This is a genomic window from Cryptosporangium phraense (genome assembly GCF_006912135.1).
In the GTDB taxonomy this organism is placed as follows: Bacteria; Actinomycetota; Actinomycetes; order Mycobacteriales; family Cryptosporangiaceae; genus Cryptosporangium; species Cryptosporangium phraense.
Genome location: NZ_VIRS01000005.1, coordinates 1 through 112,539 on the forward strand (window position 1 = coordinate 1; position 112,539 = coordinate 112,539).

A 112,539-nucleotide genomic window follows, 5' to 3' on the forward strand; every position below is an offset into this window, starting at 1 on the left:
GCGGCCAGGTCGTGGCCGACCGCGACCAGCAACCGGTCGCCGGCCGCCTCGCCGTGGTGGACGTTGAACGCACCGAAGTCGTCGAGATCCAGAAACGCGACGCTCAACGGCCGGTCGGAACGGGCGGCCCGGCCGGCCGCCGACTCCAGCGCCCGGTCGAACCCGCGCCGGTCGGGCAGGCCGGTGAGGTCGTCGGTCTCGGCCCGTGCCGCCGCCCGGACCAGCCACCCGAGGATCACCCCGAGGATCGCGTTCTGCCCGGACATCGCGATCACCGCCGCCCACGGCATCGCGTCCCACTCGACCTTGCTCACGACCAGCGTCGCCGCGCAGAGCAGCTGCAGCGCCCAGGCCGCGGGCCAGGTGAAGAACGCGAACGCGAAGATCGTCACGAACGTGAGCTGCGAGGCCAGCGCCATCGCGAGGATCTCGCCCCGCTCGGCCCGCACCCCGATGCCGATCACGCCGATCACCACCGCGGTCAGCGCGTAGTACACGGCCGGCGGGATCCGGATCCCCCGCACCGCGACCACGCCCAGCCCGACCCCGAACAGGCTCGCCAGCAGCGCGAGCAGCAGCACCGGGGTCCGTCCCCGCTCCCCCAGCACGAGCGCGCAGGCCACGCCGATCAGCCCGCCGACCAGGTACGAAGCACCGGCGATGGCCGCCATCGCCCGGCCGGTCGCGATCACCGGCCGCCGGAATCCACGCAGCCGGAGCCACCCGCGCAGTGCCGAGAGCACGTCGGGTTTCATACCCGCTCCATCGGCGGCTCCATCTCCGAGCGAAGTGTTCCGGTGAGGGATGCTTGTCATCGCAACGACGACGGAGGAGGAGCGGTGACGGAAGGTCCGCTGCGGGATCACTTCGGCGAGGGCGGAGCGCCGGAGTCCGCCGCGGCGGACCTCGTCCGCCTCGTCCACGGACTCCTGCCTCATTCCGACGTCCTCCCTGCCGACGTTCCGGACGCCAGAGAGCCGGACGCTCCACCGGTGGACGCCCCGCCGAAGGGCGCGGTGGCGGCCGGCGCGGGAGCGGTGGGGGCTCGCTCGGAGGGCGCAGGATCAGCGGGCGCAGGAGCGGCCGGCGCGAAAGCGGCCCGCGCGGAAGCGGCCGGCCCGGAAGCGGCCGGCGCGGAAGCGGTGGGGGCTCGCCCGGAGGGCGCGGGATCAGCGGGCGCAGGAGCGGCGGGCGCGGGGGCGGCCGGCGCGGGGGCGGTGGGGGCTCGGTCGGAGGGCGCGGGCGGGGAGGCCGCCCGGGCAGGAGTGGACGCGGCGACCGTGTTGTCGGCGCTGGCGACGCTGCGCGAGGTGCGGGCCGAGCTCGCCCGCTGGGAGCCGCTGCTCGTCGACGCGGCCCGAGCCCTGGGCGTGAGCTGGCACGACCTCGCACCGGCGCTGGGCGTCGCCAGCCGGCAGGCGGCCGAGCGGCGCTATCTGCGGTCCCGCCCGGCCCGGGACGACGAGTCCGGATCGACCCGCGACGAACGCGTCCGCAACGAGCGCGACCGGCGCGCCGAGGACCGGGCGGTCGTCGACTGGGCCCGCGCCCACGCCGCGACGCTGCGCCGGGTCGCGGCCCGGGCGGCCGACCTGCGCGGCCGGCCCGACCTCGACGAGCCGACCCGGCGCGCCGTCGAGGAGGTGCACGACACGCTCGGCGGCAACGACACGTCGGCGCTGATCGCCCCGCTCCGAGCCGTCCGGGAGTCGCTCGGCCCGAGCCATCCGGCGCTCGCGAAGTCTATCGACGACGTCATCGACCGCACGGATGAACTGCGCGGTGACACCCGACGTCGACGATCCCAGGACCGATAACGTCATCTTTCCGACGACCGGACGCTTGTCATCGGAACGACGACGGGCTATAACAGAGGTGCGCGTTGACGAATCGGACAACGAATCGAGGAGGTCGTCATGTTGATGCGCACCGACCCGTTCCGGCAGCTCGACCAGCTCTTCGCCGGCGTACCGGGCACCTGGTCCAAGCCCGCCGTCATTCCGATGGACGCCTACCGGGTGGGCGACGAGTTCGTCGTCGACTTCGACCTTCCGGGCGTGACGCCCGACGCGGTCGAGCTGGACGTCGAGCGGAACGTACTGACGGTCCGGGCCGAACGGCGGCCCACCGTGGAGCAGCCGGCCGAGATGCAGGTTCGTGAGCGTCCGCTGGGTGTGTTCACCCGGCAGCTGTTCCTGGGCGACGCGCTCGACACCGAACGCATCCGGGCGTCTTACGACAACGGGGTGCTGACGCTGCGCATCCCGGTGAGGGAGCAGGCGAAGCCGCGCCGGATCACGATCTCGCCGGGCGAGACCGCCCGCAAACAGATCGACGCCTGACCGGGCCGGCAGCCATGAGCGCTGTCCTCGAGGATGCGTTCGTCGCGCTGGTGACGGCGGATCCGGAGTTGGTCCGGGCGGAGTTCGAGGAACTGATCGCGGCCGGGTGGGGGTCAACCGATCCCCCGGACGCCAGGCCCCCGGATCAGCCCGGAGACGCGAGCCGACCGCCGCCGGGGCCGGTTCTGTGGTGTGATGCGGGCCCGCCCGCACGGCCTCCGGGCCATGACCCGGAGAACGCCCCCGACCGCGAACGCTCCCCGCCCGAGCCCCGGGCCTGAGGCCCCGGGCCCGAGCACGACCGACCGACCGACGACGACGAATCGGGGCTACGCGACGCTCGCGTAGCCCCGATTCGTTGCCGGGGCTTACTCCGGAATGCGGGCCGAGACCTCGTCCAGCGTGGCCCGCTCCTCGGCGTCGAGGTCGAGGGTCGCGGACGCGATCAGAGCAGGCAGCTGCTCCGGCGTCCGGGCGCTGGCGATCGGCGCGGCCACGTCCGGACGTCCCCGCAACCAGGCCAGCGCCACCGTCGCGATCTCGACCCCACGCGCGGACGCGATCTTGTCGAGCTCGTCGACGACCGCGAGTCCCTCGTCGGAGAAGTACCGGGTCGCGAGCCGGCCGCGGATCGCACCCGCCTCCAGGTCGTCCTTCGTCCGGTACTTGCCGGTCAGGAACCCGCTGGCCAGCGCGAAGTACGGCACGACGGCGAGGCCCTCGGCGGCCGCGACCGGCGCCAGGTCCCGCTCGTAGGCGGCCCGGGCCACCAGGTTGTAGTTCGGCTGCAGCGCCACCGGCGCGTCGAAACCCTCGCGCCGGGCGATGCCGACCCACTCCCGGATCCGGTCGGCGCTGTAGTTCGAGATACCGACGGTCCGGACCTTGCCCGCCTTCACCAGCGCGTCGAAGGCCGCGACGGTGTCGGCCAGCGGCGTCTCCGGATCGTCGAAATGGGCGTAGTAGACGTCGATGTAGTCGGTCTTCAGGCGGGTCAGGGAGGCGTCGGCCGCGGCCGCGACGGTCGCCGGGGCGAGGCCCTTGAACTCCGGGTGGGCCGAGACCTTCGTGCCGAGCACGATCTCGGCGCGGTTCCCGCGGTCGGCCAGCCAGGACCCGAGCACGGTCTCGGACTCCCCGCCGGAGTTGCCGGGGATCCAGGCGGTGTAGCTGTCGGCGGTGTCGATGAAGTTCCCACCGGCCGCGACGTAGGCGTCGAGCACGTCGCGGGAGGTCGCCTCGTCGCTGGTCCAGCCGAAGGTGTTGCCGCCCAGGGCGAGCGGGAACACGTCGATGCCGCTGTTGCCGAGTTTTCCCATTCCCCTACTAGATCGGAGATGGTTGCTCGCGGCAATTCTTCAGCGCGGCGGCGAAGTCGGCGATCAGGTCGTCCGGCGCGGGGTAGCCGGGGAAGTACGCGCAGATCCGGTCGCAGTCGCCGAAGCGGCGGACGATCTCGGCCGCGACCTCGTCGGGCGTGCCGCAGACCGCGAGCGTGTCCACCATCTCGTCGGTGATCAGCGCGGGCATCGTCGCCCACTCGCCCCGCTTCGAGCGCGCGTTGAGCTCCGGCTGCAGGTCGCCCCAACCCTCGACGTCGAGCACCGGGCGGTAGGACGGGGTGGATCCGTAGAACGCGAGCAGCGACCGCACGTTACGGGCCGCGGCCAGCTCCTCCGGCGTACGCCCGACGCCGACGATGACCTCCGCGGTCACCTCGAACGCGGTCCGGTCGCGCTCGCCGAGGCCGGAGCGGATCGCCGGCCAGGTCCGCTCGCGCATGTGCCGGGCCGAGTTGAACGGCATCACGAGGATCCCGTCGGCCGCCTCCGCGGCCATCCGCGTCATCCGCGGCCCGAGGGCTCCCACCAGTACTTTGGGGACGCCGTGGGGGTTCGGGCCGGGGTCGAACGTCGGCGTGGTGAGCGTGTGGGTCGTGTACTCGCCGCGGAAGTTCAGCGGGGTGCCGTGCTGCCAGTGGTCGAGGATCGCCTTGGTCGCGAGGACCCACTCGCGCAGGTGCTCGACCGGATTGCCCCAGCGGGCGCCGTACCGCTTCTCGACGTGCGCGCGTACCTGCGAGCCCAGCCCCAGCCGGAACCGGCCGCCGGAGAGCAGGTGCAGGTCGTAGGCCGCGTGGGCGAGGTGCATCGGACTGCGCGGGAACGCGATCGCGACGTTGGTCATCAGGTCGAGCGTGCAGACCGGGGCGGCTGCTACCAGGGGGAAGAACGCGTCGTGGGAGTTCTCGAACGTGAAGACGCCGTCGACGCCGGCCGCTTCGAGCGCCCGGGCCCGCTCGGCCGCCTGCATGACCGAGTCCGAGAGCATGACGTCGAGCTTCACGCATACTTTATAAACCGACGGGTGGGGGTGCTGGCTGGGTTCGGCGACAGAGGCCCGAACACCCGTCCGGGCGGCGCGGTTCGGCGCGGGTTCGGCGCGCGGCTTCTGCCCACTCGACGGGCCGCCCATGGTCGATGCGGCGGGCGGCCGACCCGAGCCGGACGGTGGTCGATCCACTGCGGACAGCCGGAGCGGACCTCCGCTCAGCGCGGTTCCATCATTTCGGGAGCGCGCCGGAGATCGCGGCGGACCCACGTCGACGGAGGAACCTGACTGCGCGGCCGGGTTGATTCCACCGGGCCTTCTCGACCACGGCCACCAGGCCCTCGCGACCGCGGCCGCCGGGCCCTCGCGACCGCGGCCGCCGGGCCCTCGCGACCGCGGCCGCCGGGCCCTCGCCGCTCGCCGCCGGCGGGCCTTCGCCGGTCGCGCTCGACGGCCGATCGCCTCGGGAAGTGGCCGGTGTTGTGCGCGGCCCGCGCTGGGCGATCAGCGCTTGCGTTGCGGGGCGCGGACCTCCGCCGGATCCCGGGCCCCCCTCCACCGCCGGGACGGCCGCTCCGGCCGGGCTTCAGGCGCTGGAGTCGTTGGCCGCCGGTCGAGGTGCTGCGCACCCCCGGGTGAACCGACACGGCGATGTCCGGCGCGGCCCGACCGAACGCCCGCACCCGCGGTGGCGCCGGCTCACTTGGCCAGGGCGGCCTGGAACACGATCACGTCGGAGAAGTTCGTTCCGTCGACCTGGTACGCGTAGCAGCCGGGGCCGCTCACCATCGTCGTGGCCGGGAAGTCGTTGTCCTTTTCGGTCAGTACGAAGCGGTATCCACCGGCCACGTGCTCGGCCATGTCGAAGAGCTTGGCGAACGCGGTGCCCGCGCCGTCGATCCGGGCCGCCCGCACCAGCAGCGGCCCGGTGTAGCCGACGCCCAGCCAGCGCACCTTCTTGCTGTAGGTGCCGTCCGGGTTCTTGTCTTCGGGAGTCAGGGTGAGCGTCGCGCCGGCGCCGTCGAAGTAGTACGCGATCGGGGCCACCGGCCCGCGGCCGAGGACCTTCTGGCCGTCGTCGTAGGCGATCGAGCTCTTCACCGCGCGTTCGCCGGTCATCGGGCAGGGCGCACCCTGGGCCACCGTCGGCAGATGCAAAGCCGGAACCTGCGCCGACGCCGACGCCGACGCCGAGGGCGACGGGGCCGGCGGCGCGGGTTTCGGGTCGCTCGAGCAGGCGGCGACGACGAAAAGCAACCCGCTGAGCAGCACGACCCCGACCCGACTCCTCATTTCTCCATTATCGACCCTGTGTCCAGGGTCACACAACGCCAGCCGGCTTCCTGTTCGTACATGTGATCGAAGAAATGTCGTACAGTCGTGGTATGGCGACCGAGTTGAGCCCGCGGCAGCGGCAGATCCTCACCGTGGTCCGGCGATCGACCCGGCAGCGCGGCTATCCGCCGTCGATCCGGGAGATCTGCGCCGAGGTCGGCCTGACCTCGACGTCGTCCGTCGCCCGGCAGCTCGCGATCCTGGAGGATCGCGGCCTCCTCTCCCGCGGCAACCGCGCAGCGCGCGCCCTCGACGCCCGCCAGCCCAACGACCGGCACGACGCCCGACCCACCGACCGGCACGAGGACCGGCCCACCGACCGGTCCGCCCATCGGTCCACCGACCGGCCTGCCGGCCGGCCCGCCCAGCACCCGACCAGCTCCGCCCACGCCGGCCCCGACAACGAAACCGCCCGCGACACCGGCAATGACGCCAGCACCACGGTCCCCCTCCTGGGCGCCATCGCCGCGGGCGCCCCCATCCCCGCCTCCGAGGACTTCGAAGAGAACTTCACGTTGCCGACGAGCCTGGTCGGGCACGGCGAACTGTTCGCCCTCCGAATCCGCGGCGACTCGATGATCGACGCGGCGATCTGCGACGGGGACATCGTCGTCGTACGGCGCCAGGCGACGGCCGAGAGCGGCGAGATCGTCGCCGCGATGCTCGACGGCGAGGCGACCGTGAAGGTGCTCGACCTCACCCCCGAGCACGTCCGGTTACTCCCACGCAACGAGCACTACGAACCGATTCCGGCCGACGACGCCGAGATCCTCGGCCGCGTCGTGAGCGTCCTCCGGCGGCTCTCTTGACTATGTAGGTCGTCATACATAGTGTCGCGGCATGCCGATGATCGACGTGTACGCAACCGCGGGGACGTTCACCGACCCGCACGGACTGGCCCGGTCGCTGGCCGACGCGGTGATGGCGGTGGAGCAGGTGCCCGACATCGCGATGTTCCGGAAGAACACCGCGGCGTTCGTCCACGAGCTCCCGTCCGGCGCGATCTCGAACGTCGACGGCGACCGCGACTACGTCCGCGTCCAAGTACTGACGAACGCGGGCGCGCTCGACCGCGGGAAGCAGATCGAGGTGGTGCGGCAGCTGACCGACCTGATCGCGGAGGCCGGCGTGCCGGCCGAGCGCGTCTGGGTGCTGCTGACCGAGGCGCCGGAAGGCGGCTGGGGCCTCGAGGGACACGCGCACACGAACGCGGAGCTCGTGGCCGCAGCCCGCGCCGAGCTGTCCGCCCACCGCGCGGACGCAGGCCGGTGACCGAGCTGTCCGCCCACCGCGCGGACGCAGGCCAGAAACTGAGCTAGCCGGTCACCGCGCGGACGTGGGCCAGTAGGTAGCCGGCGACCGCGTCGAACGGCTCCAGGCCGCGTTCGGCGCGGGCCAGCACGACCGCACCCTCGGCCGCGGCGATCAGCGTCGGCGCGAATCCGGCCGGCATCCCGCCCGCGGTGAGCCGCTCCTCGAGCAGCGCGCGCCACGACCGGAACACGTCCCGGGCCCGGTCGAGCACCTCGTCCGACGGCGGCGCGACCGTCACCGCGAGCACACCGCACCCCATCGACGTCGCACTGCGCTCGAGCAGCAGCCGCCACATCCCCAGGAACGCCTCGGTGATCGCGACCGCGTCCGCGTCGTCGAGATCACCGAGCGCGCGCAGCGCGTTCTCGCCGGCCGCATCCACCGCGGCCAGCACGAGCTGGTTCTTCCCGCCCGGGAAGTGGTGGTAGATCGACCCCCGCGGCGCCTTCGTCAGCTTCAGGACCTCGGAGAACGAGGTCGCCTGCGGACCCTGCTGGGCCAGCAGCCGCATCGCTCCGGCAATCATCCGCTCGCGCACGCCCTCGGCCACGACACCTCCACTCGACTATGTCGACCATCATAGGATCGGGACGTGGATCCGACGACGCGAGCGAACCGGGCGGCGTGGCACGCCGCGGGCGAGAAGTACGAGCGCGAGTACGACGACCTGCGCGACCGGGCGGCTGCCGGTGGCACGTTGCTGGAGGTCGAGCGCGCGGTGCTCGGCGACCTCCTGCGGCGCTCCCCCGAGGTGGTCCACCTGCAGAGCGGCGACGCGATGGACGATCCCGCGCTGGTGGCGGCCGGAGCCAGGTCCGTCGTCGGGGTCGACTTCAGCGAGGTCGCGGTCCGGGCCACGCAGCGGCGCGCGACCGAGCTCGGCCTCCCCTGCCGGTACGTCGTCGGCGCGCTGCCCGGCGCTCCGCTGGCGGCCGGCTGCGCCGACCTCGTCTACACCGGCAAGGGCGCGCTCATCTGGATGACGGATCTCGACGCGTGGGCCGCGGACGTCGCCCGGCTGCTGCGACCGTCGGGCCACCTCTTCCTCTACGACGGCCACCCCGCGTTCGCCATCTGGACGTGGGACGAGGACCATCCGCGCGTCCGGCCCGATCGGAGCTACTTCGCCCGGTCCTACGTCGGGGACGACACGTTCCCGGGGCACGGGGCGGTGGAGTTCCAGTGGACGCTCGGGCAGGTCGTGACCGCGGTGGCCGGGGCCGGGCTGGAGGTCGTGCACCTGGCCGAGTACCCGGAGCCGTTCTGGCGGTACTCCGACGTGTCGGCCGCGTCCTGGGACGGCCGCCTCCCGAACTCGTTCTCGCTACTGGCCCGCCGCCGCCGCGAAACGGCCGGCTAGCTGCGCGAACGCCTCCTTCAGCTCGGGTGGGCCGATCACCTCGACGTCGACGTCGAACCGGCCGAGCGAGGACGCGATGCTCGTCCAGGACCAGCCGCCGAGCGTCAGCCTGCACCGGTCGGGGCCGAGTTCCTCGACGAGCGCGTCGCCCGCGAACGTCGCGACGCGCGCGGCCGGGGCGTCCAGAATCACCTCGGCCCGCAGGGGCCAGCCGGCGAACCCGCCGTCCCGGGAGGGGGTCTCGTCCGCGCCGCGGAAGCGGCGGGCGACGAACGCGGCGACGTCGCCACCGGGGAGCTCGCGGGGAGGAAAGCGCGGGCCGGTGGGGGTGCGGGGGGTGATCCGATCGGCGCGGAACGTGCGCCAGTCGGCGCGGTCGAGGTCCCAGGCGACGAGGTACCACCGCCGTCCCCAGGTGACCAGGTGGTGGGGCTCGGCCCGGCGCGGGGGCGTCGGTTCCGCCGGGGCGCCGTAGTCGAAGCGGAGAATCTCGCGGGCGCGGATCGCGTCGCCGATCGCCAGGAGCACGGCGGTCTCGGCCTGCGGGGCCGGCCCCGGGGACACCGCGGTGACCTCGAGGCCGTCGATCCGGTGCCGGAGCCGGGACGGCATGACCTGGCGGACGGTGGCCAGCGCCCGGGCCGCCGCCTCCTCGATCCCGGCTCCGGACGTGACCGCCAGCCGCAGCGCCACCGCGAGCGCGACCGCCTGCTCGTCGTCGAACAGCAGCGGCGGCAGCTGGGATCCGGCGTCGAGGCGGTAGCCGCCGTCCGGTCCCTTGGTCGCCTGGATCGGATACCCCAGCTCGCGCAGCCGGTCGACGTCCCGGCGCACGGTCCGCGGGCTCACGTCCAGACGCTCGGCCAGCAGCATCCCGGGCCAGTCGCGGCGCGCCTGCAGCAGCGAGAGCAGCGAGAGCAGCCGGGATGAGGTAGGAAGCATGGCATTGATAATGCGCTCGATAGCGGCCCGTACCTGACCGCTATGGCCGGGAGGGTGTGTCCATGATCCTGAGCACCCGGGCGTTGAACCGGGCGACACTGGCCCGTCAGCTGCTTCTCGACCGCGCCGACCTTCCGGTCGAGGCCGCGGTCGCGCACCTCGGCGGTCTGCAGGCCCAGGAGCCGCAGGAACCGTTCGTCGGGCTCTGGTCCCGGCTCCGGACGTTCGACCCGGCGGTGCTGTCCGGCCTGCTGACCGAGCGCCGGGTGGTGCGGATGCACCTGATGCGCCGGACCGTCCACCTCGTGACGGCCGACGACGCGCTGGCCTGGCGGTCCCGGCACGACGTGATGCTGCGCCAGCGGATGCTCGGCGTCTACCGGCGTGACCTGGCCGGGGTCGATCTGGACGAGCTGGCCGCGGCCGGCGTCGCGCTGATGGCCGACGGCGAGCCGCGGTCGATGGGCGAGGTCGGGCGGGCGCTGGTGGCGCGCTGGCCTGGGGTCGGGGCTCGGGTGCTGGGGGAGGCGGTGGTGGCGTGCCTGGTGCCGACCGTGCAGCTGCCGCCGCGGGGGCTGTGGCGGGTCACCGCCGGGGTGAAGAACTTGCCGTTGGCGACGTGGCTCGGGCGGGAGGTACCGCCGCTCGACGCGGACGGGACCGACCCGGTCGGGGTGGTGTTGGTGCGGCGGTACCTGGCCGCGTACGGTCCGGCCGCGACCGCGGACCTCAGGGCGTGGTGCGGGCTGGCCGGGCTGCCGAAGGCGGTGGCGCAGGTCCGTCCGGAGCTGGTCGCGTTCCGCGACTCGCGGGGGCGCGAGCTGCTCGACCTGCCGGACGCTCCGCGCCCGGATCCGGACGTGGAGGCGCCGGTACGGTTCCTGCCCGCGTTCGACAACGCGATCCTCGGCTACGACGACCGGACCCGGATCATCGACGACGAGCACCGCGGGCTGTCGGTCGCCGGCATCCGGGTCGTGCTGGTGGACGGGCGGGTGAGCGCGACGTGGAGGCTCGACGGCGGGGTTCAGGTGACACCGCTGCGCCCGTTCACGTCGTCCGAGGCGGAGGCGGTGGACGCCGAGGCGCGCGCCGTGGAAGCGTTCCTGGTGGGGTAGCACGGGAATTCTGGGCGGGCGCTCAGGAAGCGGGGCGATGCTGGGACCATGGCTGTGGACCGCACGTACCGTGGCAGACCGCTCCCCCGGCCCGACGAGGACGTCGTCGACCAGGGGTTGGGGTTCGACCTGGGCACGCTGTTCAGTCGGCGTCGCGCGCTGGCCGTGCTCGGCCTGGGCGCGGTGGTGGTCGGTGCGGCCGCGTGCAGCCCGGACTCGTCGTCGACGGCCGACGCCGGTGAGCTGACCGAGATCCCCGACGAGACCGCCGGGCCGTACCCGGGAGACGGGTCGAACGGCCCCGACGTGCTCGAACAGAGCGGGATCGTGCGCAGCGACATCCGCTCGAGCTTCGGGTCGGCCTCGGGGACGGCGTCGGGCATTCCGATGACGCTGGGGTTGTCGATCGTCGATCTGGCGAACGGCGGCGGCCCGTTCCCGGGCGTGGCCGTGTACGTGTGGCACTGCGACCGGGACGGGAGGTACTCGCTGTACTCGGACGGGGTCACGGACCAGAACTATCTGCGCGGTGTGCAGGTCGCGGACGCGGCCGGGATCGTGCGTTTCACGAGCGTCTTCCCGGCGTGCTACGCCGGTCGGTGGCCGCACGTTCACTTCGAGGTGTACCCCGACACGGCGAGCATCACCGACGCGACGAAGGCGATAGCGACGTCCCAGGTGGCGCTGCCCAAGGCGGTGTGTGAGGCCGCGTACGAGGCGGACGGGTATTCGCAGTCGGTGACGAATCTGGCCGCGGTCTCCCTGGAGGGAGACAACGTCTTCGGTGATGACGGCGGGGTTCATCAGCTAGGCACGGTGACCGGCGACGCGACGGCGGGTTACGCAGTGAGCCTGAAGGTTCCGGTAGACACCAGGACGAAGCCGCAAGGCGGCTCAGCCCCGGGCGGCCGCGCGCCGGGCGGCCGCGCGCCGGGCGGCCCGCCGCCGAGCGGGCAGGCGCCAGGCAGCTAGCCGCCAGCCGGGAACCGGGCGGCCGGGAACCGGGCGGCCGGGAACCGGGCGGCCGGGAACCGGGCGGCTGCCGCCCCGCGACCGCGAACCAGGCGGCTGGCCGGGCGGGAACCGGGCGGTCGGCCCCCCGCAACCGGGAACCGGACGGCAGGCTGCCCCGCGGCCGGACACCGGGCGGCAGGCCGGGCGGGAACCGGGCGGCTGGCCCCCGCGACCGGGAACCGGACGGCTGGCCGCCCCGCGGCCGGACACCGGGCGGCAGGCCGGGCGGGAACCGGGCGGCTGGCCCCCGCGACCGGGAACCGGACGGCTGGCCGCCCCGCGGCCGGACACCGGGCGGCAGGCCGGGCGGGAACCGGACGGCTGGCCGCCCCGCGGCCGGACACCGGGCGGCAGGCCGGGCGGGAACCAGGCGGCCGGGTGCCGGGCGGCCGGGTGCCGGGCGGCCGGGTGCCGGGCGGCGCCCCTACAGCCCCATCCTGACCGTCCACCGCCCCGGCGGGGCCGCGAGACGGCAGGCTCTGGCACGGCGAGGTCGGGCGGCCACCCCGAACGGGCGCATGCGGGCAGGCAGGGTCGCGGCCGAGGCGAGGCGGGCGCGAGCAGGAACGGTCCGCATAGCTATGGGCGCACTGCGGACACGACGCCCCCACTCGCGCCGCCGCCCACGCCGGGCAGCCGCGCCGGAGGCGCTTGCGGGCGAGCAGGTCGGAGACCGCCCGCTCGCGAGCGGCGCTCGGCCGCGAGGCACACGCTTGCGAGCGGCGCTCGGCCGTGGGGGTGCACGCTCGCGGGGCGGCGCTCGGACGCCGGAGGCGGGGTGCTCGGCGGGCAGGAATATCTCCGGGCGTCCAGACTTGTAGCCGTTGAAGAGACCTCGACGGAAGAAGGCGGCATGGCTGACAAGCCGGTACTCCAGCCCGGACCCGACCACCCGATCACGGTCACGCCGAACCACAACCGGGTGATCGTGACGGTCGCCGGCAAGGTGGTCGCGGATACCCGCAACGCGTTGACGCTTCAGGAATCTACCTATCCGCCGGTGCAGTACGTGCCGCTCGAGGACGTGGACCAGTCGCTGCTCGAGCGCACCAGTACCGAGACGTACTGCCCGTACAAGGGTGACGCGAGCTACTACTCGATTCCGCTCGGCGGCGACAAGTCGACCGACGCGGTGTGGGAGTACCAGTCGCCGTATGACGCCGTGGCGCCGATCAAGGGGCACGTTGCGTTCTGGGATGGCCGGGTCGACTCGATCGACGTCGAGGCCGAGGGCGCCCGGGCCTGATTTGGCCCCTCGCCGCCCGAGCCCACGCTCGGGCGGCACCCGCCTCGGTCCACCCACCCGGCCTGCACGCCCCGGTCCACCCGCTCCGGCCCGCCCGACCGGTCCACCAGCCCGACCGGTCCACCCACTCGGCCTGCGCGTGCCGGTCCGCCGCTCGACCGGTCCACCCGCCCGACCGGTCCACCACCCGGCCTGCGCGACACGATCCACCCGCTCCGGCCCGCCCAACCGGGCCACCCGCCCGATCTGCACGCCACGATCCACCCGCTCCGGCCCGCTCAGCCGGTCCAGCCGCCCGACCTGCGGCGCCCCGACCTGCGGCGCTCCCTCCCGCCTGTTTCCGGCGCGCCCACCCGGTCTGGCCGGCCAGGCCGGCCAGACCCGCGCGCTCCGGCCCGCGCGACCCGGCCAAGCCCGACCGACAAGACCCGCGCGCCCGGGCATGCCCCAACCGACCCGGCCAGGCTCAGCCAGGTCCCTACCCCGCCCAGCGAGATCCGGACCCCGCCCAGCCAAACCCGGACCAAGCCCAGCCAGGCCCGGAACCCGCCCAGCCCGCGCGCCCCAGCCCACCCGGCCGACCCGGCCGACCCGGCCGGCCCAATCCGCCCAGACCCGACCTAGCCAGGCCCACCCAAGCCCGGCCCTCCCTGGCCCGCCCAAGCCCGTCCGTCCCTGGCCCGGCCCAGCCCGCCCGGCCCAGCCCGCCCGACCTAGCCCGGCCGCCCGACCTCGCCCGGCCCGCAGACCAGCGTCACCCCCACCCCCCGAACACCAATGCCAAACTGACCCCCATGAAGTACGTCCTCCTCATCTGCGACGACGAATCCGTTCTCCCCACCAACGAAGACCTCGCCACCGATCCGCAGCACCAGGCCTGGGTCGACGCCCTCTCCGCCCACCACGGCACCGGCCGCGGCGCGCGCCTTCGCCCGACCTCCGAGGCCACGACCGTCCGCGTCCGGAACGCCGAGACGCTCGTCTCCGACGGTCCGTTCGCCGAGACCAAGGACTTCGTCGGCGGCTTCGCGATCGTCGACTGCGACACGCTCGACGAGGCCGTAGCACTCGCCGCCAAGCACCCCTACGCCCAGTGGGGCAGCGTGGAAATCCGCCCGATGTGGGAGTGACAACCGCCGTCGACGCCGCCTACCGCGCCGAAAAACCTCAAATCGTCGCCACGCTGATCGGCCTCTACGGCGACTGGGACCTGGCCGAGGACTGCGCCCAGGACGCGTTCGCGGCCGCGCTCGCCACCTGGCCGCGCGATGGCGTCCCGGCCAACCCCGGCGCCTGGCTGACCACGACCGCCCGCAACCGGGCCACCGACCGGCTCCGCCGGGACGCGGTCGGCCGCAGCAAACTGCGCCAGGCCGCGCTGCTGGCCCACTCCCCCGAGCCGCCGGACCAGGACCACTTCCCCGACGAGCGCCTCCGCCTGATCTTCACCTGCTGCCACCCCGCGCTCTCGTTCGACGCCCGGGTCGCGCTCACCCTGCGCACGCTCACCGGGCTGAGCACCGCCCAGATCGCCCAGGCCTTTCTCACCACCGAGCCGACGATGGCCCAGCGCCTGGTGCGCGCGAAACGCACGATCGCCATCAAGAACCTCCCCTACGAGGTGCCCGGGGCCGACCACTTCCCCGAGCGCCTCGCCTCCGTGCTCGCCGTCCTGTACCTGATCTTCAACGAGGGCTACGACAGAAACTCGGGGCGCACCCGCGAGGCCCTCGACCTCGCCCGCATGCTCACCCGCCTCCTCCCCGACGAGCCGGAACCGCTCGGCCTCCTCGCCCTGATGCTCTTCAGCGAGGCCCGCCGCCCCTCCCGCATCGCCGACGGCGTCCTCGTCCCCCTGGAACTCCAGGACCGGTCCCGCTGGGACCGCACGCTCATCACCGAGGGGGTCGCGGTCCTCGACCGCGCCGTCGCGAAGCGACGCCCCGGCCCGTACCAGGTGCAGGCCGCGATCGCGTCCTGTCATTCCACGGCGGACGGGACCCCGAGCACCGATTGGGCCCAGATCGCCGCCCTGTACGGGACGCTCCGCGAGCTGGCGCCGTCGCCGGTCGTCGAGTTGAACCGGGCCGTGGCCGTCGCGATGTCCGAGGGCATCCCGGCCGGCCTGGCACTGATGGCGCACATCGAAGGCCTCGACGGCTACTACCTGCTCCCGGCCACCCGCGCCGACCTCCTCCGCCGCGCCGGCCGCGACACCGAGGCCCGCACCGCCTACGACGAAGCCATCGCGCTCGCCCCCACCGACCCCGAGCGGAGGTACCTCGCGGCCCGCCGGAAAGAAGTCTCGTAACCCGTGTCGATCTGAAACCGAACCGTTCGTCGGTGGGGCGATCCAACTGAGCGACGGAGGAAACGCCACAATGACCGACCACTGCTGCGGCCACCACCAGGCCGAACCGCGAACCCGTCCGGACGTCGCCACGGCCGCACTGCCACCCGTCGTCGAGCGCACAGCGTTCGAGGCCGAGATCAGCCGCCTGCGGGTCCGCGAGAAGGCACACACCCGCGAGGGCGACGCGATCGCCGCGCAGCGGCGGCGGCTCCCGATGGTCGAAGTCCCCGCGGAAACCCGCCTGACCGGCCCGGACGGCCCGATCACCCTGCTCGACGCGTTCGAGGGCCGACGGCAACTGCTCGCCTACTACTACATGTGGTATCCGGGCAGGCCCGCCGCCGAGCAGTGCGAGGGCTGCACCTGGTGCGGCGGCAGCGTCGCCGAGCTCTCCTACCTGCACTCCCGCGACATCACCTACGCCGTCGTCGCGCAGGGCCCCTACCCGGAGAGCCGCCGCTACCGCGACTTCATGGGCTGGGAGATGCCCTGGTACTCCGCCGGAGAAGAAAGCTTGAAGGCTCTCCTCGTCGGCCGGACCGTCGGCATGATGCACCTGATCAACTACGTCCGCGACGGCGACCGGGTGTTCGAGACGTACTGGACGACCCGGCGGGGCGTCGAGCACATGGACTACACGTACCGGCTGATGGACGTCACCGTGTACGGACGTCAGGAGCCGTGGGAGGACTCGCCGGCCGGCTGGCCGGAGTACCGCGGCGGCGACGGCGACTACCAGCGCCTGAACGGACGCCCGATCCCGCAGTGGACCCGCCTGGCCGCGGGCCGCTCCGACGACCTCACCGGCGGCTGACCAGCCGGCGGATCTCCTCGACGACGAGGGCGGGCCGCTCGAACATCAGGTTGTGGCCCGCCCCGTCGGCGACGACCAGCCGTCCGCCGGCCGCGGCGACCGAGGCCGCGTGGGCCGCCCGGAGCGACGCGGGCCCGGCCCCGGCCGAGAGAATCGTGACCGGCAGGTCGCCGAGGGACGGCGGCGCAGCCCGCAGCGACGCCAGGCCGGGCACGAACTCGCGCACCTCGGCCGCATAGACCCGCGCACCCCGGCGGCTGAAACACTCCTCCCGGAACTGCGCGTAATCCGGCAACGCCGACCCGATCCGGGCCGCGAGCCGGTAGATCCCGAGCCCGGCCAGCGTCCGCGTCACCGGCCCGGCCAGCCGCATCCGGCCGGCCGTCGGCGGGACGTCGAGCTCGTCCGACGGATCGACGAGCACCAGCCCGCGCACGTCGAACTCGCGACGGGACGCGAGCACCCGCACGATCGGGCCACCCCAGCTGTGCCCGACCAGCACGAACGGCCCGTCCAGGGAACGCAGCAGAACACCCAGGTCGGAAGCCAGCCGAGGCAGTGTCCGGGGAGCGACGTCGAACGTGCTCCGCCCGTACCCGGCCCGGTCGTACACGACCGTGCGCGCGAACTCGTCCACCCCCGGCGCGACCAGCCCCCAGCACACGCCCGACATGCCCAGGCCGGCCTCGAACACCACGGTCACGTCGCCCGCACCTCCGGTGCGGAAGTGCAGGCGACGGTCTCCGATCTCGACGAAGCCGCTCAGAGCTTCTTGGCCGCCTTCAGGTCGGCGGCCAGCTCCGCGTAGATCTTCGCGTAGGACGCGTACGAGTACGGCGCCGCCGCGTACCACGGGTAGACCTGCCCGGCCTTCACCGCGGGCAGGTTCGCCCAGGTCGCGACCTTGGCCAGGTCGGCCTTCGAGCCCTCGTAGGTGCGGGCGTCGACCAGGATGACGTCGGCGTCCTTGTACGTGGGCGCCTCCTCCCAGCTCTGCTGGGCGAAGACGTCGGTGTCCTTCGACTTGCCGGTCGCGTCCATCAGGTCGAGGCCCTGGGCCTTCAGCGTGTTGCCCTCGGGGACCATCGCCGGCTTCACGACGTACAGGGAGTCCTTGCCCGGCGACATGATCGCGACCTTGAGCCCGGAGGTCTTCGCGACCGCGCTGATGTCCTTCAGCGCGGTGTCGTACCGGGTCTTCGCGGTCTTCAGCGCGTCGCTGCCGGTGTCGGCGCCGAGCTTGCCGGCCAGGTCGACGAACGTCTGGATGGCCTCGTCGGTGGTCTGGTAGTTGCCCGGGACCGCGAGCGTCGGCGCGAGCTTCTCGACCCGGTCGGCCTGGGCCTGCGGGACGTACCACAGCGCCTTGGCGTCGTACGTGTAGTCGATCAGCAGCTGCGGGTCGAGCAGCGCGTACTTCTCGGTGTCGAACTCGCCGTAGGTCTTCCCGATCACGTCGACCTTCTTCAGGTCGAGGTTGCCGGCCTGGAAGCTGAGCTTCCCGCCGGCGTCCGGGGTCAGCTCGCCGTAGGCGCCCTTGACCTGGAAGCCCGCGTCCCAGAGGGCGGCCGCGACGCTGCTCTGCGCGACGACGGTCGTCGGCGTCTTCTCGATCGTGACGGTCTTGCCGCGGGCGTCCTTGAACTCGAACGGACCGGCCGGCGCCGCGCTGGAGGAGGACGACGAGTCGGTGTCCGAGCCGCCGCAGGCGGCCAGGATCAGCGACGCGGCGACGGCGACGGCCAGGCCGGCGACGCGGGTCGATCGGAGCTTCACAGGAGGGATTCCTTCCGGGTGTTGACGGTGAGACGCGGGATGATCAGCGGGGTGCCGGATTCCGGGTCGTCGATGACCCGGCAGGGAAGCCCGAAGACGTCCTCGATGAGGGTGGGCGTGATGACCTCGGCCGGCTCGCCCTCGGCGACGATCGCGCCGTCCTTCATCGCCACCAGGTGGGTGGCGTAGCGGGCGGCGAGGTTGAGGTCGTGCAGCACGGCGACCAGCGTCGAGCCGCGCTCGGTGCGCAGCCGCGCGCACAGGTCGAGCACGTCGATCTGGTGACGCAGGTCGAGGTACGTGGTGGGCTCGTCGAGCAGCAGGATGTCGGTCTCCTGGGCCAGCGCCAGGGCCAGCCAGACCCGCTGACGCTGCCCGCCCGAGAGCTCGTCGAACAGCCGGGTGGCCAGCTCGGTCGTCCCGGTGAGCTTCAGGGCGGCGTCGACCGCGGTCTGGTCGGCCGGGGACCACTGGCGCAGCAGCGTCTGGTGCGGGTACCGGCCGCGGGCGACCAGGTCGCGGACGCTGATCGCGTCCGGCGCGGTCTGGGACTGCGGCAGCAGGCCCAGCCGCCGGGCGACCTCTTTCGACGAGTAACCGCCGATGGCCTTGCCGTCGAGCACGACCGAGCCGTTCTCCGGCTTGAGCAGGCGGGCGAGCCCGCGCAGCAGCGTGGACTTCCCGCTGCCGTTCGCGCCGACGATCGCGGTGAACGAGCCGTCGGGGATCGTCAGGTCGAGGCCGTGCACGACGCGGCGCCCGTCGTAGCCGAGCGCGACGCCCTCCGCCTTCAGCCTGGTCATGTGCGGCCCTTCTTCCACTCGCGGCTCAGCAGCCAGGCCAGGTAGAGGCCGCCGACGACCCCGGTGATGACGCCTACCGGCAGTTGCCGGGGCTGGAAGGCTTCCCGCGCGGCGAAGTCGGCCAGCACCAGCAGCAGCGCGCCGACCAGCCCGGACGCGACCAGGTTGGGCCCGGCCGCCCCGGTGAGCCGGCGCGCGATCTGCGGCGCCGGGAGCGCGACGAACTGGATCGGACCGGCGGCGGCGACCGCCGCCGACGACAGCAGCACGCCGACCGCGACCGCGCCGAGGCGCGCCCGCCCGACGTTCAGGCCGAGGCTCGTCGACCGCTCGTCGGAGAACTCGCTCAGGCTGAGCGGCCGGTACAGCGCCGCACACAGCACCACACCGACGAGGAGTACCGCGCCCATCAGCCGGGCCTGGGTCCACTCGCGACCGGCCAGGCTGCCGACGATCCAGGCCGAGGCGCTCTGGGCGTCGTACAGCTGGGACCGCACGATCAGCAGCGAGTTGATCGAGTTCAGCATCAGCGCCGCGCCGAGTCCGACGAGCACGAGCCGGAGCGGGGCCACGCCGTGGTGCGCGGAGAGCACGAACACCAGCGCGGCGGTGATCGCGCCCCCGGCGACCGCGCCGACCGACGCGGCGGTGAAGCCGCCGTGCAGGATCAGCATCGTGACCAGCGCTCCGGTCGTCGCGCCCTGGCCGAAGCCGACGACGTCCGGGCTGCCGAGCGGGTTGCGGGTGAGCGACTGGAAGATGCCGCCGGAGATCCCCAGCCCGGCGCCGACCAGCACCGCGGTGATCGCCCGGGGCAGCCTCAGCTCGCCGATGATGAGCTGCTCGGCGGGGGTGCCGTTCCCGACGATCGCCGGGAGCACCCGGGACACCGCGAACGAGTTGGCCCCGGCGGCCAGCGACACGACGACCGCGGCGATCAGCGCGACGACCAGCCCGGCACACACGAGCAGCGACCGCCGGTGCAGCCGCACCGACCACGACCCCGCCGCCAGGACGGGCATCACCGTCATGCCGCGGCCAGCAGGCGACGGCGCACGAGCGCGATGAACAGCGGAGCGCCGACGATCGACGCGATCAGCCCGGCCTCGATCTCCGCCCCGCTCGACACGACCCGGCCGAGCGTGTCGCAGAGCACCAGGAAGAACGCGGCCAGCAGCATCGAGAGCGGCACCGCCCGCCGCTGATCGGGCCCGACGAACCACCGGGCGACGTGCGGCACGGTCAGCCCGACGAACACGATCGGCCCGGCCACCGCCGTCGCGCCGCCGCAGAGCAGCGTGATCGCGACGCCGGTCGCGGCCCGCGTCCGGCCGACGCCGAGCCCGAGCGCGCGCGAGCTGTCCTCGCCGAGCGCCAGCGCGTTCAGCCCCGGGGTCACGACCAGCGCGAGCAGGGCGCCGACCACGATGAACGGCATCGCGGCGAGCAACCCGTCGTAGCCCCGGTTGACCACCGAGCCGACCACCCAGAACCGCATCTCGTCGAACGTGTTCTGGTCGCGCATCGCGAGCGCGTTCATGTACGCGAACAGCACCGCGGTGAGCGCGGCCCCGGCCAGCGCGAGCCGGGCCGGGGTGGTGGCCGCCCGTCCCCCGCCGCCGAGCAGGTAGACCGCGACCGAGCCGAACGCGGCGCCCAGCAGCGCCAGCCAGACCTGCGGGAACCCGCTGGAGATCCCGAAGAACGTGAACCCGGTGACGACCGCGGCCGCGGCTCCGGCGTTGACGCCGAGCAGGCCCGGGTCGGCCAGCGGGTTGCGGGTCAGCGCCTGCATCAGCGCGCCGGCCCCGCCGAGCGCGAGGCCGACGACGACCGCGACGACCGTCCGTTCGAGCCGCAGGCCGCGCACGATGTCGACGGCGTCGCCGTGCGCGTCGGGCAGTAACGCGCGCACGGCGGTCAGCGGCGAGATCGCTTGGCGACCCACCATCAAGCTCACGACGACGACCACGGCCAGCGCGGCGACCGCCGCCAGGAAGACCGTGAGCTGTCGTCCGAGTACCCGGGCTCTCACGCGGGTTAGGTTAGCCTACCTATATCCGCAGGCAGGCAAGGGTCCCCTAACCCATCCCCTGACCCGTTCCCTAACCCGTTACGTACCTCCCGATCGAACTGCGCAGCTGGGCCAGGCTCGGCCGGGCGATCTGGATGGCGTCCGCCTTGCCGCCGAACGTGATGATCGTTTCCTCGCAGCTGCGCACGTTGCCCCGGAACGCGCTGTGTCCGACCAGCTTGCCGGTCCTCGCCTGCCGGACCGTCACGTCGTAGGTGGCGTTGCGCAGCGTCTGGCGCAGCACCGGGCCCTTCGAGCCGCGGTAGGCACAGCTGGCCAGCACGCTGCCCAGCGTGTACTTCACGCAGGCGACGATCTGGATCTCGGCCGGGTTGTCGGACTCCCAGGCGCTCAGGTCACCGAGGTAGTACTCGGCCGCGTGTCCGGCCGCCCGGACGTCGACGTAGACGTGGTGGCGGGGCGGGCCGGCGAACGCCGGGGCGTCCGGGAACACCTTGCCCTCACAGACGTCGGCGTAGTCGGAGGTCGTGGTCGCGATGCCGGAGTCCACGGTCGGCTCGAGCGTCGGCTCGGGCTCGCTGTAGACCGGTGGGAGCGGGGAGTCGATCACCGTCGAGTAGCTGCGCGGGCTCTGCGGCGGCCCGAACGAGCCGGCCACCGACGGGTCGGCCGACCCGACGCCCGGGATCACCGCGAGCAGCAGCAGCGTGATCAGCACCAGCACGCCGAGCCCGCCCAGGGCCCCGAGGTTCTGCTGGTCGTGACGTAACCAGCTCTGCCGGGCGACCGGGTCGATCGAGCCCGGCCGGTGACGTTCGATCGTGTCGATCAGCCGGCCCCGCGGGCCCAGCCCGGCCAGCGGCAGCACCCGGGGCGGGGGCAGCAGCTTCAGCGTGAACGTCTCGGCCGGATACCGGGTCAGCTCGACGCCGGCCACCTCGGTCCACCGGACGACCTGCACGACCGGGCCCCCGACCGGTGGCTCCACGACGTCGACGAAGCCGTGCTCGTGGTCGGCGAACCACCGCCGGACGGAGGCCGACGGCAGCAGGAACCAGAGGCCGAGCGACGCGACCGCCAGGATCAGGACGACGAGCCCGACGAACGGCACCCCGGCCAGCGCCAGCACGAGGGCCAGCAGACAGCCCGCGCCGACGACGACCGCGGCGAGCCGGACCGGGAACGCCCGGCGCGAGCGGAACACGCTGCCGGGGCGGCCGAGCCCGGCCTGGCCGGCCGCGTAGAGGGCTTGCGGGGGCAGACTCATGTGATCCTCCCGGTGACGCTGACCAGTCCGACCGAAAGCCAGTCCGCGCCCGGGTCGGCCGCCGTCGCGGCGACCACGTCGGCGTCGGCCCGGGTGAGCAGGCCCGCCTCGATCAGACGGTCCCCGAGCTGGCGCAGCGACAGCTCGTAGAACGCGGCCTCCGGGCTGCCCCCGTGCAGCAGCCGGTGCGTCACCTCGGCCTCGACGTGCCCGAGGCCGGCCGCGCGGACCGCCGGGGCCAGCGCGAACCCGCAGTCCGGGTCGGCGCCCACGCCCCGGAACCCGGCCGCCACCGCGTCCATCACGTTGCTCAGCGCACCGCTCGCGGCCGGCGGCGACGTGAACGGCTCCCACAGCCGAGTCGACGGTCCGCCGAAGACCGCGTCCTCGACCACCAGCACTCCCCCGGGACGCAACGCCCGGGCCAGCCGCGCGACGACCGCCGCCGGGTCGGTCACGTGCATCAGGAGCGCGCGGGCGTGCACGAGGTCGAAGGCACCCTCCTCCACCGGGTCGACGGTCACGTCGTGCCGCTCGACCTCGACCGGCGGTTCGTCGAGGTCACGCAGGAACGTCGTGTCGAGGTCGGTCGCGAGCACGCGCCCCTGGGTTCCGACGGCGGACGCGAGCCAGCTCGCGATGGATCCGGTGCCTGCGCCGACTTCCCAGCAATGCCAGCCGTCGGCGACTCCGGCGGTGCTCAGATGGCGGATCGTCGTGGCGTCGAAGATCGCCGCCAGGCCGGCGACCCTCGTCCGTTCCTGCTCCCACTGCTGGTCGTAGATGTAGGACGCCATGCCGGCTACTACTGTCGTGGCCCGTCGCGGTGCGCAACCGTACTGTCACCAATACGACGCAGAGTCTCTTGTGGACGTCGGCGCGGCATTGCGAACCGGGATTCCGCGGGACAGGCTGGGCAGCGTGGCCGCTTCTCTCTCGTACGAGCCGCTGACCCCGACCGCCTACCTCGACCGCGCCGCCGCCGCGCACGGCGACCGGATCGGCGTCGTCGACGGCGACCGGCGCTGGACCTACGCGCAGCTGCACGACCGCTGCACCCGGCTGGCCGGTGCGCTGGCACCGCTGGCCGACGGCCGCCCGGTGGCCGTGCTCGCCCCGAACGTCCACGAGCTGCTCGAGGCGAACTTCGGCGTGCCGTGGGCCGGGGTGCCGCTGGTCGCGATCAACACCCGGCTCTCGGCGAACGAGGTCGGCTACATCCTCGAGCACTCCCGGGCCGCGGTGCTGATCCATCACCCGGTCTTCGACGACCTGGTCGACGCGGTCCTCGCGGCCGCGGACGCCCCGCCGCATCGCGTCCGCCTGGGTGAGCGGTACGAGGAGTTGCTGAACGACGCCGAGCCACTGCACCGGACGCCGGACGACGAGCAGGCGCTGCTCTCGATCAACTACACGTCCGGCACCACCGGACGCCCGAAGGGCGTCATGTACTCGCACCGGGGCGCGTACCTGCAGTCGCTCTCGATGGTCGGGCACACCGGGCTGAGCCCGAGCTCGGTGCACCTGTGGACGCTGCCGATGTTCCACTGCAACGGCTGGTGCTTCCCGTGGGCGGTGACCGCGGCCGCGGCCACCCACGTCTGCCTGCCGAAGGTGGAGCCGGCCGAGGTCTGGCGGCTGGTCCGCACCGAGTCGGTCACGCACCTCGAGGGCGCGCCGACCGTACTCTCGATGATCGCCTACGCCTCCGACGCGTCGCCGCTGCCGGCCGGCCGCACCGTCCGGGTCGCGGTCGGTGGTGCGCCGCCGTCGCCGGCCATCCTGCGCCGGATGGACGAGCTCGGGTTCGACGTCACCCACCTCTACGGCCTCACCGAGACCTACGGTCCGGCGATGATCTGCGACTGGCGTCCGGAATGGTCATTTTTGGACGTCGACGAGCAGGCGAAGCTCAAGTCGCGGCAGGGCGTGGGGAACATGATCTCGTGCGCGGTGCGGGTGCTCGATCCGGAGGGCCGGGACGTGCCGGCCGACGGGGCCACGACGGGCCAGATCGCGCTGCGTGGCAACAATGTGATGCTCGGGTATCTGGACGACCCGGCGGCGACCGCGGCCGCGGCCCCGGACGGGTGGTTCCGCACCGGGGACCTCGGCGTCGTCCACCCGGACGGGTACGTGGAGCTGCGCGACCGGTCGAAGGACGTGATCATCTCGGGCGGGGAGAACATCGCGTCGGTCGAGGTGGAGCAGGCGATCATGGACCATCCGGCGGTGCTGGAGGCGGCGGTGATCGCGGTGCCGGACTCGCGGTGGGGGGAAGTTCCGGCCGCGTACGTGACGCTGCACGACGGAGCCTCGGTGACCGCGGCCGAGATCATCGAGCACGTGCGGGGACGGCTGGCCCGGTTCAAGGCGCCCAAATCGGTGACGTTCGGCGAGCTGCCCAAGACGTCGACCGGGAAGGTGCAGAAGTACGTGCTGCGCGAGAAGGCCTGGACCGGACACGATCGCCGGATCAGTTGACCGACCATCCCGCCCCCGGGCTGGGAGCCACCGCCGTCGCCGATCAGGGGCGTAATTCGGACCGCGGGGTGGCGGCCGAGCCGTTGGGCGAGCTCACGTCCGCGTGGGTGCGCTCGCGCAGCGCGTCGAAGATCGCCATCCCCTGGCCCACCAGGCCGGCCGCGACCTGGCTGACTCCTTCGGCGCCGTTGACCACCGTGACGTTCGCGCCCGCGAGCCCCTGCGCGGCCTGGCGGACGATCTCCGGCAGCTGGTCGATGAGCATCCGATCGAGCGCGACCCGGCCGCAGGACGCGGCCGCCTCGGCCTGGATCCGGATCTGCTCGGCCTCGGCCGCCGCCACGATCCGTACCCGCTCGGCCTCCGCCTCGGCCGGCCGCACGACCTCCGCGACCAGTTGCTGCTGCCGCAGTTCGGCCTCGCGCTGGGCCAGCTCGGTCTGGGCCGCGATGACCTCGCGCTGCGCCTGGGCTTGGGAGAGCGGGCCGGCCTGGGCCGCCTCGGCCTGCGCGGTGTCGATCTCGGCCTTGTACTGCGCCTGCACGATCGCGGTCTGCCGCGCGTACTCCGACTGCCTGCGCTGCGACTCCTGCTGCGCCTCGGCCGCCGCCTGGTTCGCCCTGGCCTGAGCGATCTGCGCCTCCCGCTGGATGGCCGCGTTGTGCGGGGCCGCCATCGCCGCGATGTAACCGAGCTTGCCGTCGTCGATCGACTGGATCTGCAGGGCGTCGACGGTCAGCCCGATCTTCGACATCTCCTCCTTCGACCCGTCGAGGATCTCGATGGCCAGCTTCTGCCGTTCGGTGATGATCTCCTCGACGGTCATCGAGCCGATGATGGACCGCAGGTGACCGGAGAAGATCCGCCCGGTCAGCACCGCCATCTGGTCCTGGTCGGAGAGGAACCGCTGCCCGGCCGCGACGATGCTCTGGACGTCGGTACCGACCTTGAAGGCGATGACGGCCCGCACGTTGAGACTGATTCCCTGCCGGGTGACGCAGAGCTCCTCGACTTCGGCCTCACGCATCGCCAACGTGAGGAAACGGGCCTTACGGAAGAACGGCAGCACGAAGGCGCCGTGGCCGATGATGACGCGGAACGGCGCCGCGTCGCGGTTCTTGCCGCCGGAGATGAGCATCGCCTCGTCGGGCGAGGGGACTCGGTACCCGAACATGGTTCGGACCTTCTTTCGGAAACGGGCGTCAGTCGGTGGGGCCCGGAGAGGGAACTTCAGGAAGTGGACGAGCGGCCTGTTCGCGCCGACTGTCCCACGCGACCACGTCGACGGTCCGCGCACCGCGCACGTCGACCACCAGGACCCGGGTGCCCCGCGGCATCGCCGCGTCGGACCAGGCCAGGTAGGCCTCGGGAGCGCCACCGACGACGAGGAGGACCTCGCCGGCCCCGGCCGCGCCGCGAGTCGGGACGATCAACTGGCCGACGCTGCCGACGACCGTGCGCTCCCCGTCCACAAGCCCGAGGATAGGCCTGCCCGGCACGTCGGCCGCACCGGTGCCGACGGTCCCGGAATCACGGGTCGGGGGCGGTCACGTCGCCGCGCTGCGGAGCCAGGTGAGGACCGCGAGGACCCGGCGGTTGCCGTCGGTCGCCGGGGGCAGGTCGAGCTTGACCAGCACGTTGCCGACGTGTTTGCCGACCGCCGCCTCGGACAGGAACAGCCGGCGGGCGATCGCCGCGTTCGAGTGGCCCTCGGCGACCAGCGCGAGCACCTCCCGCTCGCGCGGCGACAACCGGGCGACCGGGTCGCTCCGCCGCCCCAGCAGCCGCCGGACGACCTCGGGGTCGACGACAGTGCCGCCGTCGACGATCCGGTGCAGCGTCCGGACGAAGTCCCCGACGTCGACGACCCGGTCCTTGAGCAGGTAGCCGACCCCGCGGCCGTCGCCGGACTCGAGCAGGTCGGCCGCGTAGGCGTGCTGGACGAACTGACTGAGCGCGACCACCGCGAGCCCCGGATGCCGCCTGCGCAGGGCGATCGCCGCGCGCAGCCCCTCGTCGCCGAACCCGGGTGGCATCCGGATGTCGGTGATCACCAGCGCGGGGATCAGCCGCGCGACCGCCGCGGCCAGCGCATCGGCGTCACCGACCGCGGCCACCACGTCGAACCCGAACCGTTCCAGCACACTGGTCAGCCCCTCGCGCAGCAGGACGCCGTCCTCGGCCAGGACCGTCCGGAGGCCGGTCACAGCGGATCCCGGGGAAGCTCGGCGCGGAGCGTCCGGAGGCCGCTCACGCCGGACCCCAGGGCATCTCGGCGCGGAGCCGGGTCGGGCCGCCGGGCGGGCTGGACAGCAGGACCCGGCCGCCGACCGCGGCGACGCGGTCGGCCAGTCCGGTGAGGCCGGTGCCGTTGGCGGCGTCGGCGCCGCCGCACCCGTCGTCGAGAACCTCGACGACGAGCGTGTCGCGGTCCCGGCCGGTGTGGACGGTCGCCTGGCCGGCCGCGCTGTGCTTGGCGACGTTGGTCAGCGCCTCGGCCACGACGAAGTAGGCGGTCGTCTCGGCCTGGGCCGAGGGCCGGCCGGGCAGGTCCGTGTGCACGCGGGTCGGGACCGGGTTGCGGTCGGCCAGCTCGCGCAGCGCCTCGGGGAGGCCGAGGTCGGTGAGGAGCTGGGGGCGGATCCCGCGTATGAGCTCGCGAAACTCGGTCATGAGCTCCTTCGCCTGCCGATGCGCAACCGCTACGGCGGCCGCCGACTCGGCCGTGGCGATCGCCGTCGCCGTCGGGTCCGACTCGGCCGCAGCGGAGGCAGACGCCGGAGTGGAGGCCGGGGCCGGGGCCGCGGCAGAGGCCGGGGCCGCGGCAGAGGCCGGGGCCGCGGCAGAGGCCGGGGCCGCGGACGAGGCGGGCGGCTCGGTCGCCGGCGGGACCTCGGCGAGGAGGGTCCGGGCCAGGCCGAGTTGGAGGGTCAGGCTGACGAGGCGCTGCTGGGCGCCGTCGTGGAGGTCACGCTCGATCCGCCGACGCTCGGCCTCGAACGCGTCGGCCAGCCGCGCCCGCGAGCGCGAGACCTCCACCAGCTCGGCCCGCAGCCGAACCTCCCCGGGCGGCTGCAACAGCACCCGCGCGACCGCCGCATGCGCCCCCGCCACCACCGCCAGCAGATACGGCACGACCGGCAACGCCAGCACGGCCGCGATCGCATAGGGCGCGGCCTCGGCCGGACTCCCCACCGTGTCGAACCCGACCGCGATCGGCCCGTCGCCCACGACCACCGGAGCCACCACCCACGCGGCCAGCAGCACGAGCACCGACACCACCGCCCCGTACACCACCGGCCCGGCCGTGAGCAGCACCAACGCGTAGGCCAACGCCCGCCAGGTAGCCGGATCCGTGTAGAACGCCCGGATCCCACGCCCCCGTGCCGAACCCCGGAGCGGCCGGTCGTCGATCAGCCGCAACCGGACCCGCTCGACCTCCGCGACCGGCCACGCGACCAACGGCCCGACCCCACCGATCAGCACACCCCCCACCACCAGCAGCACCAGATCACCAACCCCGGCGAACTCCAACCGGGACACCCGCACCGCGAGCACCAGCCACGGCAACCCCAACACCCCGAACGGAACCGCAGCCACCGCCCCGACCGGCACCGTCGACACCAGATACGCACCAGCCCGCCACGGCCACGCACCCACCAGAAACCGACGGCGCCGCAGAGCCCCGAAAACTGTCACCGGCGGACGGTAACCTCGCCGAGTCCCCGCCCCCCAGCCGTCTGGATCCACCCACCCGGTAGACCTGGCCCTACCCCCACCCGATACCTACGCGCCGTGCCCCGGCGCCCCACCGCTGGTGTGCTCGACGGCATGCGATCACCCCTGACCGCGCTGGCCGCGGCCGTCCTCATCGGTTGCACCGCCTGCACCGACATCAGCTCGATCAACGAGTCGAGCCACGACCGGCGCTCGTTCGACCTGCCCGGCGACTCGCTCGTCGTCGACGCCGGCGGCACCGACGTCCGGCTGGTCACCGGCGACCCCGGACGCGTCCAGGTCGACCGGACGCTCACCGGCAAGGCGACCGCCGACGGCAACGCGTCCTGGTCGCTGTCCGGCGACCGGCTGCGGCTCCGCGTCACCTGCAGCGGGTTCGTCCCGGACTGCGGCGGGCTGCACGTCGTGCGTGTCCCGCCCCGCACCGCGGTCACGATCACCAGCGACGCGCCGGTCCGCGCGGTCGGCCCGACCGGCGCGCTCACCGCGACCGTCAGCGACAGCTGGCTCCGGGTCGAGCGTCCGGCCGGTCCGCTGCGCCTGCGCGCGCAGCAGTCGGTGACGGTCACCGACGCGACGTCCGCCGACGTCCGCGCCACCTCCGACGAGCGAAAGGTCGACGTCGCGTTCGCGCGCCCTCCCGATCATGTGGACGCCGAGGCCGCGGGCGCGGTGCGCGTCACGTTGCCGCCGGGGCCGGAGACCTACCGGATCACGTGCGACTGCCCCACGAAGAGCGACCCGGCCAGTCCCCGAACCGTCGTCGCCCACGGCACGACCGCCCAGGTCAGAAAGGCACCCTGACCCGCGATCGACGTTCCCGAGGCGGTGTGGCTGATCACCGCCGAGCAGGCCGGCCACGGAACCGGCCCGTGCGGGTTCTCGCCGACAAGGCTACGAATCGGCGGACCATTCGGCAGTCGAAGTCGATCCGATCGACCGTTTTTCCAAAATTGCGATGCTGATATGCTGGAAATCCATCGCATTACATTCTCGGCGTGACGAATTTCAGCGTCGACGTGCATTCTCTGTCCTATCGCGAGGGCGATTCCCAGTTCACCGGGCTGCTGTACCGGCCCTCGGCGCCCCCGGGCGACCGTCCGGGAATTCTGTTGTTCCACGGCGGCGCGGGCCTCGACTCGCACGCCCAGCAGCAGAGCCGCCGGTACGCAGAACTGGGCTACACCGTGTTCGCCGCGGACCTGTACGGCGACGGAACCGCCGGCGATCGGCAACGCATCCTGGCCCAGGTGACGGCCCTGCGAGACGATCCCGACCTGCTGGCCGCCCGCGGCCGGGCCGCGCTGGCCGCCGCGCCCCAGGTCGACGCGTACGCCGTGATCGGATTCTGCTTCGGCGGCCTGGCCGCACTCACCCTCGCCCGCGCCGGGGCCGAGCTGGCCGGCGCCGAGCTGGCCGGCGTGATCAGCGTCCACGGAACGCTGACCACCAGCGCTCCGGCCGAGCCGGGTGCGGTCACCGCCCGCGTCCTGGTCTGCCACGGGGCCCGGGATCCGCACGTACCGATGGCGCACGTCGAGCAGTTCGCCGCCGAAATGGACCACGCCCGGGCCGACTGGCAACTGAACGTCTACGGCGGCGCCGAGCACGGCTTCACCCACGAGCACGCCACCCCCGGAGCGACTCCCGGCGTGTCCTATCACCGCGACGCCGACGCGCGGTCGCACGCCGACATCCGCGCCTTCCTCGCCGACGTCCCGGCCCGCTGACCCCGCGGTGGCCCCGCGTCGGCTCAGCCCAGTAACCCGGCTCGATGGGCCGCATCCACCGCCGACGCGCGATCACGCACGCCGAGCTTCTCGAACAGGTGCAGCAGGTGCGTCTTGACCGTCGTCTCGGAGATGAACAGCGTCCGGGCCGCCTCGCGGTTCGTCGCCCCGGCGGCGACCAGCCTCAGCACCTCCAGTTCCCGCTTGCTCAGGCCCGGACTCGCCACGGCCGGCGGCGCGGCGGCCCGGCTCATCAGGCGGCTGGCCACCGCGGGCGAGAGCACCGCGTCGCCCTTGTGGGCGCTGCGCACGGCCCGCACGAGCTCGTCGCCGGGCGCGTCCTTGAGCAGGTAGCCGGTGGCGCCCGCGGCCACCGCGTCCAGCACGTCGGCGTCCGCGTCGAACGTCGTCAGGACCAGGACGCGAGCGGTGACGCCGCGGCGGCGGAGCTCGCGGATGGCCTCGACGCCGCCGGCGCCGGGCATCCGGAGGTCCATCACGACGACGTCCGGCTGCTCGACGACGGCGAGGAGAACCGCCTGCTCGCCGTCGGAGGCCTCGCCGACGACCTCGATGTCGTCGATGCTGTCGAACATCCCGCGGAGGCCGTCGCGGACGACCGGGTGGTCGTCGACGAGCATCAGCCGGATCATGACGCGGTCACCGGGGCGCCGCACGGCAGCGTGGCCACCAGCGCGGTGCCCTCCCCGGGCGTGCTCTCGACGATCAACGTGCCGTCGACCCGGGCCAGCCGGTCACGCATCGCGGTGAGCCCCATCCCGGTGCCGTCGGGCCGCTCGCCGACGGCGTCCGGATCGAAACCGACGCCGTCGTCGCGGACGTCGAGCATCACCGCGTCCTCCAAGTAGGTGAGCGTCACGCCGACGCGCGTCGCGGACGCGTGTTTCGTCACGTTGGCTAGGGCCTCCTGGACGACCCGCAGCAGAACCACCTCCTGGTCGGTCGGGAGCACGCGGACCGGTCCGGTGACGTCGACGTCGACCGGGAGGTCGGCGCCGGCGGCGACGCCCTGGATCGCCTTCGGCAGCGTAGAGCCCTCGAGGCGGCCCGGCCGGAGGGCCTGCAGTGACCGACGGGCCTCGGAGAGGCCCTCCCGGGCCAGCTGCGCGGCCTGATCGACGTGCGGACGGGTGGCGCCGGCCAGCTCGCCGGTGCGGTCGGCCGCCTCGAGCTGGCGGATGATGCCGGTCAGGGCCTGGGCCAGCGTGTCGTGGATCTCGCCGGCCAGGCGGGCCCGCTCGTCGAGCGCCCCGGCCTCGCGGGCCTGGGTGACCAGCTGGTTCTGCAGTCCCCGGTTCTCGGCCAGGGTCTCTTCCAGACGCTGGTTGGTCGCGGTCAGTTCCTCGAGCATCCGGCCGCGCTCGATCTCCTGCTCGCGGGACTTCCGGACGACCCCGGTGACGAATCGCACCAGCGCGAAGCTCCCGGCGGACAGCAGCAGCCAGACGACGATCAGCACCGGGGTCGTCGGGTAGCCGCCGATGTAGCTGGCCGAGGCGATCATGGCGACTCCGCCCATCGCCGGGTAGACCAGCCGGTCGGGCAGGTAGTTCGGGCCCTCGACGTACGCGTACCAGGTGTAGATGCCGTACCACGGGTTCAAGCCGACCAGTATCGCGGTGAGCACCAGCCGGACCAGGAAGTACGTAACCGGCCGGCCGCGCACCGACGGGTGGAAGACCCAGGTCCACCCGGCGGCGAGCAGCGTGACCCCGGCCAGGACCGGGATCGCGACCCGGAACGGGATCGCGTCGGCGCTGCGATGGCTGAGGACCGTGTCGGTCACCGCGACCACGAGGGAGGCGGCCAGCAGCGTCAGCGGCATCCAGCGCCGCAGGTTCGCGTCGGTCACCGCGTCCAACGGCACCGCACCAACGGTCGCCTCCGGCGAGGTACTCACGGCCGCCTCCCTTCCCACGATTCCATTCTGACGTTCAGGACCAGCGGAACCTACGGACGGCCGCTCCGATGAAGACCACCGCGTAGGCGGCCAGCACGACCAGCGACAGCGTCGGCGGGAAGTGGCCGTCGATCGACGAGCTCAGCGCCTGGCTGGCCGCGCCGAGCGGCGTGTAGTGCGAGAGCGTGGCCAGCCAGTGCGGCATGACCTGCTGCGGCAGCCAGAGCCCGGCGAAGAACATCAGCGGGAAGAACAGCCCGGTGGCGATCGCGTTGGCGATCTTCGCGCTCGGGGCCAGGGCCGAGATCAGCGACGCCAGCCCGAGCATCGCGGCCGACGACAGGACCAGCGAGACGATCCAGCCCGGCACGCTGCCGGGGAACCCGCCGTCGAACGTCAGCGTCGCCACGAGCAGGAGGACGACGACGGTGGCGAGCGTGATCGCGAGGTGGATGCCGATCTGGGTGGCCAGCAGGCGCCAGGGCCGCATCGGCGTCACCGACAACCGGCGGAGGATGCCGCGTTCCCGGTAGATGCCGAGGGACTGCGGCAGGCTCATCGACGACACCATCGCCAGCGAGATCAGCGCGATGATCCCGAGGTAGACCTGCGCGTAGCTGAGGCCGCCGAGGTCGTGGTTGGGCCGGCTGGTGCCGGGGACCACCGCGAGGATGACGAACGCGATCACCGGGAGCAGGAAACCCCAGATCAGCGTCGCCGGTTCGCGGAGGAAGAGCCTGGTCTCGGTCTTGAACAGGGTGGTCAGAGGCGCGGTCACTGGTTGCTCCCGGTGGTGAGAACGGCGTCGTCGAGGGTGGCCTGGTGTACGCGGAGATCGCGGGCGGTCAGGCCTTCGCGGGCGATGTGGGCGGTGACGGCGAGGATGACGTCCCCGGTGCCGGTGACGACGACGGTCGGGCCCTGGAGGGCGACCGTCTGCACGCCGGGCAGCCGGCGCAGGCCTTCGAGCTCGGCGACCGCGTCGCCGTCGAGGCGGAAGCGGATCTCCTGACGTCCGTCGGTGCGTGACGCGATGAGCCCGGCCGGGGTGTCGACGGCGACGATCCGGCCGTTCTCGAACAGCGCGAGGCGGTCGGCGAGGTGCTCGGCCTCCTCCATGAAGTGCGTGACGAGGACGACCGTGACGCCGTCGTCGCGCAGGCCGGAGATCAGGCCCCAGGTCTCGCGGCGGGCCTTGGGGTCCAGGCCGGTGGTCAGCTCGTCGAGCACGGCCACCCGGGGACGTCCGACCAGCGCGAGCGCGATCGCCAGGCGCTGCTGCTGGCCGCCGGAGAGCTTGCCGAACGGGCGGCGGCGGTGCTCGGACAGGTGCAGGCGCTCCAGCAGCGTGTCGCCGTCGATCGGGTCGCGGTAGAAGCTCGAGAACAGCGCGATCGCCTCCTCGACGCGCAGCTTGTCGGGCAGCTGGGAGTCCTGGAGCTGGACGCCGACGAGGTGCGCGAGCTTCTCGCCGTCGTGGTCGGGGTCGAGGCCGAGGACGTCGATCCGGCCGGAGTCGCGATGGCGGACGCCGGTGAGCATCTCGACGGTGGTGGTCTTGCCGGCGCCGTTGGGGCCGAGCAGCGCGAAGATCTCGCCCTCCTCGACGTCGAGGTCGATGCCGTCGACGACGGTCCGGCCGGAGTAGCTCTTGCGGAGGTCTCGTGCGGTGATTGCTGGCATGTCTCGAGCGTCGCGGCTCCGGGAGCTGGCGGGCATGCACCAGGAGGGCGGGGCCGGAAGGACCCGGGGGTCCTCCATCCGGAGGACTCAGGGTTCCTTCAGGTCGGCGCCGGTTACCTGGACGGGTGCGAGACGTGGCGTTGGTGCTGGCGATCGCGGCGGCCGTGGCCTACGGGGCGGGCTCGCTGCTGCAGGCGGTGGGGGCTCGGCGGGCCCGCAGCACGGTGCTCGTGTGGCGGGAACCGGCGTATCTGGCCGGACTCGGGCTGGACGGAGTGGCCTGGCTGTTGTCGCTGGTCGCGCTGCGGACGCTACCGATCTACCTGGTGCAGACGGTGCTGGCCGGGTCGCTGGCGGTGACCGCCCTGGGGGCGCGGGCGTTCCTCGGCACCGTGCTGCGCCGGGCCGACGGAGGGGCGATCGCGGTCACCGTGGTGGGGCTGGCGCTGCTCGCCGGGGCGTCCGGGACGCAGACGGAGGGCGGGTTCTCCACCGCGGTCTCCGTGGTGGTGGCCGCCTCGGCGGTCGCCCTGGCCGCGGCCGGCTGGTGGACGGCCCGGCGCGCGCGGGCCGGGCGGGAGTGGGCGGTGGTCGGGTGCGCCGTCGTGGCCGGAGCCGCCTTCGGCGGCGCCGCGATCGCGGTGCACGGAATCACGGTGGGCGGGAGCTGGCCGGCCGAGCCGGCGGTCTGGGCGCTCGTCGTCTTCGGCGTGACCGGTGCGCTCCTCTACGCCGCCGCGCTCGAGCACGGGAACGTCGCCCGGGTCACCGCCGTGCTCTGGACGGTCGAGGTCGTCGTCCCGTCGAGCGTGGGGTTCGCGTGGCTCGGCGACACGGTCCGATCGGGCTGGATACCGGCCGCGGTGGCCGGCTTCGCGCTGGCGATCGCGGCCGCCCTGGTCCTGGCCGGCTCCCCGGCCCAGGAACCCGCGACGGCCTGACCTCGCGTTTCAGACGCGGCCCGCGCCGACGGGCCAGACGACGCGAGTCTCGATGCCCCGCGCACGCGCGTACGCGACGATGTCACCGGTGCCACCCAGCCCCGCCGCCGGGGCGCCGTCCCACACCGCGAGGAGCACGTCGGACGAGTCGACGATCGCGTGCCCGGCCGCGAGGTACGCCTCCTCGGACGGCGTCGGGTACGCGAGCACGCGGTGCTGCTGAGCCCGGGCCAGCAGCCGGTCGTATTCGGGCCGGTCGTCGTCGGCGAACGTCGTCCGGTATCCCGCACTCGGAACGACGACCCTCAGGCTCCCCCGGCAACGGAGCACCTCGCGCGCGAAGAGCTGATCGGCCCCGACGGCCAGGCTGCAGATCCCGACCAGTGGTTCACCGACCTCCGCCAGCTCGGCGCGGAGTGCGCTGACGACCAGACCGACGGTCGGCGCCGAGAGCGATTGGTGGCCGGTGAATCCCACGATCGTCACAGGGCATCCCGCCGCGCCAAGTCCCAGAAGTACTGGCCTATCGGGGTCAGATACACCTCGCCGCCCTCCAGCGCTACCCAGTACAACGCTCGTCCTTCGTCGGTCGTGAGCAAGTTTGCATTGCGCAGCCGCCCGAAGTAGTCGAACTGCTGTTGCTCCGCCGTTCCCGTCAAGCCCGGGGGGAACGGTCGCCCCTCACCCTCGTGGTCCGGGCTGAGCCGGACGCGCGCTTTGGCCTTGGGAAAATGCTGCGGCAGTTCACGCAACAGCTCGACGTCCAGCCACGGCCGCCCCTCGCGGAGAACGGTCGGCTCGGTCAGATGCGCCTTGAGCAGTGGGCGCTGCGCCCACGCGTCGAACGCCGCGCTGACGAACTCGTACAGGCCGAGCCCGGTGATCCGGCCGAGATGATCGGTCGCACCGCCCTCCAGGCCGGCCAGCAAGACGCGGGTGAACACGCCGTGGCCGCGAGCCTCGCCGACCGGCTCGGTCGGCCGGCTCGCGGTCATCACCACGACGTTCTCCCGCAGCACCGCGACGCCGTGCCGGAACTGCTCGGCGATCGAGAGCGGCTGCAGCGCGGCGACGTTCCCGACGTCGCCGCTGTAGCAGCAGTCCAGGATGATCGTGGCGCTCCGCGCGGCCGAGCCGTTCGCCAGCGTGATCAGGTCGTTCATCGACACACCGGGGCTGTTGTGGGTGCCGTCCTGCGTCATGAGGTCCGCGCCCCACGCGGTCTGGCCACCGTGACCGGCGAAATAGAACAGCAGGTCATGGTCACGCGAGTTCGCGAACAGCCGCCCCAGTTCGTCGCGCAGGAGGCCGCGCGTCACGCCGCCGGGATTGGTCGCGGTGCCCAGTAGCACCTGCACGGTGAAGTTCCGGCTGCCGTCGTCGTTGCGCCTCAGGAGCTCCGCGACCGCCTCCGCGTCGGCGACGCATCCGCCCAGATTCGTCATGGTCGGGTAGTGATCGATGCCGACCGCTAACGCACGCTTCATGAGATCCCCCCGCTCTTAGTGTGTCAGCGAATCTGCGAGCTCCTCAGCGATGTGGCCAGCGAGGCGGTTGCGGCGGCAGCGCAGTGGGGCGAATTCCCAGCGTGACCTGGGCATGAGTCCGTAAGACCTCGCTGCCGATTCCCACTGGCAGGCTCGCGTAGTTGTGCGCCAGGGCAACCGGGATCACGGCGTCCTCGTAGAGTCGCGTGCCGACGGTGTCCAGAAGATCCACCGTGGTGCGTAAGGTCGGATAGGCGTTCCGATTCACCGCGAGGCGGTCATCGGTGACCGTCCCTCCGGAGAGACGCGGCACGGCGAAGACGTGCACGCGGCCGTCTTGCGTGCGGTACAGGAAACGCCGCCCGAAGTCGGTGTCTTTCCCGTATGCGGAAGCCGGTCCGGGAACAACCCAGCGCCGAAGATATCCGTCGGGCAGCTCGACGAGGGTGCCCGGTGGTAGCAGGTCGAGGCTTGCCAGCTGATGGGCGTGGTCGACGAGCACGCCGGTCTTCTGCAACCCGAGAATGGGGGGACTCTTCCATCCTCGTCGCGTCGCCGTCTCGTGGACGGCCTGGAGAAAACGCTCCGCGCCTCGTTTGAGGTCGGCCGCGGCACCGTGCACCGACAGCGGGCCGTCGAGAATGAAGGCCGTGTGCTGGTACTCACTCCCCTGCGCGAAGCATCGGATGAACCAGAGAAAGACCAGAACCTCGACGACGTTCATCAGCCTTCCGAGCACGGTGAGGTTACTGCCCTCCGGGGCGACCTCGAGGTGCAGCTGAAGGACGTCGGTCGGATAGATCGGCTCCCGACAACTGGGGCAGGAAATTGCCGCCGAACCGACCCGATGGGGTCCTTCGCACCCGCACGACGGACACTTCCGCACCTCGAGGAAGGCGGCCGGCGCGTCGGGGGTGCCCGGCCACACGTGAAGCAACACGTCGGTGAGCGACGCGAGGTCGTCTTCGCTGTCCCCCATCCGGCTGGCACGAAAGATGGTGTCGACAGCTTGCCGGATAGCCGCGGGCTGGTCCTGCCCGTCGCGATAGTTGATCACCGAAGTCGGAATGACGCTCTTCAGCACATAGCCGACCGCCGCCCGGCCGATCTCCCGAGGATCCACGAATCGATCCGCCGGCGGTGCGAGCATGCGATTCAGGTCGACATGGGCAACCGCTACCTGCAGATAGCCGACGCGCGCAGCGGGGAAATCTGGAAGAACTTCCACCTCGGCCGGACTGCCGTCCACGGCGACGGCTCGGCTGGTAGCCCGGCCGACCAGCGGCAGATCCAGCCGTGACGTTCGTAGGGCGCCGATGTCGTCCTGGATCCGATCGCGGGCCATCGCCCGGTCCGGAAGGTTCATTCCTTTGAGTGCCGCGGTCACGGCAGGGTCGACGATCAGGCCGCGATGATTGAGCCGATCGGCGCGCTCGTGGTTGCCTGACTCGTTCACGTACGGCATGCGGCCCTACCGTCGTCCGTCGAAATCATCGCTGCGGAGATCCTCACGATGAGTCGGCGCAGCCGGTCCGAGCGCGTCACCGGACGGGAGTCCGGACGGGACGACTCGCGCGGCCTCGGCGGTCGTCCGAGCCGCACCGATCATCTCGGCATCGAACTTTGCGATCTGCACCGGCACGATGTAACGCCCGCTCATGGTCTTCATGCGCACGAAGCCACGATCTTCGCTACCGCGGATCGCATCGCCGAAAGACTCGAAGTCGTAATACTTCGACAACTCGTTGACCTCATGTTTGCTGTTGAGGTGGGCCACGACCCAGTTGTAGGTATTGCTGAGCACTTCGTCGGCGACGGAGCGAACTTCCTGAGTGGCGTACATCAACCCGATCTTCAACTTGCTCGCCGTGCGCGCCAGCAGGACGTACGGGTCACGTTCCTGACTACCGAACTTCGACTTCTCGAAGAGCGTGTGCGCCTCTTCGATGACGATCTGCATCTTCGGCGGATTCTCGTTCTGGCGGAATACCTCACCTCCGCGGTCCAGCACCTCCATGATGATGCGCTCGGAGATCGCCTGCAGCACCGACTGCGTGCCGCGCGAAAGCTCGACGATGACGATCCTGCCCTCGGCGAGTTCGTTGTAGATCTCGACCGCGAAGTTACCGCTGGCATGCTGGTTGTGGAACGGCTCGACGTCTCGCATGCGGGCGATACCGGCGCGGTTGGTACTCGACTCGAAGACTGACATCACCGCTTGAGTTTGTTCCTCACGCAGCCAGTAGGCGATCGTCTGCCGGTCGGTGTTGGGACCGTCGTCGCGATGCTTGACGAGCCACTCGCAGACGTTGATCAGGTCCTGCCTCGACTCGATGCGAATCGAGCCACCGTCCAGCTTCACGATCGTGGCGCCGGTTTCAGCGATGATCGCGTCAGCGATGCGAGCCGCCATCTTCAGCGTGTACGACCAGCTCCTGGGCAGGCGAAAGTTCGCCTTGGCGAGGAGCGCATAGAAGAACATGCGGGCCCGTGCGATGTGCTGCTTCGCGCTGTCGAGCGCTCGCGCGTCCGGGTAGTCGGCGGGATCCGGATCGGAGAGGTCGGCGCTCACGAATCGAGTGATGTACTTCGCGTTACTCGTGCCGGCCAGTAGCACGTCGGCAATGACCTGCCGGGCCGGCTCGAGCATCTCCCGATCGAAGAAATTCAGCTGCAGGGCCCGACCGTCCTCGCCGAACCGGAGCCCGTAACGATAGATCGACACATGTTCGGCGCCCAGGTCCGCCAGCGCGGTTCCGTCCTGCTGGTTGACGTTGGCGTACTCGCCCTGAGGATCGAACAACAGTTGCCCGATCCGTTCGCCGTTCTCCGAGGCGTGCCGGAAGACAGCCGTCGTCAGCGTCTTGACGGTGTTGGACTTCCCGGTACGCGTCATGCCGAAGATGGCGGTCTTCTGCTCGATGAAGTCAGTGACGCGGACCGCGACCGGCACCTCGTGCTCACTGCGCAATTTGGCTCGTCGACGCGTGCTCGCGTAGCGAACGTGTCCGATCGGGAGCAGTTGCGGAGCCGCCCCCGACTCCGCCTCCCCTTCGGTGACCGACGGATACGACGCAATGACCTCGAGCGCGGCAGCTGACGGCTTGTAGACGCGGTAGGACGTGGCGGCATAGATGTTGTCCAGGTCGCTGCCGAACGCCAGATAAGGGACCTGATTCGACGTGATGTCGGCGTAGAAGGTCCCCAGGATGCGGCAGCGCAGACCGCTGTACTGCATCCGGTCGCGGGTCAGGTTGTCGATCGGAACGGCCGACGAGTCGAGCGTGAGGGCAGCCGGGTCCGGCGCCGCGTCACCCCAGACGGCCTCGTGCCGGGCCGCCGCCTCACGGATCTCGGTCAGCTCGGCCTGTCGGGGTATCGGAGCGGTGCCTTCGACGCGGAGAAGCAGCACCTCGTCGTCGTCCGGACTGCGTGCGGGCACGCCCGCCTCGCGAACCGTGGCCAGCAGAAAGCAGAACTCCGGAATCCCTCCGACGTCTCGCTTCCAGGCATCGTTGGTGATGACGGTCGCCCCGCGGAAGTCGATATCGAACACACGGCCGACGTTTTTGCCGTCGAGCAACACGTTGAGCGGATTCGCCTCCGCTTGAGCACGAGCGGATCCGATCGGCATCGCCATCCCGTTCCCCCTTCACCAGTGCCGGATCCCTGTCGACCGCAAGCGCTGGAGCGTAAACGTGGTATGCAGAAATGCTGCCCGCTGACTTCCCCCTGGCGAGCCGTAGTGTTCCACAGTGGATCAACGACGTCTGAGCCGCGCGCTTTTTCCGACCCGAATCGCCCGAACGGTCAGCGTTTCTGGATGCTCGGTACAGATCCTTCCGGGTCGGAACTTCTACTATCCACACTGGAGACGAGCGCGCTGGTGCACCCTGAGAGAGGGCGATACCGTGTGACGATGAGCGGTACGGCCGACTAGGAGCGTGCGTGGAAGACGGCGGGGATGGCCCACCAGAGCAACCGGTGGCCCGACGCACCCCCTGGGATCCTGACGACGTCAGGAACAAGCCGGGGCCGATTGAGAACGAGAGCCAGTTCGCGCAGTCCGTGGTGAGCCCTCTTCGCTATCCCGGCGCCAAACGCCGGCTCGTTCCCGCCATCGAGACCATCGTTCAAGGGAACGTCCCCCCGCCGCGCCTCATGATCGAGCCCTTCTGCGGCGGCGCGTCGACGGCCCTGCGGCTCGTCGGAACGGGCGTCGTCGAACACGCGATCCTCGCCGATTACGACTCGTTGGTGGCGTCGTTCTGGCGCACCGCCGTCTTCGATACGGCCTGGCTGATCGACGCGATGCGGGATGAGGAGATCACGGTCGCGCGGTGGGAGTGGTGGAAGCAAGCCAGCCCGCGGACCGTGCGCGATCAAGCCCTCAAGTGCCTGTTCATGAACAGGACGACCTTCTCGGGAATTCTTCACGGGCGAGCGGGCCCGATCGGCGGAAAGAAGCAGACCGAGACGACCAAGTACAAGATCGACTGCCGGTTCAACAAGGCGACGCTGGCCGAGCGCATCGAGGCCATCGGCAAGCTGGGCGACACCGGCCGGATCCTCGACGTCTGGACCTCGGATTGGCACGAGACTCTGTCCCGGATCGGCCGTGACTATCGCCCCCGGTTGGCACCCGACGAAATTCTCGTGTACTTGGATCCACCATACGTCGACAAGTCCGAATTCCTGTACCACCTGGCTTTCGACGAGAAGCAGCACAGTGATCTCGCCGCGACGTTGAACGGTGCCGATACCTACCGCTGGATTCTGTCGTACGACGACGACCAGGTGGTGCGGGCGCTCTACCCGGTAACGGGAGGCCGGCGGGTCTTGCACGCCCGTCATCAGTACAGCGCGGCCGCACTCAAAGCGCGAAACGATACGAAGGGTCGACGTCAGTCAAGGGTCGAATTACTGGTCACGAATTTTCCCGATGTACCGGAGTCGGACCGGTACCACCCGGTGGACGATTCGTCGTGCGACATCTGCGAGGGACGTTCGCCATAGGTTGCTGGTGCGTTGTCCACGAAGGTTCGCGGTGTTGGGGGCTGACTGCGGCGATCCCGGTTCGTCCAGCCTGGTGGGTGGGGTGCTCTAGGCAGGGTGGTGGGCTGTTTGCCGGATCTGGTGAGAGCGCGCAGGTTGACCGATGAAGCTGGTCCGCCGGGGTCGGAACCCGATCCGGGTGTGATCCACCGGTTCAACGAGGTCGAGCTCAAAGCTCGGGACCCTCGGTGGGCGGGAGGCCGTCCCCGCCGTTCACGCGGTGGAGCCTGCGGAAACTCGCCGCACCGCCGTTTCGCGTTGCTAATCCCTCGCCGGGGACCGCCTCTGGGGCGTGCTGCGCCGCCGCAAAGGCGGCGACCCCAACCACATCGCGCTGGCCCAGGGCCTGCACCGATACCTACCACCAACGCCCGACGTTCTGGCAGCACAACGGCGCGAACCAGAATGGTCAACGCATCAGTCACCGAGGAGCCGCCACACGCGGACGGTCTCGTCGTGTGCGCTCGCGCTAGCCAGCAGAGTGCCGTCCGGACTGATCGCAACGGAGGAAATCGCAGCCCGGTGGCCGGTCAGGGCGTCGTGGGCCGGCTTACCCGTGGCCGGATCCCACAGCTCAATGGCCCCATCCGAACCTCCGGCGGCCAGGACGCTCCCGTCCGGGCTGAACGCGACCGTGAACACTGCTTCGTTCTGCCCGGACATCGAGTCGCCGATCGGATCGCCCGTCACTGGGCGCCAGAGCCTCACCGCCCCATCCGTGCCGGACGTCGCCAGGGCGCTCCCGTCCGGATGGAACACCATCGACGACACCGGCGTGCCGACCGGATACGCCGGCCGAGCAGCCGGCCTCGGGCTGTCGGTACGCCAGACTCGTACAGTTCCGTCGGTACTGGCACTCGCGAGAAGTTCTTCCTCCGGGCTGAACGCCACCGACACGACGGAGTCACGGTGGCCGATGCGCGGATTCCCGACCGGCCTGCCGCTGGCGGGGTCCCACAGCCTGACCGTTTGATCGGTGCCGGCCGTAGCCACCAGGCTGCCATCAGGGCTGAAGGCCACCGACATCACCCAACCCCCATGGCCGCTGAGTGGTTCACCAACCGGCCTTCCGAGCACCGGATCCCAGAGCCGCACAGTTTTGTCGGTGCCGGCCGTAGCCACCAGGCTGCCATCAGGGCTGAAAGCCACCGACATCACCCAACCACCATGGCCAAGAAGCGGCCCGCCGATCGGCTCGCCGGACGCCGGATCCCACAATCTGACCGCCCGGTCGTGGCCGGCCGTTGCCAGCAGCGTTCCGTCCGGGCTGAAGCAGAGGGACTCGACCGCGCCGACATCGCCGGCCAGGGGACGGCCGTACCGGCCTGGCGCGAGGCGCTCGAGCAAGGGAGCGTCTGCCGGTCGGCTCTGGTCCGCGGTCGTCAGTGCGCGCGACCCAATTGGCGGCTGTTCGATGACCTGAGCGAAGAAGTCGCTGGTAGGCAGACGGCCATCGAGCACCTCCTCGTAGTGCACACCGGTGAGCCGGAGGGGAATTCGGCAGTCTTCGAGAAGCAACGGCAGGACTGGCTTGTCTTGGCCGAGCGCATAGAGGAACTCGTCGATGACCCAATCGGAATCGACTGCCGCCGGCGTCAAGACGACGATGAGCGCATCGCAGGCGTCGATGCGATTCTGCGTCTCGCGCATGTAGCGGGCACCCGTGCGGAGCTGCTGATCCCACCAGGGCGATATGCCCTCTGCCGCCAGGTGGGCGGCGAGCTTCTCGACGTACTGCCGATCGCGCCGGTTGTAGCTGATGAACATCGAGGTACCCGGTCGCGCGTCACCGGCGGCCCGTTGTGATGGTGTCACCCGGCCAGGACCTCCAGGATCTTCTCCCCGTACCGGGCCAACTTGTTCTCCCCCACGCCGCTCACCTGGCTCAACTCGGCCAGCGACGCCGGCCCGTCGGTGACGATCTGGCGGAGCGTCTTGTCGTGGAAGATGACGTACGGCGGGACGTTCTGTTCCTTCGCGGTGGTCGCCCGCCAGGCCCGGAGCCGCTCGAAGACCTCCTGGGCCTCGGGCGCGAGGTCGGCGACCGGTTCCTTCTTCCCGGCGCGCCCCGACGATCCGGACGACTTCGCCGGCCTCTCGGGCTCGCGGCGCATCATGACCTTGCGCTGCCCGCCCAGCACCGGGCCGCTGCCGTCGGTCAGCACCAGGACGCCGTACTCGCCCTCCACCGCGAGCAGACCTTGGGCCAGCAGCTGACGCACGACCCCGCGCCACTGGGGGTCGCTCAGGTCGGTGCCGATGCCGAACACCGTGAGCTCGTCGTGGCGGTACTGGCTGACCTTCTCGGTGCGCCGGCCGAGCAGGATGTCGATCGACTGCCCGGCCCCGAACTTCTGGCCCCGCTCGCGCTGGAGCCGGAGCACGGTCGAGAGCAGCTTCTGGGCCGGAACCGTGCCGTCCCAGGACTCCGGCGGCTCCAGGCACGTGTCGCAGTTGCCGCACGGCCCGCTGCCCTCCTGCCCGAAGTACGCCAGCAGCCGGGAGCGTCGACAGTCGACGGTCTCGCAGAGCGCGAGCATGGCGTCCAGATGCTGGGCGAGCATGCGGCGGTGGGCCAGGTCGCCCTCCGAGCCGTCGATCATCTTGCGTTGCTGGACGACGTCCTGCAGGCCGTAGGCCAGCCAGGCCGTGGACGGGAGGCCGTCGCGCCCGGCGCGGCCGGTCTCCTGGTAGTAGCCCTCGACGGACTTCGGCAGGTCGAGGTGGGCGACGAACCGCACGTCGGGCTTGTCGATGCCCATGCCGAACGCGATCGTGGCGACGATGATCAGCCCGTCTTCCCGCAGGAACCGGGCCTGGTTCCGCGCGCGCGTCCGGGAGTCGAGCCCGGCGTGGTACGGGAGCGCGGCAATACCCTGCGACACGAGGAACTCGGCGATCTTCTCCACCGACGCCCGGGACAGGCAGTAGACGATGCCGGCCTCGCCGTCGTGCTCGGTGCGGATCAGGTTGAGCAGCTGCTTGCGCGGCTCGGCCTTGGGCGCGATGCGGTAGCGGATGTTGGGCCGGTCGAAGCTGGCGACGAAGTGCCGGGCGTCGTCGAGGTTGAGCCGGGACGCGATCTCGGCGTGGGTGCGCGAGGTGGCGGTGGCGGTCAGCGCGATGCGGGGCACGTCGGGCCAGCGCTCGTGCAGCATCGAGAGCGCGAGGTAGTCGGGCCGGAAGTCGTGGCCCCACTGGGCGACGCAGTGCGCCTCGTCGATCGCGAACAGCGCGATCGTGCCCTTCTCGAGCAGGCGCATCGTGCGCGACTCGCCGCCGGCCAGCGCTTCGGGGGCCAGGTAGAGCAGGTCGAGCTCGCCGGCCAGGAACGACTTCTCGACCGCCCGCCGCTCCTCGAGATCCTGCGTCGAGTTGAGGAAGCCGGCCCGGACGCCGAGCGCGGTCAGCGCGTCGACCTGGTCTTGCATCAGCGCGATCAACGGCGAGATGACGACGCCGGTGCCCTCGCGGACCAGCGACGGGATCTGGTAGCACAGCGACTTGCCACCGCCGGTGGGCATCAGCACCAGCGCATCGCCACCGCCGATGACCTGCTCGATGATGGCCTGCTGCTCGCCCCGGAAGGCCTCGTAGCCGAACACCCGCCGCAGTACGTCCAGAGCCCCGTCCACGCGGGCGATACTACGAGCCCCCGCCGACAATCCGCTCGCTCTCCACAGCCGCGGCGATACGGCGGGCCAACGCCTTCTTGTCCAGCTTGCCCACCGCGGTCTTCGGCAGCGCCGGAACCCACTCCAGTCGCTCGGGCCACTTGAACTTGGCCACGCCCAGCCCTTCCAGGAAAACCTGCAGGTCGGGCAGCGACACCTCCGACCCGACCAGGTACGCGCACGACCGCTCGCCCAGCCGCTCGTCGGGCATCGCCACGATCGCCGCCTCCCGGATCGCCGGGTGCCGCAGGACCAGCACCTCGACCTCCTCGGCGCTGATCTTCTCGCCGCCGCGGTTGATGATGTCCTTCAGCCGCCCCTCGATCGACAGCGCGCGCTCCGGCCCGAACGTCCGGACCGCGACCAGGTCACCGGTCCGGTAGAACCCGTCGGACGTGAACGCCACCGTGTTGATCTCCGGCGCGTCGTAGTAGCCCCGCAGCGTGTACGGGCCCCGGCAGGCCAGCTCACCCACCTCCCCGTCGGGAACCACGGTCTCGGACGACGGGTCGAGCACGCGGAACTCGTCCAGCGGGGAGATCGGCGTCCCGACCGTGGTCAGCCGGGCCTCGCGGGGCGCCCCCGAAGCGCTCAGCGCGAAGAACCCCTCCCCCATCCCGAACAACTGCCCGGCCCAGACGCCGAACGCCTCCAACGCCGAGAACAGCGGCAGCGGCACCTTGGCTCCCGACAGCACGACCCGGCGCAACGACGGCACCACGGCCGGGAACGCCGGATGCGCCACTGCCCCGTAGTGCCCGTGGCCGAACAGCACGTCGGTGGCCCGTTCGGCCGCCAGCAGCGGCAACGCCTCGTCCAGCCCCGGCGACGTGAGCACCAGGCACCCGCCGACGCTGTGCGGCGCGTGCACCCCGCAGACGATGCCGGCATTGTGGACGATCGGGATCAGGTGCCCGTTGCGGGTCGTCTCGTCCCAGCCGGACGCCTCGGCGTAGGCCCGCGCGTTGTACCAGTACTCGGCGTGCAGCCGCGGTATCACCTTCGGCACGCCGGTCGTGCCGCCGGAGAGCTGGAACGCGGCCACGCCGTCGGGGTCGAGCGACGACTGGATCCGGTCGACGACCTTCCGGGCCAGGGCGTCGTCGTTCCCGGACGGCAGCGCGTCCAACCGGAGCAGCGTTCCGATCCCCAGCCTCCGCGCGAACTCCACCAGGTCGAAGCGGCCCCCGGCTTCGACCAGGTGCGCCGCCGCCCCGGTCTTCCCGGCGATCGCCCGGATCTCGTACTCGCGGTGCGCGGTCAGCGTGCAGACCGGGACCAGACCGGCCTTGAGCAGCCCGTACCAGGCCACCACGCTCGCCAGCCGGTTGCCGATCTGCAGGACGACCCGGTCGCCCGGCGCCAGCCCCAGCTCCACCAGCCCGAGCGCGAGCCGATCGGCCCGCCCGTCCAGCTCGCGGTAGGTCAGCCGGCCGTCGGGCGCCACCACCGCGTCCCGATCTCCGAACCGCTCCGCGATCGACCGGAACTCGGCCGCGATCGGCCGCGTGCCCCAGGCCCCGGCCGCGCGGTAGCGCGCAACGACGTCGTCGGGGTACCGGATCACGCCGTCGGTCCAGGTCATGCTGGGAATCTAACCCGGTCGGACACATCTGTCAAAAGATTGACGTTAACGTCGACCGAGATCTACGGTGGACAGCATGAAGCTGCGATCGGTCGCCGTCCTCGGCGGAGGCCCCGGGGGGCTGTACGTCGCCCGGCTGCTGAAATTGAGCCGCCCGGAGTGCCAGGTCGACGTCTACGAGCAGAGCCCGCCCGAGCAGACGTTCGGGTTCGGCGTCGGGCTGGCGAGCCGGACGCAGCGCAACCTCGCCGCCGCCGACCCGGCCAGCCTGGCCGACATCGTCGGCGCCTCCTACCGGCACGGGATGGCGATGACCGTCGGCGACACTACGGTCCGCCTCCCGGCCGGCGACCTGATCGCGATCGGCCGTTCCACGCTGCTGGAGATCCTCCGCCGGCACGCCGAGGCCGCGGGCGTCCGCGTCCACTACGGGTCCCGGATCCCCACACCACGAGGCACCGACCTCGTCGTCGCCGCCGACGGCGTCAGCAGCGCCACCCGCGAGGCCGGCGACTTCGGCGCCCGGATCACCACCCACCGCGGCCTCTACCTCTGGTGCGGCACCGACTTCGCGCTCCCCAGCGCGGTGTTCCGCCCGGCCACGACCGAGTTCGGCACGTTCGTCGCGCACGCCTACCCGTACCGGGCCGACCGCAGCACGTTCCTGATCGAGACCGACCAAGACACCTGGCGGCGGGCCGGCTTCGACGCGACCACCGACGACACCCCGTTCGACGCCAGCGACGAGCACTCGCTCGGCTACCTCACCAAGGCGTTCCACGACGAACTGCAGGGCCACCCGCTGATCGGCAACCGCACCCGCTGGCTGCGCTTCCGCACGGTGACCTGCGACCGCTGGCACGACGGCAACGTCGTCCTGCTCGGCGACGCGGTCCACACCGCGCACTACTCGATCGGCTCGGGCACGAAGCTGGCCATGGAGGACGGGATCGCGCTGGTCCGGGCCCTGGACGAGGCCGGCGACCTGGAGACCGCGCTGCGCCGGTACGAGGAGGAGCGCCGTCCCGAGGTCGAGCACCTGCAGGAGACCGCCCACCGCAGCATGCTCTGGTGGGAGTCCTTCCCCGGGCGGCTCGAGGTTCCGGTCGAGACGTTGCTGGTCTCGTACATGACCCGGGCCGGGAAGGTCACGCTCGACCGCTTCGCGGATCTCGCCCCGGAGGTCGTCCGGGTCGCGCTGGCCCGGTTCGCCGGCTGCGACCCGGCGTCGGTCCCCGACTCCGGCCGGGCCGCCTGGGTGCTCCGCGACCGTACGGTCGGCGCGTCCGGCCGTGCTCCGGTCCCGGTCGATCTCCCGGACGCCTGGGGAGCGTCGGCCGACGCGCTGGTCGGCCGGGTGCGGGGCCCGGTCGTCCTGTCGTGCGCCGACGCCCGGGAGCCGGTCCTCACCCTGTTCGACGTGGGGGAACGGCTCCGTCGCGAGGCTGATAGCGTCGTGACGGCCCGCCTCGACCGGCGGTGGGCCGAGTTCGCGGCGTCGGCGCTGGCCAGCGGGCGGATCGACTTCGTGGAATTCACCGACTGAGGGGCCATCGTGGGACTGCTCCGGGCCGAGGACCTCACGGTCGGCGCGGAGGCCGCGCTCGGCCGCTATACGGTCACCGCGGACGAGATCGTCGAGTTCGGACGGCAGTGGGACCCGCAGACGTTCCACGTCGACCCGGTCGCGGCCGCGGACAGCTACTTCGGCGAGGTGATCGCCAGCGGGCTGCACACCCTGGGCGTGCTCCAGCGGCTCGCGGTCCTGGGCGTCTACCAGCACTGGGACGTGATCGCCGGCCGGCGCATCCGCTCGATCGAGCTCACCGCCCCGGTCACCGGAGGCATGACGCTGGCCGGCACGCTCACGGTCGAGTCGGTCGAGCCCCGCGGCCCGGAACGCGCGCTGGTGACCGTCCGCGGCCGCCTGCGCGACGCGGCCGACGAGCGTCCGGTACTCGAGGCCGTCTTCGAGATGTACCTCCGCCGCGCGGGCTGACCCTGCTAAGAAAGCGTCCATGCCCGACCAGCGCACCGGTCACGCCTGGGACCTGATCGTCACACCCTGGCACCTCGACGAGCACCTCTCGGACTTCCCGGTCCCGGCCGGCGCGATCGAGGTCACTCCCCCGTCGCTGCCCGGCGGCCCGGTCGCCGCGCGGATGAACCGGCTGCACCGGGCGGTCGCCGACGAGGTGGCCCGGGTCGCGCGGCCGCTGGTGCTCTCCGGCGACTGCCCCACGTCCCGCGCGGCGGTCGCCGCGGTCCAGCGCCGCTTCCCCGACCTGGCCGTCGTCTGGCTCGACGCCCACGGCGACTTCAACACCCCGGCCATCAGCACCAGCGGCTACCTCGGCGGGATGGCCCTGGCCATGCTGACCGGCCGGACGCCCGGGCTGTTCGGCGACGACCTCGGCCTCCGGCCGATCCCCGACGCCCGGGTTGTCCTGGCCGACGCCCGCGACCTCGACCCGGCCGAGCGCGACGCCCTCGCCGCCGGCCGGGTCCGGCGCGTTCCCGCCGACCCGGCCGCGCTGGCCGCCGCCGTCGGCGACCTCGGCTCCGTTCCGGTCTACCTGCACCTCGATATCGACGTCATCGACGGCGCCGAACTGCCCGGCGCGCGGTTCCCGTCCGGTCCGGGGCCGACGCTCGCGCAGATCGAGGAGTGCCTGTCGGCGATCTGTGCCGTGGCCGACGTCCGCGCGGCCTATCTGGCCTGTGCGTGGCTGCCCGACCGCGTCGGCGACCGCGCGGCCCGGGACACGATCGCCCGGCTCACCCGGGCCCTCGGCGCCGACCCGGCCTACTGATCCCTCTCCACCGCTCCGGCGCGGTCAGGCCGGGAACCGGGCTCCGAGCCACTTCTCGATCACGGCCGACGCGAGCTCGTTGCCCGACGGCCCGTCCGGCGTGAGCGGGCGTCCGAAGTGGGTGCCGGCCACCGCGTCGACGGTCAGGTCGTCCGCGCCCAGGGCCTGGGAGAACGCGGCGATGTCGGACGGGAACGAGGCCTGGTCGCCGGTGAACTCCAGCAGCAGCGTCGGCACGGTCACGCCGGGAGCGCAGCGCAGGAAGTCGGCGTTCGTGGTGTTCGCGCTCCACGTCGACATCCAGGCCTCGGCGGTCGACAGCCGGCCGAAGCCGACCAGCCCGTAGTTCGTGAGGTCCGGGCGACGGCCGAACAGCGACCCGTACGGCCGGGCGTTCGGGTCGATCGAGAGGTCGACGTTGCGCAGGTCGGCGTCGGTGCGATGGACCGTGAGCAGACGTGGGACCAGCGCACGGCGCCGCTGCGAAGCGTCCGCGTGGGCTTTGTAGGAGCGGTTGGCCGACCGGGCCTCGGCCACCATCGCGGCGGCGGTGGCGTCGAGCCGGCGGACGCGGTCGGCTTGGGCGGCGCGGTAGCGGGCGACGAAGTCGGCGCCGTACTCGGCCGGGGCGGGCGCGTCGCGGAAGCCGTTCGCGGCGGCGAACGGGTCGAGGGCCGGGTCGACCGAGAGCGGGTCGGCCTCGTCGGTGACCGACGGGTCGATGACGCGCTGCAGCAGCGCACCCTGGCCCGGGTGCGGGGCGAGGAAGATCGCGCCGTCGGGAAGCGGCATCGTCGCGTCGGGGAGCGCGACCGGGCGGCCGGAGGGCGCGGTGCCGAGACGATCGGTCCGCGCGGCCTGCTCGACGTAGAACGCGGCCAGCGTGCCGCCGCCGGAGTGGCCGAGCGTAACGACGTGGTCGAAACCGGACTCGTGGAGAAAGACTTGGCCGGCGGCGAAGTCGAGGATCGCCTGCTCGTGGAGGAGGTTCAGGTCGTTGTTGAGCGAGCGCGAGCCCTGGGTCCAGACCGCGTACCCGGCGGCCAGCAGGTACGGCACCAGCGTGTGATGCGTGACGTCCTGGCGGGGGTGCATGAGCGTGACGACGCTGCGCGCCCGGCCGGGGACGCGCAGGACGCCGGTAACGGCCGCACCGTCGACCGTGGACAGCTCGTGCACCGAGGTCGCGACGTCGTCGGAGACGGCCGGGCCGGCGTCCGCGTAGCGCCCGGCGCCGAGCCGCGTCATCGGGCTTCCGTGCGGAGCGCGTTCTTGTCCCACTGGGCGATCCGGGCGCCGTCCAGGCCGGCGACGCAGCTGTACCAGACCGCGTGCCGGACGCCGGTGGCCCGGCGGTCGATCGAGATCGGCCGGTCGGACTCGAGGACGAAGTACGGACCGATCCGGCCGACCGTCACGTCGGGCAGGTCGCGGGCGACCGCGGCGATCGACGCGTTCTCGGGGACGTCGAGCACGAACAGCCTCATCGGGCGTCCTGCCAGTGCCCGGCCCGCTCGACGATCAGCTCGGCCTTCCGGACGAGCAGGTCGTCGAGGGTCGCGCCCGGGCGCGAGACGACGTCGACGAGCGCGTCGATGGTCAGGTTCGCGTCGAGATCCTCCTGGGGCGTCACCGGGCGCATCGCCCGGGTGATCTCGACCATGTACCCGTTCGGGTCGTGGGTGTAGATCGACTCGATCGTCTCGTGCTGGATCTGCATCTCGACCGGCCAGGCGCTGGCGTCCAGGCGGCGCCGGTACTCGAGCAGGTTCTCCTCCGAGTCGACGTGCAGGGCCAGGTGCCGCGAGCGGACGAACCAGTCGGGCGTCTCGTCGTCGAACCGGGCGTAGACGTCGCCTTTGGTCACGTCGGGAGTCGGCAGGCCGAAATAGTAGAAGAACGCGAGGCGGTCACCACCGCCGATGTCGAAGAAGAAGTGGATGAAGTCCGGGTGGGCCTCCGGGCCCCAGCCCGCGGCGCAGATCGAGTGCACGACCGGGAAGCCGAGCGTGTCGCGGTAGAACGCGACGGTCGCGGCCGGGTCGAACGTCGGGAACGCGGCGTGGTCGACGCCGCGGACGAGGTGGTCCATCTCTCCTCCTCAGGCGGTCAGCAGCGAGCCCGCGTGCGGGATCGCGACCGGCAGGTCGTTGGCGCGCAGGATGCTGTAGGCGCCGGCCGTCGCGGCCGACAGGACCGGCAGGCCGAACTCCTGCTCGGCCTGCTCGACGAGCTCCAGGGACGGCATCTGGACGCACGCGGAGATCACCAGCGCGTCGACGCCGGTGAGGTCCAGTGACCGCGCCGCGGCCATCACCCGGTCGCCGGGGATGCGGCCGACCTCGGCGTTGTCCTCGACCTCGAGCGCGCGCCAGTCGGCGACCGCGAACCCCTCGGCCTCGAGGTAGTGGACGACCTTCTCGGCGAGGGGGCGCAGGTACGGGGTGACGAGCGCGATCCGTTGGGCCTTCAGGGCCCGGAGGCCCTCGGTGAGGGCACCGGCGCTGGATCGCACCTTCGTTTCGGCGCCGCCCGCGGCCAGCTGCTCGGCGACTTTGGCCTCGACGCGCTGGTGTTCGCCCGGGCCGGCCGCCATCAGCGCGACCAGGCAGGCGTAGAGGAGCACGTCGGGGGCGGCGTCGCCGAGCTCGAGGACACAGCGCTCACGCTGCGCGTTCATCGCGGCGAGGCCCTCGGGCGAGACCTTGGCCATCCGCATCCGGCTGGCGTGGAACGAGAACGACGCGTCGGGGTGGCGACGCAGGAGCGCCGGCATCTCGGTCTCGACGGTGACGTTCGAGCTGGGGACGACGAGCCCTACGCGTACGTGCTTCATGATTCTCATGGTTCAACGCGCGTGGCGAAAAGTCAACGCGAGCGTCATTCGATACCGTGATCGACTATGAACAGCGAGCGGACGAAGACTCGTCGGGGCCTGGTCGAGCAGGAGATCTACGTCCAGGCAACCAAGCTGTTCGCCGAACGCGGCTTCGCCGGGACGAACTTCCAGGACATCGCCGACGCCGTCGGCCTCACCCGGCCGGCGCTGTACCACTACGTGAGCAGCAAGGACGAGCTGCTGGCCAAGCTGGTCGCCGAGATCACCCAGGACGCGGCGAACGACATCGCCGCCGAGGCCGCGCGGGCGGACGTGGACGCGGCCCAGAAGCTGCGCTCGATCGTCGCCGGCACGGCCCGGCGCCAGGGCGAGCACGCCGACCGGTTCCGGCTGCTGGTGCGGTCTGAGGCCGACCTGCCGGAGGAGATCGCGGCCGCGCACGAGGCCGGTCGGCGCGCGGTGCTCAAGTCGATCGCGGGCGTGATCGAGGAGGGGGTCGGGGACGGCACGTTCCGGACCGTCGATCCGCGCGTGGCGGCGCTCGGCGTGCTGGGGATGGTGAACTGGGTGGCGTGGTGGTACCGGCCCGGCGGCCGGGACGACCTGGGTGCGGTCTGCGACGAGCTGGCCGAGATGGCGGTGGCCGGCCTGCGCGGCCGGGACGGTTCGGCGGCGCCCCGGTCGGCCGCCGACGCACTCGCCGTCGTGCGCGAGGACCTGAACCGGCTCGAACGCCTTCTGTGAGTTTACGCTGGTCGTATGTCCTACGCCGTGGATTTCGCCGCTGTCTCGACCGTCGGGCTGGAGTCGTCGCCGGTGGCCGCGACCCTGGCCGGCCTCCGCGCCAACGAGGCCCGGTACTTCAAGAACAAGTACGACCACGTCTTCACGGTCGAGCCGGCCGCCGACGCCGAGGAGACGATCGCCTGGGTGAGCCGGATCCTCGCGGACGAGCGCGGCATCGTCATCGCGTCGCCCCCGCTGGAGGCGACGACGTTCCAGGTCGAGGACACGAAGTGGGCGTACGTCTTCTACGAGAGCGGCCTGTCGATCAACGTGTTGTACGCGCTCGAGGACGGCGGAAAGCGCGCGGTCGGGTTCAAGCTCTCCGACGGGATGGAGGTGCCGGACGAGCTCTCCTCGTTCAAGTTCGCCCGGCAGAAGTCGAAGCTGGCGGGCACGATCCGCGGCTCGTACTTCGTCATCAAGGGCGAGTACTGATCTCGTAGCGCACGCCGCCGTGTTCGGCGCCCTCGACGTCCGCCAGGTCGGGCGGGGTGTCGATGGTGCCGGTCAGCGTCATCCCGAGTTTCTCCAGCACGTTCCTGGAGGGTCGGTTCACGGCCATCGTGTCGGCCCAGACCGTGTGCACTTTCAGTTCGGTGAAGGCGCGGTCGATGAGGGCCCGGGAGCCTTCGGTGGCATATCCCTTGCCCCATTCGTCCCGGCGGAGGCGGTAGCCGAGTTCTACTTCGTCGGTCGTCGTCCCGTCTTCCGGGCGGAGGAAGAACCAGCCGAGGAACGCACCGGTGTCCTTGTGCTGCGCGGCGAACACGCCGAACTTGCCGTCCCACATCTCGTAGCCGGCCAGGATGATCGGCAGGACGCGCTCGCGGACGGTCTCCGGTGGGGTCGGGGAGGTGGACAGGTAGCGCAGGACGGGTGGGTCGCTGTCGAGCTCGATCAGCAGGTCCGCGTCGGCGGCGGTGAAGCGGCGCAGGACGAGGCGGTCGGTCTCGAGGTAGACGTGCATGGATGCATGGTGGTCCAAGCAGACCCGCGGCCTCGGCTTGAGCGGTCGCTCAAATCGGGGCATGCTGAGGGCATGACACCTCTGCGTCGCGTCGACTGCCGGATCGAGCAGCGGGTGCTCGTGAACGTGCGGGTCGACCCGGACGTCGCGGCCCGCCTGGTGCCCGCGCCGTTCCGCCCGCGGCTGGTCGACGGAGCAGCCGTCGCCGGCATCTGCCTGCTCTGGCTCGACGCGATCCGTCCGGCCGGTTTCCCGGCCCGGACCGGGCTGCGCAGCGCGAACGCCGCGCACCGGATCGCGGTCGAGTGGTCCGACGGCCCAGGACCCGGCCACGGTGTCTTCATCCTGCGCCACCGGCACACCGACTCCACCCCGACCGCGCTGGCCGGCGGCCGCCTGTTCCCGGGCGTCCACGAGCGCGCGCACCTATCCCGCACGACCGGCCCCGACCGCCTGGAAGTCCACCTCACCGACGCGGCGGACGAGGTCGCGCTGGCGGGTCCGATCGTCGACCGGATGCCGCCGGGCTCCGTGTTCCCCGACGTCGAGGCCGCGACCGCGTTCTTCGCCCGGGACTCGCTCGGATGGTCGGCCGGCTACCGCGCCGGCACGCTGGAGGGCGTCGAACTGGTCGCCGAGCGGTTCGAACTCGTCCCGCTCGGCGTCGAGGCGATGCGGTCGACGTTCTTCAGCGAGCGTTTCCCACCGGGCTCGACCCGCTTCGACAGCGCCCTCCTGATGCGCCCCACCCCCGCCCACTGGCACGCCCACCCACCCTGGCGCCTCCCGGCCCCGATCCCAGCCTGACCCCCCGACCGGTTGCCCGGAAAGCCCACCCCGGCGACCGATCCCGAAGCGCCCGCCGCGCCGCGTCGCGGTGGATCGGATCAAACTTCGGACACACTCGGTAACTCGGCCGGGAACTGGCGACCGGCCTGGCCGTGGCCGCTGCCTTCTCGGCGACCGGCAGGACCAATTCCACCGGGGCGAGGAGGAATCCGGCCAGAGAGGCGCCTCCTACAACGCCGGCGGCGGGCCGGAACTCGGCGCTCGAGAAGTGCCAGACGACCGAGTAGTAGCTCAATGGCCGGCTCAGGAACCGATCCGGCGGTAGCGGACGTGGGTCGTCAGCGGGGAGTGGAGCACCTCCACCGGCTCGAAATCGAACCCCACCTCCCCGTCGAAGATCCGCTCCCCCGCCCCCAACAACACCGGCGCGATGTCCAGCGTCAACTCGTCGATCACCCCGGCCGCCAGCGCCTGCCGCACCGCCGACGCCCCGCCGGCGATGTCGACCCCCTCCGTCCCCGCGGCCTCCCGCGCCGCGGAGTAGGCCGCCTCGAACCCCTCGGTGACGAAGTAGAACGTCGTCCCGCCGTCGAGCGGAATCGGATCGTGCGCGTGATGGGTCAGCACGAACACCGGCGCGTGGTACGGCGGCTCCGCGCCCCACCAACCCGTCCAGTCCTCGTCCCACTCGCCCCGGATCGGGCCGAACATGTTCCGCCCCATCACGTACGCACCCCGCGGACGCATGAGCCACTCGGCCGCGACCTTGTCGGCCTTGTTCGCGCGCGGGTCGCCGATGTGCCAGCCGTGCAGCTCCAGGCCCCGCTTCCCCAGCGGGTTCTCGCGACTCTGGTCCGGTCCGGCGACGAATCCGTCCAGCGAGATCGACATGTGGCACGTGGTGTCCGACATGCGCGGACGGTATCAGCCCGAGAACATTTACACCTGCGTCGGTCTATTGACGTCCACGTAACCCGCTGCCTATGTTGTGTGAGCCCAGACACAGACTGCAAGGCGGACTGACATGGCTTACGTCATCGGTGTGGATGTCGGCGGAACCTTCACGGACGCCGTGCTCGACGACGACTCCGGGAACCTGGTCGCAGCCAAGGCCCCGTCGACCCCGCCCGACTACTCCCAGGGCGTCATGGACGTCCTCGCAGTCCTGGCCGAGACCGTCGGCGAACCGCTCGAGCAGATGCTCGCGAACACCCACCACATCGCCCACGGCACCACGTCGTCACTGAACGCGCTGGTCACCGGCAACGTGCCCCCGGTCGGGTTCCTCACCACCCAGGGCCACCGCGACTCGATCTTCATCATGAACGTCGAAGGCCGGTACCTGGGCTCCTCCCCCGACCAGCTGCAGAACGTCCTCGGGCAGACGAAGAGCCACGCGCTGATCCCCAAGCGGCACGCGCTCGAAGTCGTCGAACGCCTCGACCGCGACGGCCGCACGGTCGTCCCGCTCGACGAACGCACGGTCCGGGCCGCCACGAAAAGCCTGCTCGGCCACGGCATCCGCTCGATCGCCGTCTCGTTGCTGTGGTCGTTCAAGAACCCCGCGCACGAGCAGCGCGTCCGCGAGCTGATCCACGAACTCGACCCCGACGTCTTCGTCGCGCTCTCCAGCGAGGTCAGCCCCCGCATCCGGGAGTTCTCCCGGAACGCGACGACGATCATGAGCGCCCAGATCGGCCCCGGCCTGCGCAGCTACCTGGGCACGCTCGAAGGCCGCCTGAAGACGAGCGGCCTCACCGGCCCGCTGCTGGTCATGCAGAGCAACGGCGGGGCGATCGCCGCCGCCGAAGCGCCCCGCACCGCGATCAGCACGGTAGGCTCGGTGCTCACCGGCGGGGTCGTCGGCGCGGTCTCCCTCGGCCGGCAGCTCGGCCACCGCAACATCATCTCGACCGACGTCGGCGGCACGACGTTCCTCGTCGGCCTCGTCGTCGACGGCGAGCCGGTCCGCACCAGCACGACGGTCATCAACCACCACCCGATCAACGTCCCGACGCTCGAGGTGCACGCGATCGGCGCGGGTGGCGGGGCGATCGCCTGGCTCGACGCCGGCGGCAACCTGCGGGTCGGCCCGCACAGCGCCCAGTCGGTGCCCGGCCCGGCCTGCTACGGCACCGGTGGCACCGAGCCGACGAACACCGACGCGAACCTGGTGCTCGGCATCCTGCCCGAGTCCGGGCTGCTCGGCGGCCGGAAGGCGCTGGACAAGCGGGCCGCCGAGGAGGCGATCCGCACCAGGATCGCCGAGCCCCTCGGTCTGACCACAGAGGACGCCGCCGCCGCGATCTACGCGATCCAGAACGCCCAGACCGGCGACCTGCTCCGCAAGACCGTCGTCGAGGCCGGCCACGACCCGCGCGAGTTCGTGCTCTACGCGTTCGGCGGGGCCGGCCCGGCCTACTGCGCCTCCTACGCGGCCGAGGTCGGCGTCCGCGAGGTGGTGGTGCCGCTCGGGCCGGTCGCCTCGGCGTTCTCGGCCTACGGCCTCGCCTCCTCGGACATCGTGCTGGCCCGCGAGCTCTCCGACCCGGGCCTGATGCCCCTGCCCGACGCGACCGTCCAAGCCCATTTCGACGAGTTGCAAGCCGCGCTCGCAACCGAGCTGGACCGGCAGGGCCTGACCTACGACCGGGTCGAGTACGTCCGCTCGATCGATCTGCGCTATACGTCCCAGCTGGCCGAGGTGTCGGTCGAAGTGGCCGACGGCGACGACCTGACCACGGTCGCCGAGAACTTCGAACGTCGCTACGCCGAGCTGTTCGGCGAGGGCACCGGCTTCAGCGCGGCCGGCATCCAGGCGATCACGTTCCGGGTCCGGGCGACCGGCACGCTGCCGTTCGACCCGCAGCTCCCCAAGCTCGCCGACGCCGCGAGCCCCGACCCGGCCGAGGCCCTGCACACGACCCGGAAGGTCTGCCTCGACGCCCGCCACGGCTACGTCGACACCCCGGTCTACGACTACCGCAAGCTCCGCCACGGGCACGTCCTCACCGGCCCGGCCGTCATCGAAGTCCCCACGACGACCGTCGTCGTCCCGCCGGGCACCACCGGCACCGTCGACCACCTCGGCAACCTGACGATCACCCGGGAGCCCCGCTCATGACCATGCCCATCCCCGGCTCCGAGCACTTCGCCAGCCGCCCCGCCGACCCGGCCGAGCTCGCGGCCCAGCTCCCCGGGACCCTGGAGATCCACCAGGTCGCCCAGGACCGGATCGACGAGCTCGACCCGCTCACCTACGAGGTCATCCGGCACCGGCTCTGGTCGGTCACCGAGGAGATGGGCGAGGCGCTCAAGCGCATGTCCGGCTCCCCGATCGTCACCGACGCCAACGACTTCGACTTCGCGATCTGCGACGAGCTCGGCCAGGAGGTGCAGGTCGGCCTCTACAACACGATGCTGGTCGGCGCCGTCGACCTGGCCATCTACTGGACCCTCCGGCACCGGGCCACCAACCCGGGCATCCGCGAGGGCGACATGTTCCTCTGCAACGACCCCTGGGTCGGCGGCGGCCTGCACCAGAACGACGTCATCGTCTACCAGCCGGTCTTCCACGACGGAAAGCTGTTCGCCTGGACCAGCGCGATCTGCCACGAGCCCGACCTGGGCGGCGTCGGCCTCGGCTCGTTCAGCCCGGCCGCCCAGGACGTGTTCTCCGAGGCCCTCCCGACGCCCCCGGTGAAGGTCGTCCGCGACTTCCAGCTCCAGGACGACGTGGCCGACCTGTGGGTCCGCCGCTCGCGCGTGCCGATGCTGGTCAGCCTCGATCTCCGGGCCAAGGTCGGCGCGAACACGGTCGGCCGCAAGCGTCTGCACGAGGTCATCGACCAGTACGGCGCCGACACGGTCAAGGCCGTGATGAAGCGGATGATGTCCGACGCCGAGGGCCGGCTGCGCGAGAAGCTGCGCGCGCTGCCCGACGGCACCTGGAAGGCCACCGGCTACCAGGACCAGTCCCACGAGGGCGACCGGGGCGTCCACAAGATCGAGCTCGCGATGTCCAAGCGGGACGACCGGCTGACGTTCGACTTCACCGGCACCGACCCGCAGGCCGGCGTCATCAACTGCACGTACGCCGGGATGCGCGGCGGCGTGATGCTGGCGCTGCTGCCGATGCTGGCCCAGGACATCCCCTGGTCGGCCGGCGGGCTGATGCGCTGCTTCGACCTGGTCTCCGAGGAAGGCACGATCAACAACGCGACGTTCCCGGCCGCGGTCGGGCGCGGCCCGATCGGTCCGGCCTGGCTCACCGGGACGCTGGTCGCCGAGTGCCTGTCGCAGCTGCTCGACTGCTCCCCCGACCTGGGCCGGAGCGTCCAGGCGGCCTGCTGCGGCACCTGGGACACCGCGGTCGTCGCCGGGCTAGACCAGCGCGGCGATGCGCCGGTGCCGTTCCTCAACATCATGATGGAGCCGATGGCCGGCGGGTACGGAGCCCGCCCCACGGTCGACGGCATGGACACCGGCGGGCTGTTCTGCATCCCGATGGGCCGCGTCCCCGACGTCGAGATGACCGAATTTCTCTACCCGCTGCTGACGCTGTGGCGGCGGGAGGAACCGGACTCCGGCGGTCCGGGCCGCCAGCGAGGCGGGGTCAGCGCGTCGCTCGCCGTCGCTCTGTACGGCTCGGAGGTGCCGGCCGGCCTGGTCTTCGCGTCGGCCGGGAAGGCCGTGTCGCAGAACGGCGGGCTGGCCGGGGGCTACCCCGGCAACACCGGGCTGGAGGTCCTCGTCCGCGGAGCGGACGTCCACGGTGCACTCGCGAGCGGACGGATCCCGCAGTCGGTCGAGGACTTCGGCGGCGAGGCGGAGATCGCGCCCTGCTACGCGCAGTCCTACCTGGCGCCCGGCGAGGTGCTGTACATGAACTGGCAGGGCGGCGGAGGCTACGGCGACCCGCTGCGGCGGGATCCGGAGGCGGTCGCGCACGACGTGCGCGAGCTGAAGGTCACCGCGTCCGCCGCGGCGGACGTGTACGGCGTCGTGCTGTCCGACTCCCAGGTCGACGTTTCGGCGACGGCCGCCCGGCGCGCCGAGCTGGCCTCCCGGCGGAGGGACCGCTCGCAGCCGGACCCGGTCTCCGAGGGTCGGGTCGACCTGGCCGAAGCCCGGCGGATCGACGACAACCTGGTCGTGGCCGGTTCGGTCGTGGGTTGTGCGCACTGCGGTCAGCAGTTGGCCGACACCACGGTGGACGCGACGCTCGCGCTGCTGCGCTACGACGGCCCGGTCGCCGAGGCGGGCCCGCAGATCGTGTCGAACCCGGCCGACTACGTCGACGACGAGGTCGTGTTCCGGCAGCTCTCCTGCCCGGGTTGCCAGGCCGCGATCTACTCCGGTGTCGTCCCGAAGGCGCACGTCGATCACGTGGCCGACGTCTCCCGGTTCGTCACTCGGTGAGCGGTCAGAACCCTCCGGCGCCCCCGTCGACGGTCAGCCGGTGGTCGGTGACGTAGCCGGTCGTGACCAGGAAGATGACCGCGTCGGCGACCTCGGCCGGCGAGCACACGTGCCCAAACGGCGAGGTCGCGTCGACCTCCCGGATGTCGGCGACGCCCGCCGTCGCGCGGGCCAGCCGGAACCCCATCTCGGTGTCGACGAGACCGGGCGCGACGATGTTCACGTGGACGCCGTGGGCCCGTTCCTCGCGGGCCAGCGTGTGGGCGAGGGCCTCGGCCGCGGCCTTGCCCATCGTGTACGGCGCCCCGCCGGGAGGGGTCGTGCGGGCGGCGATGCTCGAGATGAAGACCAGGTCGGAGCGGGCGGCCCGGCGGAGGTGCGGGAGCGCGACCTGGGCCAGCCGGTGCGGGCCGAGCGCGTGCACGCGCAGGACCTTCTCCAGTTCGGCCGGGTCGGTGTCGACGACCGTGTGACCCCGGCTGGCGATGCCGGCGTTGCTGACCACGAGATCGAGTCCGCCGAGGTCGGCGGCGGCGCGTTCGACCGCGTCCGCGGTCTGGTCGAGGTCGGCGATCGACGCCCGGTAGGCCGGGCCGCCGGTCTTCCCGGCCGTCTCGCTGGCCGCTTCCTCGTCGCGGACGTAGGTGATGGCGACGTCCGCGCCCACGTCGGCGAGGGCGAGCGCGATCGCCCGCCCGATGCCGCGGCTGCCTCCGGTGATCAGCGCGTGCCGTCCGGTGAGGTCCATGGCTCCACCTTGCCCCTGGGCCGGTTGTCAGCGGGGCCGTTCGGGGAGGTCGAGCCGTAGAGCGACGGCTCAGGGGCCGGCCCGACCGAACCGGCCTAGTGACTCCGGACGGTTCCGATCGCTGAGCCGAGGATGTCGATGCCCTGGTCGAGTTCGGACTCGCTGATCGTGAGCGGCGGCGCGATCCGGATCACCCCACCCATGCCCGGCAACTGCACGATGTTGACGTGCAGGCCCTGGCGGAGGCACTCGTCGGTGACCGCCGCGGCCAGCGCCTCGGCCGCGTCGCCGGCCAGCTCGACGCCCTGCAACAACCCCCGCCCCCGGACGTCGAAGATCGTGTCGTCCTTCTCGCGCAGGTCGCGCAGGCGCTGACCGAGGTGTGCGCCCAGCGCGGCGGCGCGGGACACCAGACCGTCCCGTTCGATGACGTCGAGCACCGCGAGACCGACCGACGCGGCGAGCGGGTCGGAGACGTGCGTGGTGAAGAACAGGAAGCCGCGCTCGTGGCAGACGCGTTCGATCTCGTCCGACGTGACGACGGCGGCGACCGGCAGGCCGGCGCCGAGCGTCTTCGAGAGCGTGAGCAGGTCGGGAGCGACGCCGTCGCGCTCGAACGCGTACATCGTGCCGGTGCGGCCGAGGCCGGTCTGGGCCTCGTCGAGGATCACCAGCATGCCGCGCTCGCGGCACAGCTCGGTGAGCCGGGCCAGGTAGCCGAGGGGCAAGTCGATGAGCCCGCCGGACGACAGGATCGGCTCGATCAGGCAGGCCGCCAGACTGCCCGACGACTGGCGGTCGATCAGCTGGAATCCGTATTCGAGCTCGGTCTTCCAGTCGTGGGTCCCGTCGGCGTTGCGGAACGGCGAGCGGACCGGGTCGGGCGTCGGGAGCACGAGGCTGCCCGGCATGGCCGGGCCGAGGCTGCGACGGCCGGCCGAGAACGTCAGCGACGCCGCCCCGGCGGTCATGCCGTGCCAGGACCGGTCGAACGAGACGACCTCGTAGCGGCCGGTGAAGACCTTGGCCATCTTGAGCGCGGCCTCGTTGGACTCCGCGCCGGTCGTGAGCAGCAGAACCTTCGAGAGCGACGGCGGCAGCGTGGCGGTGAGGCGAGCCGCGAACTCGCCGAGGGGCTCGCTGAGCATGCCGCTGAACAGGTGATCCAGGTTCTGGATCGAGTGGGTGACGGCCGCGACGACGTCCGGGTGCGAGTGGCCGAGCACCGCGCTCATCTGGCCGGACGTGAAATCGAGGATCGCCGTGCCGTCGCGGTCGTAGACGAACGGCCCGGCCGCGCGTGTGATGACCCGCGGGGAGAAGCCGGGGCTGTACCGGATCAGCCGCTGAGCGATTGCGTCATAGCTCACTGGGTCATTCATGGCTCGGACTATGCCACACCTTGCTGAGCTGCAGATCGCGAACGACCTCACCGGCCATCCGGACCGAGGCCGCGTCGAGCATGTTGCCGTACTCGATGACCCTCACCCGCCCGCGCAGGGCGCGGGCCAGCTCGGGCATTTCGCTCGGGACGACGACGGGATCGGCTCCGCGCAGGTCGTCGGGGCCGGCCAGCACCTGGATGTTCGTGATCCCGGCCGAGGCGAGCGAGTCGCGGATCGCGGTCGCCTGGTCGGTCGTCGAGTACAGGACGCCGACCGTGCGGTCCTTCGGCACCTGGGCGATCTGCACCAGCGTCTGCAGGTGCGGGGTGGCGACGATCGCGACGACCTCCGTCGGCGGGCGGCGCAGCCGGGCCCGCACCTCGGCCAGGTGGAAGAACGTGGTCAGCACCAGGTCGGGCGGCTCGGCCGGTTGTGCACCCAGGAGCAGTGGTTTCACCGGGACGCCGAGCTGCCCGGTGAGCTCGTCGGCGAAGTAGCCGGCCCGCTCGGCGTTGCACTCGACGAACCGCACGTCGAGGGCCTGCCCGGCCTCCCAGGTGGCCAGGCCGCCGACCAGGTCGCGGATCTCGTCCGCACCGAGCCCCAGCCGCAGGCACTCGCGGGCGGCCACGGCGAGGATCTCCCGAGCTTTGATCCGCGCCGCGGACGACGACCGCACCTCCGACGACGACCGCACCTCCGACGACGACCGGGCCTCGGAGGACGACCGGGCCTCGGAGCCGCCGACCACGACCATGCCGTTGCGCCCGCGCGGCTCGATCAGCCCGAGTTCGCGCAGCTCACCGTAGGCGTGCGCGACCGTGTTGCGGTTGATGCCGAGGTTGCCGGCCAGCAGCCGCGAGCCGGGCAGACGCTCGCCGTCGGTGAGCAGACCCATCTCGATCAGAAGCGTCACCTGGGACACGATCTGCCGGTACACGGGCACGTCGGAGTGCCGGCTGACGCTCATCGAGGAGAGCATGCGGCTCCGTTCTGTCCTAGTGCCTGCGCGAGCCTACTAGGCCACTACGGCTTCGCACTACGCTCATCGGCGTGGACGGCTACTCGGCTCGGTTGCCGGCGCGGTGGCGCGTCGCCCTGGCCGTCGGGTCGGTCGTCGTCACGGCTCCGGCCCTCACGTTCGGCTCGGGGATCCCGTACGCGAGCGTCCTGGCCGTCGGGTCGATTCTGGTGCAGGCGGTCGCGCTGTGGTGGCTCCCCGACCGGCCGTCGGCCGCGACCGCGGTCGTTCTGCTGGTCAGCGCCGGTCTGCAGGTGCTCTATCCGACGTTCGGCCCGGGCATCGCGTTCGTCGTGCTCTGTACGTACGCCTGGCTGCGACCGACCCCGGAGTCACTGTGGATCGTCGCCCCGGCGGTCGCGGCGATCTGCGGGCCTGCGCTCGCCCGGGAGCGGTGGGGCTTCGCCGCGGCCTGGTTCGGCGCGGTGCTGCTGGCCTGGAGCTGGGGCGCGCTGGCCCGGGCCCGCGGCGCCCGGCGGGTGGCCGAGCAGCGCCAGGCCGTCCTGGAGGAACGGGCCCGGATCGCCCGCGAACTGCACGACGTGCTCGCCCACACGGTGTCGGTCATGGTCGTGCAGGCGGCCGCGGCCGACGACGTCTTCGAGGCGAACCCGCAGCAGGCCCGCGAGGCTCTGCGCCGCACCGAGCAGGCCGGCCGCGAAGCCCTGGCCGAGCTCCGCATCTTCCTCCGCAGCGTGCGCAGTGACGAGGACGGCGACAGCCCGCAACCCACCCTGGACGATGTGGACCGACTGGCTGCCACACTGGGCGAATCCGGCCTGCGGGTGGACGTCCGCCGGGAAGGTGGAGGAGAACCACCGCGGGCGGTGCAGCTGACCGCCTACCGGATCGTGCAGGAAGCGCTGACCAACACGCTGCGCCACTCCGGCGCGGCCGCGGCGGACGTGCTGTTACGGATCGACGAGTCGGAGGTGTACGTGCGGGTCCGGGACGACGGCACCGCCGGCGGAGGTACCGACGGCGCCGGTCACGGCCTCCTCGGCATGCGCGAACGGGCCGGGCTGCTCGGCGGCACGGTGGCGGCCGGCCCGCGGCCGGAGGGTGGGTTCGAGGTCGCGGCCCGGCTGCCGATCCGGGAGCGCTCGTGACGATCCGGGTCCTGATCGCCGACGACCAGGCGCTGGTCCGCTCCGGCTTCCGGATGATCCTCGACGCCCGCGACGACCTGGAGGTAGTCGGCGAGGCGGCCGACGGCGAGGAGGCGGTCCGGCTCGCCGCCGAGACCCGTCCCGACGTCGTCCTGATGGACGTCCGGATGCCCGGTACCGACGGGATCGCCGCCACCGCCCGGCTGACCGCGGCCGGGAACGCGCCCAAGGTCATCATCCTGACGACGTACGACCTGGACGAACCGCTGTACGCGGCGCTCCGGGCCGGAGCCAGCGGATTCCTGCTCAAGGACGTCCGGCCGGCCGACCTCGTCGAGGCGATCCGGGTCGTGGCCGGAGGCGAGGCGCTGCTCGCCCCGACCGCGACCCGCCGGCTGCTCGACCGGTTCGTGGCCACCGACGTGACTCCCCCGGTGCAGGCCGGCAGCCTCGACCGGCTCACCGAGCGGGAGCGGGAGGTGCTCACGCTGCTGGCCCGGGGAGCGTCCAATGCGGAGATCGGCGCCCAGCTGTTCGTCACCGAGGCGACCGTGAAGACCCACGTCTCGGCGATCCTGCGCAAGCTCGGCGTCCGCGACCGGGTGCAGGCCGTGGTGCTGGCCTACGACCTCGGGCTGGTCCGCCCGCGGCCCTCATCCTGAAGTCGTAGACGGAACCCCCGTCGTCCGTCGGAGGTGCTCTGACCTGCGGATTTCTACCGTTGAGGCATGACCGAACCGCAGCAGGCCGTCCGGCTCGTCGTCAGGCTGCTCGTCGCCAGCCTGACCGCGAGCGTCCTCTTCGCCGTGCTCACGCTGGTGTTCCGCCACGACGTGCTCGCGTATCAGCAGGCCCGCGACCCCGACGCCGACCCGGCGGCGCTGGCCGCGACGCTGTGGACGCGGCCGATCCCGATCCTCGTCGTCGCGGTGCTGTACGTCTGGGTGGCCCGGGGACTGCTGGCCGGGGCGGCCCGGGCGTACCGGCGGGTGCGGATCGTGTCGGTGGTCGGCTTCGTCGCGGTCGGGTGGCTGCTCCTGTCGGGCGCGTATCCGGGCTGGTTGCGTGGAGTGCAGGTGGTGCAGCTCGGCCTGCTGGCGGCGCTGATCGTCGCGGTGAACCGTCGGGTGGTGCGGGCGGCGTTTCCGGTGGTCCCGGATCCGCGGCCGCGCAACCGGAAGGCGGCCTGGGCGCTGATCCTGCTGGCGCCGTTCGTGGCCGAGGTGAGCCTCGGGAACATCCCGCTGTCGCAGGCCTGGGCGGTGCTGGTCTTCGTGCCGATCTACGGCGGTGGCGCGCTGCTGATCCGGGAGGTGGTCCGGCGCACCGGCGGCGGGTTCGTGAGCGTGGTGATCCTGGGCGTGGCCTACGGGCTCGTGGAGGAGGGGCTGGTGCTGCAGAGCCTGACCAGCCCGCACCTGTACGGGGCGGCGGAGTGGGCGCCCCGGCTGTTCGGGGTGAACTCGGCGTACACGCTGCTCAACCTCGTGTACCACCCGGTGTTCAGCATCGCGATCCCGATCGTGCTGGTCGAGATGCTGTTCGCGGAGCACGGCACGAAGCCGTACCTGCGGCGTGGCGGGCTGATCACGGCCGGGGTGGTGTTCGCGCTGGGGGCGGTGCTGATCCGGCTGACGGTTCCGGCGTCGGAGGATCCGGGCTACACGATGCCGCTCGCCGGGGTGGTGATCGTCGCGCTGCTCGCGGTGGCTCTGACCGTCGTCGGCGTCCGTGGGCGGTTCCCGCTGGCGACCGGGGACGGCGCGGTGCCGGGGGTCGGGGCGGTGGCCGGTCTGGCCGGGCTCGTCGCGTTCGGGTTCCTCGGGATGCTGTGGCCGCTGGCCGGGGCGAAGCACTCGCTGTTCCTGCCCGGCGGCGGGTGGCCGCTGCTGGCCGTGGCCGGGGCGGCGGCGCTGGTGGCCGCCGGTTCCTACGTCCTGCGCCGCTGGACCGGCTCGGCCGCCTGGACCCGCCGTCACACGCTCGCCGCCTGCTTCGGCGCGCTGGTCGGCCACACGCTCTTCGCGCTGGCCGGCAACGCCGACACGATCCCCGACGCGGTCTTCCTCGTCGCGATCGCGGCCGGGACCGGCGCGGTCGGCGCCCGCGCCCTCGGGTGGTCCGCACCGTGTCGATTCCGGCCGAGGCGGTTCGTGTAGGTGGTGAACCTGGGAGGCCGGGGCCTGGCCAACGCCGGCGACCTGCTGTTCGGCCGCCGTGCGCAGCCTGCACGCGGCCGGACCTACTCCTTCAGCGGCTGAGCGTCCTCGAACGTGGCCCGCATCCGCTCGATCCAGGTGCTGAGCACGACCGGCGCGCCGGGCAGCCCGAGCGCGGCCAGCTCCGCGCTGACCGGGTGCGACCCGAGGACCACCGACACCCCCTCGCCGCCGAAGACGACCTGCGAGCCCGACCCGCCCTGGGTGAACGTCGTCCGGTGCGGGACGCCGTCGATCAGCGAGTACGTCGTCATCGGCGTCGGCGGGGTCTCGTCGGTGCCGCCGCGGGGCACTTGCAACGAGAACGCCAGCTCGCCGTCCAGATACAGGGTCCAGAGCGAGTCGTCGACGTCGATGCGCTCGACCGTCTTCGGGAAGCCCCAGATCGTCCGGCCGGCCTCGCAGGTGAACTCCTGGTCGACCGGGAGGCGGGTGATGAACGTGCCGTCCTCGCCGCCGGACCGCGGCCGGACGAAGAACGTCAGCCCGACCTCGTGGTACGCGCCGAGGTCGTTGTCCCGGTAGTCGACGAGCACGACCGCCAGCTGCGCGACGCCCGGCCGGACCTCGATCACCTCGAAGTCCGCCGGGATCAGCGAGGCGGCGGCCGTGGCGTCCACGTCGAACAGCACGGTGCCCGCGGACGCGTCCCGGACCTGGACCGGCATCGTCACCGGCTGTCCCGCGATCTCGTAGGTCGTCATCTCGCTCCTCCGGGCCGGGGCTGATTTAGAACCTGTTCTACCTCAAGCCGCCGCGAGCCACCAGTTGCGCCGCGATCACGTTCCGCTGGATCTCGTTCGTGCCCTCGCCGACGATCATCAGCGGCGCGTCCCGGAAGTACCGCTCGACGTCGAACTCGGTCGAGTACCCGTAGCCGCCGTGGATCCGCACCGCGTTCAGCGCGACCTCCATCGCGGTCTCGGACGCGAACAGCTTGGCCATCCCGGCCTCCAGGTCGCACCGCTGCCCGGTCTCGTACCGGCGGGCCGCGTACAGGATCAGCTGCTCGGCCGCGGTCAGCTTCGTCGCCATGTCGGCCAGGTAGTTGCCGATCGACTCGTGCTGCCAGATCGGCTTCCCGAAGCTCTCCCGCTCCTGCGCGTAGCGCAGCGCGTCGTCGAAAGCCGCCCGCCCGACGCCCAGCGCCCGCGCCGCCACCTGGATCCGCCCGGTCTCCAGCCCCTTCATCATCTGCCCGAACCCGCGTCCCTCGTCCGGGCCGAGCAGCGCCGACACCGGCGCCCGGTACCCGTCGAAGACCAGCTCGCAGCTCTCGACCCCCTTGTAGCCGAGCTTGGGCAGGTCCTTCGAGACGGTCAGCCCCGGTCCGTGCTCCACCAGCAGGATCGACATCCCCCGGTGCGCCGGCTCGGCCGCCGGGTCGGTCTTGGCCAGCAACGCGATCAGCCCCGACCGGCGCGAGTTCGTGATCCACGTCTTCGTCCCGTCGACGACGTACCCGTCGCCGTCCCGGCGGGCCGACGTCGTCATCGCCTGCAGGTCCGAGCCCCCGCCCGGTTCGGTCAGCGCCATCGTCGCCCGCAGCTCGCCGGTCGCGAGCCGGGGCAGGTACCGGTCCTGCTGCTCCGGCGTCCCGAACGCGACGAGCAGTTTGCAGACGACGGTGTGGCCGCCCATCGCGCCGGCCAGGCTCATCCAGCCCCGGGCCAGCTCGGCCGTGACCAGCGCGTAACAGGGCATCGACACCGGCGCCTCGCCCCACGGCGACGGCACCGCGAGGCCGAAGATCCCCAGCTGCTTCATCTGCTCGATGAGCGCCTCGGGGTAGGTGTTCCCGTGCTCGAGCTCGCGAACCACCGGCTTCACCGACCGGTCGACGAACTCCCGCACGGTCGCGACGACCGCCTGCTCCTCGTCGCTGAGGTCGGTCACCGGAACGTCCCGGTGATCGACGGGGTCCCGGGCGACACCCCGCCGGCCAGGGTCGCGTCCGACACCACGACCTGGAAGGACGAGCCGGCGAAGGCCGGCCGTTCCAGCCGGTAGCTGACCTCGGAGACCGGCCGCCCGGCCCGGCGCAGCGGCTCGACCAGCGCGATCGCCTGCAACGGCCCGTGCACGACCAGGCCCGGGTAGCCCTCGACGTCCCGGGCGTAGTCGAGGTCGTAGTGGATCCGGTGCGCGTTGTAGGTCAGCGCGCTGAACTGGAACAGCGTGGCCGGGGTGGCGTCGAATTGGAAGTCCGCGCCGGGTGCGGCCTCGGCCGGGGTGGCCGCGATCGCACGCGGCGCGCCCGCGGCCTGCGACCGGTAGACCAGGTCCTGCTCCTCGGTGACCGCCACCTCGCCCCCGACGACGAACTCCGCGCGCACGGTGACGAACGCCAACTGCCCCGAGCGGCCGTCCTTCACCCGGACCGACGCGACCCGCGACCGCTTCTGCACGACGTCCCCCAGAAGGAGAGGCCGGTGCTGCCGGACGCGCGCCCCGGCGAACATCCTCCGCCGATCCGGGATCGGCGGGAGAAAGTGGCCGTCCCGCGGATGGCCGTCCTCGCCCAGCGAGGCCGGGGCCGGCGTCTCCAGCAGGTACAGGTGGTGCCACAGCGGCGGGAGGGGTGATCCGTCGGTGAACTCCTCCGGCCGGCCGAGCAGCGTGGCCAGCGCCGTCGCCGGCCAGCCGGTCAGCCGGCCGTCGGCCGCGACCGGCTCCGGGTTCCACCCGTCGAGCGCGGAATGCAGATCGGTCATGCTGACGGTCTATCAGGCCGACAGGCGCGCCAGCTGGTCGGCGGACAGCTTGACGTCCGCGGCCGGGAGGAGGTTCTCCAGCTGCTCGGGCGTGCGCGGGCCGATCAGCGGGACGACCCGCGGCGAGTCCTGCGCCATCAGGAACGCGACGACGACCTGGTTCGGGGTCGCGCCGGTCTCGCCCGCGATCGCGTCGACGGTGGCCAGCCGGGCGTCGGTGTCCGGGCCGGTGTAGTCGGTGAACTGCGACCGCTTGGCGACGTTGTCGTAAATGCCCTTGAGGATCGGCGAGTAGGCGACGAGCGCCGTGCCGGGGTTGGCCCGGAGCCAGTCGAGCTGCTCGTTGCCGACGATCGAGACGTTGTCCACCGACGGGTTCGGCCGCAGGTAGGAGTGCTGCTGCTGGACGGCCACCGGGGCGGTCCAGCCGTAGCGGTCGCAGAGCTGCTTGATCGCTTCGAGCCGCCAGGTGCGGACGTTGGACCAGCCCAGGTACCGGATCTTTCCGGCTTTCACCAGGCCGTCGAGCGCTTCGAGGGTCTCCTCGAGCGGGGTCGACCGGTCGTCGACGTGGACGTAGTAGAGGTCGACGTGGTCGGTGCCGAGCCGGCGCAGGCTGCCGTCCAGCGCCTTTCGCAGGGTGTCGGCGCCGGCTCCGGCGAACGTCCGGCGGGCCAGGTCCCAGTTCGGGGTGCCGTCGGCGGCCCAGAGGGCGTCGTCGTGGGTGGGGAGGCCGCTGCCCTTGGTGGCCAGGAAGATCCGGTCGCGGTTGCCGCGGTCGGCCATCCAGCGGCCGAGGACCTCCTCGCTCTGGCCGCCCCGGCTGCCGCGGAAGCCCCACCACTCGTAGCAGTCCGCGGTGTCGATGAACGTGCCGCCGGCCTCGGTGAACCGGTCGAGGATCCGGATCGAGTCCGGCTCGTCGGTGGCGTTTCCCATTTGCATTGCGCCCAGCGCCAGGCTGCTGACCTGCTGTCCGGTGCGCCCTAGTTCGACCATCTCCATGGGGACGACGCTAGGACTTAGAGCGCGCTCGAAGTCAATGCCTGGATCTGGAGGTTCTCGGTGGGGAGGGTCTGGCAGGCCAGGCGCCAGCCGGCGGCCAGCTCGTCGGCCGAGAACACTCGGGCGACCTCTTCGGCGCGGTCGAGGAGGTCGGGGGTCGGGGGGCGTAGCCCGAGCGCATCGCGGGCGCCGCGGTCAGCTGAGCCTGAGCCGCCAGCACGAGCCCGGCCGCCGCCGCCCCGACCTCTGCCGCCTTCGGCCTCCGCCGCCGGGCCTCCACCGCCGGGGCCCCCGCCGCCGGGGCCCCCGCCGCTGCGGCCACCTCGGCATCGACCCCCGCCGCCACCTCGGCCGCCGCCACCTCGGCCGCCCCAGCCCCCGCGGCCGCGGGGGCGGTTGCGGTCGCCGCGGTCGGCGTCGCGGTCGCGGCGGCGGCTTCGGGCTGGGCCTTGGCGGTTGCGGGGCGACGCGGGTCGGGTTGGCGGGCTAGGGCGGCGGCCGGGCGCGCCTGGCCGCGCCGTGCGTGGCCGCGCCGCACCTGCCGCCCGGCCCCGGCCGCGGCGACGCAGGCGTCGAAGAACTCGTCGTTGAGCGCGGCGAACACGGCGGCCGCGGTCGGCCCGTAGTTCAGCCCGTCACCGGCCGGCCCCCGCCACAGGCCGACCGACGCCGCCGGATCCTCCCGGAACGCGGCCAGATCCAACGTCCCGGAATCGGCGACGAAGAGATAGCCGTTTCCCCGTCGACGCAGGTACGACCCGGCGTCGTAGGACGGCCGCCCCGGCTCCAGCAGCCGGCGCAGAGCGCCCGCGTACTTCTGGACGACGTTGACCGCGCTGGCCGGAGCGTCGTCGTCCCAGATCAGACCGATCAGCTCGCTGGTGCTGACCGGGCGGCCGTAGTTGGCCAGCAGCAGCGCGAGCAGGAGGGCCTGCTGGCGCGGACCGGCGTCGAGTTCGACGTCGCCGCGCCAGACCCGCAACGGGCCGAGGATCTGGAACCGTAGCGCGGGCCCGGACACCCGGAAATCGTACTCAGAACGCCAATTCGCTCGGTGGCGCGATGAAATTCTTGACCGGAAGGTTCGTCAGCGCCGACGCCAGCGTGTCCCGGGCGATGTCGATCGGGATCCGGGTGTTCGGCACCTCGTCCTGGTACTTGTCGGGGTTGGCGAGGAACGACGCGGCCGCCAGGTTCGGGGTGAAGCCGATGAACCAGGCCGCGTTGTCGTCGTCGGTGGTGCCGGTCTTGCCCGCCACCGGCCGGTCGATCGCCCGTCCGACGCTCTCCGCGGTGTCGGTGCCGCCCGGGTGCGTGCAGGAGATCCCGACCTCGGACTGGTTCCCGACCGGGCACCGGGCCATGTCCGCGGCCGCGTCGGCCACCTCGGGCGAAAACGCCTGCTTGCAGGTCGGGTCGGCCACGCCCGCGACCGGCGTGCCGCTCCGGTCGCTGATCGACGTCAGCGGCAGCGTCGTGCAGGCCTTCCCGCGGGCCGCGACCGTCGCGTAGGCGTTGGCCATGTCGAGCGGCGACACCTGGGCGGTCCCGAGCGTGAACGAGCCCCAGGCCGCGTCGCTGGTCTGCGCGTCCTTCGCCAGGCCGAGGTCACCGGCACCGCGCAGGACGACCCCGGCCTGCTGGGCGGCCGCCACCGCGGCCTTCACCGTCACCTGCTCTTCGAGCTGGACGAAGTACGTGTTGGCGGATTCGCCGAATGCGCTCGACATCGTCTGATCGCCGGTCATCGCCGGGGACGCGTTCTTCGGGCAGTACCGGTCGCCGCCGGTCGCGCAGTCGCCCGGGTACTGCGAGACGTACCGCTCGGGGGCGTAGATCGTGTGACTGAGCGGGATGCCCTGCTGCAGCGCGGCCAGCGCGGTGAACATCTTGAACGTCGACCCGGCCTGGTAGCCGGGTGAGACCGCGGAACCGGACAGCAGCGGGTTGACGGTGGCCCCGTCGCTGATCCCGTACTTCCGGTTGACCGCCATCGCCTTCACCCGTCCGGTGCCCGGTTCGACCAGCACGACGCCGGTCGCGAACCGGCTGTCCGCGCCGAGCTGGGCATCGACCTGCTGCTGGGCCGCCTTCTGCATGCCGACGTCGAGCGACGAGACGATCGAGTAGCCGCCCTTCTTCAGCTTGTCGAGGCGGTCGGCGGTGGTGGCACCGAACGCCGGGTTCGCCTGCCACCAGTCGAGGAACCAGCCGCAGAAGAACCCGTACGCGGTGTTGCCGTTCTCGCACGACTGGGCGCTGGTCTTCGGCTTCAGCCCGAGGTCACCGGCGTTGGCCGCGGCGGCCTGGGCCGCGGTGACGTACTTCAGCTTCACCATCTGGTTGAGGACGTATTCGCGGCGGTCGAGTGCGGCCCGATGATCGTTCGCCACCGGGTTGTACTGGGTCGGGTTCTGGGCCATCCCGGCGATCATCGCCGCCTCGGCGAGCGTCAGCTGGGACGGCGGCTTGCTGAAGTAGGCCTCCGAGGCGGCGTAGATGCCGTAGCCGTTGTTCCCGAAGTACGTGATGTTCAGGTAGTTCTCGAGGATCTGGTCCTTGGACAGCTCGTGTTCGAGCGCGATCGCGTACCGGATCTCGCGGACCTTGCGCCCGGCCGTGTCCTCGGTCGCGAGCTGCTTCTCCTCGGCCGTGGTCGCCGCGTACTTCAGGCTGGCCCGGACGTACTGCTGGGTCAGCGTCGAGGCGCCCTGGGTCGCGCCGCCCTCGACCTCGTTGTTGACGAACGCCCGGACGACGCCCTTCAGGTCGACGCCCTCGTGGTCGTAGAACCGGTTGTCCTCGGCCGCGACGATGGCCTGCTGCATGACCTTCGCGATCTGGTTCAGCCCGACGTTCTTGCGGTTCTCGTCGTAGAACTCGGCGATCTCGGTCTTGCCGTCCGACGCGTACAGCGTCGAGGCCTGCGGGGCGGGCGGGAACTCGAGGTTCGTCGGCAGGTCGCTGAAGTCGTCCGAGGCCGTCTTGGCGGTGAGGCCGGCGAACGCCGTGGCCGGGAACGCCGCCGCGGCCACGATGACGCCCGCGAGCGCGCCACACAGCAGCAGCGAAGCGAGCAGGTGTCGGTGGGGCGCCCGTTTCATGCCCGGACGTTAGGCAGGAGAACTTAAGAATCAGCTGTTCGCGCCCAGGAAGCCGCGTGCCGGCCGCTCCGGCGGCCGAAGTACGACGCCTCCCCCATCTGCGTCCCGGACGCGTACCCCCGCCCGTCGATCGCGATGTTCGACGCGCACGCGCCGGCCGCGTACACCCCGGCCACCACCGAACCGTCGTCCCGGAGCAGCCGGCCGTCCGGATCGACCCGTAGCCCCCCGCAGCTGAACCCGGAGTAGAACGCGGTCCCCGGCGTGAGGTCGTACGCGCCCCACGGCCCCTGGTCGAGCGGGACCACGAACTTCGACGCCTTGTGGAACTCCGGGTCCTCGCCGCCGGCCGCGGCCGCGTTGTAGTCGCGCAGCGTGGCCACCAGCGCACCGGCCGGCATGCCCAGCGCCCGCTCGATCTCTTCGACCGTCTCCCACCCGTCGACCAGCGGCTGGAAGTGGTAGCTGGGCTCGGCCAGCGTCGCCGAGTCGAGGATCAGGTAGGCGGTCTGCCCGGGCTGGTCGAAGACGTAGGCCGACACCCGCGAGTGATACGCGTCCTCGTTGACGAAGCGGCGGCCGTCCCGGTTGACGACGATCCCCCGGACGTTCCCCTCCGGCGGATAGAACGGCGACGTGAAGAACGCGCTCTCCATGTGGTCGGCGACGCCACCCACCGACTCGCCGAGCCGGATGCCGAGCCCGTCGTCGTAGGTGTTCCCGAGCGCCATCCCCCGGGTGAACAGGGCCCCGAGCTGCGGCGCGTACGCCTCGACCATCTCCGGGTTGAGCACGAACCCGCCGGCCGCCAGCACCACTCCCCGCGCGGCGATGGCCCCGGATTCGGAGTACCGGCGCCAGGTCGCCCCCACGACCGAGCCGTCCCGCACTACCAACCCCGTCGCCCCGGTGTCGTACCGGACCTCGACGCCCAGGTCGGCCAGCCGCTTGAGCGCCAGCTCGACGACGAATCCCCCGCCGCCGGTGTCGCCGACGAACGGGGGCTTGTGGCCCCGCGGCGCGGGACGGGCGATCGTCCGGACCGGCCAGGTGAGCTCGTTGCCGGTGAACGTCAGGCCCTCGGTGCCGGGCTGGACGACGCATTTGTGCGGGTAGAACGAGCGCTCGAACTCGAAGCCCAGCGCCTCCAGCCACTCGAAGTGCTCGACGCTCTCCTCGGCGTAGAGCCGGATCTTCTCCGGGTCGCACTCCGGTGACATCTCGCGCAGGTAGGCGGCCATCTCGGCCGGGGTGTCGTCCCAGCCGCAGGCCCGCTGCACCGCGGTGCCGCCGCCGAGGTAGAAGTGGCCCCCGGACATCGCGCTGGTGCAGGTCAGCCGCCCGCCCCGGTCGATGACCAGCACCCGGGCCCCGGCGGCGGCCGCGTCGACGGCGGCGCTGACCCCGGCCATGCCCGCGCCGACCACCAGCACGTCGACCTCGTCGGACCACCCGGTCACCGCGTCCGCCGCGATCGGCCGCACCGCCTCCACGCGCACCTCCGGAATCGAGAACGTGTTCTAGTTACCGTCCCAGGCCACCGGGGCGCGCGGCAAGCGTTTGACTACGATCGGCGCGTGCGCCACCTGAACACGCTCGTCGACTTCCTGGCCCGGCGTGACGTCGAGGCCCTGACGCCGGAGGCGCTCGGCGGCCCGGTCGACGTCCTGATCCTGTTCGGCGGCAGCATCCTGGCCGGCGGCGACGTCTTCGCGTCGGCGATCGAGGCCGGCGCGGCCCAGCGGTACCTCGTCGTCGGGGGCGCCGGGCACTCCACCGACGCGTTGCGCGATGCCGCCCGCACCGAGCTGGGCTGGGACGACGTCGACGACCGGACCGAGGCCGACCTCTTCGACCGCTACCTCCGCGAGCGGCACGGCCTGCCCGCCGACCTGCTCGAGACCCGGTCCACGAACTGCGGCAACAACGTCCGGAACGCGCTCGCCGTGCTCGCCGCGGCCGGCGTCGCGCACCGCCGGATCGCGATCGTCCAGGACGCCTCGATGCAGCTGCGGATGCACGCCTGCTTCCGGCACGAGGCCCCGGAGGTCGAGGTCGTCAACTACGCGGCCCACCGGACGCACTTCGACGGGCTCGCGCTCGTCGATCCGCCCTTCGGCATGTGGCCGAGCGACCGCTACATCGGGTTGCTGCTCGGCGAGATCCCTCGCCTCTCCGACGATCCGGACGGCTACGGGCCGGCCGGCCGCGGCTTCATCGCCCACGTCGACATTCCGGACGACGTCCGGCAGGCGCATTCCGCGCTGATGGACGCCGGTGTCGGCGCCACCAGGGTCGCCGATCCGCGCTTCAGCCGACCACTCCGCTGACGTAGGCGTGCGCCCGCGGTAGCACCTGGTCGCGGAGCTGCAGGAAGAGTGCGGTGGAGCGGTGGCCGGGCCAGTCGGCGGGGAGTAAGGAGGCCGGGAGGCCGGGGTCGAGGTAGGGGATGATCCGCCAGCGGTCGAGGCCGCGGATCCAGGCGCGGTAGGCCTCGGCCAGGTCGTCCGGTGCGCCGGTGCCGTCCGTGCCGTCGGTGCCGGCGCCGTCGAGGAACGCGTCGTGGCGCGCCCGGATCGACGCCAGGTCCCACCACCGCTCCACCTGCGGCCCGCCGCGGATCTCGTCCGCCAGGAAGACCGTCGCGGTGAGCCCCAGCTCCGCCAGGATCTCCTCGACCTCCGTGGTCAGATACTCCGGGCAGATCCACAGCGCCGGCGACACCGCACCGCACCCGATCCAGGTCAACCGGCGACGCAGCTGGTGACGCAGGTCGCGGTTCGACTCCGGCACCGAGTACGAGACCAGGCACCACCGGTCGGCCGGGCCCATTGTGCGGGGGTGGTAGATCCGCCGGTCACCGCGCTCGAGCATCGGCACCGCGTCCGGGGCCAACGCGTAGCCGGCCACGCCCCGGCGGGCCTCGGCCACCAGCAGGCCCTTGGCCTTGAGGCGGGCCAGCGCGGTCCGGGTCCGGGGTTCGGGCAGGCCGGCCGCACCGGCCAGCGCGACCAGGTGCGCGACCGCGATCCAGCCGCCGATCCGGCGCAGCGACGTCCCGACGATCGTGCGCAGCAGCGACGTCGTGCTCCCGGGCGACGAGTCCCAGTCGTCGTGGATCATCCGCCGATGCGCGCGCGGACGCTGTACAGCTCGGGGAAGAACGTCAGGTCGAGGGCCCGGCGCAGGAACGGGACGCCGGACGAGCCGCCGGTGCCGGGCTGCGTCCCAATCATCCGCTGCACCGTGCGCAGGTGCCGGAACCGCCAGAACTGGAACGCGTCCTCCAGATCGACGAGGTCTTCGCAGGTCTCGTAGACGTCCCAGGCCGCGGCCGGGTCGTCGTAGACGCCCTCGAAGACCGGGATCAGGTCCGGGTGCTCGACCCAGGCCTCGCGCACGTCCCGGCCGAGCACCGGCGCCGGGATCGGGTAGCCCCGGCGGGCCAGCAGCCGGAGGAACGCGTCGTAGAGGCTCGGCTCGGCCAGCAGCGTGGCGAGCGTGTCGAACGCCGGGAGGTCGGACTCGAACACCGTCAGCATGTCGGGGTTCTTGTTGCCGAGCAGGAACTCGACCGCGCGGTACTGGTACGACTGGAATCCCGACGACGGCCCGAGGATCGTGCGGAACTCGGCGTACTCGCTCGGCGTCATCGTGGCCAGCACGGCCCACTGCTCGGTCATCGTCTCGAGGATCCGTTTGACCCGGGCGATCCGCTTCAGCGACCACGACAGCTGGTCGGCGTCGAGCAGGTCACGGGCCGAGCGGAGCTCGTGCAGCATCAGCTTGAGCCACAGCTCGGACGTCTGGTGCTGGACGATGAACAGCATCTCGTCGTGGTGGGTGGAGAGCGGCTGCTGAGCACCCAGGACCAGGTCGAGCCGGAGGTAGTCCCCGTAGCTCATCGCGTCCCGGAAGTCCGTGCGCACGCCGCTCTCGAGCGGCCGTTTCCCGTTGTCCACGGCCCGCACCGTATCTCGCCGGCGTGACGACCGTCGAACATCTGAGAGAACGTCGAGATGCGCGCTCCGCGTGCGTCCGCATAATCGAGGGGGTGCATCCGAACGACGCCGACCGGCCGTAGGAACGGTCGAGGAGGCCGGCTGATGACACCAGGCGGGGATCCGCCGTCCGACCCGGACGCCCTGCTCGCGGCGCGCTTCGCGGCCGGGGACGAGCACGCGCTGCGCGCGATGTACGACCGGTGGGGCGGGCTCGTGTACCGGCTGGGCCGGCAGACGCTGCCGAGCCCGAGCGACGCCGAGGACCTCACCCAGGCGACGTTCGTCGCGGCCTGGCGGGGCCGGGCCACGTTCGACCCCGAGCGCGGACGCCTGGCCGGCTGGCTGATCGCGATCGCCAAGCGCCAGCTCGTCGACCGGCTGCGGACGCTGCAGCGCGAGGAACGGGTCGCCCGGGTGGTCGAGGCGGTCGGGCCGGCCGAACCGGCCCCACCCAACCCGGACCGGGTGCTCGACCGGCTGGTCGTCGCCGATCAGCTGGCTCAGCTCACCCCCGAGCAGCGCCGGGTCGTCCAGCTGGCATTCTTCGACGACCTCACGCATACGCAGATCGCGGCCCTGACCGGCTTACCGCTCGGCACGGTGAAATCGCACCTGCGACGCGGGGTCAGCCAGTTACGCCGGACGTGGGAGGAGGTGGACGATGCGGCACGTCGACCCTGAACGTTTGACCATGCTGGCGCTCGACGACGACGTGCCGCTGCCCGGCGTCGACACCGAGTGGGAACGCGCGCACCTGGCCGAGTGCCCGGTGTGCCGGCACGAGCTGACGACGCTGCGGCACGTGGTCGGGCTGGGCCGGGAAGCCGAGGCCGACGACCTCGAGCCGCCCCCGCCGCCGGCTCGCGTCTGGGACGCGATCAGCGCCGAGATTCCGGCCACCCCCGGGTTTCCCGCCCACGGTGTTCCGCCGCGTCGCGTAAAAAAGAAAGGCCTGGTGGCAGTGGCCGCAGCCGCCCTCGGGGTCGTGATCGGCATCGGAGCGACGCTGGGGTGGCAGCACCTGCGGGAGCCGGAGGCGCCGCGCGTAGTCGCGGCGACGGCGCTGACGCCGATCGGAGCGGCGGGCGGAACCGGGGACGCGCGGCTGGTCCGCACGGGCGGACGGCTGGCGCTGGAGGTCGACGTGCACGACCTGCCGCTGACCAACGGGTACTACGAGGCCTGGATGTTCGTGCCGGGCACCACCCGGATGCAGGCGATGGGCACCGTGCGTCCGGGCGAGGTGGCGCGGTTCCCGGTTCCGGCCGGGCTGGACCCGGCCGGGTGGCGCGGGATCGACATCTCGGCCGAGGCCTTCGACGGGGATCCGACGCACTCGGCGGTCAGCGTCCTGCGTGGGGAACTGCGTCGGTAGCCCGGCCAGGCCGGGCTACCGACTCAGATCACGGCAGGTCGCTCGGGCGCAGGACCCGGTCGATCGCGTGCGCGATCTGCTTGTTGCCCTTGTTGACGTCGAACACGACGACGCGCGGGTCGCGGTCGTTGCGGTCGGCGTCGATCAGGCGGACACCCTTCTTGTGGTGCCAGTAGCGGTACACATCGACGGTGATGGTCTTGCCGGTGGCGGTCTTGAGCTTGGCCCCGTCCGACTTCAGCGCGGCGGCCTTGTCGATCGTCGCGCCCGGGATCACGTGGTAGAGCAGAACGGCCTCCACCGTGTTGATGCCCAGCCCGGCGACCGCGGTGAACGCCTGCTTCTCGGTCGGCCACTTGCCGGTGAGCTCGCAGACGAGCTTCTCGAACGCCCCGTCGGTCGGGATGAACGCGGTGACCGGCGTCTTACCGTCGGCCAGCACCTTGACCGGGCTGTTGGGCTTGGCCTTCAGCACGGCCAGGACGGCCGCGGTGAGGATGTCGAAGTCCTTGCTGTTGTGGTCGAATCCGCTCTTGTCACTGGTCAGGACCGCGGCCAGAGACTTGGTGCCCTTCGGCGTTCCGGTCGCCGAGGCCGGGCTGGCCGCGACGCCGCAGAGCAGCAGAGCAGCCGCCGCGGTCGCGACCGCCCGGGTGCCGAGTCGGACGAGGTTCATCGATGAGTCCTCCCGTAGACACGTGGCTGGTTGCCACGCCTACGTCTACGGCCGGGACCGGGGGAACGGATGCAGGTGCGGGCGTTGGGTCACCAGTGCAGGTCGAGGGCCAGTGGGCCGCGGACGTTGATCGACCGGCGCACCCGGACGTCCTGGTCCGGCGCCATCCGCAGGCCGGGCAGCCGCTCGATCAGCGTCTGCAGCGCGATCCGCATCTGCAGCCGGGCCATCGCCGCGCCGACGCACGTGTGGATGCCGGCCCCGAACGCGAAGTGACGGCTCGGTTTGCGGGTGACGTCGAAGCGGTCGGCGTCGGGGAAGCGGTCCTCGTCGCGGTTGGCCGAGGCGAACGCGAGGAGCACGTCGGCGCCCGCGGGCAGGTCCACGCCCGCGACCGTGACCGGCCGGGTCGTGCGCCGGAACATCGCCGGGATCGGCGACTCGAACCGCAGGACCTCCTCGACCGCGTACGGCACCAGCTCGGGCTGCCGGACCAGCCGGTCCCACTGCTCGGCGTCGCCCAGCAGCAGCCAGAGCGCGCTGCCGATGCCGTCGGCGGTCGTGATGTGGGCGGCGCCGAACGTGCTGCCGAACGTGCCGACCAGCTCGGCCTCCTGGTCGAACGTCAGCGGCTCGTCGCCGGGGGCCAGGGCCGTGGCCACCGCGGTGATCAGGTCGTCGGCCGGCTCGGCGCGGCGACGGCGGGCGTAGCCGGCGAGCAGCTGCTGGAACGCGAGGACGGTGTGCGCAGCCTGCTCTTCCTGCTCCTTGGTGACGTCGATGCTGCCCAGCGAGAACATCACCTCGCTGCCGGCCTTGGCCAGCTCGACGTCGTCCGGGGCGAAGCCGAAGAGCTCGGCGGCGGTCTCGACCGGTAGCCGGGTCGAATAGCGTGCGATCAGGTCGCCGCTCCGGTCGTCGGCGAACCCGTCGATCAACCGGTCGGCCCGCGCGCGGATCTCGGCCTCCCGGGCCTTGAGCTGCCCGGGCCGGGTCAGGTGCTTGGTGTAGGGCACGCGCAGCCGGCGGTGGACGTCGCCGTCGGACGTCACGTGGTCGGGCGTCTGCGGGTACCCGTTCAGAAGCACGGCGACCGTGCCCGGGTAGGGCTCCCGGATCGGGCGGAGGCTGTTGACCGAGGAGAACGCCTCGGGATCCTTGAGGACGGCGTCGACGTCGGCGAACCGGGTGACGACCCAGGCGTCCAGGCGCGGCGAGTAGAACACCGGCTCGTCGCGGCGGGCCCGGGCGTACAGCGGGTACGGGTCGTCGTAGTGCGCCCCTAGTGGATCGAAGCTCTCCGCGAGCTCGGTGACGGTCACGCGACTCCTCTGGCCGGATGTGTCTTCCCGACCAGAATGGACTACCTACTCCACAGTGGGCAAAGCCGTGAGGCTGCGGTGGACCTCGGGGCGGCGGCGGTTCCAGGAGCCGACGATGTGGGTGCGCATCAACACGGCGACGCCGTCGGCGTCGCCGGCCCGGATCAGCGCCTCGATCTGACGGTGCTCGGCCATCGACTGTTCCTGGTCGGCCCGGGTCGGCGTGCCGTTGTAGCGGCTGGACAGGCGGGCCTTGCTGTGGATGCTGTGAATGATCGCGTGCCCGAGGCGGTTCCCGGACGCGACCATGATCAGCTCGTGGAAGGCCACGTCCTCGGCGGCGTAGGCCCCGGCGTCGTCGAGGAGGTCGGCGAGGACGTCGAGTTGGTCGGCCAGTTCCTGCTGCTGGGGGGCTTTGATGGTTCGGGCCGTCGCGGCGGCCATGTCGCTCTCCAGGGCCGCTCGGACGCTGATCAGATCGTCGAGGATCTTGAGTTCGCGGTCGTGGCGGATCTGGGCCTCGAGGACGATCGGGTCGAGCAGGTTCCAGCCCGGGGGTTCGAGGACCCGGGTGCCGCGGCCGGGGGTCGCGCGGACGAGTCCTTTTTCTTCGAGGAGCTTGATCGACTCGCGGACGACGGTGCGGGAGACGCCGAATTCTTCGCAGAGTTCGGGTTCGGTGGGGAGGGCGCTGTCGACGGGGTAGTCGGCGGAGACGATGCGGTCGACGAGGTACGTGACCACGGTGTCGCCGAGCCGGCCGGATCGACGGGGGCGTATCGGCCCGAGCGAGCTACCGAAGTCCATTGCGGCAGCTTACGTTATTCATATGATGAAGTGGGGTGCTGGGCTTGAGGGGTGTGGCCTGGCAGTGGCGCTCGTGGGGTCGTCTGTCAGTAGGTGAGGGTGCGCGGGCTTGAGGGCGTCCTCAGCCGCCACGGTTGGGCCATGAGAAGCACATGGCGGCTTCGGGGCGCATCGTCTCCGCGGCCGACCGCCGCCGGCGCCGAGCGCCCCGGCAGCATTCCGGCGCTGGGTTCACCGGTCGCGGGTCGGCGCGGGTGGCCCTATTCGGCGGGGTCGCGTTTCCTCGTATGCGGGTCGCGCGTCGGGCTCGGCCGCCGCGGCCTCGCGGTGATGTACGACTCGGACGATCGTTGCGGCCGAGGAAACGCGATCCCGAATTGGCGAGAGAGGCAGGCCGGCCGCGGCGATCGGCCCGGCATCGCGGACGCGGACGCGGAGGCGGACGCGGAGGCGCTGGCCGCGGCCGCGATCCGGCGGATTACGAAAGGGGCGTACGCGTCGCTCGGCCGTGGAGCGGAGCGAATACGCTGCTGCTGGCCGCGGAGGGCGGGGCGCCGGCCACACACCCGCGCAGAAGCGGGCCACACACCGCGGAAGCGGGCCACACACCCGCGCGGAAGCGGGCCACACGCCTGCGCGGGAGCGGGTTCCTAGCGGTGTGCGCTCGTCATGAGATGAGCTGATGGCGATCGCGGTGTGGCGCGCGCGCCGCTGACCGACAGGGGCTCACGGCCGCACCTGCCGTTGGGCGCCGCCGAAACCAGCGGCGGGCGCGGCCGTAGCCGACGGTGGGGCGACCGCCGTCGACGGCGGGGCGGCCCCAGTCGAGTGTTCGGGCGGCCCGTATCCGGCAGTGGGCGCGGCCTCAGTCGACCGCGGGCGCGGGCCCCAGCCGGCGGTAGGCGCGGCGGTAGCCGACCGCGGGCCTGGGCCCAGTCGGCTGCGCGGTCCTAGCCGACGGTGAGCGCGGCCCTAGCGGGCGGTGGGGCGACCGCAGTCGACGGCGGGGCGGGCCCTAGCCGGGGCCCGTAGCCGACGGCGGGCGCAGCCGTAGCCGACAGCGGGCGCAGCCGTAGCAGACGGCGGGCGCAGCCGTAGCAGACGGCGGGCGCAGCCGTAGTCGACGGTGGGTTCCGCCCCAGCCGGCGCTGGGCGCGGCCGCAGCCGACAGCGGGGCGACCCCTAGCCAGGGCCCGTAGCCGACGGCGGGCACAGCCGTAGCCGGGGCCCGTATTCGACGGCGGGCGCGGCCGTAGCCGATGGCGGGCGCGGCCGTAGCCGACGGTGGGTTCGGCCCAGCCGGCGCTGGGCGCGGCCGCAGCCGACGGCGGGGCCACCGCAGCCGACAGCGGGGCGACCCCTAGCCAGGGTCCGTAGCCGACGGCGGGCGCGACCGCAGCCGACAGCGGGGCGGGCCCTAGCCGGGGCCCGTAGCCGACGGCGGGCGCGGCCGTGGCCGACGGTGGGTTCGGCCCAGTCGGCGGCGGGCGCGACCGTAGCCGGCGGCTGGGGCGACGGCAGCCGGCGGCGGGGGCCGGGCTCGGTGGATGGAGCGGCCGGGGGTCGGGAACGCCGGGTGGGGCGGGCCGGCCCCCGAGGCTCCCGAGGCTCCGGGGCGGGCTCAGGTCGTCTTGGCGGACTTCTTCGCGTTGAGCTTGTCTCGGCGCTCGGAGAACCGGGTCGCCTGCCGGTCGAGCTCAGCCAGAAACTCGACCAGCTCATCCCGAGCCTTCTCGCCGTCCGCAGACAATCCCGCCGTCTCCAGCACCTTCAAATTACGCAACACCGGCACCACCACCTCGTCGTGGTGGATCCGCAGGTCGTAGATGCCGGCCATCGCGATCTGGACCGACTTCCGGCCGAAGTTCTCGATCGTGTGCCCGGGCATCTGGAACGTCCGGACCACATCGGTGACCGCACGCATCGCCAGGTCGGGGGCCAGCTCGAACGCGGCCCCGAGCAGGTTGCGGTAGAAGATCATGTGCAGGTTCTCGTCGGCGGCGACGCGGGCCAGCAGCTGGTCACAGATCGGGTCGTCGCTGATCCGGCCGGTGTTGCGGTGCGACACCCGGGTCGCCAGCTCCTGGAACGACACGTAAGCGATCCCGTGCAGCGCGGTGTCGTCGAGGTAGGCGTTCTCGAAGCCGGTGCCCATGTGCACCATCCGGGCCCGCTCCAGCGCGATCGGGTCGACCGCCCTGGTCGTCAGCAGGTAGTCGCGGATCGCGATGCCGTGCCGGCCCTCCTCGGCGGTCCAGCGGTGGACCCAGGTGCCCCAGGCCCCGTCGCGGCCGAACAGCGTCGCGATCTCGTGGTGGTAGCTGGGGAGGTTGTCCTCGGTCAGCAGGTTCACGATCAGCGACGTCCGCGCGACGTCGGAGAGCGTGGACTGCTCCTCGGCCCACGCCTGGCCGCCGAGGACGCCGTCAAAGTCGGTGCCCTGGCTCCACGGGACGTACTCGTGCGGGAACCACTCCTTGGCCGTGGCGAGATGCCGGTTCAGGTTCGTTTCCACGACCGGTTCGAGCTCGCGGAGTAAATCGGTCGTCGACAGGGTCATCCCGTACTCCAGCAGCATAGGTTACGTCTCCGTAACCTACGCTACCGTAGAATTGCCCGTCCGGCTCGGCCGGACGGAGTCAGGTCAGGGTCTTGAACGTCCACACCTGGTTCTGGCCGCCGTTGCAGGTGAACTGAAGCAGCGCGGCCCCGTTGTCCGTGCTGGCGTTCTTCACCGTCAGGCAGAGCTTGCTCTTCTCGTTGATGATCCGGTAGTTGTCGAAGCGCCACAGCTCGTTGGCACCGAGCGTGCAGTCGTACTGAATGACGGGCGCGTTGGATTTCAGGGACGCGTTCAGCACGGTCAGGCACTTGCCGTTGAAGTTGCTCCAGAGTTCCCAATCCTCGGTGCCGTGCTTCTCGGCCCAGAACTCCTGCTCGGACGTGGGCGGATTGTGGCAGGGCCAGATGATCATCTGGACGCCGTTGTCGGGTGACGCGTTGGGATCGGCGATGCACTTGCCGGACGGCGAGCCGATGATCTGATAGAGGCCGTAGACGAGCCCCGGGGCGGCCACGGCCGGCGACGGCACCAGGAACACCGCCGTGGCCAGCAGGACCGCCAGGGCGACGGCGGATCGAAAGGACGACTTTCGCATCGAGCCCTCCTCAGTGGAGTGGTCGCCGCCCATCATCGGGGCGCGGACGACCGCCGTCCAGAGTGGAGAGTCGAGGCTAGGACCGGGGACGTAGACGGAGGCCCTGCATGCCGCCGTCGACCGCCAGTTCGGTGCCGGTCGTCGACCCGGCTCGTGGGGACGCCAGGTACACGACGGCCTGGGCCACCTCGTCCGCGGAGACCAGGCGCCCGTGCGGCTGGCGGGCCTCCAGCGCGGCCCGCTCGGCCGCCGGATCGGGCGCGCTGTCGAGCAGACGCCCGACCCAGGGTGTGTCTGCCGTACCCGGATTGACCGCGTTGACACGGATCCCGTCGGGCATTCCGTCGGCCGCCATCGCCCGGGTCAGCGCCGAGATCGCGCCCTTGCTGGCCGAGTAGATCGCGCGCTGCGGCAGGCCGGCCGTCGACGCCACCGAGGCCGTGTTCACGATCGCCGGATGCTCGGACTTCCGCAGGTGCGGCCAGGCCGCCCGGGAGACCCGCGCGGTGCCGACGACGTTGACGTCGAGCACGCGGTGCCACTCGTCGTCGGTGCTGTCTTCGACCGAGCCCTGGGCGCCCACGCCCGCGTTGTTGACCAGGACGTCCAGGCCTCCGAGCGCGTGCACCGCCTCGTCGACCGCGGCCCGTACGGCGTCGTCGTCGGACAGATCGGCGCGGACGTAGACGACGTCGGCCGGGCCGGCGTCGGACCGATCGAGGACGGCCACCTGGGCACCTTCGTTCCGGAAGGCGGTGGCGATCGCCAGACCGATGCCCGACGCACCGCCGGTGACCAGCGCCTTCAGGCCGGACAGGGCCGCCACCTCAGGCCTGCCGGAACGTCTGGCGCTGCCGGCCGAGGCCAGTGATCTCGAGTTCGACGACGTCGCCGTCGCGGAGGAACGCGCCGTCGGCGCGGCCCAGCGCCACCCCGGCCGGGGTGCCGGTGTTGATGACGTCGCCGGGGTACAGGGTCATGAACTGACTCAGGTACCAGACGACGTGCGCGACGCCGAAGATCTGGTTCTTGGTGTTGCCGTTCTGCCGGAGGTCGCCGTTGACCCAGAGGCGCAGCTCCAGGTCCTGCGGGTCGGAGACGTCGTCGGACGTGGTGATCCAGGGCCCGAACGGGTTGAACGTCTCGCAGTTCTTGCCCTTGTCCCACTGGCCGCCGCGCTCGGTCTGGAACGCGCGCTCGCTGACGTCGTTGCTGATCGCGTAGCCGGCCACGTGCTCCAGCGCGTCGTCCGGGGACGCCAGGTAGCGGGCCGTGGAGCCGATGACGATCGCCAGCTCGACCTCGTAGTCGGTCTTCACCGAGGTGCGCGGAATGAGCACGTCGTCGTTCGGGGCGTTGACCGTGTCGGGCGCCTTCATGAACAGGATCGGCTCGGCCGGCGGCGTCGCGCCGGTCTCCTCGGCGTGATCGGTGTAGTTCAGCCCGATGCAGAGGATCTTGCCGATTCCGGCCAGCGGCGGGGCGAACGTCTCCGGGGCGTCCACCGCCGGGAGGTCGGCGGTCCGGATCGCGGCCAGCGCCTCGGGCGCCAGCACCGCGGGCGTCACGGCCGCATGCAGCGGACGCAGGTCGTACCACTGGTCGTCGCGGTGGACGAGCGGCAGGTCGCCGTCGGCGGTGCGGGCGTGAGCGAGGCGCATGCGGACGTCCCTCAAATTCTCATTCAGTGAGACTTGATCTCACTGGCTTGGATCGACCCTAGCCCGGCGAAGCCGAGGCTGGCAGAAATTCGGGCGGCCGCGTCGCGGACGCGGGGACCGATCTGGTCGATCACCGGGTCCATCCGCTCGGCCACCCCGGCGACGCTGAGTGCGCCGACCGGCTCACCGGTGTGGTCGCGGATCGCCGCGCCGCAGCAACAGCTCGACGGGTCGTATTCCCGCCGGTCGTCGGACCAGCCCCGGACCCGCACGACGTCGAGCTTCTCCCGCAGGCCGGGGGCTTCGAGGCCGGCGAGCAGGTCGTCGAGCCGGGCGGCCGGAAGCGCGGCCAGGTAGGCACGGCCGACCGACGTGTTGTGGAACGGGCGGGTCGAGCCGGGATGGGCCGCCACGCTGACCGTGCGCAGCGGCTGCTCACGGGCCAGGAACACCATCTCGGTGCCGTTCGGCACCGCGAGGTTGGCGGTCTCCCCGGTCTCGGCGACCAGCTCGCGCAGCACCGGGATCGCGACGTCACGGAGGTTGACCGACTCGATCGCGGCCGCGGCGAGCTGGGCCGCGGTGGGGCCCAGCCGCACCGGGCCGCCGTGGCCCTCGCTGATCAGCCAGCCCTCGTCGCGGAGCCGGTCGACCAGGCGGTAGGCGGTGGCCCGGCTGAGGCCGAGCGCGTCGGCGATCTCGGGGACGCTCAAGCGCCGGTGCTGAGCGAGCAGGCGCAGGATGCCGAGGCCACGGTCGAGCGCACCGATCATCGGCCCAGTCTGGCACGAGTGTTCAGGTCGCCGTTTCCGCAGCCGAACGGGGGTAGATGAGCGACTTGCTCGCGGCCGTGCTGATCGTCCGGAACGAGGCCGCGGCGCTGCCGGGGTGCCTCGCGTCGCTGCGGGGCGTGGCCGACCGCGTGCTGGTGCACGACACCGGTTCGGTCGACGGCACGCCGGTGCTGGCCGAGCGGCTCGGCGCGACCGTCACCCGGGGGCTCTGGGACGACGACTTCGCGGCCGCCCGGAACGAGGCCCACCGCGGCTGCCCGGCCACCTGGGTGCTGACGATCGACGCCGACCAGCGGTACACCGGCGATCCGGACGCCCTGCGCGCGCTGCTGCGGGCGGCCGACGCCGACGTGTTCCGGGTGGAGATCGACAACGCGCACGACGAGTCGCCGTACACCCACGCCGAGGGGCGCCTGTACCGGTCGGGGACCGTGCGCTGGCAGGGGCGGGTGCACGAGCGGCTGGTGGGTTCGGCGCGGATCGCGGCCGCACCGCGTCCGGCGATCGTGCTGACCCACGAGGGTTACGCGTCGGCCGAACTCCGCCGGGCCAAGTCGGCCCGGAACGTCGGCCTGGCCCACCGGGCGCTCGACGAGTTGCTGCGGGACGGCGACCCGGCCGACCGGGACCGGCTGGCGACCACGCTGCTGGACCTGGGACGCAGCCTGATCGGGGCCGGGCGCAGGCAGGACGCCGTGGACACGTTCGAGGTGCTCCGGGAGGAGTTCCCGGGCACGCCGCAGTGGCTCGAGGGCACCGACTTCCTGGCCCGGCTGGTGCTGGCCGGCGGTCTGGACGAGGTGTGCCTGGTGCTCGTCGGGCAGCTCCGGGACGCCGGGGCGCCGGCGGAGTACTGCGCGTGGCTGGAGGCCCAGGCGCTGGCCCAGCTCGGGGACGCGGCCGGGGCGGCCCGGCTGCTCGACGGCGTCACCGAGGTGGTCGACACCGCCGGGCGCCGCTACTCCCCCGCCGCGCTGAACGAACTGCGCAAGCTGGTCGGCCGGCTGCGAGCTAGGGGTTGAGCAGCGTGTAGACGTTCGCGATCAGGCCGTCGCGGACCAGCGCGATGTCCACTCCCCGCACCACCGGCTCCTGACCCTCGGGCCCGAAGTTCCAGGCCAGGTAGCCCAGGTCGTGGTTGACCAGGATCGGGCCGGCCGGGCTGAACACGAAATCCGGAGCGCCGTCGAGGATGTGCTGGGCCTTGGCGTCCAGCGCGTCCCGGCCGGCGACCTGCTCGTCGGGGTCGGAGAACACCACGTCCTCGTGGTAGGTGCGGGTGATCGCGGCCCGGCGGCGCTCGCCGTCCCGCTCGTTGAACACGTCGAGCAGGTTGGCCTGCAGAAGTTCTTCGATCGTCATGGCGCGGAGCCTAGGAAACCCGACCCCGGGAGACGAATGACGTATTAGGCCGGGTCAGTCATCGCACGGATGCCCATCTCGAAATCGGCCTACAGGCTCCCACTCATGACCGAACCCGTCCTGGAAGCCGCCGCACAGGCGTTCGCCGACGCCAACTCGAAGCCGCCATTCCTCTACCAGCTCCCGCCGGCCGAGGGTCGCAAGATCGCCGAGACCGTGCAGACCGACCCGCCGCCGACCCTGCTCGACGCCGACCTCACCGACCTGACGATCCCCGGCGGCCCGACCGGCGAGGTCCGCGTCCGGATCGTGCGTCCGGCCGGCGCGACCGGCGTCCTGCCGGTCGTCCTCTACGTCCACGGCCTCGGCTGGGTCTTCGGCAGCCCGACGACCCACGACCGGCTGGTCCGCGAGATCGCGGTCGGCACCGGCGCCGCGGTGGTCTTCCCCGACTACGACCTGGCCCCGGAGGCCAGGTACCCGACCCAGATCGAGCAGATCTGGGCCGTCGCCCAGTGGATCGCGACCAACGGCGCCGACGAACACCTCGATCCGAACCGGCTGGCCATCGCCGGTGACTCGGTCGGCGGGAACATGAGCGCGGTGACGACGATCCTGGCCAAGCAGCGCGGCGGCGTGACCTTCCAGGCCCAGGTCCTGTTCTACCCGGTCACCGACGCCGCGTTCGACACCGGCTCGTACCAGCAGTTCGCCGAGGGCTACTTCCTCGCCCGCGAGGGCATGAAGTGGTTCTGGGACCAGTACACGACCGACCCGGCCGAGCGCGCCGAGATCACCGCGTCGCCGTTGCGGGCCTCGCTGGACGAGCTGGCCGGGCTGCCGCAGGCCCTGGTCATCGTGGCCGAGGCCGACGTGCTGCGCGACGAGGGCGAGGCCTACGCGGCCAAGCTCCGCCGGGCCGGCGTCCCGGTGACCGCCGTGCGCGAACTCGGCGTCATCCACGACTTCGTCGGGCTCGAGCCGCTGCGGCGCACGTTCGCCGCCGAGTCGGCGATCAACCAGGCGACCGCTTTCCTCCGCGGGGTCCTGGGCACAGACTGACGTCGTGACTCCGACGGCCGACGCGTTCCTCTCGAGCGCCGACCCGATCCTGAAGGACCTGATCACCCGGTTCGGCCCGCTGCCGGACCGGGTGACGGGCCTCGGCGACGACCCCTTCGACATGCTCGTGCTGACGATCAGCAGCCAGCAGCTCTCGACGCGCTCGGCCCGGGCGATCTACGAGCGGATCCGGGCCCGGTACGGGGGCCGGGCCCCGACCCCGGACGAGATCTGGGCCGACGATCCGGAGCTCCTGCGCACGTCGACCGGGTTGTCCCACGCCAAGGTCCGGGCCCTGCGGTCGCTGTCGGAGCACCTGTTGACCGGTCTCCTCGACTTCGACCGGCTCCGGGCACTCGACGACGACGCGATGCGGGCGCTCGTCTGCGTCACCGGCATCGGGGAGTGGACCGCGTCGATCTTCCTGATGTTCGCGCTCGGGCGGCCGGACGTCCTGGTCCGCGGTGACCTGGCGATCCGGCAGGCGATCCGGCGGGCCTACGGGCTCGAATCGCTCCCCAGCCTGGCCGCGGTCACCGCGCTCGGGGAGGCCTGGCGCCCGTACCGCTCACGGGCCTGCCTTTATTTGTGGCGCAGCGTCGAGATCTCACCGGTCGGCTAGCGCCGCGGCGAGCTGGGCCCGGCCGGCGATGCCGAGCTTCGGGTAGGCCCGATACAGGTGCGTGCTCACGGTCCGGTGCGAGAGATACACCCGGTCGGCGATCTCCTTGTTGGACAGCCCCTGGGCGGCCAGCTGCGCCACCTGCAACTCCTGCGGCGTCAGGCTCTTGCGCCCGGCCGAGCCGGCCGCGTCAGCCCGCACCGGCGCCTCGCCGGCCGCCCGGAGCTCGGCCGCGGCCCGCTCGGCGAACGTCCGCGCGCCGATCACGTCGAAGCGCCGGAGGGCCTCCCCCAGGTGCGAGCGCGCGTCGACCGGCCGCCGTTTCCGGCGCAGCCACTCGCCGTAGAGCAGGTGCGTCCGGGCCAGCTCGATCGTCGAGTCGCTGGCCTCGGCGGCCTCGACGGCCGTCCGGAAGCCGGACTCGTCGTCCGCGAGCAGCGCCCGGCTGCGGGCGGTCAGCGCGGTCAGGTACGACGACGTGCTCGCGGCCGTCTCGGCGCGCCGGAGGTCGTCCAGCACCATGTCGGGCCGACCGGCCCGGACCGCGGCCTCGGTGCGGTCGGCGATCGCCCAGAGCGCCCGGGCCGGGTGCACGGTGACGTACGTGAGCTCGACCAGCGCGTCCCGGTACCGGTGTTCCCCCAGCGCGATCAGGCCGGCCGCCCAGCGGGCGTCGGCGCTCGCGACGGCCAGCGGCCCGACCCCGGCCAGCTCGTGGAACTCGTCCAGCGCCCGCTGCGCCTCGCCGACGTCCCCGAGCAGCGCGTTGGCCCTGGCCACGGTCGCGTGGGCCATCGCCGCCATCATCGGCTGGCCGGTGTCGCGGGCCATCCGGACCGCGTACTCGGCGTCGGTCAGGCCCTCGCGGAGGCGGCCCAGCAGGAGCTGCATCCCGGCCCGGCCGCGCAGCGACTGGGTCTGGTCGGCGGTCTCGCCCTGCTCGTGGAAGCGCTCGTAGCTCCGGGTCCAGGCCGCGAGCGCGGTGTCGAGGTCGTGCCTGGCCTCGGCCGCGACGGCCAGCGTGACCAGCCCGTGCGGGTCGGAGGCCAGGGCCGGCATCAGGGCGGGCAGCTGCGCGCGCAACTCGTCGGCCCGGTCCGGTGGGTGCAGCAGCGCGAGCCCGACGGTCTTCAGCGGGTTGGACGTCGGGATGCTGTCGAGCTCGGCGGCCAGTTCCCGCTGGTCGGCGGCTGACGCCATCCGTCCGCGGGCCGCGATCGCCGCGCCCCAGAGGATCTTCACCCGCCGGTCGCTGTCTTCCGGACGCCGGGACAGCACCGCACTCAGCGCGGCCAGCTCCACCCGGCTGTGCCCGGGGATCCCGACCTGCAGGCTGAGGTTCAGCCGGGTCGCGGCGACGTCGGCGACCGTCTCCGGCTCGGTCGCGATCGCCTCGGCGTGTTCGAGCAGCGCGACCGCCTCGGTGCTCATCCCGGTGGAGCGGGCCGTCTCGGCCGCGAGCGCCAGACGACGGGCGCGCCGGTCCACGTCGGTCGAGAGCGCGGCCGCCCGCTGGTACGCGCGCACCGCCTCGGGTTGCGCGCCGCGCCGCCGGGCCCGGTCGGCCGCCTCGTCGAGCTCGGCGGCGACCGACTCGTCCCGCTCCAGCGTCGCCGACGCCCGGTGCCAGGCGGCCCGGCCCCGGTCGGGTACGACCCCGGCCAGCGCCAGGTGCGCGTTCGTCCACTCGGACGCCGTAGCCGCGCCCTCGACGGCCGAGCGCACCAGCGGGTGGCGGAACCGCACCGACGTGCCGGACACGCTGATCAGGCCGGTCGACTCGAGCGGCTCGAGGTCGCCGACGCCGATGTCCAGAGTGCGGGCCGCGGCCATGACGTCCTGCAGGTCGGCGTCGTCGGACGCGGCGGCCAGGAGAAGCAGCCGCCGGCTGCGCTCGGGCAGGTCGGCGACCCGGTCGAGGAACGCGCGCTCCAGCCGCTTGGTGGTCGGCAGCCGCGACTCCAGGCCGATCCGGTCGGGTCCGTGCTCTCGCAGGGCCGCGGCGAGTTCGCGCAGCGCCAGCGGGTTGCCGCCGGCCTCGCTCAGGATCCGGCTCCGGGCGACGGCGGGCAGGTCGCCGGCCACGTCGTCGAGGATCGCCTCGGCGGCGTCCGCGTCGACCGGGCCGAGGACCAGGCGCGGCACCACCAGGATCTCGTCGGGCGCCCGCGAGGTCGCGACCAGCACGAGATGAGCCTGCGACAGCCGCTTGGCGACGAAACCCAGCACGGCGACGCTCGACGGGTCGACCCACTGGGCGTCCTCGACCGCGACGAACACCGGGCGCTCGCCGGCCGCCTCCTCGAGCAGGCCCAGCGCGGCCAGGCTGACGACGAGCCGGTCGGGCGCCGGGCCGTCCTCCATCGCGAACGCCACCAGCAGGGCCGACCGCTGCTTCGGCGGCAGGGCGTCGACCAGCGGCAGCACCGGGTGCAGCAGCTCGTGCAGCGCCTCGAACCCGGCCGGTGACGCGTTCTGCAGCCCGGAACACCGCAGCACCCGGAACCCCTCGCGCCGGGCGTCGTCCACGGCGGCGTCCAGAAGGGCGGTCTTACCGATCCCCGGGTCACCCTCGATCACCAGCGCACCACCGGACGTGATCAGGTCGGCGAGCGCGGCGCGCTCGGCGTCGCGTCCGACTGTCTGCACTCCGAAACCGTAAGCGATTACTCCGCGGCCAGGACGGCGGGCACGGCCCGCCGGGACGCCAGTGCGGTCGGGATCACGGTCGCGACCAGCATCAGGACCAGCCCGGCCAGCGCGGTGACCAGAACCGGCCCCAGCCCCCAGCGCGGGGCCGCCGACGCCGCCCAGGCGCCGATCAGCGCGGTGCCGACGACGACCGCGACGCCCAGCAACGACGCGGTCACCACGTAGACGACGGCCTCCCAGACCGCGGCCACCACCAGCGTCTCCTCGGTGCCGCCGGCCGCCCGGATCAGCGCGCCCTCGCGTTCCCGGGTCCGGCTCGACATCGCGACCGCCACCGCCGCGCCCAGCAGCGAGAGCAGCAGCGGGCCGCCGAGGATCAGCACGACCGTGCCGCTCGAGGCCGCGTCCGTGCTGCTGTAGAACGTCCCGACCAGCGCGATCGCGACGGTGAGCGAGCTGATCACGGCCGAGCTCCGGCTCAGGTTGTGCCGGGCCGAGTTGCGCGCCAGGTACCAGGAGATCGACTGCGGCACCAGACCGGTCCACCCGGCCAGCACCCGCGGGAACACGATCGGGCCGAACGCCGAGACCACCGCGGCCAGCAGCGCGCCGATCAGCATCAGCGGCACCGACAGCCGATCGACCGCGGTCCCCGGCAGGCTGCTCGCCACCGCCAGCGCCACCAGCGCGAACCCGATCCCGGAAACCCACCGCCAGGCGCTCATCCGCAGGCCGGGCAGCTCCGGCTCGCGCAGCGACTCCAGCGGGGAGACCCGGCCCGCGCGCCCGGCGGCCCGCCGGCCCCCGAGCACCACCAGCACCGTGACCAGGACGATCACCGACGCGATGCTCACCGGCCCGAAGCTGACCCGGGGCCGGCCGAGGCCAGAGCTGTCCTTCAGCGAGAAGTCGAAGAACGCCTGCAGGAACGGCGCCGTCGCCAGGCAGCCGAGGACCGCGCCGACCACCGCGACCAGGAACAACTGAGCCGACACGACCCGCCCCACCCGCGTCGGCAGCACCCCGACCAGCTGCCAGAGCGCGTAGTCGCGCCGCTGCAGCGCGACGGTCAGGTTCGCCACCGTCCCCAGTACGATCACGGCCGCGACCACGCTGAACACCAGCACCGAGCCGCTGACCGCCCCGAGCGCCAGCCCGACGTCCCCGCCGATCCGGACGCCGGTCTCGACCAGGCTCGCCGCCACCGCGACCGTCGTCGCGGTCGCGGCCGAGACCACCAGCGTGCCCAGCCAGATGCGCCGGTTCGTGAGCAGGTCGCTGAGGATCAGGCGGAGCACGTGACCGCCTCGAAGACCTGCTCGGCGCTGGGCTTGACCAGTTCCCGGTGGATGACGCCGTCACGCAGCACGAGCACCCGGTCGCCCCGGGCGGCGGCCTGCAGGTCGTGGGTGACCAGCACGACCGACCGGTCGCCGTCGGCGGCCTCCCGGAGCAGGCCCAGCACCTGCTCCCCGGCCGCCGTGTCGAGCGCGCCGGTCGGCTCGTCGGCGAACACGATGTCCGGCCGGGCGGCCAGCACCCGGGCCACCGCCACGCGTTGCTGCTGGCCGCCGGAGAGCGCGGACGGCTTGTGCCGGGCCCGCTCGGCCAGCCCGACGCGGGCCAGCGCCGCGTCCACCTCGTCGTCGGAGATCCGGCGCCCGGCCAGCCGGCCGGGCAACGCGACGTTGTCCCAGGCGCTCAGCGACGGGATCAGGTTGTAGGACTGGAACACGAAGCCGACGTGATCCCGGCGCAGCCGGGCCAGTGCCGTCCGGCGCAGCGACGACACCGGGGTGCCGGCCAGGACGACCTCGCCGGACGTGATCGGTTCCAGGCCGGAGAGGCAGTACAGCAGCGTCGACTTGCCCGACCCGCTCGGCCCGACGATCGAGACGAACTCCCCCGGCCGGATCGACAGCGAGATCCCGCGCAGCACCGGGGTAGCGTCTCTCCCGTCGGCGGCCGGGAAGCTCTTGGTCAGGTTGATGGCTTCTGCTGACGACACGCGGCCACCCTGCCGGGCCGTCCGCGGGCAGGCATCCGTCAAATCACTGACGAACCCGGGAGGATCGGTGCTCGACGTCGACGCGGTGGCGCGGGCGCGCCTCGGTTTCGCGCTGCGGCCGCCGCAGCACGAGGCCGCGACCTCGGTCGTCAGCGGCCGGGACACGCTCGCGGTGCTGCCGACCGGCAGCGGCAAGAGCGCGATCTACCAGGCCGCCGGTCTGGCGCTCGAGGGGCTGACCGTCGTCGTCTCGCCGCTGATCGCGCTCCAGCGCGACCAGGTGCGGTCGCTCACCGACCGGCAGATCCCGGCGACCGTGCTGAACTCGACCCTGCACCACGCCGAGCGCGCGGCGGCGTTAGCGGCGATCCGCGACGGTGCGATCAGCTTCGTGCTGCTCGGCCCGGAGCAGCTGGCCAACCCCGAGTCGCTCGCGGCGATCACCTCGCGGAAGGTCACGCTCTTCGTCGTCGACGAGGCGCACCTGATCAGCCAGTGGGGCCACGACTTCCGGCCCGACTACCTGCGCCTGGCCGACGTGATCGACGCGCTCGGGCGTCCGCCGGTGCTCGCGCTGACCGCGACCGCCGCGCCGCCGGTGCAGTCCGACATCACCCGCCGGCTCCGCATGACGACGCCGCAGGTGCTGGTCACCGGCTTCGACCGGCCCAACCTGCGGCTCTCGGTGCGGCGCACCCGGCGGGACGTCCCCGAGGACCAGGCGCTCGACGACCGCACGGTCGACGTGATGCTCGCGCACGAGACCCCGGCGCTCGTCTACACGCTGACCCGGGCCCGCGCGACCGCCCTGGCCGAGCGGCTGAACCTCGATTCGTACCGCGCAGAGGCCTACCACGCCGGCCTGTCCGCGGCCGAGCGCACCCGCGTCCAGGACGCGTTCTTCGCCGGCGAGCTCGACGTCGTCGTCGCCACCAGTGCGTTCGGGATGGGGATCGACAAGCCGGACGTCCGCACCGTCGTGCACGCCGGGATGCCCGGCAGCCTGGACGAGTACTACCAGGAGATCGGCCGGGCCGGCCGGGACGGCCGACCGGCCGCGGCCGTGCTCGTCTACGACGAGCGGTCGATCCGGATCCCGCGGCTGCTGGCCGCGCGGTCGCAGCTGCACCCGGAGACGGTCGACGCGGTGATCGACCATCTGGTGGACGCCCGGGGGCGGGTCGGCGTGGCCGAGGTGGCCAAGTCGGCGGGCGTCGGCCGGGGCCAGGTGGAGCGGGTGATCGCGGAGCTCACCGACCTGGGCCTGCTGACCGCGGACGGCGAGGTGCGGCCGGGAGGTGCCGGGCTTCCGGCCGACGCGGCGGCCGAGGTGCTGGCCGAGGGCGACCGGCGGAAGACGATCCTGGCCAGCCAGATCGACACCGCCCGGCACTACGCCGAGACCACCCGATGCCGCCGGGCCGAACTGCTGGCCTACTTCGGCGAGCACTACCCGCCCCCGTGCGGGTCCTGCGACAACGACGCCCACCCGGTCGCGCACCCCCGGTCGACGTTCGACCGCGAGGGCGTGAAGGTGCACCACAAGCTGTGGGGTCCCGGCGTCCTGCTCTCCCGCGACGACCACGAGCTGACCGCGCTGTTCGACGCCGTCGGCTACCGCCACCTCACCCCGGCGGTGCTCACCAACGGCCTGCTGACGATCGACTGAGCCGGGCCGGCCGGAGCAGTTCCCGGGTGTGCGCCTCTAGCATCGAGCCATGGTTGACGCGCTCGTGCTGGCCGGCGGCGGAGTAGCCGGCATCGCCTGGGAACTCGGCGTCCTGCGGGGCCTCGCCGACGAGGATCCCGCGCTGGCCGACCGGCTGATCGGGGCCGACATCGTGGTCGGCACGTCGGCCGGCTCGGCGGTCGCGGCCCAGATCACCAGCGGCACGCCGCTGGCCGACCTGTACGACGCCCAGCTCGCGCCGTCGTCGGCCGAGCTGGAGGTCGAGCTCGATCTCGACGAATTCGTCGCGCGGATGGGCGAGGCGACCCAGGGGGTGACGGACGCCGGAGCCCTGCGCCGCCGGATCGGGGCGATGGCGCTCGCCACCCCGACCCTCGACGAGCAGACCCGGCTGGCGTCGGTCGCCGCCCGGCTGCCGCGCCCGGAGTGGCCGCTCCGGACCGTGCTGATCCCCGCGGTCGACGCCACCACCGGCGAGGTCGTGGTGTTCGACCGCGACAGCGGGGTCGCGCTGGTCGACGCGGTCGCCGCCAGCTGCGCGGTGCCCGGCGTCTGGCCTCCGGTGACGATCGGCGACCGGCGGTTCGTCGACGGCGGCGTCCGGTCCGCCTCCAACGCCGACCTGGCGGCGGGCGCCGACCGGATCGTCGTACTGACGCCGACGATGGAGAACACGCCGATCCCGCTCGGCGGCGACCTGAACGACGAGATCGACGCCCTGCGCCCTGGGACGACCCACGTCGTCTGGGCCGACGAGGCGTCGGCGGCGGCGTTCGGCACCAACCCGCTCTCACCGGCCACCCGCGGGCCGGCGGCCCGGGCCGGTCGGGCGATCGGGCGCAGCCGGGCCGCCGCGGTGCGCGGCTTCCTCGGCGCGTGACGACCCGGGCGCCCTCGGCCCGGCGGGACGAACTGCTCGAGCGGGCCTACCGGTACGTGACCGCGCACGGCCTGGCCGAGCTCTCGCTGCGTCCGCTGGCCGCGGCCGTCGAGTCCAGTCCCCGGGTGCTGCTGTTCCTGTTCGACTCGAAGGAAGGGCTGGTCCGGGCGCTGCTGGCCCGGGCCCGCCAGGACGAGCTGGCCTTCCTCGAGCGCGGCCGGGCCGAGCACGACGGTCAGGGGCTCTCCGTCGGGGTGCGGGTCATGTGGCGGTGGCTCTCGGCCGAGGAGCACCGGCCGCTGCTCGGCCTCTGGGCCGAGGCCTACGCGCTGTCGCTCGTCCAGCCGGACGGCCCGTGGGCCGGCTTCGGACGGCAGACCGTCGACGACTGGCTCGACGTCCTGGCCGCGACGCAACCGGCGGACCGTCGCGACACCGAGGCCGGCAGCGCGGAGCGGACGCTGGCGCTGGCCGTGCTCCGGGGCGCGTTGCTCGACCTGCTGGCGACCGGCGACGTGGACCGCACGACCGCGGCCGTGGAGCGGTACGCTGCTCACTGAAACGATCGTTTCAGTGAGGGGAGTCGCGATGAACATCCGGCCACTGGGCGAACCGGGCGACCTCGGCTGGGTCGTCGGCGAGCACGGCCGCGTCTACGCCGAGGAGTTCGGCTGGGACGTCAGCTTCGAGGCGCTGGTCGCGCAGATCGTCGCCGACTACGCGAACAAGCACGACCCGCGGCGCGAGGCGGCCTGGATCGCCGAGGTCGACGGCGAGCGGGCCGGGTGCGTGTTCTGCGTCGCGGCCGACGACACGACCGCCCAACTACGGATCCTGCTGGTCCACCCGCGGGCCCGCGGGCTCGGCCTGGGCGACCGGCTGGTCTCCGGCTGCCTCGACTTCGCGACCGCGGCCGGCTACCGCCGGATGGTCCTGTGGACGAACGACGTGCTGGCCGCGGCCCGTCGCATCTACCAGCGCCACGGCTTCGCCCTGGTGGACGAGGAGGCCCACCACAGCTTCGGCCGGGATCTGACCGGCCAGCACTGGGCCCGGGACCTCGGGCAATACGCCGACGATATGGCCTGACTCGTAGCCTGGATTCGTGCGTGTCTTGATCGTCGAGGACGAGCTGTACCTGGCCGAGGCCATCCGCGACGGGCTGCGCCTGGAGGCGATCGCGGCCGACATCGCCGGCGACGGCGACACCGCGCTCGGCCTGCTGAGCGTCAACGCCTACGACATCGCGGTGCTCGACCGGGACATCCCCGGCCCGTCCGGCGACGAGATCGCCAGGAGCATCGTCGCGTCGGGCAGCGGCCTGCCGATCCTGCTGCTCACCGCGGCCGTCCGGCTCGACGACAAGGCGTCCGGGTTCGAGCTCGGCGCCGACGACTACCTCACCAAGCCGTTCGAGCTGCAGGAACTCGTGCTCCGGCTCCGGGCGCTCGACCGCCGGCGGGCCCGGCACCGCCCGCCGGTGCGCGAGATCGCCGGCCTGCGCCTGGACCCGTTCCGCCGCGAGGTCTACCGCGACGGCCGGTACGTCGCGCTGACCCGGAAGCAGTTCGCGGTGCTCGAGGTGCTGGTCGGCGCCGACGGCGGGGTGATCAGCGCCGAGGAACTGCTGGAGCGGGCCTGGGACGAGAACGCCGACCCGTTCACGAACGCGGTGCGGATCACGGTCTCGTCGCTGCGCAAGCGGCTCGGCGAGCCCGGCCTGATCGCCACCGTGCCCGGCGTCGGCTACCGCATCGACACCGGCGACGCGCGTGGATAGGCCGCCCGGGTTGAGCGTCCGGCTCAAGCTGACGCTCAGCTACGCGGGGTTCCTGCTGATCACCGGGGCACTGCTGCTCGCGACCGTCTGGGTGTTCCTCCTCCGTTACGTCCCGGACCCGCCGCCCGGGCGGCGCATCCCGATGGGCCCGACCCAGCGCGACCTCCTCGACGCGTTTCTCCCCCGGGCCGCCCAGGCGATGACGTTCCTGCTGATCTTCGGCCTGATCGGGGGCTGGGTGCTGGCCGGCCGGATGCTCGCGCCGCTGAGCCGGATCACCGACGCCACCCGGCGGGCCGCCGACGGTTCGCTCGCCCACCGCATCTGGCTCCCGGGCCGGCGGGACGAGTTCCGCGAGCTGGCCGACGCCTTCGACGCGATGCTGGCGCGGCTGGAAGCCAACATGGCCGAGCAGCAGCGGTTCGCGGCCAACGCGTCGCACGAGCTCCGGACTCCGCTGGCCATCACCCAGACCCTCCTCGACGTCGCCCACAGCGACCCCGAGCGGGCCACCAGCGAGCTCGACCGACGCCTGCGCGCGGTCAACGCCCGGGCGATCGAGCTCACCGAGGCGCTACTGCTGCTCAGCCGGGCCGACCAGCGTTCGTTCGTCCGCGAACCCGTCGATCTGTCGCTCGTCGCCGAGGAGGCCACCGAGACGCTCCTGCCGCTGGCCGAGAAGCACGGCGTCACGATGCAGACGTCCGGGGACGTCGCCCCGGCCCTCGGATCACCCGCGCTCCTGCTCCAGATGACGACGAACCTGCTGCACAACGCGATCGTCCACAACCGACCCGGGAACGGGACGGTGCAGGTCACGACCGCGGTCCGGGCCGGGTCGGTGGTCCTGACCGTCGAGAACACCGGCGAGGAGCTGCGGCCCGAGCTGATCGCGACGCTCACCGAGCCGTTCCAGCGCGGCACCCAGCGGATCCGGAGTGACCAGGCCGGCGTCGGCCTCGGGCTGGCGATCGTGCAGAGCATCGCCCGGGCGCACGACGGAACCCTCACCCTCCGCCCGGGCCCGGCCGGAGGCCTCCGCATCACCGTCGAACTCCCGGTCACGTGATCGGGAAGTCGAAGTACGTCTCGGGGTAGGGCTCGTTCTCGAGCGTGTAGTGCCACCACTCGAAGAAGTACGACCGGAACCCGCACTCCTCCATGATCGAGCACAGGTAACGCCGGTTCTGGGCCTCGGCCGCGGTGATCTCGGCCGACCCGTGGTGCGAGACCGAGTCCATCAGGTCGTGGCCACCGCCCATCGGCAGGAGGTCGTCGGTCGAGAGCCGGTAGAGCGTCAGGTCCACCGTGCTGCCGCGGGTGTGACCGGACTTCGCCGCGACGTAGCCCTTCGCGAACATGTCGGCCCGCGCGATGCGCGGATAGTGCCGGGACTTCGTGGCACCGTCCTCGGGCTGCGTCGACCAGGTCAGGAAACGGTCGACGGCCCGCTGGGGGCGGTAGCCGTCCCAGAGCAGCAGGCCGAAGCCGAGCGAGGCGGCCTTCTCCCGGGCCTTGTCCAGGCCGATGCACAACGCGCGGGTGCCGACGATCCGGTTGGCGACGTACCCGTCCACCGGCTTGCCGGTGAAGTTGTCCCAGGTGGCGTACTTGGCGTCCCAGCGAATGCCGGGCACGGCCTCGTCGACGAAGACGAAGTCCTCGTTCATCGGGCGGCCAGCGCCAGTGACACGAGCCGGTCGATCACGTCGGCGAGCGACCACCCGGCCGCGGCCATCATCCGCGGATAGCGGCTGTACGAGGTCAGGCCGGGCAGCGTGTTGACCTCGTTGAGCACGACGGTCCCGTCGTCGGTCAGGAACAGGTCGACCCGGGCCAGCCCCCGGCAGCCGAGCGCCCGGTAGATCGCCGTGGCCGTCTCCCGCACCAGCGCGCGCGACTCGGCCGGGATGTCGGCCGGCACGATCGGCGTCGCGTTCTCCGAGCCGCTCTCCGGTTCGTCCTCCTGGTGAATCCGGAAGAACCCGTGCGAGAGCGCGATCCGGTCCACCTCGCCGACGACGAGGTCGTCGCCGTTGCCGAGGACGTCGGCGTTGCCGAGGACGGCGCAGCCGACCTCGGCGCCCTCGACCGCCTGCTCGATCAGCACCTTCGCGTCGTACTGCCGGGCGGTCTCCAGAGCCGCGGCCAGGTCGTCCGGCCCGGAGACCTTGCTGACGCCGAACGACGAGCCGGACCGGGCCGGCTTCACGAACACCGGGTAGGTGAGATCGCCGGGGTCGACGTCGCCGGTCCAGAACGTCGGCGTCGCGATCCCGGCGCTGCGCACGACGACGTAGGTCAGGGACTTGTCCATGGCCAGCGCCGAACTCTGGACGTCGCACCCGACGTACGGCAGACCGGCCGTCTCCAGCAGCCCCTGGATGGCCCCGTCCTCGCCGAACCGGCCGTGCAGCACCGGGAACGCCAGGTCGAGCGCGATCGCGTCGTATTTCCCGTCGTCCAGCACGAGCAGGTGACGGCCCGACAACACGGCCGGGCGGCCGGTGTCGTCGTCCGGGCCCTCGCCCAGCGTCCAGGCGCCGCTCGGCGAGATCCTGATCCAGTACGGCTCGTACCTGGTGCCGTCGAGGTGCCGGGCGACCTCGCGGGCCGACTTGACCGAGACGGGATGTTCCTCCGACCGGCCACCGAACAGAATGCCGATCCTCAACCTATCCATCGTGCTCCCCGCTTCCGAACTTCCGGCAATTGATGAGGCTGTTCTCGACGGTGTCGCGCAGCGCGTGATCCGTGTAATAGGCGGTGTGCGGGCTCAGCAGCACGTTCGGCATTTCCTGCAGCCGCAGCAGTGGCTTGTGGTCGATGACCCGGTTCCGGCGGTCGGCGTAGAAAATGCCTTCTTCCCCTTCGACGACGTCCAGCGCCGCACCGCCGAGATGCCCGCTCTCCAGCACGGAGATCAGCGCGTCGGTATCGACCAGCGGCCCGCGCCCGGTATTGACGAGGAATGCGCCGGGCCTCAGCTGCTGTAGTCGGGCGCGGTCGACGAGATGATGCGTCGACGCGTCCAGTGGCGTGTGGAGCGTGACGATGTCGCTCTGCCGGAACAGCACGTCCAGCGGAACGTGCCCGGCCGCGGGACGGCTGTCGTGGGTCAGGATCCGGCTCCCGAAACCACGCAGCCGCGCGACGACCGCGGAGCCGATTCGCCCGGTTCCGACTACTCCGACGGTGAGATCGCGCAGCTCGCGGCCGCGGAACTCGGGCAGCCGGTAGTCGTGCTCGTCCGCGCGGCGGATCGTCGGCTTCGCCTGCCGGATCGCCATGAGCATGAGCATCACCGTGTAATCGGCGACGCTGTCCGGCGAATAGGCGACGTTTCCCACCCGGAGGCCGACGCTTTCCGCGTGGCTCACGTTGAGATGGTCGAATCCGATGCTGCGCGTGGAGACGTAATTGACGCCGGCGCGGGCGAGCGCGTCGAGCGTCGCATTCGTGATCGGCGTCTTGTGCCCGACGCTGACGCATCGGCTCCCGCGGGCCAATTCGCTGGTGGTTTCGGAAACCGGCGCGTCGGTGATCGTGAGATCGGCTCCGTAGTGGGGCGCCAATTCCCGGAACAGGAGCGACTCGTCCGGCTCGCATCCGTAGATCGTGATCCGCTCGGGCATGGCCCCAGTGAACGCGGCTCCCGGTTGCCGACCCGTATTCGTTTTTCGATAAGCGAACGATAGGGGCCCTCGGTTCTCGTAGTCGCCCACGAGGGTCAGCGTCGGGCTGCCGCCGACGGCCGGGCACCGCGATGGTCGGCCTGTCGCCGCGGAACAGGATCATCACCCGGTCGGCGTACCTCCCGGCGGTGCGGCCGACTCCACTGGCGACGGCGGCTGTCCGGGCCGCTCTGGGGATCCGCTGATCGTCGCGTATCGCAGAACAGCGTCACGCATGTTGTTGACACGATCGCGCGTCGGGCCTTAACGTCGCCGCCACGCGGGTAGGCAACAGACTCGCGAAGCACCTCCCCCCGTTGCATGCCGATCCGGCGTGCAGCCGCTCGGCCCAGAACCCGAGCGAGCGGAGCGGATGATGCGAGCGGTTCGCCACCACGCCCACGGCGGCCTCGACACCCTGGTCGTCGACGACGTCCCCATTCCCGAGCCCGGCCCCGGCGAGGCGCTGATCCGCGTCGAGGCCTGCTCGGTGAACTTCCTCGACATCCAGCAGCGACGCGGGCCGGCGCTGATCCCGGGCTTCCAGCTGCCGCACACCGCCGGCATGGACGTCGCCGGCGTGGTCGAGTCCGGCGACGGGATCGCGGCCGGCACGCGGGTCGTCGTCAACCCGGCCGTGCCCTGCGACGACTGCGAGACCTGCCGGTCGGGGCGGGACGGTCACTGCCCGGCCACGAAGGTCATCGGCGGCACGATCCCCGGCGGCTACGCCGAGTACGTCGTCGTGCCGACCGCGAACCTGTACCCGGTGCCGGAGGGCCGGTCGCTGGTGGAGGCGGCCGTGGTCCCGACGGTCTGGATGACCGCCCACCACGCCCTGCACGTCACCGGCCGGGCCGCGTCCGGTGAGACCGTGCTGATCCACGCCGGCGGCAGCGGCGTCAGCACCGCGGCGATCCAGCTCGCCCGCGCGGCCGGCCTGCGCGTGATCTCGACGGTCAGCCGGCCGGAGAAGGCGGACTACGTCCGGACCATCGGGGCCGACGTCGTCATCGACACGTCGAGCCAGGACATCGTGGGCACGGTCCGCGAGGCGACCGGCGGCCGGGGCGTCGACCTGGTGCTCGATCACGTCGGGCCGGCGACCTGGGCGGCCGGCATCTTCAGCCTGGCCGCGCGCGGGCGGCTGGTGTTCTTCGGCAACACCACGGGTGACGTCGCCGAGACGAACCTCGTCTACGCGTACCACTTCGGGCTGCAGCTGCTGGGCTCCGACCCGTACGACCGGTCCGAGTTCGCCCCGGTGCTCGACACGTACTGGAACGGCGACTTCGTCACGCCGATCGACAGCGAGTTCCCGCTGGCCGACGCCCGGGCCGCCCAGGAACACCTGGAACTGCGGCGCGCCACCGGAAAGGTGGTGCTCCGCCCGTGACGAGCCCGGCCCCGGTGTGGGATCTGATCAACGGCTACGCCGCCTACTGGGCCTTACACGCGGCGATCGACCTCGGAGTGTTCGAGCGGCTGGCGGCCGGCCCCGCGACCGCGGCGGAACTGGCCGAGTCGGCCGGCGTGCCCGACCCGGCCGACCTCGAGCTGCTGGCCCAGCTGCTGGCGGCCAAGGGCCTGCTCGAAACCGACGGCTCGCAGTGGACCAACACCGCGGCGGCGCAGCGGTTCCTGGTGCCCTCGTCGCCGGCCTCGATGGTCGGGCTGGTCCGGCACTCCCCCGGTCCGAAGGCGGGCTGGCCCGCGCTGGCCCACACCCTGCGCGCCGGCCGGCCGGCCGAGCCGATCCGCGAGGCGCTCGACGACCTCTATCCGGAGCTGGTCGCGGCCACCGCGGCCACCCAGGGCGCGGTCGCCCGGGGTGTCGCGGCCGAGCTCCGCGACCGGGGCCTCTGGGACGGCACCGGCCTGGTCGTCGACCTCGGCTGCGGCTCCGGCGCCTGGCTCGAGGGCTTGCTCGCCGCGGGCGCGCCCGCGGGCGCGCGGGTGCCCGCAGCCCGGGCGATCGGGGTCGATCTGCCGCACGTCGTGCCCGCGGCGCGCGACCGGCTCCCCGGCGACCGCGTCACGCTCCTCGGTGGCGACTACCTGCAGGTCGAGCTGCCGGCCGGGAAGGCGTCCGTCGTCGTGCTCGCGCACGTGTTGCGGGCCGAGGCGGCCCCGCGGGCCGAGGAACTCGTCCATCGCGCGCTGGACCTGCTCGCCGACGACGGCGTCCTGCTCGTCGCCGACTACTTCCGTCCGCCGGACGGCGCCCCCACCCAGACCTATGTGGACGCCCCCCACGACCTGACGCTCGCGCTGACGATGCGGGCGTCGACGCTCGGCCGTGGCCTGACCGAACCGACGCTCGCCGCCTGGTGCGCGGCCCGCGGAGCTCACACCGTCGCCGTCGTCGAGCCCGTACCGCGCCAGCGCGTGCACCTCATCACCCGCTCCGGAGGCACCCATGGATAACGCCGACACGCTCATCGTCCACACGACCGTCGTCAGCATGAACGACGACCGGCAGGTGATCACCGACGCGGCGGTAGCGATCAAGGACGGCCTGATCGCCGCCGTCGGGAAGACGGCCGACGTCGAGGAGGCGTGGTCGGCGGGCGACGTGCTCGACGGACGCCGGTTCGTCGTGACGCCGGGCCTGATCAACACCCACGTGCACGCGACCGGCGAGCCGCTGACCCGCGGTTTCGTCCCGGACGACACCCCGTTCATCGAGAACGTGTTCGAGTGGCTGACGCCGATCCACACGTTCTACACCGAGGAGGACGAGCACATCTCGGCCCAGCTCGCGGCGCTCGAGATGCTCAAGTCGGGCACGACGACGTTCCTCGAGGCCGGCACGGTCCGCTTCATCGACCCGGTCGTCGAGGCCCTGGGCGAGATCGGTATCCGGGCCCGGGTCGGGCCCTGGGCCTGGGACCAGGTGCAGGACTACGACGCGCTGAAAATGGACACCGACACCGCGATCGCCACGCTCGAGGACTCGATGAGCAGGCACGCGTCGAGCTACGACGGCCGCATCCAGGCCTGGCCGATCATCATCGGCCACACCTGCTGCAGCGACGAGCTGTGGAAGGCGGCCAAGGAGCTCTCGGTGCGGTACGACACCGGGTTGAGCTTCCACATGTCGCCGGCCGCGATGGACCCGGAGGGGTTCCTGGCGGCGTTCGGGCAGCGGCCGATGGTGCACCTGGCCGAGCTGGGCGTGCTGGGGCCGAACGTCATCCTCACCCACGCGGTGCACGTGGACGACGAGGAGATCGCGCTGCTGGCGTCGACCGGGACGAGCGTCTCGCACTGCCCGACGACCGCGCTGAAGGTCTCCTACGGCGTGACGCAGATCGGCAAGTTCCCGGAGATGGCCGCGGCCGGGGTGAACGTCGCGATCGGCACCGACGGCAACAACGCGTCGAACTACCACGACCTGATGCGGGCCACCTACCTGGTCGCGGGCCTGTTCAAGGACGCCAGGCGGGACGCGACGATGTTCCCGGCCGAGACCGCGTTCGCGATGGCCACCCGGAACGGCGCCCGGGGGCTGCAGGAGGCCGACCGGCTCGGCTCGATCGAGGTCGGCAAGCAGGCCGACCTGGTACTGCACGACACCGACCGGCCGGAGTGGCGTCCGCTGCACAACGTCGCCAACCAGCTCGTGTGGTCCGCCGACGGGCGCGGCGTCCACACGGTCTTCGTCGGCGGACGACGCGTCGTCGAGAACTACCGCTGCACCACGCTCGACGAGTTCGACCTGCTCGAGCGCGCGCAGCGCGCCGGTGACGGGATCCGTCGCCGGAGTGGGCTCCCCGACCGGGCCAAGTGGCCCACCATCTGATTCGCGAAAGGATTCGTCATGGCTGAACTGACCGAACCCCGCTGGACGCACGTCGCGCTGCCGGTGACCGACCTCGACCGGTCGATCGAGTTCTACACCACGGTGACGCCGTTGGTGCTGGTCACCCGCAACGTCGACGACAACGGGCAGGGCGCCTGGCTGTCGAACAAGAACCAGGTCGACTCGCCGTTCGTGCTCGTGCTGGCCGAGTTCAAGCCCGAGATCGGGAAGAACTTCGGCATCGAGCCGGGGCAGAAGGCGACGACGCTGGCGCCGTTCGCGCACCTCGGCATCGAGCTGCCCCGGCGCGAGGACGTGGACGCGGTGGCCGAGAAGGCCCGCGCGGTCGGCGCGCTGGAGTGGGAGCCGCGGGACATGGCCGCGCACATCGGCTACATCTGCGCGGTGAAGGACCCGGACGGCAACACCGTCGAGTTCTCACACAACCAGAAGGTGTTCTCGACGATCACCGAGCTCTGGGGCTGAGCCCGGACGGGTCGAGGTCGGCGATCTCCTGCAGGAGGCTGCGCGCGACCTCGACCCGGGCGGGGTCGAACTGCGCGAAGGCACGGCGGCTGATGTCATCGACACGGTGGCGGAGGTGCTGGTAGCGGTCGGTTCCGGCCGGGGTCAGTTCGGCGGCGCCGTCGCTCAGGACGATCAGGCCGGCGCCGGCCAAGCCGGCGAACAACGCCTCGGCAGCCGGGGCGTCGAGGCCGTTGGTCGACAGCAGGTCGGTGAGGACGGTGAGCGGGAGGCGACCGCGCAGGCCCAGCGCGTTGAGCGTGAGCCACTCGGTCATCCCGATGTTCTCGTCGGCCAGCAGGGTCTCGAGCGGTGCGGTGAGCGTGCGCTGGGCCAGCGCGAGCGCGCATCGCGCCGGCGCACGCGCACGTGATTCCGTTCGTGCCGGCGGAGGGGATCCAGATCGGACAGCTGGCCAAGCTCGCGAAGGTGCGCAAGCAGACGATGGCGCAGTCGGTAGAGCAGCTCGTCGCGTCGGGGTACGTGCGCCGGGGGCCGGACCCGAGCGACCGGCGGGCCAGCCTGATCTTCCTGACCGAGGCAGGGCGCGCGCTCGGGCCGACGTCTCTGGTGGCCGGGCGGAAGGTCGAGGAGGGCTGGGCGGAGGTGGTCGGGACGGAGGAGCTCGAGCAGGTCCGGCGGGCGCTGATTCGGCTGCTCGGCCTTACGTGAGGGAGCGCTCCGGGGCGGGAGCCCGCCGGAGCAGGGCGCCGGCCGCCGCGATAGCGGCGCCGAGGACAAAGCCCTCGGCGCTCACCAGGCCGTGACCGTTGGCTTGGACGAACCAGAGCGTCAGGCCGGCGAGAGGCACCGCCAGCGCGAGCAGGCGCCGCCGGGTGGTCGTCGGGGTGAGCAGCAGGGCGCCGGCCAGCGCGAGCACGATCGCGGCCGTGACCAGGTTGAACGCAACGCCGACGAACCCGCCGTTCTGCAGGAACACGGCGGTGAACGGACGCCACCACCCCACCTTCGCCGGATCGTCGGCCAGCGCCGCGAACGCGCCGTCCCAGCTCGCCTGCAACACCAGGCCGGCCACCAGCGCCATGGTGCCGACGATGGCCAGCCAGGGCACCCGCCGAGGCCCGGTGACGAGCAGGTTCCCGGCTCTGACCAGCAGGATCAGCAGGGCCGCGGTGGTCAGGTCGTAAACGATCGCAGCCGGAACCGCCGCGCTGGCCGCACTCCTGCCGGACGCGCCCTGGGAACAGCGGGTCGGCGCGCAGCTCGAGGCACTGCGTCAGAGCCTCCGCGCCCGGACCGGCGCCCCGGCGCTGCTGGCGGCCAGCCCGGCGCTGCTCAGCCCGGCCGCGCTGGCGCTGATGGAGCGACTCCAGCGGACGCTGGACGCGGCCGGAGTAGCGCCGGCCGAGCGCGCGGTCGCCGCCGACACGCTGCTGAGCTACGTCACCGGGTTCGTCCTGCAGGAGCAGAGCGACTCGGCCACACCCGTCGACGCCGAGCGCGCGGCCGACCTGGCGGCCCGCTACCCGCTGACCGTCGCCGGAGATCCCGACCCGGACGCGATGTTCGGTACCAGCCTCCGCCTGCTCTACGCCGGCATCGCCACGTTGATCCGAGCCCCGGACCCCACCCGACGCTGACCCGTCGCCCCTCCCGCTCGACGTCCCCCGGCGGTGCCCCGACGACGGGGCGGCGTGGCGCGTCGGTCAGTTCGTTGCCGTGAGGTCCAGGGCGATGTCGACGATCATGTCCTCCTGGCCTCCGACCAACCCGCGCCGCCCCGCTTCGACCAGGACCTGGCGCGTATCGAGCCCGTACTCCACCGCGGCCCGTTCGGCGTGCCGGAGGAAGCTGGAGTACACCCCCGCGTACCCCAGCGTCAGCGTCTCGCGGTCGACGCGCACCGGGCGGTCCTGCAGCGGTCGCACGATGTCGTCGGCCGCGTCCTGGAGCGCGAACAGGTCGCAGCGATGCTCCCAGCCCTGCAGGTCCGCGACCGCCACGAACGCCTCGATCGGGCAGTTGCCCGCCCCGGCGCCCTGGCCGGCCAGCGACGCGTCGACCCGGTACGCGCCCTCCTCGACGGCGACGACCGAGTTCGCGACCGACAGCGACAGGTTCTCGTGCGCGTGGATGCCGATCTGGGTCTCGGGACGCAGCACGGCCCGGTACGCGCGCACCCGGTCGCGCACGTCGTTCATCGTCAACCGGCCGCCGGAGTCGGTGACGTAGACGCAGTGCGCCCCGGCCTTCTCCATGATCAGCGCCTGCTGGGCGAGCTCGGCCGGCGGGGCCAGATGCGACATCATCAGGAACCCGGACACGTCCAGACCCAGCTCGCGCGCGGTCTCGATGTGCTGGTTCGCGATGTCGGCCTCGGTCGCGTGGGTGGCGATCCGCACCGAGCGGACGCCCAGGTCGTAGGCCCTGCGCAGGTCGTCGATCGTGCCGATGCCGGGGAGCAGCAGGGTCGTCAGCACCGCATCGCGAACCACCGACGCGGCCGCGGCGATCCACTCCCAGTCGGTGTTGCTGCCCGGCCCGTAGGTGAGGCTGGCCCCGGACAGGCCGTCGCCGTGCGCGACCTCGATCGCGTCGACACCGGCCGCGTCGAGGGCGGCCGCCACCGACGCCACGCGGGCCGGGTCCAGCCGGTGCCGGATGGCGTGCATCCCGTCCCGGAGCGTGACGTCCTGGAGGTAGAGCCCGGTCATCGGATCGTCTCCGCGGTCCGGAGCGCGGCCGAGGTCATGATGTCGAGGTTCCCGGCGTACGCCGGCAGGTAGTGCGCGGCCCCCTCGACCTCGAGGAACGTCGACACCTGCCAGGCCGGCTCGGCGTCGCCGACCAGCGTCTCGAGGCCGGAGTCGGCCGGCCTGATCTGTACCGCCTGCTTCAGCCGGTATCCCGGCACGTACTGGGCGACCTCGGCCACCATCGCCTCGATCGAGGCCCGGATCTGGTCCGGGTCCGCGTCCGCGGTCAGGCAGAGGACCGTGTCGCGCATGATCATCGGCGGCTCGGCCGGGTTGAGGACGATGATGGCCTTCCCCCGGTCGGCTCCGCCGACCTGTTCGATGGCGTGCGACGTCGTCCCGGTGAACTCGTCGATGTTCGCCCGCGTCCCCGGTCCGGCCGACTTGGACGCCATGGACGCCACGATCTCGGCGTAGTGGACGTGGGCGACCCGGGACACCGCGGCGACGATCGGGATCGTGGCCTGCCCGCCACACGTCACCATGTTGACGTTGCGCGCGCCGGCGTGCTGGTCGAGGTTGACCGCGGGCACGACGAACGGGCCGATCGCGGCCGGCGTCAGATCGATGAGGACCTTGCCGTACGGGGCCAGCGCCGCCGCGTTCGCGGTGTGCGCCCGGGCCGAGGTGGCGTCGAAGACGACGTCGATCTCGTCGAAGTTCGGCAGGCCGATGAGCCCGTCGACGCCGTCGGCGGTCCAGGGGATCCCCAGCCGGCGCGCGCGGGCCAGGCCGTCGGACTCCGGGTCGATGCCGACGAGCGCACCCATCTCCAGCTTCTCGGAGACCCGGAGGACCTTGAGCATGAGGTCGGAGCCGATGTTGCCCGAGCCGATGATCGCGACCGTGGTCATCGCGCCGTCCCTCCGGAGAAGCGGGCCTCGACGGTGCCGAGCCCGGTGAGCGAGGCGGTGAAGTGCGCGCCCGGCGTGACCGGCACCATCGGGCCGAGCGCGCCGGAGAGGATCACCTCGCCGGCCCGCAGCGGCGCGCCGTACTCGCGGGCCGTGCGGGCGAGCCAGACCAGCGCGGTCACCGGGTCGCCGAGGCAGGCGGCGCCCGAGCCGGTGCTGACGATCTGGCCGTCGCGTTCCAGCGTCATCGTCACGTCGCGGAGGTCCCGGTTCCCCAGCCGCCCGGTCGACGCGCCGAGCACGTACAGGCCGCTGGACGCGTTGTCGGCCACCGTGTCGACGATCGTGATGTCCCACCCGGCGATCCGGCTGTCCACGATCTCCAGCGCCGGCACCACGTCGCTGACCGCCGCTCGGGCGACGTCGGGCCGGACGTCGTCGGTATCGAGATCGGCGCCGAGGATGAACGCGACCTCGGCCTCGATCCGCGGTTGCAGGAGCCGGTCGATCTCGACCGGACGGTCGGGAGGGCAGGACAGGTCGTCGAAGAGGACGCCGAAGTCCGGCTGGTCGACGCCGAGCTGGGCCTGGACCGCGGGCGAGGTCAGGCCGATCTTGCGGCCGACGATCCGCCGGCCCTGGGCGAGGCGGCCCTCGGTGAGCAGCGTCTGCACCGCGTAGCCGGTGGCGATCGACGAGTCCGGCAGCAGATCCCGGACCGGGGCGCACGGAGTTCGGGTTTCCTGGCTGTGTCGCAGCAGGTCAGCCGCCTGGTGGATCGCTGTCGACAACGTCGAGGTCATGACCTGGACTGTGGCACCCGTAGGCGCCGACGGTGCAACACTTCGTTCCGTGGGACGGAACATGCTGGAGCGGAGTTTCGCGATCCTCGGCGCGTTCCAGGCCGGCGACGGCGAGCTCACGCTGGCCGAGCTGAGCCGCCGGACCGGGCTGCCGAAGGCCACCGCGCACCGGCTGCTGGGCGAGTTGGAGACGCTCGGCGCGGTGGAGCGCACGCCCGGCGGGGTGCGGCTGGGGCTGCGGTTGTTCGAGCTCGGTCAGCTCGTCCCCCGGCCGCGCGACCTGCTGGACGTGGCCGCGCCGTTCCTGTCGGACCTGCGGGAGGCGACGCACCAGACCGTGCACCTGGCCGTGCTCGACGGGGTCGAGGTCGTGTACGTGCAGAAGCTCGGCGGGCACCGGGGGCCGGAGATTCCGTCGCGGCTGGGCGGGCGGATGCCGGCGTACTGCACGGCGGTGGGCAAGGCGTTGCTCGCCTTTGCGGTTCCGGGCGTGGTGGACGTCGTGCTGGGCGGCTCGCTGCCCCGCCGGACACCGCGGACCGTGGTGGCGCCGGGGCTGATCCGGGCCGAGCTGGCGTCGGTGCGGCGGCGCGGGGTCGCCGAGGAGCACGAGGAGTCGGCGGCCGGGATCGCGTGCGTGGCCGCGCCGGTGCTGTCCCCGGGCGGGACGGCCGTGGCCGCGGTGTCGATCACCGGCTGGGCCGGGCGGCTGGACGTCCGGCGGCTGGCGCCGACCGTGCGAGCGGCCGCGCTCGGCGTCGGCCGCCTGCTCTAAGTGCTACCCAGCGCGCGCCGGATGGCCGACTCGGCCTGGGACATCGAGAGGCCGGGCGGGACGACGAGTACCGCGACCGGCTCGTCGCGGGCCGCGGGGTCGAAGATCCCGCGGACGTCGGTCAGCGCGGCCTCGATCTCGCCCTGCGGGTCGGTGCACTCGCCGCGCAGCCAGCGCCGGAGCACCCGGTTGTGGGCCGCCACGACCGCCGCCGAGGTCAGCTCGGCGCGCCGCTCGGCCGACTCCGAGCCGTCGCCCCACTTGC

The 112,539-nt window shown here is 72.2% G+C and carries 113 protein-coding genes (1 of these 113 only partly in view); 46 read left to right on the top strand and 67 right to left on the bottom strand.

Annotated features, from left to right (window positions below; translation table 11 throughout):
• A partial coding sequence (locus FL583_RS08700; RefSeq protein ID WP_170323555.1) for a diguanylate cyclase domain-containing protein occupies positions 1-755 on the bottom strand: 755 nt, incomplete at its 3' end.
• 84 nt (positions 756-839) lie between these two features.
• On the opposite strand from FL583_RS08700, the gene FL583_RS40800 reads away from it, so the two are divergent.
• Both FL583_RS40800 and FL583_RS08715 read left to right on the top strand, forming a co-directional pair.
• Positions 840-1,817, top strand: coding sequence for a hypothetical protein (locus FL583_RS40800; protein ID WP_205751954.1), 978 nt, complete (start codon positions 840-842; stop codon positions 1,815-1,817).
• 99 nt (positions 1,818-1,916) lie between these two features.
• On the top strand, positions 1,917-2,342 hold the full coding sequence (locus FL583_RS08715; protein ID WP_142704042.1) for an Hsp20/alpha crystallin family protein: 426 nt from the start codon (positions 1,917-1,919) through the stop codon (positions 2,340-2,342).
• Between the two features lie 368 nt (positions 2,343-2,710).
• On the opposite strand, the gene FL583_RS08720 is transcribed toward FL583_RS08715, so the two are convergent.
• The 3 genes from FL583_RS08720 to FL583_RS08730 all read right to left on the bottom strand — a co-directional run bounded on the left by FL583_RS08720 (position 2,711) and on the right by FL583_RS08730 (position 5,966).
• The gene (locus FL583_RS08720) at positions 2,711-3,661 is read right to left on the bottom strand and encodes an aldo/keto reductase (RefSeq protein ID WP_142704043.1); all 951 of its coding nucleotides are present in this window, start codon (positions 3,659-3,661) and stop codon (positions 2,711-2,713) included.
• 7 nt (positions 3,662-3,668) lie between these two features.
• Positions 3,669-4,688 carry a TIGR03617 family F420-dependent LLM class oxidoreductase gene (locus FL583_RS08725; RefSeq protein ID WP_142704044.1) on the bottom strand — a complete coding sequence of 340 codons (1,020 nt, stop codon included), beginning with the start codon at positions 4,686-4,688 and terminating at the stop codon, positions 3,669-3,671.
• Between the two features lie 684 nt (positions 4,689-5,372).
• The gene (locus tag FL583_RS08730) at positions 5,373-5,966 is read right to left on the bottom strand and encodes a hypothetical protein (RefSeq protein WP_142704045.1); all 594 of its coding nucleotides are present in this window, start codon (positions 5,964-5,966) and stop codon (positions 5,373-5,375) included.
• A gap of 92 nt (positions 5,967-6,058) precedes the next feature.
• On the opposite strand from FL583_RS08730, the gene lexA reads away from it, so the two are divergent.
• Together lexA and FL583_RS08740 are read left to right on the top strand one after the other, a co-directional pair.
• Complete coding sequence (gene lexA, locus FL583_RS08735; protein WP_170323556.1) at positions 6,059-6,817, top strand: transcriptional repressor LexA; 759 nt, start codon at positions 6,059-6,061, stop codon at positions 6,815-6,817.
• A 31-nt stretch (positions 6,818-6,848) separates the two neighbouring features.
• Positions 6,849-7,280 carry a tautomerase family protein gene (locus FL583_RS08740; RefSeq protein ID WP_142704047.1) on the top strand — a complete coding sequence of 144 codons (432 nt, stop codon included), beginning with the start codon at positions 6,849-6,851 and terminating at the stop codon, positions 7,278-7,280.
• A gap of 43 nt (positions 7,281-7,323) precedes the next feature.
• Here FL583_RS08740 and FL583_RS08745 read toward each other — a convergent pair whose 3' ends face one another.
• Positions 7,324-7,872 carry a TetR/AcrR family transcriptional regulator gene (locus tag FL583_RS08745; RefSeq protein WP_142704048.1) on the bottom strand — a complete coding sequence of 183 codons (549 nt, stop codon included), beginning with the start codon at positions 7,870-7,872 and terminating at the stop codon, positions 7,324-7,326.
• Positions 7,873-7,914: 42 nt separating this feature from the next.
• Here FL583_RS08745 and FL583_RS08750 point away from each other — a divergent pair, with 42 nt between their 5' ends.
• Positions 7,915-8,682, top strand: a complete 768-nt coding sequence (locus tag FL583_RS08750; protein ID WP_170323557.1) for a class I SAM-dependent methyltransferase — start codon at positions 7,915-7,917, stop codon at positions 8,680-8,682.
• On the opposite strand, the gene FL583_RS08755 is transcribed toward FL583_RS08750, so the two are convergent.
• On the bottom strand, positions 8,647-9,624 hold the full coding sequence (locus FL583_RS08755; protein ID WP_142704049.1) for a helix-turn-helix transcriptional regulator: 978 nt from the start codon (positions 9,622-9,624) through the stop codon (positions 8,647-8,649). The genes FL583_RS08750 and FL583_RS08755 overlap by 36 nt on opposite strands.
• 62 nt (positions 9,625-9,686) lie before the next feature.
• On the opposite strand from FL583_RS08755, the gene FL583_RS08760 reads away from it, so the two are divergent.
• The 6 genes from FL583_RS08760 (at position 9,687) to FL583_RS08790 (ending at position 16,169) form a co-directional block, all read left to right on the top strand.
• Entirely contained in the window at positions 9,687-10,742 is a 1,056-nt protein-coding gene (locus tag FL583_RS08760) for a winged helix DNA-binding domain-containing protein (protein WP_142704050.1), read from the top strand.
• 48 nt (positions 10,743-10,790) lie between these two features.
• A complete protein-coding gene (locus FL583_RS08765; RefSeq protein ID WP_142704051.1) occupies positions 10,791-11,714 on the top strand; it encodes an intradiol ring-cleavage dioxygenase in 924 nt (307 codons plus the stop codon).
• 895 nt (positions 11,715-12,609) lie between these two features.
• Positions 12,610-13,002, top strand: coding sequence for a DUF427 domain-containing protein (locus FL583_RS08775; RefSeq protein WP_142704052.1), 393 nt, complete (start codon positions 12,610-12,612; stop codon positions 13,000-13,002).
• Positions 13,003-13,796: 794 nt separating this feature from the next.
• Positions 13,797-14,132 (top strand): YciI family protein, encoded by a 336-nt coding sequence (locus FL583_RS08780; RefSeq protein WP_142704053.1) that lies wholly within the window; start codon positions 13,797-13,799, stop codon positions 14,130-14,132.
• On the top strand, positions 14,123-15,313 hold the full coding sequence (locus FL583_RS08785) for an RNA polymerase sigma factor (protein WP_142704054.1): 1,191 nt from the start codon (positions 14,123-14,125) through the stop codon (positions 15,311-15,313). Before FL583_RS08780 ends, FL583_RS08785 begins: the two co-directional genes overlap by 10 nt.
• Positions 15,314-15,383: 70 nt before the next feature.
• Positions 15,384-16,169, top strand: a complete 786-nt coding sequence (locus FL583_RS08790; protein ID WP_142704055.1) for a DUF899 family protein — start codon at positions 15,384-15,386, stop codon at positions 16,167-16,169.
• On the opposite strand, the gene FL583_RS08795 is transcribed toward FL583_RS08790, so the two are convergent.
• The 7 genes from FL583_RS08795 to FL583_RS08825 all read right to left on the bottom strand — a co-directional run bounded on the left by FL583_RS08795 (position 16,156) and on the right by FL583_RS08825 (position 22,847).
• Positions 16,156-16,872: an alpha/beta fold hydrolase gene (locus FL583_RS08795; RefSeq protein WP_205751956.1), complete on the bottom strand. Its 717-nt coding sequence runs from the start codon at positions 16,870-16,872 to the stop codon at positions 16,156-16,158. The two genes, FL583_RS08790 and FL583_RS08795, sit on opposite strands and share 14 nt — an antisense overlap.
• Before the next feature lie 59 nt (positions 16,873-16,931).
• Positions 16,932-17,945 carry an ABC transporter substrate-binding protein gene (locus tag FL583_RS08800; RefSeq protein WP_170323558.1) on the bottom strand — a complete coding sequence of 338 codons (1,014 nt, stop codon included), beginning with the start codon at positions 17,943-17,945 and terminating at the stop codon, positions 16,932-16,934.
• On the bottom strand, positions 17,942-18,748 hold the full coding sequence (locus FL583_RS08805) for an ABC transporter ATP-binding protein (RefSeq protein ID WP_142704057.1): 807 nt from the start codon (positions 18,746-18,748) through the stop codon (positions 17,942-17,944). The genes FL583_RS08800 and FL583_RS08805 overlap by 4 nt, the downstream gene beginning before the upstream one ends.
• Complete coding sequence (locus FL583_RS08810) at positions 18,745-19,779, bottom strand: FecCD family ABC transporter permease (RefSeq protein WP_142704058.1); 1,035 nt, start codon at positions 19,777-19,779, stop codon at positions 18,745-18,747. The genes FL583_RS08805 and FL583_RS08810 overlap by 4 nt, the downstream gene beginning before the upstream one ends.
• A complete protein-coding gene (locus FL583_RS08815; RefSeq protein WP_205751957.1) occupies positions 19,776-20,783 on the bottom strand; it encodes a FecCD family ABC transporter permease in 1,008 nt (335 codons plus the stop codon). The genes FL583_RS08810 and FL583_RS08815 overlap by 4 nt, the downstream gene beginning before the upstream one ends.
• A gap of 70 nt (positions 20,784-20,853) precedes the next feature.
• Complete coding sequence (locus FL583_RS08820) at positions 20,854-22,050, bottom strand: hypothetical protein (RefSeq protein WP_142704059.1); 1,197 nt, start codon at positions 22,048-22,050, stop codon at positions 20,854-20,856.
• Positions 22,047-22,847 carry a class I SAM-dependent methyltransferase gene (locus FL583_RS08825; RefSeq protein ID WP_142704060.1) on the bottom strand — a complete coding sequence of 267 codons (801 nt, stop codon included), beginning with the start codon at positions 22,845-22,847 and terminating at the stop codon, positions 22,047-22,049. The genes FL583_RS08820 and FL583_RS08825 overlap by 4 nt, the downstream gene beginning before the upstream one ends.
• A gap of 124 nt (positions 22,848-22,971) precedes the next feature.
• On the opposite strand from FL583_RS08825, the gene FL583_RS08830 reads away from it, so the two are divergent.
• Positions 22,972-24,534, top strand: coding sequence for an AMP-binding protein (locus FL583_RS08830; RefSeq protein ID WP_240746631.1), 1,563 nt, complete (start codon positions 22,972-22,974; stop codon positions 24,532-24,534).
• Positions 24,535-24,577: 43 nt separating this feature from the next.
• On the opposite strand, the gene FL583_RS08835 is transcribed toward FL583_RS08830, so the two are convergent.
• The 4 genes from FL583_RS08835 to FL583_RS08850 form a co-directional block, all read right to left on the bottom strand.
• The gene (locus FL583_RS08835) at positions 24,578-25,708 is read right to left on the bottom strand and encodes an SPFH domain-containing protein (RefSeq protein ID WP_142704062.1); all 1,131 of its coding nucleotides are present in this window, start codon (positions 25,706-25,708) and stop codon (positions 24,578-24,580) included.
• 28 nt (positions 25,709-25,736) lie between these two features.
• Positions 25,737-26,006: a hypothetical protein gene (locus FL583_RS08840; protein WP_142704063.1), complete on the bottom strand. Its 270-nt coding sequence runs from the start codon at positions 26,004-26,006 to the stop codon at positions 25,737-25,739.
• Between the two features lie 75 nt (positions 26,007-26,081).
• On the bottom strand, positions 26,082-26,741 hold the full coding sequence (locus tag FL583_RS08845) for a LuxR C-terminal-related transcriptional regulator (RefSeq protein ID WP_142704064.1): 660 nt from the start codon (positions 26,739-26,741) through the stop codon (positions 26,082-26,084).
• A gap of 43 nt (positions 26,742-26,784) precedes the next feature.
• Complete coding sequence (locus tag FL583_RS08850) at positions 26,785-28,233, bottom strand: sensor histidine kinase (protein ID WP_142704065.1); 1,449 nt, start codon at positions 28,231-28,233, stop codon at positions 26,785-26,787.
• 132 nt (positions 28,234-28,365) lie between these two features.
• On the opposite strand from FL583_RS08850, the gene FL583_RS08855 reads away from it, so the two are divergent.
• Positions 28,366-29,076: a hypothetical protein gene (locus tag FL583_RS08855; protein WP_142704066.1), complete on the top strand. Its 711-nt coding sequence runs from the start codon at positions 28,366-28,368 to the stop codon at positions 29,074-29,076.
• 194 nt (positions 29,077-29,270) lie between these two features.
• Positions 29,271-30,002, top strand: a complete 732-nt coding sequence (locus tag FL583_RS08860) for a dienelactone hydrolase family protein (RefSeq protein WP_170323559.1) — start codon at positions 29,271-29,273, stop codon at positions 30,000-30,002.
• A 23-nt stretch (positions 30,003-30,025) separates the two neighbouring features.
• Here the strand turns inward: FL583_RS08860 and FL583_RS08865 are convergent, their stop codons facing one another.
• The 4 genes from FL583_RS08865 to FL583_RS08880 are packed head-to-tail and all read right to left on the bottom strand — an operon-like array spanning position 30,026 to position 33,606.
• Entirely contained in the window at positions 30,026-30,643 is a 618-nt protein-coding gene (locus FL583_RS08865) for a response regulator (protein WP_276611582.1), read from the bottom strand.
• An 8-nt stretch (positions 30,644-30,651) separates the two neighbouring features.
• Positions 30,652-31,923: a sensor histidine kinase gene (locus FL583_RS08870; RefSeq protein WP_142704069.1), complete on the bottom strand. Its 1,272-nt coding sequence runs from the start codon at positions 31,921-31,923 to the stop codon at positions 30,652-30,654.
• Between the two features lie 34 nt (positions 31,924-31,957).
• The gene (locus FL583_RS08875) at positions 31,958-32,701 is read right to left on the bottom strand and encodes an ABC transporter permease (RefSeq protein ID WP_142704070.1); all 744 of its coding nucleotides are present in this window, start codon (positions 32,699-32,701) and stop codon (positions 31,958-31,960) included.
• Positions 32,698-33,606, bottom strand: coding sequence for an ABC transporter ATP-binding protein (locus FL583_RS08880; protein WP_142704071.1), 909 nt, complete (start codon positions 33,604-33,606; stop codon positions 32,698-32,700). Before FL583_RS08880 ends, FL583_RS08875 begins: the two co-directional genes overlap by 4 nt.
• A gap of 134 nt (positions 33,607-33,740) precedes the next feature.
• Between FL583_RS08880 and FL583_RS08885 the strand changes: the two genes are divergently transcribed.
• Complete coding sequence (locus FL583_RS08885; protein ID WP_142704072.1) at positions 33,741-34,547, top strand: hypothetical protein; 807 nt, start codon at positions 33,741-33,743, stop codon at positions 34,545-34,547.
• 9 nt (positions 34,548-34,556) lie between these two features.
• Here the strand turns inward: FL583_RS08885 and FL583_RS08890 are convergent, their stop codons facing one another.
• From FL583_RS08890 to FL583_RS08905, 4 genes are read right to left on the bottom strand one after another with little or no spacing between them, the layout of a single operon-like run.
• On the bottom strand, positions 34,557-35,033 hold the full coding sequence (locus FL583_RS08890) for a hypothetical protein (protein WP_142704073.1): 477 nt from the start codon (positions 35,031-35,033) through the stop codon (positions 34,557-34,559).
• The gene (locus FL583_RS08895; protein ID WP_142704074.1) at positions 35,030-36,034 is read right to left on the bottom strand and encodes a caspase family protein; all 1,005 of its coding nucleotides are present in this window, start codon (positions 36,032-36,034) and stop codon (positions 35,030-35,032) included. The genes FL583_RS08890 and FL583_RS08895 overlap by 4 nt, the downstream gene beginning before the upstream one ends.
• Before the next feature lie 43 nt (positions 36,035-36,077).
• Positions 36,078-37,499: a hypothetical protein gene (locus tag FL583_RS08900; protein ID WP_142704075.1), complete on the bottom strand. Its 1,422-nt coding sequence runs from the start codon at positions 37,497-37,499 to the stop codon at positions 36,078-36,080.
• Between the two features lie 6 nt (positions 37,500-37,505).
• The gene (locus FL583_RS08905; RefSeq protein ID WP_142704076.1) at positions 37,506-39,674 is read right to left on the bottom strand and encodes a helicase HerA domain-containing protein; all 2,169 of its coding nucleotides are present in this window, start codon (positions 39,672-39,674) and stop codon (positions 37,506-37,508) included.
• A gap of 308 nt (positions 39,675-39,982) precedes the next feature.
• Between FL583_RS08905 and FL583_RS08910 the strand changes: the two genes are divergently transcribed.
• Positions 39,983-41,050 (top strand): DNA adenine methylase, encoded by a 1,068-nt coding sequence (locus tag FL583_RS08910; protein ID WP_170323560.1) that lies wholly within the window; start codon positions 39,983-39,985, stop codon positions 41,048-41,050.
• Between the two features lie 456 nt (positions 41,051-41,506).
• Here the strand turns inward: FL583_RS08910 and FL583_RS08915 are convergent, their stop codons facing one another.
• The 3 genes from FL583_RS08915 to FL583_RS08925 are packed head-to-tail and all read right to left on the bottom strand — an operon-like array spanning position 41,507 to position 46,348.
• The gene (locus FL583_RS08915) at positions 41,507-42,856 is read right to left on the bottom strand and encodes a toll/interleukin-1 receptor domain-containing protein (RefSeq protein WP_142704078.1); all 1,350 of its coding nucleotides are present in this window, start codon (positions 42,854-42,856) and stop codon (positions 41,507-41,509) included.
• A 44-nt stretch (positions 42,857-42,900) separates the two neighbouring features.
• Complete coding sequence (recQ, locus tag FL583_RS08920) at positions 42,901-44,724, bottom strand: DNA helicase RecQ (protein ID WP_142704079.1); 1,824 nt, start codon at positions 44,722-44,724, stop codon at positions 42,901-42,903.
• 10 nt (positions 44,725-44,734) lie between these two features.
• Entirely contained in the window at positions 44,735-46,348 is a 1,614-nt protein-coding gene (locus FL583_RS08925) for a (2,3-dihydroxybenzoyl)adenylate synthase (protein ID WP_142704080.1), read from the bottom strand.
• Positions 46,349-46,424: 76 nt separating this feature from the next.
• Here FL583_RS08925 and FL583_RS08930 point away from each other — a divergent pair, with 76 nt between their 5' ends.
• Genes FL583_RS08930 through FL583_RS08940 form a run of 3 tightly spaced genes read left to right on the top strand, consistent with a single transcriptional unit; the run spans position 46,425 to position 49,161 of the window.
• A complete protein-coding gene (locus tag FL583_RS08930; RefSeq protein WP_142704081.1) occupies positions 46,425-47,894 on the top strand; it encodes an FAD-dependent monooxygenase in 1,470 nt (489 codons plus the stop codon).
• Between the two features lie 9 nt (positions 47,895-47,903).
• Positions 47,904-48,347, top strand: coding sequence for a MaoC/PaaZ C-terminal domain-containing protein (locus tag FL583_RS08935; RefSeq protein WP_205751958.1), 444 nt, complete (start codon positions 47,904-47,906; stop codon positions 48,345-48,347).
• Between the two features lie 19 nt (positions 48,348-48,366).
• Positions 48,367-49,161 carry an arginase family protein gene (locus FL583_RS08940; protein ID WP_142704083.1) on the top strand — a complete coding sequence of 265 codons (795 nt, stop codon included), beginning with the start codon at positions 48,367-48,369 and terminating at the stop codon, positions 49,159-49,161.
• Between the two features lie 24 nt (positions 49,162-49,185).
• Here the strand turns inward: FL583_RS08940 and FL583_RS08945 are convergent, their stop codons facing one another.
• Genes FL583_RS08945 through FL583_RS08960 form a run of 4 tightly spaced genes read right to left on the bottom strand, consistent with a single transcriptional unit; the run spans position 49,186 to position 51,997 of the window.
• A complete protein-coding gene (locus tag FL583_RS08945) occupies positions 49,186-50,409 on the bottom strand; it encodes an alpha/beta fold hydrolase (protein ID WP_142704084.1) in 1,224 nt (407 codons plus the stop codon).
• A complete protein-coding gene (locus FL583_RS08950) occupies positions 50,406-50,648 on the bottom strand; it encodes a hypothetical protein (protein WP_142704085.1) in 243 nt (80 codons plus the stop codon). The genes FL583_RS08945 and FL583_RS08950 overlap by 4 nt, the downstream gene beginning before the upstream one ends.
• Positions 50,645-51,253, bottom strand: a complete 609-nt coding sequence (locus tag FL583_RS08955; protein ID WP_142704086.1) for a VOC family protein — start codon at positions 51,251-51,253, stop codon at positions 50,645-50,647. The genes FL583_RS08950 and FL583_RS08955 overlap by 4 nt, the downstream gene beginning before the upstream one ends.
• 9 nt (positions 51,254-51,262) lie before the next feature.
• Positions 51,263-51,997 carry a maleate cis-trans isomerase family protein gene (locus tag FL583_RS08960; RefSeq protein WP_142704087.1) on the bottom strand — a complete coding sequence of 245 codons (735 nt, stop codon included), beginning with the start codon at positions 51,995-51,997 and terminating at the stop codon, positions 51,263-51,265.
• Positions 51,998-52,063: 66 nt separating this feature from the next.
• On the opposite strand from FL583_RS08960, the gene FL583_RS08965 reads away from it, so the two are divergent.
• Both FL583_RS08965 and FL583_RS08970 read left to right on the top strand, forming a co-directional pair.
• Complete coding sequence (locus tag FL583_RS08965; RefSeq protein ID WP_142704088.1) at positions 52,064-52,744, top strand: TetR/AcrR family transcriptional regulator; 681 nt, start codon at positions 52,064-52,066, stop codon at positions 52,742-52,744.
• Positions 52,745-52,759: 15 nt separating this feature from the next.
• Complete coding sequence (locus FL583_RS08970; protein ID WP_142704089.1) at positions 52,760-53,221, top strand: phage tail protein; 462 nt, start codon at positions 52,760-52,762, stop codon at positions 53,219-53,221.
• Here FL583_RS08970 and FL583_RS08975 read toward each other — a convergent pair.
• The gene (locus FL583_RS08975; protein ID WP_142704090.1) at positions 53,205-53,753 is read right to left on the bottom strand and encodes a GNAT family N-acetyltransferase; all 549 of its coding nucleotides are present in this window, start codon (positions 53,751-53,753) and stop codon (positions 53,205-53,207) included. The genes FL583_RS08970 and FL583_RS08975 overlap by 17 nt on opposite strands.
• A gap of 72 nt (positions 53,754-53,825) precedes the next feature.
• Between FL583_RS08975 and FL583_RS08980 the strand changes: the two genes are divergently transcribed.
• Entirely contained in the window at positions 53,826-54,560 is a 735-nt protein-coding gene (locus FL583_RS08980) for a YqjF family protein (RefSeq protein WP_142704091.1), read from the top strand.
• 285 nt (positions 54,561-54,845) lie between these two features.
• On the opposite strand, the gene FL583_RS08985 is transcribed toward FL583_RS08980, so the two are convergent.
• Positions 54,846-55,454 carry a dihydrofolate reductase family protein gene (locus tag FL583_RS08985; RefSeq protein ID WP_142704092.1) on the bottom strand — a complete coding sequence of 203 codons (609 nt, stop codon included), beginning with the start codon at positions 55,452-55,454 and terminating at the stop codon, positions 54,846-54,848.
• A gap of 112 nt (positions 55,455-55,566) precedes the next feature.
• On the opposite strand from FL583_RS08985, the gene FL583_RS08990 reads away from it, so the two are divergent.
• Together FL583_RS08990 and FL583_RS08995 are read left to right on the top strand one after the other, a co-directional pair.
• Positions 55,567-57,666, top strand: coding sequence for a hydantoinase/oxoprolinase family protein (locus FL583_RS08990; protein ID WP_142704093.1), 2,100 nt, complete (start codon positions 55,567-55,569; stop codon positions 57,664-57,666).
• Positions 57,663-59,963, top strand: a complete 2,301-nt coding sequence (locus FL583_RS08995) for a hydantoinase B/oxoprolinase family protein (RefSeq protein WP_142704094.1) — start codon at positions 57,663-57,665, stop codon at positions 59,961-59,963. The genes FL583_RS08990 and FL583_RS08995 overlap by 4 nt, the downstream gene beginning before the upstream one ends.
• 4 nt (positions 59,964-59,967) lie before the next feature.
• Here the strand turns inward: FL583_RS08995 and FL583_RS09000 are convergent, their stop codons facing one another.
• From FL583_RS09000 to FL583_RS09010, 3 genes are all read right to left on the bottom strand, one after another.
• On the bottom strand, positions 59,968-60,711 hold the full coding sequence (locus tag FL583_RS09000; RefSeq protein ID WP_142704095.1) for an SDR family NAD(P)-dependent oxidoreductase: 744 nt from the start codon (positions 60,709-60,711) through the stop codon (positions 59,968-59,970).
• 95 nt (positions 60,712-60,806) lie between these two features.
• Positions 60,807-62,093: an aspartate aminotransferase family protein gene (locus tag FL583_RS09005; protein WP_142704096.1), complete on the bottom strand. Its 1,287-nt coding sequence runs from the start codon at positions 62,091-62,093 to the stop codon at positions 60,807-60,809.
• Positions 62,086-63,066 carry a GntR family transcriptional regulator gene (locus FL583_RS09010; protein WP_240746633.1) on the bottom strand — a complete coding sequence of 327 codons (981 nt, stop codon included), beginning with the start codon at positions 63,064-63,066 and terminating at the stop codon, positions 62,086-62,088. The genes FL583_RS09005 and FL583_RS09010 overlap by 8 nt, the downstream gene beginning before the upstream one ends.
• Positions 63,067-63,149: 83 nt before the next feature.
• Between FL583_RS09010 and FL583_RS09015 the strand changes: the two genes are divergently transcribed.
• From FL583_RS09015 to FL583_RS09025, 3 genes are all read left to right on the top strand, one after another.
• Entirely contained in the window at positions 63,150-64,226 is a 1,077-nt protein-coding gene (locus FL583_RS09015) for a sensor histidine kinase (RefSeq protein WP_205751959.1), read from the top strand.
• Positions 64,223-64,888: a response regulator gene (locus FL583_RS09020; protein ID WP_142704099.1), complete on the top strand. Its 666-nt coding sequence runs from the start codon at positions 64,223-64,225 to the stop codon at positions 64,886-64,888. Before FL583_RS09015 ends, FL583_RS09020 begins: the two co-directional genes overlap by 4 nt.
• A gap of 66 nt (positions 64,889-64,954) precedes the next feature.
• The gene (locus tag FL583_RS09025) at positions 64,955-66,385 is read left to right on the top strand and encodes a hypothetical protein (RefSeq protein ID WP_142704100.1); all 1,431 of its coding nucleotides are present in this window, start codon (positions 64,955-64,957) and stop codon (positions 66,383-66,385) included.
• Positions 66,386-66,468: 83 nt separating this feature from the next.
• On the opposite strand, the gene FL583_RS09030 is transcribed toward FL583_RS09025, so the two are convergent.
• From FL583_RS09030 to FL583_RS09065, 7 genes are read right to left on the bottom strand one after another with little or no spacing between them, the layout of a single operon-like run.
• The gene (locus FL583_RS09030; protein ID WP_142704101.1) at positions 66,469-67,149 is read right to left on the bottom strand and encodes an acetoacetate decarboxylase family protein; all 681 of its coding nucleotides are present in this window, start codon (positions 67,147-67,149) and stop codon (positions 66,469-66,471) included.
• 37 nt (positions 67,150-67,186) lie between these two features.
• Entirely contained in the window at positions 67,187-68,341 is a 1,155-nt protein-coding gene (locus tag FL583_RS09035) for an acyl-CoA dehydrogenase family protein (RefSeq protein ID WP_142704102.1), read from the bottom strand.
• Positions 68,338-69,159 carry an HTD2 family dehydratase gene (locus tag FL583_RS09040; RefSeq protein WP_142704103.1) on the bottom strand — a complete coding sequence of 274 codons (822 nt, stop codon included), beginning with the start codon at positions 69,157-69,159 and terminating at the stop codon, positions 68,338-68,340. The genes FL583_RS09035 and FL583_RS09040 overlap by 4 nt, the downstream gene beginning before the upstream one ends.
• Before the next feature lie 12 nt (positions 69,160-69,171).
• Positions 69,172-70,164, bottom strand: a complete 993-nt coding sequence (locus FL583_RS09045; protein ID WP_142704104.1) for an aldo/keto reductase — start codon at positions 70,162-70,164, stop codon at positions 69,172-69,174.
• A gap of 34 nt (positions 70,165-70,198) precedes the next feature.
• Positions 70,199-71,185, bottom strand: coding sequence for an AfsR/SARP family transcriptional regulator (locus FL583_RS40805; RefSeq protein WP_205751960.1), 987 nt, complete (start codon positions 71,183-71,185; stop codon positions 70,199-70,201).
• Between the two features lie 13 nt (positions 71,186-71,198).
• Positions 71,199-73,268 (bottom strand): transglycosylase domain-containing protein, encoded by a 2,070-nt coding sequence (locus tag FL583_RS09060; protein WP_142704105.1) that lies wholly within the window; start codon positions 73,266-73,268, stop codon positions 71,199-71,201.
• Positions 73,269-73,291: 23 nt separating this feature from the next.
• The gene (locus FL583_RS09065; RefSeq protein WP_142704106.1) at positions 73,292-74,767 is read right to left on the bottom strand and encodes an FAD-binding protein; all 1,476 of its coding nucleotides are present in this window, start codon (positions 74,765-74,767) and stop codon (positions 73,292-73,294) included.
• A 78-nt stretch (positions 74,768-74,845) separates the two neighbouring features.
• Here FL583_RS09065 and FL583_RS09070 point away from each other — a divergent pair, with 78 nt between their 5' ends.
• On the top strand, positions 74,846-75,598 hold the full coding sequence (locus tag FL583_RS09070; protein ID WP_142704107.1) for an ElyC/SanA/YdcF family protein: 753 nt from the start codon (positions 74,846-74,848) through the stop codon (positions 75,596-75,598).
• On the opposite strand, the gene FL583_RS09075 is transcribed toward FL583_RS09070, so the two are convergent.
• Together FL583_RS09075 and FL583_RS09080 are read right to left on the bottom strand one after the other, a co-directional pair.
• Complete coding sequence (locus tag FL583_RS09075; protein WP_142704108.1) at positions 75,579-76,391, bottom strand: PaaX family transcriptional regulator; 813 nt, start codon at positions 76,389-76,391, stop codon at positions 75,579-75,581. The two genes, FL583_RS09070 and FL583_RS09075, sit on opposite strands and share 20 nt — an antisense overlap.
• Positions 76,388-77,230, bottom strand: a complete 843-nt coding sequence (locus FL583_RS09080; RefSeq protein WP_205751961.1) for a tryptophan 2,3-dioxygenase — start codon at positions 77,228-77,230, stop codon at positions 76,388-76,390. Before FL583_RS09080 ends, FL583_RS09075 begins: the two co-directional genes overlap by 4 nt.
• A 144-nt stretch (positions 77,231-77,374) precedes the next feature.
• On the opposite strand from FL583_RS09080, the gene FL583_RS09085 reads away from it, so the two are divergent.
• Entirely contained in the window at positions 77,375-77,953 is a 579-nt protein-coding gene (locus FL583_RS09085; protein ID WP_142704109.1) for an RNA polymerase sigma factor, read from the top strand.
• Between the two features lie 10 nt (positions 77,954-77,963).
• Entirely contained in the window at positions 77,964-78,647 is a 684-nt protein-coding gene (locus tag FL583_RS09090; RefSeq protein WP_240746641.1) for an anti-sigma factor, read from the top strand.
• A 28-nt stretch (positions 78,648-78,675) separates the two neighbouring features.
• On the opposite strand, the gene FL583_RS09095 is transcribed toward FL583_RS09090, so the two are convergent.
• From FL583_RS09095 to FL583_RS09130, 8 genes are all read right to left on the bottom strand, one after another.
• On the bottom strand, positions 78,676-79,323 hold the full coding sequence (locus tag FL583_RS09095) for a fasciclin domain-containing protein (RefSeq protein WP_142704111.1): 648 nt from the start codon (positions 79,321-79,323) through the stop codon (positions 78,676-78,678).
• 89 nt (positions 79,324-79,412) lie between these two features.
• Positions 79,413-80,645: a cytochrome P450 gene (locus FL583_RS09100; RefSeq protein ID WP_142704112.1), complete on the bottom strand. Its 1,233-nt coding sequence runs from the start codon at positions 80,643-80,645 to the stop codon at positions 79,413-79,415.
• Between the two features lie 45 nt (positions 80,646-80,690).
• Positions 80,691-81,452, bottom strand: a complete 762-nt coding sequence (locus tag FL583_RS09105; protein WP_142704113.1) for a FadR/GntR family transcriptional regulator — start codon at positions 81,450-81,452, stop codon at positions 80,691-80,693.
• Between the two features lie 1,621 nt (positions 81,453-83,073).
• The gene (locus tag FL583_RS09110; protein ID WP_205751962.1) at positions 83,074-84,030 is read right to left on the bottom strand and encodes an acyl-ACP desaturase; all 957 of its coding nucleotides are present in this window, start codon (positions 84,028-84,030) and stop codon (positions 83,074-83,076) included.
• Positions 84,031-84,091: 61 nt separating this feature from the next.
• Positions 84,092-84,610, bottom strand: a complete 519-nt coding sequence (locus FL583_RS09115) for an RICIN domain-containing protein (RefSeq protein WP_170323562.1) — start codon at positions 84,608-84,610, stop codon at positions 84,092-84,094.
• A 76-nt stretch (positions 84,611-84,686) separates the two neighbouring features.
• Entirely contained in the window at positions 84,687-85,436 is a 750-nt protein-coding gene (locus FL583_RS09120; protein ID WP_142704115.1) for an SDR family NAD(P)-dependent oxidoreductase, read from the bottom strand.
• A 1-nt stretch (position 85,437) separates the two neighbouring features.
• The gene (locus FL583_RS09125; RefSeq protein ID WP_142704116.1) at positions 85,438-86,271 is read right to left on the bottom strand and encodes a fumarylacetoacetate hydrolase family protein; all 834 of its coding nucleotides are present in this window, start codon (positions 86,269-86,271) and stop codon (positions 85,438-85,440) included.
• Positions 86,272-86,294: 23 nt separating this feature from the next.
• A complete protein-coding gene (locus FL583_RS09130; protein ID WP_142704117.1) occupies positions 86,295-87,044 on the bottom strand; it encodes an IclR family transcriptional regulator in 750 nt (249 codons plus the stop codon).
• A 56-nt stretch (positions 87,045-87,100) separates the two neighbouring features.
• Between FL583_RS09130 and FL583_RS09135 the strand changes: the two genes are divergently transcribed.
• Positions 87,101-88,087 (top strand): glycosyltransferase, encoded by a 987-nt coding sequence (locus FL583_RS09135; protein ID WP_142704118.1) that lies wholly within the window; start codon positions 87,101-87,103, stop codon positions 88,085-88,087.
• Here the strand turns inward: FL583_RS09135 and FL583_RS09140 are convergent.
• Positions 88,077-88,427 (bottom strand): nuclear transport factor 2 family protein, encoded by a 351-nt coding sequence (locus tag FL583_RS09140; RefSeq protein ID WP_142704119.1) that lies wholly within the window; start codon positions 88,425-88,427, stop codon positions 88,077-88,079. The two genes, FL583_RS09135 and FL583_RS09140, sit on opposite strands and share 11 nt — an antisense overlap.
• A 105-nt stretch (positions 88,428-88,532) precedes the next feature.
• Between FL583_RS09140 and FL583_RS09145 the strand changes: the two genes are divergently transcribed.
• Entirely contained in the window at positions 88,533-89,489 is a 957-nt protein-coding gene (locus tag FL583_RS09145) for an alpha/beta hydrolase fold domain-containing protein (protein ID WP_142704120.1), read from the top strand.
• 4 nt (positions 89,490-89,493) lie between these two features.
• Positions 89,494-90,111, top strand: coding sequence for a DNA-3-methyladenine glycosylase family protein (locus FL583_RS09150; protein WP_142704121.1), 618 nt, complete (start codon positions 89,494-89,496; stop codon positions 90,109-90,111).
• On the opposite strand, the gene FL583_RS09155 is transcribed toward FL583_RS09150, so the two are convergent.
• Genes FL583_RS09155 through FL583_RS09165 form a run of 3 tightly spaced genes read right to left on the bottom strand, consistent with a single transcriptional unit; the run spans position 90,097 to position 94,771 of the window.
• A complete protein-coding gene (locus FL583_RS09155; protein ID WP_142704122.1) occupies positions 90,097-92,760 on the bottom strand; it encodes a LuxR C-terminal-related transcriptional regulator in 2,664 nt (887 codons plus the stop codon). The two genes, FL583_RS09150 and FL583_RS09155, sit on opposite strands and share 15 nt — an antisense overlap.
• Before the next feature lie 17 nt (positions 92,761-92,777).
• Positions 92,778-94,061 carry an FtsX-like permease family protein gene (locus FL583_RS09160; RefSeq protein ID WP_142704123.1) on the bottom strand — a complete coding sequence of 428 codons (1,284 nt, stop codon included), beginning with the start codon at positions 94,059-94,061 and terminating at the stop codon, positions 92,778-92,780.
• Complete coding sequence (locus FL583_RS09165) at positions 94,049-94,771, bottom strand: ABC transporter ATP-binding protein (protein WP_205751964.1); 723 nt, start codon at positions 94,769-94,771, stop codon at positions 94,049-94,051. The genes FL583_RS09160 and FL583_RS09165 overlap by 13 nt, the downstream gene beginning before the upstream one ends.
• 67 nt (positions 94,772-94,838) lie before the next feature.
• On the opposite strand from FL583_RS09165, the gene FL583_RS09170 reads away from it, so the two are divergent.
• The 6 genes from FL583_RS09170 to FL583_RS09195 are packed head-to-tail and all read left to right on the top strand — an operon-like array spanning position 94,839 to position 100,190.
• On the top strand, positions 94,839-96,440 hold the full coding sequence (locus tag FL583_RS09170; protein WP_170323563.1) for a RecQ family ATP-dependent DNA helicase: 1,602 nt from the start codon (positions 94,839-94,841) through the stop codon (positions 96,438-96,440).
• A 49-nt stretch (positions 96,441-96,489) separates the two neighbouring features.
• Positions 96,490-97,341 (top strand): patatin-like phospholipase family protein, encoded by an 852-nt coding sequence (locus FL583_RS09175; protein WP_142704125.1) that lies wholly within the window; start codon positions 96,490-96,492, stop codon positions 97,339-97,341.
• Entirely contained in the window at positions 97,338-97,901 is a 564-nt protein-coding gene (locus FL583_RS09180) for a TetR/AcrR family transcriptional regulator (protein ID WP_142704126.1), read from the top strand. The genes FL583_RS09175 and FL583_RS09180 overlap by 4 nt, the downstream gene beginning before the upstream one ends.
• Positions 97,902-97,929: 28 nt before the next feature.
• The gene (locus FL583_RS09185; RefSeq protein ID WP_142704127.1) at positions 97,930-98,430 is read left to right on the top strand and encodes a GNAT family N-acetyltransferase; all 501 of its coding nucleotides are present in this window, start codon (positions 97,930-97,932) and stop codon (positions 98,428-98,430) included.
• A 16-nt stretch (positions 98,431-98,446) separates the two neighbouring features.
• Positions 98,447-99,121: a response regulator transcription factor gene (locus FL583_RS09190; protein WP_142704128.1), complete on the top strand. Its 675-nt coding sequence runs from the start codon at positions 98,447-98,449 to the stop codon at positions 99,119-99,121.
• Positions 99,114-100,190 carry a sensor histidine kinase gene (locus tag FL583_RS09195; RefSeq protein WP_142704129.1) on the top strand — a complete coding sequence of 359 codons (1,077 nt, stop codon included), beginning with the start codon at positions 99,114-99,116 and terminating at the stop codon, positions 100,188-100,190. Before FL583_RS09190 ends, FL583_RS09195 begins: the two co-directional genes overlap by 8 nt.
• On the opposite strand, the gene vanX is transcribed toward FL583_RS09195, so the two are convergent.
• The 3 genes from vanX to FL583_RS09210 are packed head-to-tail and all read right to left on the bottom strand — an operon-like array spanning position 100,183 to position 102,756.
• A complete protein-coding gene (vanX, locus tag FL583_RS09200) occupies positions 100,183-100,791 on the bottom strand; it encodes a D-Ala-D-Ala dipeptidase VanX (protein WP_142704130.1) in 609 nt (202 codons plus the stop codon). The two genes, FL583_RS09195 and vanX, sit on opposite strands and share 8 nt — an antisense overlap.
• Positions 100,788-101,804, bottom strand: coding sequence for a D-alanine--D-alanine ligase family protein (locus FL583_RS09205; RefSeq protein WP_142704131.1), 1,017 nt, complete (start codon positions 101,802-101,804; stop codon positions 100,788-100,790). Before FL583_RS09205 ends, vanX begins: the two co-directional genes overlap by 4 nt.
• Positions 101,797-102,756: a D-isomer specific 2-hydroxyacid dehydrogenase family protein gene (locus FL583_RS09210; protein ID WP_142704132.1), complete on the bottom strand. Its 960-nt coding sequence runs from the start codon at positions 102,754-102,756 to the stop codon at positions 101,797-101,799. Before FL583_RS09210 ends, FL583_RS09205 begins: the two co-directional genes overlap by 8 nt.
• A 415-nt stretch (positions 102,757-103,171) precedes the next feature.
• On the opposite strand from FL583_RS09210, the gene FL583_RS09215 reads away from it, so the two are divergent.
• From FL583_RS09215 to FL583_RS09230, 4 genes are read left to right on the top strand one after another with little or no spacing between them, the layout of a single operon-like run.
• Positions 103,172-104,191: a zinc-binding dehydrogenase gene (locus tag FL583_RS09215; protein ID WP_142704133.1), complete on the top strand. Its 1,020-nt coding sequence runs from the start codon at positions 103,172-103,174 to the stop codon at positions 104,189-104,191.
• Positions 104,188-105,222, top strand: coding sequence for a class I SAM-dependent methyltransferase (locus tag FL583_RS09220; protein WP_142704134.1), 1,035 nt, complete (start codon positions 104,188-104,190; stop codon positions 105,220-105,222). Before FL583_RS09215 ends, FL583_RS09220 begins: the two co-directional genes overlap by 4 nt.
• Complete coding sequence (locus FL583_RS09225) at positions 105,215-106,600, top strand: amidohydrolase family protein (protein ID WP_142704135.1); 1,386 nt, start codon at positions 105,215-105,217, stop codon at positions 106,598-106,600. The genes FL583_RS09220 and FL583_RS09225 overlap by 8 nt, the downstream gene beginning before the upstream one ends.
• Positions 106,601-106,618: 18 nt before the next feature.
• Positions 106,619-107,086 (top strand): VOC family protein, encoded by a 468-nt coding sequence (locus FL583_RS09230; protein ID WP_142704136.1) that lies wholly within the window; start codon positions 106,619-106,621, stop codon positions 107,084-107,086.
• On the opposite strand, the gene FL583_RS09235 is transcribed toward FL583_RS09230, so the two are convergent.
• Positions 107,067-107,402, bottom strand: a complete 336-nt coding sequence (locus tag FL583_RS09235; RefSeq protein ID WP_142704137.1) for a hypothetical protein — start codon at positions 107,400-107,402, stop codon at positions 107,067-107,069. The genes FL583_RS09230 and FL583_RS09235 overlap by 20 nt on opposite strands.
• 92 nt (positions 107,403-107,494) lie before the next feature.
• Between FL583_RS09235 and FL583_RS09240 the strand changes: the two genes are divergently transcribed.
• Positions 107,495-107,797, top strand: a complete 303-nt coding sequence (locus FL583_RS09240) for a MarR family winged helix-turn-helix transcriptional regulator (RefSeq protein ID WP_170323564.1) — start codon at positions 107,495-107,497, stop codon at positions 107,795-107,797.
• On the opposite strand, the gene FL583_RS09245 is transcribed toward FL583_RS09240, so the two are convergent.
• The gene (locus FL583_RS09245; protein WP_142704139.1) at positions 107,790-108,197 is read right to left on the bottom strand and encodes a hypothetical protein; all 408 of its coding nucleotides are present in this window, start codon (positions 108,195-108,197) and stop codon (positions 107,790-107,792) included. The two genes, FL583_RS09240 and FL583_RS09245, sit on opposite strands and share 8 nt — an antisense overlap.
• A gap of 112 nt (positions 108,198-108,309) precedes the next feature.
• On the opposite strand from FL583_RS09245, the gene FL583_RS09250 reads away from it, so the two are divergent.
• Entirely contained in the window at positions 108,310-108,726 is a 417-nt protein-coding gene (locus FL583_RS09250) for a TetR/AcrR family transcriptional regulator C-terminal domain-containing protein (RefSeq protein ID WP_276611588.1), read from the top strand.
• Between the two features lie 66 nt (positions 108,727-108,792).
• Here FL583_RS09250 and dmpG read toward each other — a convergent pair whose 3' ends face one another.
• The 3 genes from dmpG to FL583_RS09265 are packed head-to-tail and all read right to left on the bottom strand — an operon-like array spanning position 108,793 to position 111,499.
• Positions 108,793-109,800 (bottom strand): 4-hydroxy-2-oxovalerate aldolase, encoded by a 1,008-nt coding sequence (gene dmpG, locus FL583_RS09255; RefSeq protein ID WP_142704141.1) that lies wholly within the window; start codon positions 109,798-109,800, stop codon positions 108,793-108,795.
• The gene (locus FL583_RS09260) at positions 109,797-110,696 is read right to left on the bottom strand and encodes an acetaldehyde dehydrogenase (acetylating) (protein WP_142704142.1); all 900 of its coding nucleotides are present in this window, start codon (positions 110,694-110,696) and stop codon (positions 109,797-109,799) included. The genes dmpG and FL583_RS09260 overlap by 4 nt, the downstream gene beginning before the upstream one ends.
• Entirely contained in the window at positions 110,693-111,499 is an 807-nt protein-coding gene (locus FL583_RS09265) for a 2-keto-4-pentenoate hydratase (RefSeq protein WP_142704143.1), read from the bottom strand. Before FL583_RS09265 ends, FL583_RS09260 begins: the two co-directional genes overlap by 4 nt.
• 61 nt (positions 111,500-111,560) lie before the next feature.
• On the opposite strand from FL583_RS09265, the gene FL583_RS09270 reads away from it, so the two are divergent.
• Positions 111,561-112,274, top strand: a complete 714-nt coding sequence (locus tag FL583_RS09270; RefSeq protein ID WP_142704144.1) for an IclR family transcriptional regulator — start codon at positions 111,561-111,563, stop codon at positions 112,272-112,274.
• Here the strand turns inward: FL583_RS09270 and FL583_RS09275 are convergent.
• Positions 112,271-112,539, bottom strand: partial view of a TetR/AcrR family transcriptional regulator gene (locus FL583_RS09275; RefSeq protein WP_142704145.1) — the final stretch only. Its footprint extends 385 nt past the window's final position; the window shows 269 of its 654 coding nt (coding positions 386-654); the start codon falls outside the window, past its right edge — the gene reads right to left on this strand; it ends in the stop codon at positions 112,271-112,273. The two genes, FL583_RS09270 and FL583_RS09275, sit on opposite strands and share 4 nt — an antisense overlap.

Bases quoted from the DNA above. Each gene is read 5' to 3' on its own strand.
- FL583_RS08715 (WP_142704042.1), top strand. From the start codon at position 1,917: ATGTTGATGCGCACCGACCCGTTCCGGCAGCTCGACCAGCTCTTCGCC.
- FL583_RS08720 (WP_142704043.1), bottom strand. From the start codon at position 3,661: ATGGGAAAACTCGGCAACAGCGGCATCGACGTGTTCCCGCTCGCCCTG.
- FL583_RS08730 (WP_142704045.1), bottom strand. From the start codon at position 5,966: ATGAGGAGTCGGGTCGGGGTCGTGCTGCTCAGCGGGTTGCTTTTCGTC.
- lexA (WP_170323556.1), top strand. From the start codon at position 6,059: ATGGCGACCGAGTTGAGCCCGCGGCAGCGGCAGATCCTCACCGTGGTC.
- FL583_RS08740 (WP_142704047.1), top strand. From the start codon at position 6,849: ATGCCGATGATCGACGTGTACGCAACCGCGGGGACGTTCACCGACCCG.
- FL583_RS08755 (WP_142704049.1), bottom strand. From the start codon at position 9,624: ATGCTTCCTACCTCATCCCGGCTGCTCTCGCTGCTCTCGCTGCTGCAG.
- FL583_RS08760 (WP_142704050.1), top strand. From the start codon at position 9,687: ATGATCCTGAGCACCCGGGCGTTGAACCGGGCGACACTGGCCCGTCAG.
- FL583_RS08765 (WP_142704051.1), top strand. From the start codon at position 10,791: ATGGCTGTGGACCGCACGTACCGTGGCAGACCGCTCCCCCGGCCCGAC.
- FL583_RS08775 (WP_142704052.1), top strand. From the start codon at position 12,610: ATGGCTGACAAGCCGGTACTCCAGCCCGGACCCGACCACCCGATCACG.
- FL583_RS08780 (WP_142704053.1), top strand. From the start codon at position 13,797: ATGAAGTACGTCCTCCTCATCTGCGACGACGAATCCGTTCTCCCCACC.
- FL583_RS08790 (WP_142704055.1), top strand. From the start codon at position 15,384: ATGACCGACCACTGCTGCGGCCACCACCAGGCCGAACCGCGAACCCGT.
- FL583_RS08805 (WP_142704057.1), bottom strand. From the start codon at position 18,748: ATGACCAGGCTGAAGGCGGAGGGCGTCGCGCTCGGCTACGACGGGCGC.
- FL583_RS08810 (WP_142704058.1), bottom strand. From the start codon at position 19,779: ATGACGGTGATGCCCGTCCTGGCGGCGGGGTCGTGGTCGGTGCGGCTG.
- FL583_RS08820 (WP_142704059.1), bottom strand. From the start codon at position 22,050: ATGAGTCTGCCCCCGCAAGCCCTCTACGCGGCCGGCCAGGCCGGGCTC.
- FL583_RS08825 (WP_142704060.1), bottom strand. From the start codon at position 22,847: ATGGCGTCCTACATCTACGACCAGCAGTGGGAGCAGGAACGGACGAGG.
- FL583_RS08835 (WP_142704062.1), bottom strand. From the start codon at position 25,708: ATGTTCGGGTACCGAGTCCCCTCGCCCGACGAGGCGATGCTCATCTCC.
- FL583_RS08855 (WP_142704066.1), top strand. From the start codon at position 28,366: ATGCGATCACCCCTGACCGCGCTGGCCGCGGCCGTCCTCATCGGTTGC.
- FL583_RS08865 (WP_276611582.1), bottom strand. From the start codon at position 30,643: ATGCTCGTCGACGACCACCCGGTCGTCCGCGACGGCCTCCGCGGGATG.
- FL583_RS08880 (WP_142704071.1), bottom strand. From the start codon at position 33,606: ATGCCAGCAATCACCGCACGAGACCTCCGCAAGAGCTACTCCGGCCGG.
- FL583_RS08895 (WP_142704074.1), bottom strand. From the start codon at position 36,034: ATGAAGCGTGCGTTAGCGGTCGGCATCGATCACTACCCGACCATGACG.
- FL583_RS08900 (WP_142704075.1), bottom strand. From the start codon at position 37,499: ATGCCGTACGTGAACGAGTCAGGCAACCACGAGCGCGCCGATCGGCTC.
- FL583_RS08905 (WP_142704076.1), bottom strand. From the start codon at position 39,674: ATGGCGATGCCGATCGGATCCGCTCGTGCTCAAGCGGAGGCGAATCCG.
- FL583_RS08915 (WP_142704078.1), bottom strand. From the start codon at position 42,856: ATGTTCATCAGCTACAACCGGCGCGATCGGCAGTACGTCGAGAAGCTC.
- FL583_RS08925 (WP_142704080.1), bottom strand. From the start codon at position 46,348: ATGACCTGGACCGACGGCGTGATCCGGTACCCCGACGACGTCGTTGCG.
- FL583_RS08930 (WP_142704081.1), top strand. From the start codon at position 46,425: ATGAAGCTGCGATCGGTCGCCGTCCTCGGCGGAGGCCCCGGGGGGCTG.
- FL583_RS08940 (WP_142704083.1), top strand. From the start codon at position 48,367: ATGCCCGACCAGCGCACCGGTCACGCCTGGGACCTGATCGTCACACCC.
- FL583_RS08945 (WP_142704084.1), bottom strand. From the start codon at position 50,409: ATGACGCGGCTCGGCGCCGGGCGCTACGCGGACGCCGGCCCGGCCGTC.
- FL583_RS08950 (WP_142704085.1), bottom strand. From the start codon at position 50,648: ATGAGGCTGTTCGTGCTCGACGTCCCCGAGAACGCGTCGATCGCCGCG.
- FL583_RS08955 (WP_142704086.1), bottom strand. From the start codon at position 51,253: ATGGACCACCTCGTCCGCGGCGTCGACCACGCCGCGTTCCCGACGTTC.
- FL583_RS08960 (WP_142704087.1), bottom strand. From the start codon at position 51,997: ATGAAGCACGTACGCGTAGGGCTCGTCGTCCCCAGCTCGAACGTCACC.
- FL583_RS08965 (WP_142704088.1), top strand. From the start codon at position 52,064: ATGAACAGCGAGCGGACGAAGACTCGTCGGGGCCTGGTCGAGCAGGAG.
- FL583_RS08970 (WP_142704089.1), top strand. From the start codon at position 52,760: ATGTCCTACGCCGTGGATTTCGCCGCTGTCTCGACCGTCGGGCTGGAG.
- FL583_RS08975 (WP_142704090.1), bottom strand. From the start codon at position 53,753: ATGCACGTCTACCTCGAGACCGACCGCCTCGTCCTGCGCCGCTTCACC.
- FL583_RS08980 (WP_142704091.1), top strand. From the start codon at position 53,826: ATGACACCTCTGCGTCGCGTCGACTGCCGGATCGAGCAGCGGGTGCTC.
- FL583_RS08985 (WP_142704092.1), bottom strand. From the start codon at position 55,454: ATGTCGGACACCACGTGCCACATGTCGATCTCGCTGGACGGATTCGTC.
- FL583_RS08990 (WP_142704093.1), top strand. From the start codon at position 55,567: ATGGCTTACGTCATCGGTGTGGATGTCGGCGGAACCTTCACGGACGCC.
- FL583_RS08995 (WP_142704094.1), top strand. From the start codon at position 57,663: ATGACCATGCCCATCCCCGGCTCCGAGCACTTCGCCAGCCGCCCCGCC.
- FL583_RS09000 (WP_142704095.1), bottom strand. From the start codon at position 60,711: ATGGACCTCACCGGACGGCACGCGCTGATCACCGGAGGCAGCCGCGGC.
- FL583_RS09005 (WP_142704096.1), bottom strand. From the start codon at position 62,093: ATGAATGACCCAGTGAGCTATGACGCAATCGCTCAGCGGCTGATCCGG.
- FL583_RS09010 (WP_240746633.1), bottom strand. From the start codon at position 63,066: ATGAGCGTCAGCCGGCACTCCGACGTGCCCGTGTACCGGCAGATCGTG.
- FL583_RS09025 (WP_142704100.1), top strand. From the start codon at position 64,955: ATGACCGAACCGCAGCAGGCCGTCCGGCTCGTCGTCAGGCTGCTCGTC.
- FL583_RS09030 (WP_142704101.1), bottom strand. From the start codon at position 67,149: ATGACGACCTACGAGATCGCGGGACAGCCGGTGACGATGCCGGTCCAG.
- FL583_RS09040 (WP_142704103.1), bottom strand. From the start codon at position 69,159: ATGACCGATCTGCATTCCGCGCTCGACGGGTGGAACCCGGAGCCGGTC.
- FL583_RS09045 (WP_142704104.1), bottom strand. From the start codon at position 70,164: ATGGAGATGGTCGAACTAGGGCGCACCGGACAGCAGGTCAGCAGCCTG.
- FL583_RS09060 (WP_142704105.1), bottom strand. From the start codon at position 73,268: ATGAAACGGGCGCCCCACCGACACCTGCTCGCTTCGCTGCTGCTGTGT.
- FL583_RS09075 (WP_142704108.1), bottom strand. From the start codon at position 76,391: ATGATCCACGACGACTGGGACTCGTCGCCCGGGAGCACGACGTCGCTG.
- FL583_RS09085 (WP_142704109.1), top strand. From the start codon at position 77,375: ATGACACCAGGCGGGGATCCGCCGTCCGACCCGGACGCCCTGCTCGCG.
- FL583_RS09090 (WP_240746641.1), top strand. From the start codon at position 77,964: ATGCTGGCGCTCGACGACGACGTGCCGCTGCCCGGCGTCGACACCGAG.
- FL583_RS09095 (WP_142704111.1), bottom strand. From the start codon at position 79,323: ATGAACCTCGTCCGACTCGGCACCCGGGCGGTCGCGACCGCGGCGGCT.
- FL583_RS09105 (WP_142704113.1), bottom strand. From the start codon at position 81,452: ATGGACTTCGGTAGCTCGCTCGGGCCGATACGCCCCCGTCGATCCGGC.
- FL583_RS09110 (WP_205751962.1), bottom strand. From the start codon at position 84,030: ATGCTGCTGGAGTACGGGATGACCCTGTCGACGACCGATTTACTCCGC.
- FL583_RS09115 (WP_170323562.1), bottom strand. From the start codon at position 84,610: ATGCGAAAGTCGTCCTTTCGATCCGCCGTCGCCCTGGCGGTCCTGCTG.
- FL583_RS09125 (WP_142704116.1), bottom strand. From the start codon at position 86,271: ATGCGCCTCGCTCACGCCCGCACCGCCGACGGCGACCTGCCGCTCGTC.
- FL583_RS09130 (WP_142704117.1), bottom strand. From the start codon at position 87,044: ATGATCGGTGCGCTCGACCGTGGCCTCGGCATCCTGCGCCTGCTCGCT.
- FL583_RS09135 (WP_142704118.1), top strand. From the start codon at position 87,101: ATGAGCGACTTGCTCGCGGCCGTGCTGATCGTCCGGAACGAGGCCGCG.
- FL583_RS09140 (WP_142704119.1), bottom strand. From the start codon at position 88,427: ATGACGATCGAAGAACTTCTGCAGGCCAACCTGCTCGACGTGTTCAAC.
- FL583_RS09145 (WP_142704120.1), top strand. From the start codon at position 88,533: ATGACCGAACCCGTCCTGGAAGCCGCCGCACAGGCGTTCGCCGACGCC.
- FL583_RS09175 (WP_142704125.1), top strand. From the start codon at position 96,490: ATGGTTGACGCGCTCGTGCTGGCCGGCGGCGGAGTAGCCGGCATCGCC.
- FL583_RS09185 (WP_142704127.1), top strand. From the start codon at position 97,930: ATGAACATCCGGCCACTGGGCGAACCGGGCGACCTCGGCTGGGTCGTC.
- vanX (WP_142704130.1), bottom strand. From the start codon at position 100,791: ATGAACGAGGACTTCGTCTTCGTCGACGAGGCCGTGCCCGGCATTCGC.
- FL583_RS09205 (WP_142704131.1), bottom strand. From the start codon at position 101,804: ATGGATAGGTTGAGGATCGGCATTCTGTTCGGTGGCCGGTCGGAGGAA.
- FL583_RS09210 (WP_142704132.1), bottom strand. From the start codon at position 102,756: ATGCCCGAGCGGATCACGATCTACGGATGCGAGCCGGACGAGTCGCTC.
- FL583_RS09215 (WP_142704133.1), top strand. From the start codon at position 103,172: ATGCGAGCGGTTCGCCACCACGCCCACGGCGGCCTCGACACCCTGGTC.
- FL583_RS09225 (WP_142704135.1), top strand. From the start codon at position 105,215: ATGGATAACGCCGACACGCTCATCGTCCACACGACCGTCGTCAGCATG.
- FL583_RS09230 (WP_142704136.1), top strand. From the start codon at position 106,619: ATGGCTGAACTGACCGAACCCCGCTGGACGCACGTCGCGCTGCCGGTG.
- FL583_RS09235 (WP_142704137.1), bottom strand. From the start codon at position 107,402: ATGACCGAGTGGCTCACGCTCAACGCGCTGGGCCTGCGCGGTCGCCTC.
- dmpG (WP_142704141.1), bottom strand. From the start codon at position 109,800: ATGACCGGGCTCTACCTCCAGGACGTCACGCTCCGGGACGGGATGCAC.
- FL583_RS09260 (WP_142704142.1), bottom strand. From the start codon at position 110,696: ATGACCACGGTCGCGATCATCGGCTCGGGCAACATCGGCTCCGACCTC.
- FL583_RS09265 (WP_142704143.1), bottom strand. From the start codon at position 111,499: ATGACCTCGACGTTGTCGACAGCGATCCACCAGGCGGCTGACCTGCTG.
- FL583_RS09270 (WP_142704144.1), top strand. From the start codon at position 111,561: ATGCTGGAGCGGAGTTTCGCGATCCTCGGCGCGTTCCAGGCCGGCGAC.